Raw genomic sequence first — 115,343 nt, 5'->3', positions numbered from 1 at the left:
GAAAGGTGCGGTTAAGCCACTAGCTCACTTTTTTGGTTATGGCCTTTGTCCCGTTCACCATCGAGGCGCAACTGGCTGTAACCCGATACCAGAAGGCGAACCAGTACGACACGATCCGCTAGGTAGTCGCAAGCAATTATTCTTCAACAAGGTTGGTACAGACTTAGAACTGGTGGAATATGCTTGGTCTAAATTGCCATTAGAAGCGCTCGATCAGATTGGAGAGCTTACGGGAATATGGAGCTTTGAAGAGTTGGTGCGAGAAGATACGAAGAAACGTAACATTCTTGAAAACATAAATTCCAATATTTAGGTTTGTTTGTGTAATTATCGAACGAATACAATTATTCATGTTCAATGAATGTTGCGAGATGTGATTCACATGACCAAAAACAAAATTTCACCGAGAGATGAAATTGCGGCTATAGGATTTAACGCAGCTATTCGTCTCCTTTCTATCCATAGACATTGCTCAGAGCAAGATGTCGTTGAGTACCTAGCGTTTGAGCTAGATCGCGCAATTCCACAAATTGAGCATTACCGACTAGTAGGGCTAAGTATTCACTTAGTTCCTAAAGTCATCGAGATAATGCGACAAAACAAAATCCCATTTGGTCGCCACCAGCTAGCGCCAACAAAAGAGATTGTTGCTATGGCACAATGGCGTAACACAAAGTGACGCAAGGTATTACCAGACAAAACACAGGGGAAAATAGGCTTGAGTGTTGTTTTGTTTGGATTCGTGATCTTCTCTGTTGGTCACGCTCTTTTTATGATTTCGGTGTTGTCGTTCTATGATTCTATGAATCAAAAGTTAACAAACAAAGCATCGGCCATGATTTTTTTAATTGGAACGCTGCTTATGACAAGCGGCTTTCTTCTTAGCCCTTTGTGGCTAATTCAACAAATAGGTATGAACCAATGACCGACCAAGAAATGCTAAACAGCAAAACACGACCAGAATTAATGAATTTTCTTGAAGAGTTCGTGAAAGGAGAGGGCTTTAAGATTGCTTTAACCGTTAATCCAGAGATTCAGGATGATGAACGAGTAGATTTAGATATTAAACACGAGCAGTTTCCTACGATTAACAATAACCTCGCTGATTACATCGGCTCAGAGTTGAACGAAGCGATAAAAGAGATCATTTCTCAAATTCTTCCAAAGGTAACGGCTATTGCTCTTGCAAAGATGGCAGGTGTGGATTTGAGTAGCGTGAAACTTACAGAGTGTGATTGTGAAGATTGCCAATGCAAGGATTCTGAACACCACAATGAAAGCGACGAATCAAAAGACGACAGAGCAGAAAAGATCCGAATTACTTCAAGCCCGTCAAATCGTATTCACTGATGCGAAACGCTTAAACCTTGATGAGTTTATGATCCGGCTAGCCAAGCTAGTCGGTTCGTACAAGTCTGTCACTATCTACGAGAACAACGAGGAAATATCCAGCTATGACACGCGAGATTGTACTGTCAACGCAAGAACAGCTACTAGCAGAGGGGATTCTTTCGAAATCAAGAGCACTACTGAAACAGATGGAAGCCAACACGTTGCAACCTGTTAGCGTTAGTGAGCTTTGTTCCTTAGCAGCGGCTAAAGCCTTGGCTCTTCTACATGACCATGAGGATGTATCGAGCATCGTTATGGAAAACATTTCTTTTGGTATCGCTAACTCGAATTACTACTTACTCCGAACCAAGCAACAAGAAAACCAAATCAAAGAACTACAAGAAGAAGTAGCCCGACTCAGTAAGTTGCTTGAAGAGTCCGACCAGATAACTGTTATGGACGCAGTTGCACCGGAAGGAGCCAAATTAGGCGAAGCTAATAAACAAGGCTGCTAAGGAGAAAGTAGTGAATACCATTGACGCAGCGACCATTGTTTCCAAGACGTACTTGGTTTTCATGATCCAGAATTTGCAAGTGCTTACGTCCAACTAGCCTACAGCGACCAATCGGAACTTGACGCCCTATGGTTTGACTTAAATTGCGACTCAATGAAAACCATTCTGATGTATCCAGATTGCCCTAAATTCTCGGAAGCTTGCGAATACGTTATGGAGCTTGGTTGCGACCTTCGTAGTGATTTTCGTGCGGATTTTACTGTGTTCTTTAACGAGACTATATTCTGAATATATCGAAGAAGAGGCAAAAACCGATGAGCGTGAGCGAGATTAAGCAATTAGAGCGCGATTTAGGTGCCGTGATCGGTTATTTGAGTGCGCCTAAGTTAAGCGCGGTTCAGTTGGTTATTCGCAAGGAAGAGGCAATCAAGCGCCTTACCCGAATGCTAGACGAAGCAAAGTTTCTAAAGCAGCAAAAAAAAATGCATGGTGTTGCATGAGCTATTTGCTGAATTTGAGGGGCGTTCGGCCAGCTCCTTAACGATAGATAAGCTGGTGGACGTTATTAAAGAGTGTAATGAGCATCTAAAGACGGTGTGAGCTTATGGGATACGATCTAGCGGAGTATTTAAAGCAGTTTGGTTTAACAGTTGCCGACCTTGAGGACGAGTCAGGGCGAGGCCGTAATACGCTTTACACTTGGTACAAAAAAGATAAGCAGATTCTTATGTGCATCATTCGATCACGGCTTTCTAGCAAGCTGCAAGTCATTGCCAAAGATATCGAAAACAAACTTTCTATGTTGGAACGATAGTGATATCGGCCATCGAGGTTGAGCATACAGTAAAAACCACGTCTATTGGCGTGTGAGCAAGTGACAATATGAGTATGTAAAGCGTACATACTGTGTGTATTGAGGTGTACGCTGTTTTATCCCTGTAGACTTAGTAAGGCGATGGCCTCACTACGTGAAAGCATCAATACTGGACATCAAGTGAAGTGACTTTCGATGTGAAATTTAAATTGACGTTCTACCACGGCCTTTAAATAATATAACGGCGCGTGAAGGGGGAGCAACGTAACCATACCACTATAAACACGAAACCCAACGACGGAATGAAAAATGCCAATCGTTGGGAGTCATTATTAAACAGTTTGTGTTTAGATCTTAGCTTGGTCAGGGAGCTTTTCATAACTAAGTACATTGCGTAAATTCATAGACCAACTAGCGCAACTACTCATGAAAATTTTTGCCGTAGGCGTAATTGGAATAGGACTATCGAGGCTGCCAGCTGGAACTACTACGCTGTTAATACTATCAGCGAACGTAGGGAGCGCTGACCCACATTTTTGACAAAAACTTTTTACATGCAATGATTTCGGGTACTTATAGGTACTAACATCATCTTCACCCTGCAACCAAGTTAAAGTACTAGATTTAGCAAACAAATTTGCAGCATGTGCTGAGCCGGAGCCTTTTTGGCAGCGAGTACAGTAACACAAGAAGAAAGACTGGAAATCACCTAAAATCTCATATTTTACGCAACCACAAAGGCATGAACCTCGATGTTTATTAGTCATGAAAGCCTCCTTCTTTCGAGTACACATAACTCTCTGCTAAGTGGTGAGCAACGCTACCATGAAAATTCAACCAGACCACAGCAAGCACAAAACCCAACGCGAAGCTGAAAACGCTAAGCGTTGGGAATCACTCTTAAATGCTGTTATATTCGTAGCCTATTGATTAAAAAGCTGTTCTACCGTTTTCATTGGTAAAAACATACGAATACGCCCATTATGTTCACACAATACTTCAAAGCCGAACTTCGTATAGAACGCTTGAGCAGAATCTGTCAGACAGTCCACAACAATTGCGTATGCCCTCATGTGATGATTCACTTCCCACAAATACTTCAGTGCACGAATTAGACTAACCTTTCCGAGTCCAGAGCCATGAAACTCTTTGTGCACAGCTAATTGAGCCAAAAGAAAAACAGGGATTGGATATCTAGGAAGTTTTTTGGCTAGTTGTGCCGGTAATGTTTCTCGGCTGATTGAACTCGGTGCAACACTATAAAATGCGCAAATAGCGAATTTTTGATTTAACAGTGGTTGAGCACTAGGTAAAACCATTGTTCGACTAATGCCTGCTTGCATATGCTTTGCAGCTTGAGTTTTGATAAATGTGTTCAGCTCTTGCTCACCACAGTCAAATGAGTTGCGGTCATGCTTTGATTTACTAAGTTCGACGAACTCTTTACCCCAACTCACTTAATGCCACTCTCATCTGTAAATTTGGCAGCTTCAAGCAAAGCTTGATTCGGTGCTTTTGCTTTATTACACGCGGCCATAAACTCGTCAAAGACACTGCCTTTAACCATAATACTTTCATGCTCCTCAATAACATGAGTCGCATCTTCGTCCATAAGTCTCACAACATATTCAGTGAGACTTTTTAAACCAAGTAAAGCCGATGCTTTTTCGGCTTTTGCCTTGATCTCTTCATCAAGGCGGATATCTAAACGTGCTGTTGCCATAACCCCTCCTACGTACGGACATATTCCGTACCCTGAGAGATTATAGTGCAAACTTAAAGCACATTCAATTTGTACGGAAAGTTTACGGAGTGAGAGAGAGTATAACGCCGTATTAAGGTGAGCGGCGCTTGGCTATACTTGAGCGAAGCGAAAGCGCCAAGCGTTGCGAATCCCTCTTAAACAGTTGTTATACCGCTGATTCCTCGACTTTTTGTACTATTTTGGTCGACAATTTGGTCATTACTCTACTAAACAAAGTAACCCTTGGTTTTGCCTCCTGTTTTAGGGAGCCAAGTTCAATGAAAGTTACTTTATTTTGCTTCAATGTATCAAAAGCTTTTGCGTCATGATTAGACAAGTTTGTCGCTCTATCTTTAATCACTTGCTCTGTTTTACCATTCACAAGGTCTAAATATTTTTCATGTGATTTGTATGGATTATCAATGCGATTATCAAAGTAAAGCTGATATAAAAGAATCCAATATTGGTCAATATCAAACAAAGTTCTCGCTGAAACATCTTTTGCGAACTTTTCGACCTTATCCTTATGGGAGTCGTACAAGTATAGAGTCAGGATTGCCATGCAATCTTGTGTATCGATTACGCGCACTGCAAGTTCACTGCCCACGTTACTATCGTAATATTTGCGAATATAAAACAAACACCAAACCATACCATCTGAGTTTTTATTTTTTATGCATTCATTCAAGGTGAAAATCAGTGACTGGTAATAATTATCACCTTGTTTTTTTGTAGCATATGGAAGTAGCTTAGCCAAAAGAGGAAGTAAAATTGGATAATGCATTGTCAGATTTGATACATACTCCAATAAGCTTAACTTAGCTTGGTTGTTAGCTTTATTCACGAGTGACTTAACCGTGTATTTTAAAATACTTCCACTAGGGTTCTTTTCTTGTAGTTCAACGGCATAATCGAGCATTCGAGTGCAGTAGTATTCATTAACTTTTTTCCGTTGGCTAAGCCTTGAACCGATCTCAGATACCCAGTCAGCAGATGTTGGTTTTGGTAACTTTTTGATTTCTGTTTTCTTGATGTTTAACAGTAAACCATAGGTAGACAATGCCTCAGACAGGTCACGCACAAAACTTTCGGCTTGTTCATATGTATTACAAAATGCAGTGTAATCGTCGATGAAACGGTAAAACTCATAACCTTTGTTCGAAAGTAATTTGTCCACCTCAAATAAGATTATTTCACTAACCACGTTTGATGTGCCGGGACCGATAGCAATGCCCGTAGTTTCGTTACGCTTCATCATCCTTTGGTTTTTATCAAGCTGATTTGCAAAACCACCCTTTGGATTTTTCTTCGCTTTTTGTACGCCCATCAACGCCCACGGAATCGAATGAGTATAAATACTAGGGTAAAAACTCGCGATATCAGAATGAACGATAAACTTTTTTCCATTAGCGCATTGATGATAACGTTTAGTTTTCTTCTTTGATTGCTCATACGTCATTACGATGATGCGCCCATCAGGGTGTGCGACCGGACGGATTATACTATTTTCGTTACTTTCGATGTGCTGCAATTTATCCCAGTTCGATGCAATTTCCTTAACTAAATGGGAATAAGGTAGTGGGTGTGGAATTGCCAGACTGCGATGAACATTATTAAAACGAGTCGCATTGTAGCTACAGTGGTCATATCCGCCACTTCTTAGTGAGATTTCACATAATTTGTCAGCAATATCAGGCGTTAATAGTTCGCTATTAAAAATGCTAGGTAATTCTTCATTTTTATTCTTCTGTAGCGGGAAGTAATTGTATCTAAGTAACGAATCTTTAACGTATTTTTCGTTTATCATTTTTTCCTCGATATTAGAATAAGCGATATAACGCCGCATTAAGGTGTGAGGCACGCAATACGATGCTCCCGAATACCACCTTAATCACTTAAACCAACGCATGGTAAAAATGCCACGCGTACCAAATCTTATTTAGCGCTTTGTTAAGCGGTAATTTTTTTTGCCGTTCTATATCTATAGATTTCTTGGTTGCGTAAAATCCGAGCGATACAATCCTGAAATCCCATCATAAGGTGGTAAGCGTTGTGATTATGGTACTGTATAGTTTTTTTATGATTTGCATATTTAACAAGGAAACCTACAAATGTAGGATACTCAGCACCAATTTGGTTGAATGACTCATCATGCATTAGTGAATGTTTGAAACCATTGAACAGATCATTTGAGATTTCTAGGAAATTTGTTGTGTCCTGCTCATATTCTTCATTACCCATAATGATGTCCTTAACGGGTGTGCTCTTTGTTTTCGGTGAAAGTACTGAACCAATGGATTCATGACTAAGGGTTTTAGTTTTTTCAAATGATGAAATATTCACCAGAAGATCTGTCAGTTGCACTAATGAGTTCAATACCCTACGCATGATAAAGATAATTGATTCCATCTCAGTCTTAAACTCATGTATCGTTGAAGGGTCAAAGGTCGCTGTCCCCTTAGCTGACGAAAAAACAGTATTATTCCCACCGCCTTGCAATATTAGTCGATGCATTTCTACGCACCGCTGGAATTTTTTGTTAATAATAATTAGAGATTGATGAATTCTCATGCCAACTAAATCAGTGTTACATAGTTGAGGTATATTTGGGTATTTCATGAAATCATACACGTTGGGCTCGACATATTGGAACGTGTCCATTTTTCGTCCAGCATAATAATTAATTTTTTCTACAGTAGGTCGCCAAAAATCATCTTTGACTATTTTCCACTCATCATTTTCAAACATAGGAATTTCATCAGCATTGCACTGTTCCAATGGTGGTTTCTTAACAGTTGAACCTGCTGGTATTCCATACCCTTTCTTGGCATTTTCTTCATTTATATCATTTTTCTCCTCTGTACCGAGGTAGAACTTATAATACTGTTCATAATGATAAAGTTGCATTCTAACTCCTATGTGAAGCGCTAACGCTTTCTATCTAGACTTTATCGGCCTTCCATACTCATATCATGCAATTTTTCCAATTATTGTTCAATTGATAGTCAATAGACTAATGAGAGATGATAGATATCAGATTGCAAACTGACGGATAGTTTAAAAAGTTTACTTCGACTACCTTGGATAACTGTAGGTAAGGGAAGCTTCTATCCAAATGAAGTTAATTAGCATCAGTGATAACCAGTAATAGGGTAAAAATGAGTGTGCAATTCCTATTGCAAAAGCTATTTCAATTAGCCGTGTTTTATGCTTAATAAGCATAAAAGCACTTCATCGATCAATCCGGGTTGGGCCAAGCTAAATTTGGTTTAAATTTGGACTGATTTCTGTTTTGGTGTATAGTTAGTAACGCAAACAAATGCTTTTCAAACAACGATGCAAGGAATATCCGCAATGCGTACTGAGACGGTAAGCTACTTAAAGAAAAATGCAGCCGATCTCCCACTGGATGAAGCGATGACGATCACACAAAACGGTAAGCCGATTTATGTGGTGGAATCGTACGAAGAACGACTAAAGCGCGATCAAGCAGTAGCCTTGATGAAGCTTGTTACTATCAGTAACAAGGACGTAGCCCAAGGTCGCACAATGTCATCGAGTTCGTTTAAGGAGAGATTGGCCGCCAAGAAATCATAAGGTGGTCATAAGATGGCCAATGTTGTTTATACGGAAACGTTCGCTAATACAGCAGAAGAACGTATTGACTACTACTCACAATGGAATGATGTCACAAGCGTAGTTGAGAGAATTGAAACTTTGATTGAGACGTTCGAGCAGAACGTTGAGAGCAATCCGGCTATATATCCGGCTTGTTATGAGCTAACTGAGCTTGGCGTGTATCACTTTCGTCAGTTTAGTTTTGATGGGTTCAAACTTATGTATCAATACGACGATGTGACAGATACGGTTTACGCCATGGTTTTGATTAGTGATAAGCAAGATTTGCAGAAAACCCTAGTGGATTACTGTATCCGGTTCTTATAAAACTGATTATTAAAAGCCGCCTTTGAGGCGGCTTTTTTCTGCCTAATGGTCGTTATAGCGGCCTTATTTATCGTTTCCAAAAACATTGTTTTCGTTCGTGTTCGTCTGTTTACAATCAAGAATGTCGAGGTTATATTTTACATGCAAACAAAATTGCGTCTTTCGACACGAGGATGACCAAAATGACCAGCTTAAGAGAAAAACAAATCAAACTTGCTACTGCTGCTATTGCTGATCTTAAAGAGCTGGTGGCGCAAGCAGGCAAGCTACAAATGAACCTTTCTATATCTGGCGTTGAGGCAACTGCAAAGGCCGTTTGTGACTTCTACAACGAGGCGTCACCAATCCAACAAGATTGCTTAAATATTGCATACTGCTGGTGTGGTTCTTGGGGCTCAGAAAACGAAGCGCGTGAAGCATTGGAAACCGTTAAGGGTAATGCAATCAAAGCTCTTGCTTGGAAGCAAAACCGTCTAGAAGTGTTTGAGTGTGAGCATCCAGAATGCCGCCAATGCATTACTATCTATGAAGTGGTGCGCGTTTCTACTAAGCGAGGTGAACCGCTATCAACGCACACTAATTACTTCTCTAGCAAAGAAAGAGTGAAAGCGTTCCTAAACAAGAAATACGACTTCTACGCACCAGATATGGAAGAGAACAGCAAATTCAAATGCATTGAACGCTCAGACTACTCTTTGCAGTTTTACCAAGAAGATCAGGAATATCTAATTGAGTTCTGCATGAACCATGTAGATGTAGAGTAATTGTTTGTTCGGGAGGTATTAACATGAGCACTGAAGTGATGAGTCGAGAAACGTTCAATTACATCTTAATAGCCGTGGAATACTTTGCCATTCTTCTTATGGGTATATTTATTGTTCGTAAACGAAAAATGCTTAAGGGTGAAAAATCTATTTTCGAACAAATGCTTAAGTTAAAAAAGCCAGCGTTAGTGCTGGCTTTTTTGTTATTATTCGTACTATAAGGTTTACATATGAAAAATAGATATGACCGTTTATATTCCCGTCAGACACTTAGGAAAGGCTTTTCTCGAAAGCCAAGCCAAAACACCGACCACACAGCAAAAGGACATTAGCAAGGCTTACCAGAAGCTACATGCACGTGTTCAGCACAGCCTTGCCGGTTTGCCACCATATCAAACCGAAGTTCTATTTCATCCGACTCGTAAATGGCGAATGGATTACGCTTGGCCTGACTTAAAGATTGCCTTGGAGGTTCATGGTGGTACTCATTCAAATGGGCGTCATACTCGTGGCGTTGGCTTTGCAAATGACAGAGAGAAGATGAACGAAGCGCAGCTTTTAGGCTGGATTGTTATTGAGGTTGCTTCGGACAACTTAGGCCAGCTTAGAGACTGGTTAGAACGTGCTTTTAATCATCGAACAAGAATTTTTAACTCCGAATAGTGATAATATGTTTGCGAAATTGAACACTCGGAGTTAGAGAAGTGGCGAGAATTAATTGGGAACGCATTAAAAAACAATACCTTAGCGAATACGAAGAAACTGGCGTTAACGTTAAGACGTTTTGTGTTCGCAATGGTTTAGTCTACTCTACAGCAAGAAAATACTTAAATAACAAACTATTACAGAGAAAACCAAGCGAACAGAACACGAACAACGAAGAAGTTCAGGGCGAAAAATTACAACCCAAAGGGATCACACCGCCCAAAACCAAAATCAAACGTAAGAAAACCTCGAATCAATCAAGTGCCAAAAATGGACACGGTGGCCGTCGAGTCGGCGCTGGCGCTCCAAAGGGGAATAACAACGCTTTCGTGCATGGCTTGATGACTAAAGCATTTGGCAACCTAGTTAAATACTCTCATCAAGTCGATGACGAATTTAAGTTAGAAGTGCATAAGCTTGCCGCTCTTCAGGCGCTTGAGTGCTACACGCAATACAAAGATGAATTAGCCGATTTCCTCAAAGAGCTGGAAGAACGTGGCGATAAACCTACAGAACTAGAGCAGGAGTTTATTGATCGACTTGAGAAACGAATCGAGTCGAGTTTTGGCATGGTTTGCCACCACACCGGAAAGCTTGAGTATTTAGAGGGCCAAATGGCGAACCGTCGATTAACCAATCGAGCAATAAGCAAGGTTATCGCTCAAACCACACAAGTCGAAGTTGATACCAACCTTAAACGCAAAGGCATTGCGTTGGCCGAAGCGAATACTGACAAGGCTAAGGCTCAAGCTGCGCTTGCTCGTCATGATCTCAACCAGAAACAACGTGAAGGTCTAGGCGACGATGATGATCTAGGTATGTTGTTAGATGAAGTTCAAGATTTGGATGACGATGAAATCATTCAGCGCTTCAAAGATAAAGGTGGAGTGTTGAACGATGATGAATGATGGTATTCAGCCGTATAAGGACTCTATTAATGGCCGTGGCATAAACCTAGTTATGCCAGCGCTTACCGATCAACAATTCAACGCGCTTTCTCGGCCAGAGAAACGCCGTTACTTCAGGAACTATATGACCTGTAAGGAATGGCGCTTAAACAACCTTTACAAGATAGAGAATGATAAAGGTCGCGTTGTCACGTTTCGAATGCGTGACGCTCAGAGAGACCTATTTGAAACAGCCCATACCTTTGAATTGATTCTTAAAGCGCGTCAGTTGGGCTTTAGTACCTTTATCGACTTGTACGCGTTGGACTCGTGTTTATTCAATAAGAACTATGCCGCAGGTATCATCGCGCAGGACTTGGAAAGTGCTGGCACTATCTTCCAGACAAAGGTTGTCTTTCCATATAACAATTTGCCTAATTACTTGCGTTCTCGCATTCGTGTAGTTCAACGAGCTGGTGGCGCTAACGGTGGCCGACTCAGTTTTTCTAATGGTTCACGAATCCGTGTTGCAACGTCATTCCGTTCCGGTACGTTGCAGTTTCTACATATTTCAGAGTTGGGCCGTATTTGTGCAGGTTACCCACAAAAGGCCAAAGAGATACAAACAGGTTCTATGCCTACTGTTCACGAAGGTTGCAAACTCTTTATTGAATCGACGGCAGAAGGCGCGGCAGGACTCTTTTTTGAGTTGTGTAAGAAAGCCGAGGAACGAGCACATAGTGGAGTGAAGTTAGGTGCTAAAGATTTCCACTTTAGATTCATTCCTTGGTTCACTCATCCTAGATATTATTCACCATTGCCATTAGGCGGATTGAAGCTATCCAAATACTTTATTGAATACTTTAAGTCGATTGAGCCATTCGTGATCCGTCACTTGGGAAGGCCGTTAACGGATGAGCAAAAGCAGTGGTATGTCGAAACCTATAACCACTACGAAGAGTACACAAAACAAGAGTATCCAAGTACACCACAAGAGGCGTTCTTAACGTCAGGTCGTCGTGTATTTAGCGCTCCTTCCTGTATGGCTGCGGAGTCAGCTTGTACCAAACCGTTGCTTGTCTATGACGTTAATCCAGAGACCGGCGCAATGTTTGATGTTCGAGATAGCGTAAACCGTGAAGGTAAAAGCGAGAACATGCAGAACGGATTGCAGGGCTACTTGCTTATTTGGGAATTGCCTGATCCAGAAAAGGATTACTCCCTTGGCGCTGACGTTGCGGAAGGCCTGGAACATGGGGACAGAGGTTCAATTGATGTATTGGACGAAACTGGCAATCAAGTTGCTCATTGGTTTGGTCATATCGATACAGACCAGTTTGCAAAGATTATCGCAATCATTGGCAAGATGTACGCAGGTAAAAACGGTAGAGCGGCCTACGCTGCGCCAGAAAGAAACAACCACGGCCACGCCGTTTTAAACGTGCTACGCGATATCTATCCAATATCCAGAATCTACCAAGAAGAACACCACGACAAGGAAGACGAGGACGAAGAAACAGGGCGATTAGGCTGGCTTACCACTCGTAAATCCAAGCCGATAATTATTTCAAACTTAAATGAGCAATTGCGCAATAATACGTCGGGCATTCGATGGATCGGGACAGTTACAGAGCTGAATACCTATGTTTATGACTCCAAAGGAAGCATGAACGCAATTGAAGGCGCATTTGATGACCAAGTGATGAGCTATGCGATTGCGCTAGAAATGGTTGTTCGAATGCCTAGAACCATGACCAAGTTACCGCCACGCACCAAGCGAACAAGCGATTGGCGTACTAAGTAAGGGGAGAATTTATGGTTTGGAATGAAGACCATGCGGAGCATGACGGCAAGGGCTTTAACCTTACTCAATTGCGTCGATTAGTCTCAAACGTAGAAGCACAACCAAACTGGCGCGATCCAGCGCAAAAGTGTTGTGATTACTATGACGGTAACCAACTAGCTCCTGAAGTAAAGCAGGTTTACGAAGAGCGTGGACAGCCGGTCATTATCAACAACTTAATTGCACCAGCAGTTGATGCCGTTTTAGGTATGGAGGCAAGAACACGGACTGACCTTATACTTGCTGCCGATGACGATGAGGGTGAAGAACTACGCGAGGCGCTTCAGGAAAAATTCAAAGATGCGTGGCGACTTGCACGAGCTGACCGCGCTAATGCTGATGCTTATGCTTCACAAATTAAAGCGGGCATTGGTTGGGTAGAGGTTACCCGAAATGATGATCCTTTCTATGGTGGCAATTACAACATCAAGCCAGTTCGCCGTCAGGAAATGTGGTGGGACTGGAATGCTCAAGAGGCTGATCTGTCTGATGCTCGATGGTTGCTGCGGAAACGTTGGGTAGATGTAGATGAGGCTATTGCTCATTTTCCTGAACATGCCGAAATCATTCGTCAAGCAATGAACAATTGGGAAGACTTCGCAAATCTTGAAAGCTACGAAGAGCAAGACCAAGACTTGCTTGCTGCTTACCATGAGTTTGAGAGTTGGGATAGAAATACATCTGAATGGTTAGATCAGGCTCGTGGGCGTATCTGTTTACAGGTTATCTATTATCGTACATTCAGACGCGGTTATGTTATCGACCTAAAGAACGGGCGAACCGTAGAGTACAATCCTAATAACATTGCTCAAGCTGTTGGCGTGAAAATGGGTAAGTTCAAACCACGAATTGCTAAATGGTCAGCTGTACGAGAAGCATGGTTTGTTGGTATCCATAGGATTGTTGATCGTAAATCTGTCGCACCGAGCGGATATTTTCCTATTGTGCCGTTCTTCGGTTATCGCATGGATAAATCCGGCCAACCTTACGGGGTTGTAAGCCGAATGATTAGTGCTCAGGATGAGATTAACTTTCGTCGTATGAAGCTGACTTGGTTATTACAGGCCAAGCGCGTCATTGCTGACCAAGATGCAACAAACTTGAGTCGCGAGGACTTGCTAGAAGAGGTCGAACGCGCAGATGGTTACATTGAGTTAAACCCTGATCGCAAGAACAAGAAATCAATCAGTGAAGCTATCCAGATTCAGCAAGATTTCAATATTGCGAGTCAGCAGTTTACTGTTATGCAGGACTCAATGAAGCAAATCCAAGACGTTGCTGGTATCTACAATGCAATGTTGGGCCAAGACTCTTCAGCCACCAGCGGAGTCGCTATTAACTCACTAGTGGAACAAGGCGCGACTACGCTAGCAGAGATCAATGACAACTATCACTATTCGAGAACACGAGTTGCTGATCTGTTAATGGCCTATCTAATCGAAGACCTAGCGAAGCAAAGCAATATTGCTGTAACTATCAACAAGCAAGACGCCCATAAGCGAAAAGTCATTCACCTAAACGTGACCAATGACGACGGCACAGTGACCAACGACGTTAAGCGTTGGAAAGGTCATATCGCTCAAGCTCCAATCCAGCAAACGGCTACATTCCGCGCTCAAATGGCTCAACAACTAACCGCGTTAGTTGCTCAATTGCCACCACAAATTCAAATGGCAACGCTAGATATGGTTATCGAGTTATTGGATGTACCTAACAAGCAAGAGATTCTGAATCGTATTAGACAGACTCTAAACCTTCCAAAAGCGCCGGAAGATATGACGCCAGAAGAACAAGCAGCTATGCAGGAAGAACAACGCAAGCAGCAAGAAATGGCTGAAATTCAAATGCAGCAGCTACAAAACGAGGTTGCTTTAGGTGCGGCCAAGGTTGAAGAGCTACAAGCCAAGATTGCCAAACTACAACGCGATGCAGAAAGCCAAGAGGTCAAAGACAACAAGGTTGAGGCCGAAACTGCGAAAGTTTTACAGGAGGTCGCAGAAGTCAAAGCACAGGCAGATAGCACGGTTAACGCAATATTAGCGAACATCGACCAGCAATTGCTAAACCTTCAAATCTAAATGTAAGAGGTAACTAAAAGTGTGGGAACAAGTTAAAAACATTGTGGGCGAAGCCGCCCCGTTGGTTGGTTCATTACTTGGCGGTGCCACTGGTAAAACAATAGGTACCCTAATTGCTGGCGTTCTTGGTGTTAAAGATACGCCGGACGCCGTTATTAAAGAGCTGATGGCTAACCCTGAAGCTCTAACAAAGATTGTTGAGTTTCAGGCTCAACACTCAGTCAAGCTACAAGAAATGGCGCTGAACCAATTATCTATGCAGCTAGCAGATACAGAAGACGCGAGAGATGCACATGGCGATCACTGGATGCCTTCAGCGTTGACTCTGATCTTGTGTGTCATGGTGTCAGGTATGTTTTGCTCATTGTTTTGGTGGACGGTTCCAAAATCATACGAGCAACTAATTATCATGATCGCAGGTCAGGTAATGGGCGCGTTCTCAACGGCTATCGTGTTTTGGCTAGGCTCAACGATGATGCAGGGCTTGGGTCGTACAAAGCAACCAATGAAGTTTATGAAGTGGGAAAGTAAGTAAATGAAATTACTAGTCGAGTGTAAGCCGAATACCGAAATATGAGTGCATAAGACGTAATTGTTTGGAGAGAAAAGCCATGTATGACAAACGACTAAGAAGCTATCGACCTAAATGGTTTAAGACTTGGGAACTTGTGAGTAAAGCTGCTTATCAGGCGCGTGGTGAAAAGGCCATGCTTGGTATGGATGCTCGATTGCTGGTCACCATTGATGAACTGCGAACGCTGCTTAGTGAAATCGATCCTAAGAAAGCGGCGCTTATCTGTAACAACTGGAAAATTGGTGGTTCTCGTGGTTACTCAGGTCTGCGACTTGCGAGTGACAAATATTTCACACCATTCTCTGCGCATGGTAGAGGGCAGGCTGTTGATTTAATTAGCAATCATTACGCAGCTCAAGAATTGCGTGATTTGATTATCAAACACAAAGAGCGGTTCCCTTACCTAACGAGAATGGAAGAGGGTGTTAGCTGGTTGCACTTGGATGTGTTCAACTTACCAGAAGATGCGCCAGAGAATTCAATCCTGTTATTTAATAAATCAGGTGAGACTCGTTATGTCTAGGTAATCATCGAGCGTTAATTTTTGGTTTGCATTGGTGAATTTGTGGTACATTTATTAGCAAATTAAGTGTGCGGTGAAAAATTAACGCAACACGAGAACATAAAAAAGCCAGTTAGCGCGATTGCGTTAGCTGGCTTTCTTGTTCGCAAGTGCGGCGATAAGCACAAACCAGACGCAAGCGCAGCGATAAGCGCACATGAGGGGATTATGACTATAGAACTTGACCAAGCACTATTAACTGGCAACGTCGAAGACATTGACGCACTGCTAGATGAAATTGACCTAGATGACGATTTGGGCGTTCTTAGCGGTGAAAATGACCAAGATAACCATTCGACTGATAACGAAATGGGCGTAGGCGAGGAAGATGAGGCACTACCAAGTGTTATTGATACTACTCAGCCAAAAGGTGACGCCAACCTAGATAAATCAGAGCAAGGCCAAGAGCCTAAAACGAATGCGGCCAAAGATAGCATTGGGGTTCGAGAGATTGATGGCAAGCTCTACATTGAAGTTGATCCAGACAATGCAACGGTAGCAAGTAAGGACGGTAAACATACGATTCCTTATGCAGTTCTAGAAAAGGCTCGCAATCAGGCGAGCGAAGCGTCGAGCCGTATGCAAGAGCTAGAGCAACAGCTAAGTGAAGCTACAACCGCCAAGGAAAAACTACAGCTATACACCAAGCAATTAGAAGAAGCTGGCATTACGCCTGAAAAGCTACCTGAAGAATTGCTTAACGATGAAAATGCGCTCAATACGATGCGTGATGAGTTGCCAGAAACGGCAGCGAATTTGCTAACGGCATTGGTTAAGCGTTTTCAAAGTAAGGCTGAGACCACTCAACAAGAAGCCAATGACGGAGTTAACGAAGTTACTAACGCGCTAAACGCTGACGAACTTACAGAGCTTCGTACTTGGGAAGAGAGTGATCGTGACCGTTGGGATATGGCCTTAGTCATCGACAACAAGCTCAAGAATGATCCAGCGTTCCAAGCCATGCCACTACAAGAGCGCTTTGCAGAAGTGCAACGCCGAGTGAAGGCTGCTTTCGGTGATCCGGTTCAAGCGTCAATTGATGTTGAAAAGGCACAGAAACAAGCCGAGCAAGGCCAGCAGCAACCTCAACAAACGGCAGAAAAACAAACCGTTGTACCTAATTCACCGTCTAGTCTAGGTGGTTCTTCACTGGACACTACGGCGGCAGCTAATCAGGCATTGTTGAATCAAGACGCACTAGCGCTTGAGCAATCACTTGCCAATATGTCGCCAGAGAAGGTTGAAGAGTTCTTAGCTCAAGCGGTGATAGCTCTAGATTAGTCGAGGATTTCATAATGACTACTATCACTAAAGCTCAAGCTGCTAAAGCGTTTGGTGCCGCGCTGTTTACTCATACGCGCCGCCAAAACACTTTTGTAAACATGCTAACTGGTAAAGCTCCAAAGGCAGTACCAGCAGACCGCAACCGAAACAAAACCCAAACTGAAGCTGGTGCGCCAGTTGTAATGATCACCGACCTTACAAAACAGGCTGGTGACACAGTTGAAATGGATTTGTTCCACAACTTGGGCGGTATGCCAACGATGGGCGATAAAAAAATCGAAGGTCGTGGCGAGTCGCTATCAAAAGTTGAGTTTGAATTAGTCATTAACCAAGGCCGTCATAACGTCGATTCAGGCGGTAAGATGGCTCAACAACGAACCAAGCAAAACCTACTTCAAGTAGCTCGTACAATGCTTGGGAACTACTTCAACGATCTACAAGATGAAATCGCAACGTATCACCTAGCTGGTGCGCGTGGTGACTTCATGCCTTCCGACATGATTGTTCCAACTGCGGATCATTCAATGTTTGGTGAAATCATGGTTAACCCTGTTACCGCTCCTACAGCGGATCGCCACTTCTTCGGTGGTGACGCAACAGGTATTGCAGATATCGTGGCTGCCGACACGCTAACTTTAGCGAAGATCGATGAAATTGCGCTTTACCTAGAAGAAATGGCACATCCAATCAAGCCTATCCGCTTCGAAGCAGATGAGCTTTACGGCGAATCGCCTTTCTACGTTCTATTTGTTACTCCGCGCCAATGGGCCGACCTATGGGCTGACGTTCAAGGTGCTGGCAAAGTGCAAGAGCTGATCGCGAATGCGGTTAACCGTTCGCAAGGATTTAAGCATCCACTATTCCAAGGTGACCGCCTAATGTGGCGCAACATCTTGGTTCGTCAATACCGTAAACCAGTACGCTTCAATGCTGGCTCTAAAGTGAAAGTTGGCGCAGCAAGCGGCAACGGCACTGAAACTGAAGCTACAGCAGCTACCGTAATTGACCGCGCAATCCTACTTGGCGGCCAAGCGCTGGCAGTGGCTTACGGTAAATCTTCAAGTGGTGCTCAGTTCTCAATGCACACTGAGAAGGTTGACCACGGCAACGGTCGTGAAACGTCTATCGCTTGGATGAGCGGAGTTAAGAAAGTTCGCTTCCAAGAGAAGAATGGCCGAATCAATGACTACGGCGTAATGGTGCTAGATACAGCCGTTGGCGGTTTATCTAAGTAATAAGTGACAGGCTAGCTATCTAGCCAGCCTTTATTCATCGTAATCAAAGGAGAATTGCAATGGCAGTTAAAGTATCACCAGCCGTTAAGCAAAACGTCTATAACGGTACTCACGGTAACCTTTCAGTGATGTTCGCTGAAGTTCCAGCGCTTGCTGATGCTGACTCAGTTATCGTAACAAGCCTTGAGGCTGGCGTGAAGTTGGTGGAAGTGAAGATCCTTACCAAAGGTGAAGCAGTAGCAAGCTTAACTGCTAAGGCTACTCTGAACGAAGCCTTGTTAGGTGATGGTATTCACGAGCCTCAAGTTGGCACCAAGTTAGAAGATGTGATCGGTACGGCTACGGAAGTTCCGAAGGGTGCGTTGTCGTCTGATGTGGCTGGATACTTCCCGTCAGAAGATGTTGCTGAAAAAGATAAGTGTCTAGTTCTTACTTTCGCAGGTGCCAAAGTTCCAGCAGACAAGATCCGTCTAGCGATTTACACCACTTCAGTCGGCACTATTTAAGATAGTCCACTCTGTTGAAAAACAGGCCAGTCAGATAATTGGCTGGCCTGTTTTATATGTTCCGTGGCAATGGCCGCAGCTCAACACATCGAATACACATAAGGGTATTGACTATGACAGCAGAAAAGAAAATTGTTTGGATCGGTGAAAAGCCAATTAAAAAGGTAAACACGCTAGGCCGTGACTATTACTTTAACCGTGGCGAACCAACCAGCGTACCGGAGCAAGTGGCGCACCGATTACTGCAAATTAAATCTTGTTTTGCTACTCCTGAAAGTTCTCAGTCTCTAATCGAGAGCCTACTAGCTGAAAAGCAAAAGCGTCAGCAACTAGCGGAGCGAGCGGCGCAACTAAAAGCTGAAGAAGAGAAAGCAAACACTTGGCTCGTTATGGTTGATGGTGAAGTCGTCAACATTTCCAAATACACCAAGGCGAAACTTGAAACCATTATCCTAGCAGAAGAGCTTCCAATTGATCCGCTAGCATTGGAAGTTCCAGAAGGCGAAACACATGCGTCAGCTCTACGCATGGCAGTGCGTGACAAGCTACACGCTAAACACGGTATTCCAGAGGCTTAATGATGAGCGCACTATCTGATTTATATCGGTTAGTGCGCCAGCGTTGCGCTGGCGTTGTCGATATCATGATGGATGACGCCTTGCGCGACTCTTACCGCGAGTTTTGCGAGAAATCAGAGTTCCTAAAAACAAAGGTCAAATTGACCGCCGTTGTGTCTGGTGTGCAAATTCCGGTTACTGGCATTCCTACCGATTCAGCAATTCTAAAAATTGACAGCGTAGTGAGCAATTGCGGTTCTCTGCTTTACGTCAATGACGACTACGTTTTTGAACCTGTAACCAACGAGCTCACATTCACGAATGACTTTGATGCGGTGACCGTTACGGCGGTACTAAAACCAAAGCTAAGCTTCGATGAGAACAACCTTAATTCATATCTAGTTGAAAACTACGGCGAAGCTCTAGCGGCTGGCGCTGCTTACCGACTCCGATTACAGGTTGGCACAAATTGGTTTAACCCTGATCTCGCATTGATGTACGAACGTGAATTTATCGAGGGTTATCGCCGCGCTTACCGAGTAAGCAAAGACAACTTCAACTCATTCAAAAACAAAGTGCGTAAGCACAATTTCTACTAGAGGTGTGTATGTCTTCGAATAACACTCCGGTCAAACACTTGATCGATGAGGCAGCTCGTCTCGTTGTCGATAAAAACATGATCCGTTGGGATAAAGCGTTTTGGGTTGATGCGTTCAACTCGGCAGTTCGAGCAATCTTAGCAATTCGATCTGATGCGTTAACGGCCAATGAGGACTTTGTTTGTGTTGAGGGTTCAACTCAGACAATTCCAGTAGGTGCCCGTTTTGTTGTTGATGTTCTGCGAAATAAAGGCGGCGCGGCCATTTCTGGCAATGTGGATTTGAAGGTGCTTGATGATTATCGCCCTGAATGGCGTTCAGAGCCTCTTGCTAGCGCGGCCAAAGCGTGGCTTTACGATGACCGAAATCCAACAACGTTCTATATGTATCCTCCGGTTGTTTCTGGAACAACCATTGAGTGTGTATTTGCAAAAGTGCCTACGCCAATAACTGAAAGCGATTACGACTCTGAAGCCAAATGCGAACTAAACCCGATGTACGACAACGCGATCATTGAGTGGCTTGTCTACCGCGCATTTAGTGAGGATGCGGAGTTTACCGCTAACGCTGCTCGTGCAAACACAGCATTAAACGCCTTTAGAACAATGCTAGGCGACAAGAGCCAAGCAGATAGCATCGTTCAACAAAAGAGCGCTGATATCAAAAACCAACCACGCTAATTAATTGGAGTAGAGCACAATGACTAGTAGCTGGTATCGAAGAGGTACGGTAACTGTAACCGACGGTTCAAAAGAGGTTGTAGGCGTTGGTACGTTATGGGTTGATGCCGGAAATAAACCACTAGCTGGTGATATTATGTTCATAGCTGGCAGTATTTATGAGATCGAATCGATCACCGATAACGAACATTTGTCACTGTTTAGACCATTTACTGGCGTTCCACCAGCAAATGGTGAGTATGCGATCATTCGAAATACTTCAGTAACTATTGCTACTCGTGTTGCTGCAATGGTCGCGGCGGCTATCAACTCAAAACAAGTGTTGCTTGATGACCTTCGAGGTTATTACACATCGACGGCTGACAAGGTTCTGATTCATACCGGTGACGGCTCAACTATCGAGGTTGTGCCTCTCCAAACATTGGTATCTGACATTACAAAGCTAATCGATCAGGCGAAAAGCATTAAGGATGACCTTGTTAGTACCGATGCGGCATTAAGCCTAATTCGCAAATACTCAAACACCGTCCAAGGTGTGGAAGTTGAACCAGGTATGTATTCAGCTAAGAGCTATGCTCTTGATGCGTCGGATACGCTGGCTTTAGTGAACCAAGCAAAAAGCGATGTAGATTTAACAGCTTCTCAAGTTCAGAAAACCAAAGCTGATATTGAGCAGTTCGTAAGTACATCAAAAACTGAAATTGATGCTAAGGCTACTGCCGTGAAGGAGGATATTTCAGAGCTTGTTGCTGGTGGCACCGATAGCATTACGTCACATACCGATACAAGCAAGGGTGCAATTAACACCTTATTGAGTGCAAGCAAAACCGAAATCACGGATCTAGTTACCACTGAAAAAGCTGCCATTTCACAGCAATCAAGTACAACAATTAGTGAAATGACTGCACTAAAACAGAGCGCCGAACAAGCTGCATCAACGGCAACACAAAAGGTTACTCAAGCGGCTGCTTCAGCTACAAGCGCAGCACAAAGCAAAACCGATTCTCAAGCCCTGAAAACGCAAACTGAAGCCTTAGCGAATGAGACAAAGCAAGTAGCGGAAGAGATTAAATCCAGTAGTTATGTTGGTTGGCAAATCTATTGCCAAAGCGAAGCAAACATGAAAGCTGCACGAATGCTAGCTAGTGAACAGTTTGCGGCTAGTGGTTTTGTTCATTATGGTAAACACGCCCTTTCCGGAAATTCCGTATTTCCTGTTAATGAGAGTTTATACGCTTACATTAATGCAGCTAACACTAACACTCTTCGAATGGGGCGTACACCTACAGCTAATACTTATGAAGGTACGTCAAAAACACTATACCCTGTAACAAGTATTGCAGGATTTATTAGTGAACTAATTGGAAATAATACCAATAATGACCCAACCGCAGGGAATTTTATCAAATTCCCCGAAGCCCCTGATGGCGCAGTCACCTACAATAAATCGAGCGGGGAGATTAAAAAGCATAGCAACCCTGATGCTGCATTCACTTATGCAAATACTTCTGCTGATATTGAGGTAGTAATAAACCGTGTGGATTTGTTTGGTGGGGAGTTCTTCTTAGAAGAAGTATCTCAATCAAATCCTTTTGTGTATCCAAAAGGCATGATTCAGTCCCAAGCCACATCTATGAATGGTGTCGCTACGACTATGTCTAATCGTCCTGTTACATACTACGCAGCGTATGGCGGAGATACTGGTTCACGAGGTCGTGGTGTAGATTTCTGGTCAGCTACTGATGAACAGAAGAAAGCTATGGTATCTGATGAATCAAATAACATCTTCATGTTAGATGATGGTCGTGTTGTTCAGTGGCGTATGCGTCAACGTACTATTGCAGGTGCAGGTAATGGGGATTGGTTGAATACCAATTCAGTGTGCGAGAATAGCACAAAAGGCTTCTACCTCCAGTATTCTAGTGGTTCAAAATTTGTAGCTCCACAAGGAGCATTAGATACGGTTAGGGAATTTAATACAGGTAATCCTACTTATCGAGGTTCTGGTGGGAGTGTGACTACTGGACAAAACCCTAATCAAAAACTAGGCGTATTTTCCTTATTTGATAATGCAGTAGTTGAAGATATTGCTATTGATGATGAATGTTACTTCCATGTATGGGGTGTTGTTCCTCGTCTGAACCAAGGTGCTTATCATCCAAGCTTTAACCCATTAGGTACTAAGAGTTGGGTTCAATCTGGTAAAGGTTGGAATGCTCAGTGGTGGCAAGTGTCGGGAGTTAGTTCTACTCGTCAGTGTTTTGATTACAAGACAGCATCAAGTGACCTAACTCAAGCTGGTGCTAACGAAGAGTTCTCAGGTTTTATTGGTTCTCGCGACGGTTCAAGTCGTCCCGATGGTCGTTTCTATGATGTTATCTACGCTTCAGGCTTGGGCGGTGTGATCGACTATCGATTTAGCGCTTGGGATATGGGGAGCAAAGATGAAGCAGCTAAGATTTTCCAAAAGCTAATCGAAGGTACTTATCGGGGTAAAGAACATCTTCCCCGTATGCGTTCGTTTGTTCCTCAATACACAGTAAGCGCCGCTCATGGTACTTATTTGCGAATTGAGGCTAATAAGCTCTTGGGAGATACAGATTGGATTCCAACAACTAGCAGCATTGCACAAGGTGTACAGTGTTCTGGCAGCTTGATCGTCAATGGCGTGGTGAGGAAAGTTAAGAAGATATACAGAAACACTAACCTTGATTACTACCTAGAAATGGAAGATAGGTTAGGTAACGCTGTTGGGGATGTTATTTGTGGTGTTATCGGTGACTATGCGCCTTTTGAGATATCGGGCAATTTCAATATGATTGATGTGCTTGGTTCGCCAGAGCGTATTTTGGCTAAAACTGAACTAGCAAATGGTTGGCTTGGTGACTGGATTCCGGTTGTTCCAAACAATACATTGGTGGCAAATAAATTTCCGATGACTCACGTTGCGGTGGACAAGGATATGCGAATGTATTGGAGCGACGGTGACGCAGCTTGGCAAACCGGAACTTATACGTTCGCTCCATCATTAAATGCGCGTGATAACAGTTCTGCGATCCCATCAACTCGCGTTGCATTACATTCTTATATTGCTAGCGCAAAACTTACTAAATCAGCAAACATCAAACCTATATTAAATGGTGCTAATGGCGTCGGTGATGTTTACGCAACGATGTTTAATGATCGTACTCGTGGTGGATTATTACGGGAAAGTTTTATAAACAAAGTTGTTAGTGGCTACTCGCAGAAGCATCCACACAGCCAAACAGTGAAGCTGAACAAATGTACGTTGCTTGATGGATATTTTGTTAGTAACCCTGATTTCTCGCCAACGCATGAATGTATTGCACTAGGTGAACCAGCTTATGATGATTCAGCAATCAAAGTGTTGTGGAGTCAGAGTTCAAATAATCAACAGGTCAATTTAAATCTATCATTCAATGAGTTGATTTGGGTTGGTAGCTATTCGTCGTTGAACGTAACCAAAATTACGTCCACTAACACTGCGACTGATGGTGTTGCGGGTCAGCTTTATTTAACCGATCCAAGTATTACAAATGCTTTGGGTAATAAGTTGCTGCGCTGTGTTAAGTCTTTTACTGCGTCTTGGGGGGATGTGTGGTTAGAGAACGGAAAAGGCTTCGTGTATATCACAGCTCCAACGGGAGATCCTTTCTTGGTCGTATATGGTTCACAGGCGGATTTATGGGGCGATGATGGAAAATTGCGGATCGTAAGTGATGCTGGGACATATAAGAATCTCAATGGTGATTTATGTCTATATGGTACGCATGAGCTGGCAATTCCATACGGCTATACGAAGAACAAAGCTCATGCTGGTTCTCAAGTTAATGGGGTGGATTTATGATCATTGATACGGACTACACAGCTCTAACCGATATCGATGAGAATATCCGGCATTATTATGCTGAAGATGTTCGACAACGAGTGATTGGCTATGCAGAGGGGGAGGAAACTTCCCCTATAACTGAGCAATGCACGGTTATCGTTCTTAATAAGCCTGAAGAAATTACTTATCAGGATGCAAACCAAAGACGCTGGGAGGGTAAGTCTTGGGAGCAAGTTGTTAAGCCAGAGATTGAGCGAGCAATTGCTTGGGAAGATTTTCAAGTAAACCACGATCAATATCTTCAATGGTTGGTGGATGTAGAGAACTTTGTTCCTGAAATCACTATTGGCGAAGATGGTGAAGAAGTTGCCACGTTACCACCAGCGCGGCCCGTGATCGATATGCACAATCGCCGCGCCGTTTATGAAGTGATTGAAGTGTCATACGACGCTAATTATTACACTCATAATGGTGAATACGATTATTTGGTCAATGATGAAGAGTTTACTGTTACCAAGACGCCAGTTGTCGAGAGAAAGCCTGACAATGTGATCGCGGAGTTTCATCGGAACAAGGCGCAAGCTTTGCGAGATGAAATAAAACTATCAAACATCTTTATTCATGGATATGAGTTCCAAGTTCGCCAAGTTGACCGGAACAACATGGATGAAACGCTATGGTATGCAGAGCGAAATAATATGTTGGATAAAGAGACGGTCTGGATTGCAGCAAATAATGAACCTGTAAGACTGACGTACAATCAAATCCAACAAATTAAAGATGCATATGCGATTCGATTGGAAAAGCTATTTAATCAATATGCCACTTGGACAGAAGGGGATATGCAAACTCCATTCGAATTTTTGGAAACCTAAAGTTCTCGATTGGCAATTTTTGTTTTTAATCGAGAAAGTGTTTTTATTCCGAGTTATTATTGGTCAAGCATTGCAGTTTATGACGGGGTGCGAAAGTGCCCCGAATTGAAAGGGGCGAAAGATGTTAGAGAAGTTACTAAACAACAATCCACTAGGCGTTGTGATGTTGTGTGCTTCGATAGTTGGGACTGGTTATGTGATGAATTATCGCTTGAACAGTATCGAGACGACTCAACAAAACATTGGCACTGATGTAAAAGATATTCGCCAAGATATAAGCGCTCTACAGGCTGATGTTGCCGGATTGAAAGCCGTTGCTGATTACAAAGAGAGAGCAGGTAAATAATGCCTAGAATTAACGTCGCTACTTTCTTTGGAGAACGGCCAAAACAGACGCCGAGACTCCTACCAAATGAATACGCTACAAAAGCGGTAGATTGTCAGTTTCCGGTTGGAAACCTTCAGCCTTACCTTGGCTTGAAGGACACCACTGAAAGCTTAACGGAAAGCCATAAAACGGTTTATAAGTTTTTAGATTGGTGGTTCAAGTGGAAAACTGATGTTGATGTGGTTGTGTCGCCAATTGTTGGTGACCCTTGGAGCCGTGTTTATTTTACAAGTGATACCGGAGTTCGCGTTACCAATAACCAGATATTTAATGGTGTTGGTGATCTTCCCGTTGACTCTTATCCATTAGGAGTGCCAGCGCCAGAGCATGGCGTGACAGCAGAAGTAAATGCGCCAGATCCTCTACCAGAAGAGGACGACGCAACCGACGACGAAACTCGTTTTTATGTCTACACACTTGTTAGCGAACAAGAAGAGGAAGGGGCGCAATCCCCAATCAGTAATCAAACTGAAATTAAGTTCCCAGAGAGTACGGTTACGCTGACATTTCACAGTGAAGGTGTTTTATCCGGCAATATCACTAAACGTCGAATCTATAGAACGTCAACAGAGGGTGGTGTTTCTGACTTCTATCTGGTTGGGGAGATACCGATCTCACAAAATACGTTTGTGGATGATAAGTCAGCCGATGATCTTGGGTTCCCACTGGAAAGTGAAAAATACGAAATGCCTAACAAAAAGCTACGGTTTTTAACCCTAATGCCTAACGGAATTATGGCTGGTGGCTATGACCGAACTGTTTGTTTTAGTGAGCCGTATTTGCTTCACGCATGGCCTGTAGATTATCAGCTCACAACAGAGCACGAAATCGTAGCAATGGAATCAGTGAGCAATATGCTATTGGTTGGCACGAAAGGTTACCCTTGGGTGTTCCAAGGTATCACCAGTGATGCGATCAGTGGGCGAAAGCTTGAGTCTATGCAAGCGTGTGTTTCCAAGCGCTCTATGAGAAATATCGACAACCTAATTATCTATGCGTCTCCTCATGGCCTTTGTGCGTTCACTGGTCAAGACGTTGAGCTAATTACCAAAGATATTATTGACTCTAAGCAGTGGGAAGCATTGGAGCCAGAAACCATTGAAGCTTACTACTACGATGGAAAGTATTTGGCTTTTTACGGAAAGGCGCTTGATAAGTCGTTCATATTCGACCCTAAAACGGGTGGCATTACGTTCCATTCTCTAGGTTCAAACCTTGGATTTACTGACTTAGTGACAGGTACGCTTTATGTTCGAAGCGAAGATGGCACAAAGCTGGCTGAATGGAACAAAGGCCAACCTAAAGCGTATGTTTGGCGTTCTAAAGAGTATTACGCCATGTATCCAACACTTAGTACGCTGTATATCCGAGCGGAAGATCCGGCATTGGTTGGAATGAAAATTATCGTTGATGGAGTCGTCATCAAAGATTACGAGATAGGTACGTTAACTGATCGACCTATACGCATTCCACCAGCAAGGGGCAACTCATGGCAATTTGAAGTTTATGGCACTGGAATATTAGAAGAGGTGATCATTGCTTCTAGTATGGCAGAGGTTTACGGGTAAATGGCAGTTCGTACATTACAAGGCGGCAAAAAGCTAAAGGGCAAATTCCAATCTATTCCCCACAAGAAAGGAAGTGACGCTGTAATGGATGCAGTTGCCGACAACTTAGAACAGTTGATCGGTATGCGTGGTGAGGGCGGCAAAAAAGCTGTCCTTTGGGAAGATATGAAAAAGCTTGGTTTTGCTGACTACAGAAACGGTAAATTACAGAGCACAATTAATATTCCAAGTTCAGACGGCGGTATTGATGATCCGATTGTTGGTGAGGAAGTTCAGACGCCAACTACACCACAAAACTTAGTGGTTAAATCTGGCTTTGGTATCGCACTGCTTTCGTGGGATACCGCGCCATATAAAGGCCATGCTTACACCGAAATTTATCAAGCAAGAGATAACGTATTTGCAAATGCTATTGTGGTGCAAACAACTCCGTCTAGCGTTGCGTCATTGCCGATTGAGCCTACAGGTGATTATTACTATTGGATCAAGTTCGTAAACTTAAAAGGCGAACGTTCAGCGATTAACTCAATTAATGGTACTCATGCAAAGAGCATTGTTGACCCTCAATATTACCTTGACCTGATCATTAAGGAGATGGGAGAACATCCCGAACTAATTCCTTTACCGGAGGCATTAGAAGGCATTGATTTTTCATCCATTCCAGACGCAGAAACTATTGAGAATATCGACGTATTATTAGCGGAAGCAGCTATGCAAAACGCTGTAACCGTTGATAAGGAAAGCGCATTTCGCAGAGAAGAGAACCGGACATTAAGGGCCGAGATTGAAACCAACTACTACACAGCAGTTGAAACCGATAAGGCAATGGCGGTTTTAAGAGAGTCGGTTACTTCTCAGATCGAGGAAAACGAGACATCAATTCTTGCTCAGATCAAACGAGAGTACGCAACGAAGGTTGAAGTTGATAGCGCGTTATCGGCATTAAGAGAGTCTGTTAAGTCAGAAATTCAGTCTAATGGGGAGTCAATTCTTGCGCAGGTAGGCCAAGAGTTTGCAACTCAAGTTGAGCTTGATAAGGCTATATCTACAGCCAAGTTAGATCTCGAAACTCAGTTAGGTGATTCGATTTCAGGTATTGAGCAAAACTATGCGACGAACGCCAAGCTAACGTCAGCAATTTCTCAATTAAATACTTCGTTGTCAGCGTCAATTGAAGGAGTTGAGAGCAATCTATCAACCAACTATAAAACGTGGGTTGATACTGAAAAGGCGATCAATATTGCAACCAATTCATTGTCTTCAAAAATTGGAGAGGTTGAGAGTAACTTAGCCAACAACTATTACACTGAAGCGCAAACCAATCAGGCGATTAGTACCGAGATTGGAAAAGTTAATGCAACAGTTAACGGCGTTTCATCTTCAGTCACACAGATTAGTGAAGCATTGGCCGATCTTGATGATGGCTATTCTGCGTTGTGGGGCGTTAAAACAAGCATTGGTGGAATGACGGCTAATGTTGCTCTTATTGCTCAGTCTTCCACGGATACGAGCACAACAAACGCAGAATTTGTCGTTAAGAACGCTGGATTTAAGGTCGCTTACGACAAAAATACTGGTGGCACAGGTAGCAACAGCATCGTTCCGGTGTTTGGCACTATCAAAAACCCAGCTTATCAGGATTGGGTTAACGGCGGCCAAGTTGGTACGGCTCCACCAAAATACGTACTCGCAATCGACACTGCATCAATCAAGGTTGCCGACATTAGAGATTTGGTTGCTGGCGATGTAGTGGCAACAAGCGTGCAAGCAAATACAGTAATCGCAAACGTAACGTTACGAACATCAACGATTAATGACCCGAACAGCAAATTCTATGTGAGTGCGGCTGGTGTGGCAAAAATGGTTGGTGCTGATGTTTCGGGGAAAATTACCGCGACTTCTGGCGTACTAAGGAACGTTACGATTGCCGATTCTTGCGATATTCAAGGTCGTCTCAATGTTAATCAGATCGTTGGTGATGTAATAAAACCTTATCCGTACTCGGTTATCAAGACAGACAGTAGTGCAGGACTAATTCAGACACTCTACTCAGTAAATATTCCAATGGCTACTTGGGATCGTGAGGTCGTTTGGGGGAGTGTGTATGCGACCGCGTTCGGCGCATGGTTTGATTTTTTAATTAACGATGAGGTTGTACATAGTCAAGATATTGGTGGCATGAGCGCTCAAAACTCACCAACCTGGCGACATAGCCTTCCGGCTGGTAAGGCTTATAAGGTTAGTTTGCGCATAAGAAACTACGGAAACAATTCTTGGCATGTGTGGAACTCATCTGGATTAGTGCTCACCTACAAAGCTTAGGTTTAAGGCTTTTGGAATTGCGCCATTTTGTTAAGGCGCTCTAGATCGTTTAGGGGCAAAAAGTGCGGTTCGCTAAAGTTGATCACAACAATTACATCTACATTCTTGTGAGAAAGCTTGTTTACGTGGCTATTCGTGATGATTTGCCGGATTTGCCGAAAGAGGTGATCAGTAAGTTGGATAGTGGTGATGCACACTTGTTTGTTGGTGAACGTTGTGGCGCAGTTTTGGAGGTAACGTACGAAGAAAATGATCGAGTAATGTATGTGGTTTTTGGATGGTCTGATAGCGGGCATGGCATATCAGATTACATCAATGCGTACTATCAACTTGCTAAAGATGTGGGAGCAGAAAAGATTGTTTCATTGGCTCGAAGAGCAGGTGTGTACAGGCTTTGGCGCGCTCACGGATTTAAAAAAGTGGGGTACAATGAGCAAGGTTTAATCAGGTTTGAGAAAAGGCTGGTAAACAATGGGTAAAGGGCCAGAAAAAGCAAAACCAACTGCCGATCAAATTGCAGCAGCAGAAGTGGCAGCTAAAGAGTGGAATAGATATCAAGAGGTGTTCGTTCCAATTGAAAACGAATATATGCGTATCACCGAGAAAATGGGGGACGAGGCCAATTACGAAAAGATAGCAGGAGCTGCTAATACAACTTCAAATAGTGCCACCAGCGCCGCCGTCAACCAAACTCAAAAGCAGTTATCTGCTTCGGGATTCAATCCGAGTTCTGGTAAGGCGTCGAGCGCTTCAAATGACATTGTTTCGGGCGCAAATGCCAATGAAGTACAAACAGCCGCACAAGGCCAGCATAACGTAACGGAGCGTTATACAGGCAATCTTCAAAACGTAGTTTCAATGGGGCGTGGTCAGGCGACTCAGGCCACAGCAGGACTTAACGATATTGCGGCTGCGTCAGCGCGTAAGGCCAACCAAGCTGCAATTGATGAAGCTAACGCCGTGTCTATTCCGGCGGCGGTTGCTGGTACTGGTGTATCTTTGCTGACTGGCACTGATGCTGGTAAAGAAATGATAGCAAGCGCTGGACAGGGATTAAGTAATTACTTCAAGCCAGATACTTACAAAAGTATGAAAACAGATAATGGTTTTGCGCCGATGGGTGGCGCTAGTTCATACGGTTTAAGTTAAACGTTAGGAGAAATAATCATGCCTCAAGAGGGTGGATTAGGTTATTACAATCCAAATACTGGCAGTTCATCCGTGCCAGCTCCAAGCGCCAGAGATAAAAGCGATAATCTTTCAAATATGATGGTTAACACTACTGGTAATCCAGAATACATATACGCGAATCTCACGAGAAAGCAGTACGAAGATTATCTAAAACGTTTCCAGCAATATGAGAATCAGCTCATTGGCCTTGCCATGACCGACAAGTTACTCAACAACCAGCTTGAACGTAACACGGAAACTGCTTCAAAGAACTTGGAACAGGCTAATATCAACGCGGCAAATGCGACGAAGAAATATGGTCTTGGAGATCTTCGAACTAATCAGCAAAAACGAAACTTGGAAATGAATAATGCATTGGCATTGGCGTCAACTAATAACAATACACGTCAAGCTATTGGTGATCTTCAGGTTGGATTAATGACTGGTGTTTCGTCAGGTAGCAGAGACTTAATTAACTCGGTTGGCGGTGCGTAGGAGGATATATGGGATACGGCCTAATTGATATTGGTCGGAATAGTGCGAGAAATTCGCTTGATACTTATAGAAACCTTTCCGATCAAGAACAACAACGAAAGCAAGTAAATGAGCAGCTTAAACAGCAATACAAGCAAGGGATTGCGTCAGGTGCAGGTACGGGTGCTGCGCTGGGCGCATCAATCGGTAGTGTTGTTCCTGTAGTCGGTACTGTGGCTGGTGGTGCAATTGGTGCCGTTCTTGGTGGCCTTGCTGCGTCGTTGTTTTAGAGGGTTTTTGCATGGCAAACGTTATTGGTAGTTTTAATGAAGGCGTTCGAATTGGTGCAGGATTAATTGACCTACACAACCGCCAACAAGATCGTGAGTTGTGGAGACAAGAGCACAACGAAGACCGAGAACGAAAGAAAATCTTGCAACAACGAGAAGATATTCGTTGGCAGCAAGGGCTTGAAGATCGAGAACAACAAAAGTTACAGCGTAAAGATGACTTAAATTGGCAAGCCAAAAGCCGAAAACAACAAGAAAAACAGTGGGCGCAAGCAGAGCTTACATTTAAGCAGCAACAGGAAGAATACAACCACAAGAAAGCACTTATGGAACGCCAAGAAGGTTTTCAAACAATCTTCTTACCTGCAATTGATAAGGCGATTGCCAGCGGAGATTTTTCCTTAATGGAGACGCCAGAGTTTGCAGATTATGTAGCTAAAAACCCTCAATTCGATGTGAACAACATTCTTGGTAGTAACACTGGTAAGGCTTTGGGTGAAGCCGCAATGTTATTCAACAGAATGTCACAAGGCGAAATGCCAGCGGAAAATGACCCAATGCTGATCAATGCAGTGGAAACATTGATGCCTGAAATCACCAAGGCTAAAGGTTTACCTACGATCTACACGGATAAGGATGGTAAGCAACATCAAATAGTTAATAGAAAAGTTTCGGCGGTTCGAATCATTCAAGGTGGTGGTGCAGTTATTGAGCAAGATTTAACACTTGATAATGGCAAAGTTGTCACTGTTCCGGTTACTCAAAACCGAACAAGCAAACCAGATGACAATATCTTAGTTGTGCCGTTGTCAGAATTTAGTAACCGAATGAAAACCATGATTGATACTCGTCAGCATTTGAACCGTGAAGAGTTGAATAACTGGCGAGAACTTCAAACAGGTCGTTCTCTTAACTTCGATGAAAATGGCAATGTTGTATATGGTGGTCGCTCAGGCCGTTCTAGTCGATCTGGCTCTAGTGGTTCATCTTCTTCAATAGCTCAATTGGCGAAGCAACAGCTATCTGAACAAAACGGAATTAATCGTAAGTATGACGAACAGATTGCCAAACTTGACCGCAATATGTTCGATAAGGAACAAGATTATCAGGCTGAAATTGATCGCTTGAATCGAGAAAGGGAAAAGGCGCTAGAGCGTCATACGATGATGTATTTGCCACTAACTGGTTATGATCCTCAATACTTAACCAAGGAGCAAGCGCAAAGTATGGCAAGAAAACGAACGCAAGCGTTTGTTGAGTCATATCCTGATTATGAGTTTTCAGCGGCCAGCAAAGCACAGCTTCAGTCTTATCTAATGGAAAACCCAGCCGCGACGCCTGATCAAGTAAATAAGGCGATTCAAAAGATGATTGAACATGAAGAAATCATCAAGAAAAAGCCATCTAACGAAACACTGATAAGCGAGTCTCAAGAGTTCACCAATGGCGAGAAGAAGGCCGAACAGACAGAAGGTGAACCGTCAAATCAAGGAGAGTTAGAAGCATTACGAGAGGAAATCCTAAACTCTGATGGAACTTATCAAGAAAAGCTTGCAGCAATTAAGGCGGCTAAGTTGAGTCCGGAAGAGCAGCAACAGGCAATGGATTGGCTTAACTACAGTGGTTTTTATAGCGCCGCTGATAAGCTAACAAGTAACGCCAGAGAGAACTTAAAAACTCAAGCTCAACGAGTAGAAGAGCAGCGTAAAAATGCGCCACCAGCCGCACGCTACATGGCTTTAGGTTTGGCTAATCGTTAATTCATCGATTGCAAACAAAAATCCCCAAACGGTGCGGTTGGGGTTATACTTCCCCTGTCTATTTCCTATGCAGAATAAGAGGGGATATCGATGGATTTCAGAGAGGCGATGCGTCTAGTTGAGGAAAGGGAACGCAATCAAAACACATCAACGTTTGGTGACGTTGTTGATATGGCTCAACAAGGCGCTTTGCAAACTTTGGCTGGTGCTGCGAATTTCGTTGGTGCAGAAAAGGCAGCAAGCTCATTAGAGAATTGGGCTAATGAGCAATACGAAACTTTATCGCCTGAAATGCGCGAAGCCATGGCGAAAGATATTATCAATGATGATATGAGCTTTGGCGAAGGTGCTAAAGATTGGCGTACATGGCTAGGCACTGCGTCTAATGTGCTAGGTGGTATGGCTGTAACGATGTTGCCAGCAGGTGCAGTAGGTAAAGCAGCGTCAATGGCTGGTCGCAGCGCAGCAGTGTCCCGAGGTGCCAACGTTGGTACAAACGCACTTCTAAACTTAGCGGCTGGTAACGGTGGTCAAGCCTTAAATGTTCAACGAGAAATCGAGAACATTCCTTATCACGAATTAATGGATTCTCCACAGTTCAAGCGTTATGTGGCCGAAGAAGCGAATAAAAATATCTCTGATGAAGAGGCGCTAAACAACGCTCGTACTCGATTGGCCCAAGAGGTCGGGGATTCAATTAAAAACGATCTTACTTTAGGCATGGTCAACCTGATCGGTGAAACGGTAGGTGATCAGGCAATGGTTAAACTGCTAAAAGGTAGTTTAGGCAAAACAATCAAAGGGGCTATTGGTAAAGGTGTACTTGCTGAAGGTGGCACCGAGGCCGTACAAGGTGGCGTTGAACAATACCGCTCTAACGTTCATACCAAGGAAAAAATGGACGTTGAAGGCGACAATTCTGAAGGCGTTGGCGCGGCTGCGCTTGAATCTGGTTTAGTCGGTGGTTTGATCGGTGGTGGCTTTGGTGTGCCTAGTGGTGTGGCTGGTCGTTACCGCCGTCGTAACTTTGAAACCAAGATTGAACAAGCGATCAATCCAGAAGTGATTTCGCAATTGCGCTCAGTTGGTAAAACCGATCAAGAGATTGAGGCTCTTCTCAGACCTAAGATTGAGAACCGCGCTCTTTCTATGGGCTTTGATGTTAACGAATCTACGGCTTTAGCACATCAAGCGTTAGGTGCTGCAATGGGTAAAGTGCCACCAGCAGCAGAGCGTCATGCAACGGAAGACCAAGCGGAAGCACAACAAAGTGTTGAGCCACAACCAGTACAGCCACAGCAAAAGCAACCACAACAACCAATTTCTGAAGCTGCAAAACAGCAAGAGCAAGCGCCTGTTAACCTGTTCTCTTCAGACAATCATGCCGATCTTATCCGTGACGGCCAGCAAGCTGTCAGCGCAATCAAAACTTGGGAAAAACAAGACCGAGGTAATGATTACGCGAAGCAATTGCGCCAAGATATGAGTCGTTACTTGGCAACTCTTAATACAGATCTATCCATTGAAGAACGTCAAGCGGCGCAGCGTTCAATGAATTCAATTTACAATGAGTTCTTAAGTGCTATTGGGCAGAAACAAAAATCACCAGTTGATAATGAAGTTGCTCAAGCAGAAATGTTTGATCCTGAAACTGGCGAAGTAATGGCAGACTCAGAGCTATACCATTCTCAAGATGCTCAACGAGATAAGTTGGAATTGATCCAATCAATTCAACGTGGTGAGCTTGGCTTTGTCGATGAAGTTGCAGCGCAAGACGAAAACTTTAAACAAGGCTTGCAACGCGCTATGGAAATCTCGCCAGCAGCAGTGCTTCAGATTGCAAAAGCACGTCGTGATGGCAGCATGAGCCAAGAGCAAGCGATCAGTGCTTTACAGCGTGTTATTAACTCTGAAGAACTAAAACAAATCGATCAGTTACGCCCAACTGATGAAGAGAGTTTTCTGCGTGATCAGCAAGCTCAAGAGCGCAATGCTCAACAGCAACTAGAGAATCGCGGCATTAGAACTAATGGCTATCAATCAAACGTTGAGGAAACGCCAGAGTTTCGACGCAATCAGGCGCGTGTTCTTCAAGGTATGAGACAACAAGCTCAAACCAACTCGTTTGCTGGTGGACATCAACCAAACGGTGAGCGTGACGTTACTCCGTTAGCAACGGGTATCGAGAATCAACGAGTTTATGACGCACCACAAGTTGAGTTTGATCGATGGTCTGACGTTAATCCTAAAGACGTTAATCGTGATGAGCGATTCACCAAGCTAGCGAATGAATATGACCTAAATCCTGTAGAAACAGAGCAGGAGCGTTATCGTGCGCCTGATATAGTTGCTCAAGAGCCTATTTTCGCATCAATCCAAGAGGTCGAACAGCGCCAACCTAATCGCAATGCTCGTATTCAAAAGAAATTTGATAAGCGCGAGTCTCAAGAGGTTGAGTCATACAGTGAAGAGTTGCCACAGACTGGCGACGAGTATGTTTACCAATCTGGTGAAGCTGCAAAACGTTCAGAGCTTGGCCGTCAACTTGGTAAAGCTCAAGCTGAAATCGCAATTAAAGGCCGTCAGAAAGTTAACCGTGAACAACGCATCAAGAACATCTTGGAAGGCAAGGGTACAAAAGATGATCTGAACTGGTTGGACAAAGAAGTAAACGCTCAAGCTGATAGCAAAAAAGCCAAGAAACCTACCCTTAAAATAGGTCAAGGTATTGATGGAGTGGACGTTAAGCGCAGCGGTAATACCACAACGTTGACGCCTAAAGTCGAAAAGTGGAACGCAACTATTGGCGAGAGATCGGTTTACGTCACTCAAGATAAAGAGCTTAAACAGGTACAAATCCGACTAGCGGAACAAGAGGAACCGGTCACTACTTTTGACTATGGCAAAGGTAGCGATATGCGCTTGATGGATGCTATTGGAAAAGCTAATCAAGCAGCGGATAAATATATAAGCCTTATTGTAAAAAGCAATGAATCTTACCTTCAGAGCGAAGCAGAAAAAGCCCAAAGCAAAGGTATTGTTGATCAATCACTTTTAGTCGAAGAGCGCGAAAAGACAGCGAAAGCCGTTGATATTTGGCCTAGTGTTGAGCAACGCCTTGAGCGCGGTCAAATGCCTACGCCTGAACAAATGAATGTTTTGCAAGATGCTGCGGAATATATCAATTCAGCAGGCAAGATTTACTTTACTGGCAAGCTAGGTGATTTGTTTCGCCTTGGTGACGTTCTGAAAACACGCTTATCAAAATATGACGCACTACTTAGTGATGAAGAGCTAAAAGGTGATATTGCCAAATTAGAAGAGCGCAAAACCAATACAAAAGCAGATAAGCAAGAGCCTTCGCTCATTGATACTCTTCAAGCTGTATCAGATAAGTACGCAGAAAACCCGACTTATCGCGTCAAGAGCTACGAGTTAGAACCAGCTTGGAAAGCAGTATCTAAAGCAATGGAAGAAGCTGGCGCGGATGCGCACGACTTGTATTCATTCAGCAATTGGATCACTAGCCAATATCAATCAGATCGCCAAAAAGCAATCGACTTGGCAAAAAGCTATCTGAGTGACGACAAACCAGAGCCAACGCCTCCAAAAGGAAGCAAACCAAAATCTAGCAAGGCCACCAGCAACGAAACTGATGCGTCTAAAGCTCAAAAAGGCCATTCTCGCCCAAGTGGAGCGCGTGAATATCTAAAAGCTATCAACGCGCTTCAAAGTGGCGAGTACACCAAGGAAGAGGCCATTGAGCTGATCGATAACTACATTGATGATGTTCCGGCTTTAGAGGAAGAATTCCGCCAATTCACGAAACCAGCTATCGGCAATTTCTTTGCTCAAATGGGCCAATGGATTGATACAAGCTTGCGTAAAGACGATCTAGTTAAACGAGCGGTTAAAGATATCGGCAACCAGTTTGCTGCTATTCAGTCTGATGATGGAATGTTTGTAGTTAAATCACCTTCAGCTATGCGCAACATTCTTTCTGAAATGAGTGATGCTGATTACAACAAGATTGTTGAGAAACGAAAACAACAAGCAATCGAACTTGAGCTGGAAGAAGAGCGTAAGAAAAAGGCTCTTGATAACCCACAAACACTTGATGATTTCCAAGCCTACGCACGAGCTAACGGCGGAACTATTGATGCTTTCAATGATCAGCAATTAGCCGAGTTTGACCGTCTATACACTGAAAACCAGTTAAGCAAACTAGCAGAGCAAGAAAAGCGCGAACTAGAGCGAAAAGCTGAAGTTAAGGCCGTTGAAACTGATGGGACTATTGAGTTGAGCAAGGTCGATGTTTTCAACGAGGCTAAAGGCGAACAACGCTATGGTGCTGCGTTTAGCGAAGTTGATAGCGATACCTTCAACGATATGAGAGCCAAGGCGAAACAGCTAGGCGGTTGGTACGCACGAGCTTACAAGCCTAAAAATTTGCCAGCTCGTTTTGACTTTAAATCTGAGCAAGCGCGTGATGATTTCCTATCTGTAATGGGTGGCTTGAATGTTGATCAAAGCGAACGAGTTAAACACCGCGATCAAGAAAAAACGAAGTCGAAAAAAGAGAATCAAGTTGAAGCTCTACGCGAAAAAGCGGATTCACTACAGGCGAAAGCTGATGAGTCAAACAACGCACAGCGTTTGACTAATACTTCTCGTCGCGCAGCCATGGCAGCAAGTGCAGCGGCACGAGCAGATAAGCAAGAAGCGCAAGCGAATATTTTACGTAAGATTGCCGATGGCGTTGAATCTGGCGAGTTCCTACTGCTAGGTAACTTGACTGATATCAGCCAGCTTGAAGAGCTAACAAGCGTTATGAACCGTGTTAAATGGGATATGCCTGAAGACGTTCGAGAAAAACTAGCGTATCGAGATCAGCAAGGCAACTGGCATTTAAAACCAGAAACTAAATTTAATCAGGTTGCTCGTTACGTTCGTTTTCCAGCTCCGAAGAGTACGCCAGCGTCACTTGAATACATTGCACGAGAAATCGAAAACCTAGACGGTTACAAGATGACGGCTAAATCTATTCGAGCAAACATTAAAGGCCTGAAGGAGCACGAGAGCGTTAATTTGAATGGTGCGCGTTGGGATAAAGTTATTCCTAAATTGCGCCAGCTAGCGCGTAGCAAATCAAATACTGTTTACCGTGTCGAGCACATCAATGAGCTGTTCAAGTCTCAAGATCGCTTAATTCGCATGGGCATTAAAGGCGATATCACGTTGCGCCAAGCTTTGCGTGAATATGAGCAAGCGAACAACGGAAAAATGTCAACGCAGAAAGAAAAAACACGCTTACAAAAACTCACAGAGAAGATTGAGGAAACTGTACGCGGTAACCGTAATGTGTTTAATGACTTCTTCCCAACTCCTGAAGCCGAAGTGAAAAAGCTCATTGATTTAGCCGATATTAAACCAGGTATGAAAGTGCTAGAGCCAAGTGCTGGTATGGGCCACATTGCCGATCAAATTGCAGCTCTAAATGGCGTAGATCTTGATGTTGGTGAACTTGCTTTAACTCTAAGCGAATTACTTGAAGAGAAGGGGCACAACGTTGTTGCTGGTGATTTCTTGGAATATGACGCTGGTGAAATCTATGACCGCATTGTTATGAACCCTCCATTTAGTAACGATGCAGATATTCACCACATCAACCATGCGCTAACGATGCTAAAAGATGGCGGTAAGTTGGTTGCTATCACCAGCTCAATGGCTGGTAATCGTGGTAACACAACAAATAAAAACTTCCGTCGTTACCTAGATGAAGTCGGCGCAGAAGAGATCAACCTAGACGCTGGAACATTCAAGAACAGCTTGAACCCTACGAACGTAGCAACAAAGATTATTGTCATTGAAAAACCAGCGAACGATCAGTACGACAACATTCGTTTCAGCAAGGCCAGCGAAGTCAACAAAAAGCCTTCCACCAGCCTATCGCCTGAAAAGGTTACTCAAACTGCTCAAGATTGGATTAACCAATACGACGGCTTGAAAGGTGCGAATGTAATGGTTGTGCCAACTATGGCCGATCTGCATGAACTGGTTGAAACTGAACCCAATGCTTTTGTTAAAGGCGCATGGTTGTCTGGTGATAACCGTGTTGTGCTGGTGGCAGAAAACTTGGAAAACGTTGCTGACGTTCGCCGCACTTTGCGCCATGAGTTTATTGCTCACAATGGCCTATACGCGAACCTAGATGTTTCTCAACAAGCGGAGTTAACCGAGAAGGTCAATAGCCTACGAAACGTTAACTCTTTGAAAGGCATCTTTGCCGAGGTTGATAAATCATATCGAACCGCACCGGAAGATGTAAAAGCGGAAGAGGTGATCGCTAAGATTGCAGAAACAGAGTCTAGCGTTTCTCAAAGAATCTTAGACAAAGTGTTGTCTTGGGTGCTTGGTGCATTGCGTCGTTCTGGCATTTTGAGTGCAGAGAAAATCACGCTTTCCGAACTGCGCAACATGATCAACAACGTGGATAGCGACCTTCGAAAACCTAACGGAATGACCACGCTTTCTAACGTTGTGCGCTTTAGCCAAACAATCTCAAGCATGGATGAGGATTTGGCGCAGCAAGGCGATCCAATTGTGAGCATTGCTGATGCGTTGGCAGCGAAGAATGAGAGTTTCTACAAGCAAATGCTTGGCAAGATCAACGTTCCATTTATTAGCAAGCAGTTTGATGCGCTTAAAAATGGCGGCTGGGCATTGTTAAACCTACGTCAAATGGCTGAAGTAGGTAGAAAACGAGTAAGCCGTGAGGTTGGCAATATTCTTGAGTCGTATGTAAACAACAAAGATCTGTTTACTACACGCAAAACAGACTTGATTGAGAAAGTTCACAAACAAGCTGATGCTTTGAATAAGTTCCGTAAGGATAAACCAAAAGACGCCGAAGCCACGTTTAGTTTATTGCACGATGCGACGTTGGCCGATGTTGACCCGTCAAAAGAGTATGTAGACCAAACTGATGAGAAGAAAGCGCTTATCAAAACACTAACGAAGCTTTACCAAGAGTACGGCGGTTCGCAAACTAAGCGCGGTTCCGAAATCTGGCAAGAACGCCAAGCGTTAGAGCGTGAGATTAAGAACGAGCCGAAACTAAGACTTAAACACAAGGCATTACGTGAGAAGTTCTTACAGCTTTCGCCAGATGCTCAAAAAGTCTTTACCGATGTGCGCGATCACTACATTAGACAACGCGAGGAAATGGATAAGGCGCTAGAAGAGCGTATTACTGATCTTGCGATGGCTGGTAACAAACGAGCAGGTGAGAACACTTACCATCGTTACATGATGGAAAAATCACGCCTTGGTTTCTATGTGCCGTTGGCGCGTTTTGGTAACTATTGGATCGATGCCGTTGACTCAAGCGGTGAGCGTGTATTCCAAATGTATGAGACTGAAAGCGCCATGATGAAGGATCTTAAAAAGCTTCAGGCGGCTGGCTACAAAGTTCAGGATGATAAGAACGCGAACTTAGAAGTTGGACAAGTACGCTTTGGCCTAAAAATCCAAGAGAGTCGCGGCCTAAACGGTGCTAGCGCGTCATTCGTGAGCGATATTATTAAGGCGATCTCAGGTGCGAAAACTAATGACAAGGTAAAAGATCAGTTAACTGATGAAATCTACCAAATGTATTTGCAAACCATGCCTGATCGCTCAATTCGTAAATCATTCATTCACCGTAAAGGTGTAGCTGGCTATTCAGAGGATGCGGCTCGTGTGTTAGCAGATCAGGGTGTTCGCCAAGCGAACCAACAAGCGCGACTAGAAACAGAGAAGCGCTTCACCGATCTAATGGAAGAGTTGAAGATTGCTACGGACAAGAGCAATAACGTGTCAGCGTCACGCTTGTATAACGAAATGGTTAAACGCCACGAATGGATGATGAACCCACAACGCGCACAATGGGCGCAAGCGCTAACTGGTTTTGGCTTCTTCTGGCAAATCGGTATTTCACCAGCTTCGGCAATGGTCAACTTATCCCAAAATTGGCAGATTGCTTTGCCTTACATTGGTTCACGTTTTGGCTTTAAGGAAACCGCGGCAGAAATGGCAAGTCTATCTGGCCTATTTGCTAAGACGTTCGTTGCTAAAAAATCAAAAGCTGGCTTGCGTGGCGATATGGATATGACCAACGGCATTTTGGGCGACGTACTTAACCAAGATGAGAAAGAGGCATTACGCCACGCGATCAAAATTGGTGCTATAGACGTAACTCAAATGGCCGACTTAACAGGTATGGCAGAACAAGAGTCGTCAAACTATACGGGCAAATGGGCGAGAGCACAGCAACTAATCGGTGCGCCTTTCCATTGGGCCGAAGTAATGAACCGTGAGGTTTGTTTTATCACTGCTTACCGTATGGCGAAGAAGAACGGACTAAGCAAACAAGAGTCACTTGATTACGCAACTAAAGCGACTTGGGATAGCCACTTTGACTATTCGAGCCGTAACCGCGCTCGATTCATGCAAGGTGACGTTGCGGCAGTAGCATTGCAGTTCAAACAGTACAGCCAAAACATGACTTACTACTTGTTTAGCCGTTTCTTTGATTCAATTAAAGGCGAAACGCCAGAGGTGAGAAAGGAAGCGCGTAAGCAGTTGCTTGGCACATTTGCCGTTACGTTTGCCATTGGCGGTCTAAACGCTCTACCAGTCGCAACAATCGCGACACTTGCGAATATGGCCTATGCAGTGGCAGGTGATGACAATGAGCCTTGGGACGCAGAGACAGAGCTAAAAGCGCTACTTGCTAAGACGTTCGGAGAAGATATTGCGAAAGGCTTGTATTACGGTTCAATGCCTAGCGTTTCAAGCCGCATCAACATTGACTTGCTTCGCCTTTGGGTTCAAGAATCAGACGCACAAGATAATGTTGGTGTTGCAGAAAACATTCTTCAACAGGCGGCAGGTGCTTCATTTGGTATTGCCGTATCTTGGGCGCGTGGTCTGGACTACATGACAGAAGGCCAATACTTGCGCGGCATGGAATACATGACTCCAAAATGGATGAAGGACGTTTTTAGAACTGCGCGATACGCTTCAGAAAGTGGCACTGTCACAAACCGAAATGGTGAAATTATCATTGATGATGTGACGTTGTTTGAACATGCTCAACAAGCGCTTGGTTTTACTCCGGCTCGACTGGTTCAGCAGTACGACACAAACAGCGCATTGAAAGGTTACGAACGTCAAGTTACTCGTCGTCGTCAAAGCTTAATGAATGCTTATTGGCTGGCGGTACGCACTAAGGATAGTGATGGACGTAAAAATGTGCTTAACAAGATCCGTGAGTTCAACCGTTCGGAATGGGGCAGACAAAACCCGATTACCGCCGAAGTCTTAAGCCGTTCAGTGAAGCAACATTTCAAAATGGCGAGTAAATCACAGAATGGTGCGCACTATAATCAGAAATATATAAAGTTGCTGCAAGAGCAACAGAGTTGGTAGCACTATTGGAGTGCTTAGAAAAGAAGTATGGAGAGATCTAAAATGACTGCTAGTAAAAGCATTTTAACAGTAATGATTTTGGGTTTAGCTGGTGGCGCATTGTGCGCTACCGCAGCGTAACTACCAAGGCGGCGATAGCGGAAATTCGCAGAGTATGAGGCTCAAAAGTGCTAAGAAGTTTCTAGGTACAATGCAGTAACTCATACACGTCCTCTGGCTAGTTGACTAGATTGAACTACTGGTATTGTCACTCACAATTAGACAAAGGTGAGATAGATTATTTGCTCTATCTCACCAGATAAAGATTACTAAAAGTAAGTTGAGCAACCATAAGTTCTGTTACGCACACACTTCACTACCTGTTTATAGCATCACTCTTTATCTATGCTCTTTATTTCAGTTTTAATACAAGGTAGCTCATCCACTAAATCCACTTTCATCCAATAATTTATCGACAATTCACCGACATTTTCATTTTGAGATGGCACATAATTTACTTTTATAAATTGATTATCCATAACCTTGCCAAATACGATTGATTCGAATAAATCTCTAGTTGTCAGTAAACTGAAGTTTACGTCCGAAAAATGAAGACTATATACAATTATATCACCCAGATTACAGATATAGTTATTTCCGAAGCCATCAATAAAGGAAATGTCAAACTTATTAGCTATTTCTGGTTTGTATCTTGCTTCTCGAAGTAATTGATTCAACTCTGAGCTTCCTGAAAACAAAACTGGATTTGTAATATCTTTTGAAAAGTTAGAAATGTCGAAAATGTTATTTTCTGCATTGGTATAGACTTTTGAATCAGAAGTTTTGTACTGCAATAGCTTTCTTAGAATATTTAATTCAACATTATCTCTGGTTGATTCTTTAAGCCAACTTTCCTCGTTGACAGCTCTATTGGTTTCAATGTTTTTTGCAATATTTTCTTTAAGATATCCCTGTATATTTAATTTATACAAGGTTTCTTCCACAGGATTGCCGTTAAAACCAACCGATTTAAATAAATTTATAGGAAACTCGAAGTTCGCGTCGTCGCCTATAAAAGCCTTGGAACAAGATATGCCAAATTTAGTTAGCAGATCTTCGTCAATATCTGCCTCTGCAACTAACTGATTCTGCCGTTGGTTTAGTTGGTCAATAACTTGTTGAATTGAAGTTTTAAAGTTACCTAGGTTACTATCAAATTGTTCTCTAGAGATGAGGAATGGTTCTTTGATTTCGTCAACCAATCTAAGCCACTCTTGTAAGTCACGAACAAGGGATTGTTGGTCTTGAAGGCGAAATGCATCCGAAAAAACAATATCGAACCATTTACGTCCCAGTTGCCATTGGCTATTTGAAAAGGAAACGGCTATCTCAACATAAGCAATATTCATACTTTGAGCGTCGTTACGTCCCCAACCTGAATAGATACGACCCGATACTCTTCTCTTTTCATTAACTCGCCCAAAGGACTCAAGTACTCTTGAAATCCATGAGCCGTAGCTACCGCTTTCATAATTGGGATAATCCCTATGCCTAATATACGCTCCAACTACGTCACTAGCGTTGGATATAGACTTAGGTCTTCGACCAATTGCACCTGTTGGGTGAATTGCAGCGTTAGAAAGTAACGCTTTAATGTATTGTCTTATTTTTTCATTATCATTTAAGTTCGGTTTTAGCAACATGTAACAAGCAGTAATAACTCTAAGGTCAAACGCTGCATTCTCAAATGCAATATTAAAAGCTGATTTAAGGTTAAACTGATGACCATTTAAGATCACAATCCAATTTTTGTCATCTAAGCTTTTAAGCAACATATCATGAGTCACTAATTCAGAGTGCCATCTATATTCTTCTAGTCCATGACCATAATCTCTAACTGAAAGCTTTTCACACCAATTGTTCAGCATGTCAACACCCCACCCAGCAGCCTCGTCATTGTTATACCTCAAAGCTGTTATCGCGGTATGCGCTGTAAATTCTAAATGGGTAAGGAACAATGGTAGTGAATCAGTTAGGCTATCAAGTCGTTTACGTCTCGGTTCAATATAATCCAGCCAAGACTCCCACGACCCAACAAAATCAAAAAGTACGTCTTCATATTTATTTGCTACGCGCATATCTGACGAGGAAGAGCTATATGAACGCCATTCCATCAATAATGACCAAGTAAAGTAACTACCTTGGATCAATAAAAACCCTTCACGCTTAACCAGTTTTTCCCGCCTTGAAAATAGTCGTTTATGCAAATAAATGACTTCGTCAAAGAATTCTATATTTTCAGGAATTAGTTCGACAGCAGATTTAGCAATTTGATAATATTCTGTCAAAATTTCATCGAGATAGCTCCTACTGAAAAAATTAGTTGTTGGCAACAAAAGCCAATTATCGTCTTCATTATTATCGTTAATAAAGCTTAATGCAGAAGCAATCTCTATATGCCATTTCACGATGTTGTCTAAAGCGTATTTAAATTCTCCTATGTTCTTTTCTCGAATCGAATCATTAGCTGAGCCAACTAAGCCCAGCATCATGGAAGTTAGGCTTCTTTCATCATTATCTTTGTTTTTCTTGATTGTAAAGCTTAATTTAATCAATACCTTAGATAACCAACTTAGATCGAAACCAGAATACCTAACAATTACTAGACCTGTTTCATTTTCTTTAGTCCAAATAGGTTGTAGTACAAATTCTGGTTCAGCATTTAAATCTAAATGGAGCCAGCTAAAACCTTTTTTCGAAACTAGCCTCTTCACCAAACTCTGGCGATTAAGCCAACGAAGCACTTTGAGCTTCTTAACTTGGTAATGAATTATTGCATTGATGATTGAAAAGTAGACGTTAGTTACTCGAATTGGATCTGGTGACGGAAACATAATTTCATTGTATTTATCATCAGAGAAATTATAGGTGCTTACTTTGAGTACGCCCTCATCTGGGTTAGCCAGAAGATTATTTTTTACTGAGTTTTGTAGTAATAATTCATGAATCCTGTACCTAATATCAGCCTCACATAGCTCATGAATAGTGAATCGAACAACTATCCTGTCACGTTTCGTTTCATCTAACATCATGAATGTAGCTGTAAAAAACCAACTCGTTAATAAAACATTAAATGCCAACCATAACGCGGTAGCTATGCAAATCGCTAGATAAGTTGACTTATCCATACTAGCGCTGAGGAAGTAGCCCACAATTATAAATATGGACAAAAATAATCCACTTAAACCAGCAAACATGAAGCCAGAGTACAGCTGATAAATAGGAAACAATGTCTTCTTAGCTGACTTATTCTGAAAAAGTACACCAATCAAACCAATAACAAGTGGATATACAACACCGACAATGGTTAACTGACCAGCAAGAAAACCACCTTGCCAGTCGATTAGTCTTCTCCAATTAGGAAAATACTCGATAGCAAATGGAGTTAATTCTTCTTTCCAAAGCAATAAATTGGCTACAAGTAAACTAGCTAAGACGAAGGTGAGAAAGGTGTAATAACTATGCCTTTGAGACCAACGTAATATGTTGTGCTCTAAAAGGTTCCATTTACTTGAGAGGAACGCCTTATTTTGGTAGAGCGTTTCATCAATGTTTTTATCTACACGATGCTGAAGTGAATTTAACAGCTTCTCAATACTAACAAGCACTTAGATGCCCCCCCCAGGAGCTAGATCGTTCTTTTTTAATTGCAACTACTTTACTAGAAAGCGGCTGTTAATCAATGATATGAGTCTCTTTGAATTGATTAGTGTGTAGTGGTTGTACTGGCTAAGCAAATTTGGCCGTATTGCTAGAGCTTTGACATAAGGAAAATAAGTCAAATACTAAAATGAACGCTGTACAGAAAAACTGACCTAAAACACTTTGGGGCATTTCTGTGTTACATTCCCATGAACAACCCGTAGGAAAATATTTTTCCAGCCACCTTCCTAAATTATAAGTTCATAAGTGATTAATAAATATAGAAATTTTATCAATCCAATGTCCAGTCCTTGTGCTTTAAGAGCTAGAAGGGGCGCCTTCGACATTATTATTTTTTGTAACAAGGCAGACAGAACAACCAACACTCATAATGCGACTTTCATGACTGACTACATCTCAGGATAAAGCCCTTTATCGAGCAAAGCGTAGCGAAAATTAAATGGCTGATTCATCCGCTCTGCTAGTTGCGTAAGCTCTTTTTCGTCTAAATGTTTAACACGATCCGAAGCTAGCTTCTCAAGAGGAGTTAAATCGACTGAATAATAATTGAGCTTTTCTTTATTATCCTCAGCTACTAACGCTTTTTTTAGTTTAGCGGTCGCGTCCTTCATACACATTCGATCTGTATAATTCGCTAAATAGCCTATTGTCGTTTTTTTATCATCATCACTCAGAGAATCAAACCATAAAGAATCAGGGATAGTAATTCGATTTTCATTCGCAATCTCTTCGCAGTAATCGAATCTCTCTTGCCACTGTTTTTCTGCCGTCTCACTATCCAGAACAGAGGCACAGCCAAACAAAAGAAGACATAACGTTATAGCTTTACTTGGATACTTCACTGACGCAGTTCCAAAACTTTCGTTCTTCACCATACGTGTAAATCTCCTGCTCATATGCAATATTAAATATCTTATTACGTGTAAATTTCGATGCGCCTAGCATTGCTCCTCCGAACGCTTCCCAATCGTATTCCCTGATGGTTATAAACTTCTCGAAAGCGCTAGTAGTGACGCTCGGAGTTCCAAATATGTTATAGAAAGGGGTTGAAGCTAACGTTCCATTGAGTAAGTTACCTGACTCCATAATGCCTTTTATGTCAGCGACGGCACGCCTACTCTTTTCGCTAAGCTTCAGATTGTTGATATCACATACGCCTAACTTTGCCATTTCATTGTTTTCTTTGAGGTAAAATTAGTGTTATACAGATTTGGAAAAACTGAGTCATTACTGCTTATGTGACACTGAGCGTATTTTTTCAAGAACCCCCGAAATCACCAATAAAATTGACTTTTTGAAAGCATATAGTTGTGTGATAACGCTTTGAAGGTTTGAACTTTTTCATTGTCCTGATTCAATTCGCTCAAACAAAGGGTGGCTAGTTATAAGTATAAAGAGCAAAAACCTGAACTCAAAAAATATGCGAACCAAAAGGTTGTTCCAATGAATAGTATCAGCCAAGATCTGCTGACACGTCGATAGACAAAACCGATTTAATGCAACCTGTCAGATCTAGTCATATATGGGAAAACTCACAGATTACACCTAGGTTGGTACAAATAAAGCCAGCTCTTAGCTGGCTTTATTGTGTTTTACATCAAGCTAAGACGTTTAGCTGCAATAGCATTGATCTTAATAATGTCTTGGTTGGTGAAGATTTGGCTGTTATTCATGTAGTGCATAAGCTTCTCTTTGTTACACACAAAAGCGTCATTGGGCACAAACTGGAGTCCGTTTGCTCGTCCAGCGACCACGTCAATTAACACTCTAAAGTTTACATGTTCTTTCAAGTCAACGAAGTCTTTGTACAGGTTTGGATTGAAGTCGATGGAGTTTTCACTCTGCTTGGTTAGCTTCTCAGCCATTAAGTTAAAAGCATTGATGTAAGCTTCTTTGATTATGGCAGCTTTCTTTCCGGTAAAGCCCATCACCAAGAATATGAACCCATCTTTCGTCATTTGATAGAACGGTTGGAGTTTGTTGTTCTGTAACTCATTGTTTTTGTGGCAAAGCGTAAAATTGCGCCCTGTAAAACCATGCGAGCACTCCAAGTTTCTGATTTTACGAATCACGTCTTTATGTTGTTTGTTAAAGTACTTAGCCACCAGAAATGAATCGGTAACTAAAGCGTTAGTTTTAGACACGAAAACGAGATCTTCAGGGCGATGTTGTTCGATTGGAAGTGTAGTTTGTGCTGGCATAGTCGCCTCCTTTGTAATGATATTTAAATCACCACCAAGAGGTTCCTAATCTACTGGTGGTGAACTGAACAAGGTTAGGAACTACCGCTACAAAGGAAACGGCGCGCCGAAGCGCCCTCATCCAGTCCACCATAATTTGGGTGCACTGAATCACGCAATAAAAAACCAGCATAAAGCTGGCGTTATCACGCCTTTGTAATTGCGGGGTTCCTAATCCCGACAACGGATTTTGCCATTGCCCGAATAGAATAGTTACCGTAAGGCGTGATAGTCAAGCTTTTTGTAGCATATCATTTTAGGTTTTAAATAGAAAACGCATTTGTATTTGATGGTTTATTTTTGTTTTCGAAAGTTTATTTTCTGAACACCAATACTGGATGTATATACAGCAATCATGTAGTATATTGCTGTAAGCTACTAATGCATGATGTAGCTATAACTTGTTTCTAAGCGTTGTGCGTGAGGATTTAATGATGGAGCAGTTGACTATCAACTTACGAGTTATCGCCAAGTTAATGGAATGTGAGGTTCTTGATGATGCCACAAAAGAGTTCATTCAGTGCGCAGTAATGAAAGCAGCCCTTATTCTAGAGGAAACAAAGTTTACTAACATTAGTAAAAAAGACGATTCTTGATCGGGATTGCTTTAATCTATTAATTAAAAGGGAACGCGTAAGTGCTCCCTTTTTTTGTGGGATGTAGAGGGTGTTCAGATACTATGTATGGAAGTTTTACTAACTTGCGCATTGCCTCTTAGCCGACGATAATGGCCACATCATCGTTTCGTTACTGCCCGATACTTTTCTTAAATCACGCTAACTTGTGTGTATATCTGGGAGTGCGAAAAAATACAGTGTGTATATAAGTGTGTATATTGTTTTTTATTTACACCATTTAATCACTGTAAAATTCTATATAAAACAGAGGTTTACAAAGTTGTCATCCCATTTCTCAGAAATATACAAAGAGTTTATGTTCGAAGCGGCACATCACTTGCCACATGTACCTGAAGGCCATAAGTGTGGTCGTTTGCATGGACACTCTTTCTTAGTTCGTCTTTATGTAGAAGGTGAGGTAGACCCGCATACTGGTTGGGTAGTGGATTTCGCTGAAATCAAAGCGGCATTCAAACCAATTTACAATCGTTTAGACCATTATTACCTGAACGACATTGAAGGTTTGGAGAATCCGACGAGCGAAGTGCTAGCAAAATGGATTTGGCAACAGCTTAAGCCAAGTTTACCGTTGCTAAGTAAAGTTGAAATCAAAGAGACGTGCACAGCCGGTTGTATTTACAAAGGTGAATAAGTCACTTTTTATTGAGCATTGAAGACAAAGGCAAGCCATGAGCTTGCCTTTGTTGTATCTGGATATTCCCTATTTTTTATACTTTTCTTGCTAGCTCAGTGGATGACGTAAAATCCACTCTTTTTCGTTCTCACCAAACGTTGTTTTCTCTGTATTGATGAATCCACACGCATCAAGAAAACTGATAGCGTATTGCTGACTCTGTGGCACAGTGACGCAAAGAGAGGTGCTTTCAGGGTCAATGGTATACGCATAAACGAACAGTTTGCGTAACGCTTCACTCCCAACCCCTTGGCGTTGGAAACGTCGATCAACCATCAAGTACTTGAGCCCCAGTTCGTGCCTTTTGGCAAAGGGCGCATGTTGGGAGAAGCCTTTATCGATAACAAGATAGCCAACTAATAGATCGTCAGAATAAATCGTAAAGAACGCTTCAGACTTATTGCGTTTTTGATAAGCCACTTCAAACGGCGTAGAAAATCCTTTCTGCTCTTCCTGCACATCCAATTGCATCAAACTCGAAAAATCTTTCAGTTTGGTGGGCTTAATAGCAATCATCGTTCAACCACAAATTGGCGGCATATCCTCATGCCGCCACGAACTTTAATAGAGTATTTCCTCTAGTCTAAGTAACTCACGAGGTTAAGAAAAGCTAGAAATGCAGAGGATAATAATAACCTTGGTGAATATAGGCACCTAATGTTGTGAGTAAGTGAGCGCTATCGGCGGTTTCTACGCCTTCAACAATGACGGTACACCGATACGTATTTCCCATGGCGATTAACTGACGCAACGTTTCCACTTTCTTATCGTCCGACTTTAAACCAATCACAAACTCCCGATCTATTTTCAAATAATCTGGATTGATTTTACTGATGAGCGACACGTTGTTGTTGCCAGTGCCAAAGTCATCGATACTGATTTTACAATCCAGTGCTTTTAGTTTCGCGACATTGCCATAAATCTCGGAGGTATAGTACATCGATGCATTTTCCGTGATTTCAATCGTCAGCAAACGACAATCTCGGTTAGATAGTTCTCTGTGTAGGATTGAAAAGTTGCGTCCTCGCAGCAAAGAAGGACAAATATTGATGCTGATAGGAATAGGCAGCGCTTTGTGCTTAGTATAGATGGACTCTATCACCAGTAAGGTATGAGTAAGGAGCAGCCCATTGCGGATCAGTGTTTCAATAAACCGTTGCGTATTTTTTACCTTAAACCGCGAGAGCGCTTCGTAATGCACAATCTTTTGCGCTGAAGTGTCATAAATCGGCTCCAGTTTGATTTTAAATTGTCGAATTGCACACAAATAAGCCATAAAGGCTTGTAGAGAGCGATGACGCAGTATTATGAGAAACAGCAAGCTTAATAAAATGATGCTTTGAAACGGTCCAGAGATGTAATACACCTCTTTATAGCCGCTGTTCTTAACGTGATAGTTGAAAAAGCGTTCATTGGTGTTACCAATTTCTAAAGAGGTCCCTGTATTGGTTGATAGCTTCATGCCGGAAAGAAAAAAACGCGAAATATGATTTTCAACGTTGTCGGATAAGTTAATGTTTTTGACACGAACCAAAACGGTCGCGTTATTCAAGTCAAATGATTGGGTCGTATAATTGCTATTATTACTCCACTCTTCAAATGCTTTTTTGCTGACAGGGACAACGGTTTCGGGGGTGACTAAACACCGGATATTGAAACGGTCTAGCATCATGCTCGATTCCACCAGCTTTACATTATCAAAGAGCGACTTCAATTCTCTTTCATCAGCAAAGCAGCTCTTTTGGGAAAGGTTTTCTGCAATTTCGAAGGCGTTATCAAGATAATTATGTTTCACAATGCTGTTTATCGCGTAATAACAGATGGCAAAGAAAATGATCGCTGTGCTCAAGACGACCCACAGCGTATCTGAATAGATCTTTTTATTACGCAGACAAATACGAAGGGCTTTGCCAAGGCTGTTTGTTGTGTATTGATTGATCTTGTGTTGATGGTCGATGCCATTCTGATGGTTGTTTTGCATAGTAAAAGGGATGAAGTATCCGGTCCGGTGAATATTTTCGATAATATTTTTTTTTGTGGTTACGTGTTCTTCCGTGAGCTTGCGAAATTTCTTTCTTAGAGCGGCCACCGCGTTTTTAAAGCCATTTTCAGGCAGTGTCATTTTGTATTGTTGAGTGATTTTGCTTTCTATCAATCGCTGGCTAATTGGCGTATTTAAGCTGCCGTATTTGGCGATGGTTGACAGAATGGCGTACTCATTTGGGTTGACAGGAATGGAGTGGTGGAGTGATTGATTGAGCTCTAAAGATATTTCGTTTTCGGACAAGCAAACGCAGATTTGGTTTCCAATTTCAAACCTAATCATGTGTTGGTGTGCTCCAAGTTTAATTTTTGGCTACGTTATCAATAAAGCTAGGAGAGGGATGTGATTTTTTACGGGGATATCCATAATATTTGGATATATTCAAAGTTTTAGGTTTTTTTATGCTGGGTGTGACAACTCATTATTCATGGTTAATGAAGTATAAAAAACCCGAGCAGTGGCTCGGGTTTCGTCGATATTCAGCAAGGCTTATTAACAGATAACTTTTACTGCTAGGCCGCCTTGAGAAGTCTCACGGTATTTCGCGTTCATGTCTTTACCTGTCTCTAGCATGGTTTCGATAACTTTATCTAGAGAAACAGTAGGAGCAGAAGAACGACGCAGTGCCATACGAGTTGAGTTGATTGCTTTTACAGCTGCAATACCATTACGCTCGATACATGGAACCTGAACCTGACCTGCAACCGGGTCACAAGTTAGACCTAGGTTGTGCTCCATCGCAATTTCAGCCGCCATACATACTTGCTCTGGACTACCACCCATAAGCTCAGCAAGGCCCGCTGCTGCCATAGAACATGCCACGCCAACTTCGCCCTGACAGCCAACTTCTGCACCAGAGATAGACGCGTTACGCTTGTAAAGGCCGCCAATTGCACCAGAAGCTGCGAAGTAACGGATGTAGTCTTTCTCAGTTACGGTTTGGATAAACTTGTCATAGTAAGCTAGTACTGCAGGGATGATGCCGCATGCACCGTTAGTCGGCGCAGTTACAACACGACCACCTGCTGCGTTCTCTTCGTTTACTGCAAAAGCAAACATGTTTACCCAGTCAACAACAGACATTGGATCGTTCGTTGTTTTTTCAGAAGTAAGCAGTTGCTGACGAAGTGCTGCTGCACGACGAGGCACGCGTAGTGGACCAGGCAGAATGCCTTCTTCGTTCATACCGCGATCCATACATTCGCGCATTGTGCGCCAGATGTTTGCGAAGTAAGTACGAGTTTCTTCGTCAGAATGAAGCGCATGTTCATTTTTCATGGTTAGCGCACTGATAGACAGGCCGCTTTCATGACATTGCTTTACAAGCTCTTCTGCCGTTGTAAACGGGTAAGGAACTTTTACTGGATTCTCAACTTCTTTACCGAAGTTTTCTTCATCAACGATGAAACCACCGCCGATAGAGTAGTAAGTTTTTGAGTACGCTTTTTCGTCATCAATCCAAGCGTGGATTTGCATGCCGTTTTCGTGTAACTCAAGGTTTGTTTTGTGGAAGTTCATTCCACCTTCACGTGGGAACGATACTGTGTGACAGTGCATGCCAACAGGAAGGCGTTCAGTTTCTTCTACGCGAGCGATAAAGCCCGGGATAGAATCGATATCAACTTTCTCAGGAGTGTTGCCTGCAAGACCCATGATGATAGCAATATCTGTGTGGTGACCTTTCCCTGTCAGTGATAGTGATCCATAAACGTCAACGGTGATTTTAGTGATGTCGCGCAGTTTTCCCATTGCGCGAAGATCATCAATAAACTCTTTACCCGCTTTCATTGGGCCTACAGTGTGTGAGCTTGAAGGTCCAACACCGATTTTATAGATATCAAAAACACTAATCATATCGATTACCTCAGAAGAAAGCCTCCCAAGGGGAGTTGGGAGGCTTAATTTTATCGTTATATTTTTGGATTAATCATACCGTGCTAGGGCAGGGATGATTAAAGAGCGCCGTAGATTACAGAACTAATGGCAGCAAGACCACAGATTGCTGTGAAAATTTGCACAGGTGCTGAAGTTTTGTACTTAGCCATCGCTGGAACTTTTTGCATTGCGAAGATAGGCATCAAGAATAGGATTGCCGCAATCATCGGTGCGCCCATTGTTTCAATCATACCTAGGATGCTTGGGTTAACGATAGCAACGATCCAAGTTGTGATTACGATGAAGATAAGAGACATCTTCTCGATCTTGCTTACTGGCGATTTTGAACGAGATTTCACTAGACCAACTAGACCTTCATGCGCACCTAGGAAGTGGCCGAAGTAGCTAGAAGTGATAGCCGCGAAAGCAACCAGTGGACCTAAGTAAGAGATCAGTGGAGACTCATGAACGTTTGCTAGGTAAGAAAGAACAGAGATGTTTTGCTCTTGTGCTGTTGCTAGTTGCTCTGGAGACAGAGAAAGTACAACAGAGAAAACGAAGAACATTACAAAGCCCATTAGCATCATCGCTGCGCCACCAGTGATAGCGTCAGTTTTCTTAACTGCGTCATCACCGTATACACGACGTTGTTCTTTAGAGAACTGAGAAATGATTGGGCTGTGGTTGAAAGAGAACACGATAACAGGGATTGCTAGCCATACGATAGCTGGCATTGCACCCCAGTCAGGTGATACTTCCATCATTGAAGTGTTCCAACCAGGAATTAGGTACACAGACAGCGCTAGTAGGATGAACACTAGAGGGTAAACCATCGCTGAAGTTGCTTTCAGCATAAGCTCTTTACCGAACACTACACCCGCTGTCATTGCAGCGATAAGTGCACCAGAAAGTAGCCAGCGAGGAATAGATTCCATACCCATTTGGTTAACTAGGAAAGAGTCAACCGTGTTTGTGATACCAACACCGTAGATAAGTACGATTGGGTAGATAGCGAAGAAGTAAGCGAACGTAATAAGGTTTGCGCCAGTCTTACCAAAGTGCTCTTCTACTGTGTCAGTGATGTCCGCTTCTGGGTTTTTCGCAGAAAGAACGAAGCGAGCTAAAGATTTGTGTGCGAACCAAGTCATTGGTGCTGCGATTAGGGCTAGGATTACTAATGGCCAAAAGCCACCTGCACCTGCTTTAATAGGAAGGAATAGTACACCGGCACCTACTGCCGTACCAAAAAGGGACAGACACCAGGTAAAGTCTTTGTAAGAAAACTTACTAGACGATTGTGCGGTAGAAACCGCAGAAGTAGTTGTATTCATTTTTTAGTTACTCATTTTGGGAACAGGAAATAAGTCGGGAGTAATTTTGCAAGATTTTACACTAGGAAAATTAGATCTAAATCATTTATTGCTTACGCTTATTGAATGATATGTCAAAAACCTGCTTTTTATCACGAAAATGATGTGCTACTCGTGATTTCTGCTAATGAGTAAAATTAGAAAAACTTATCGATGGGGCTGTTTGTATAAATTTATTTCACCGCAAGCGTTTGCGGTGAAAACGGCAAATTAATCTAATGTGAATGAATGTTTATGAAGCAACGTTTTATTAATATTGATGCGCATGATGATCGCATCCATAAAAATACCGATATCAGAAGTTTTTAATGTGAAATGATATGTTTTTGCATTGATTCGATGATTTGTGCGGTCATGCCCCAGATGAAATGCTGTCTATATGGGATAGCAAATACACGATGACTGCTGTTTTTTAGGTCAAACTTGGTGCTGTACAACTTTTTCGGATTCAGAATGTGGTTAGCAGGAACTTCAAAAACAGACTCCACCTCATTTGGGTCAATATGCGTTTTATACTCAGGAGAAATAAAGGCCAAAAACGGTGTCACATTAAACTGACTAATCGTTGGCAATGTTGGAAGCTGGCCAAATACATGAATATGTTCATCTTCTATGCCGATCTCTTCTTTGGTTTCTCTTAATGCCGTATTGATTAGATGATGATCTTCCTGCTCAAACTTACCGCCGGGGAAACTGATTTGTCCCGGATGATGACGCAAGTGTGCTGCTCGCTTTGTCAAAATGACCTGTAGCCCCTCCGGGCGTTCTACAAAACCAATTAAGACCGCTGCGTCTCGCAGTGATTTTCCTTTCATCCATTTCAGTCGCGCGAGGGACTCTTTGTGGTAACCCGTTGGAAGCCGAAATTGAAAGTTTTGCAGTAATTGAGTTTTGTCGATAACCAAACCAAATCCTTATTTATTGTGCCTAACCACTATTTATTATACTCAATGGCCGCAAGAGGCGCGGTGCTATCGCCGTTGGTATGGTATTAAAGTATTAGTACCGTACCAAAGCACGTCCATTGGTTCTTTCCCTGCTTTGTGTCGTGTGTCTCACTCTGCTTGGGTATAATAATTTGAAACTTATAAGGTTATAAACCATTCTTTATTTTAAGAGGTCACCACAGGGCAAGTATTGACTAATGAAAGGGATTATTTTCACCGAGTTCATGGAGTTAGTGGAAGAGAAGTTTGGTCTCGATGTGTTAGACCAAGTGCTCGATCTTTCTAATGACGAAGGGATTTATACGGCAGTAGGCAGTTACGATCATAAAGACTTGGTTAAATTGATTGTGAATCTCAGTAAAGTATCTGGTATTCCGCCTGAACAACTGCAAGAAGTATTTGGAGAGTGCGTTTTTTTGAATTTACTTCGCTCGATTCCTAGTCACGCCAGTTTGCAGCAGTGTGAAACGACATTTCAATTTGTTCGACATGTTGAAGATTTTATTCATGTCGAGGTCAAAAAGCTCTACCCAGATGCTAACCCTCCTCAGTTTGATTTTATCAGCGAGACTCAATCAAACATGGTGTTTGATTATCGAAGTGCGCGGTGTATGTCTCACGTATGTTTAGGTCTAATAAAAGGCTGCGCGGCGCACTTTGGTGAAGTTATTCATATTAAACACCAAAACCAGTCAGAAGATGGTAGCCAGGCTCGCTTTTGGTTAGAGGCACAATAAGAACGATATGACAGGAAGTTCCTCGCTAGAAAGGAAACTCAAACGAGAAATCGAATCAAGAAAAGCAGCTGAGCGGTTATTGGAGCAGAAGAGCTTCGAACTTTATGAATCTACTCAACAGCTAAGTGTTGCTTTGAAAAAGCTTGAGTTGAAATCAAAAAAGGATTTACGCAAGTTTGAGTTCGAAGAGAAAGTTGACGCGACGCTGATTAAGTTTGGTCGAACTTTTTTGTCGAGCACCTTTGATGAAGCCATGATTGCCAGTTTTATTGAGCAGCTCACTTCGAACTCAATCATTTCTGCGGCTTACTTACATCTTGATTCCACAAAACTCTCTTCTTTGCGCCGACATCATTTTGGTCATTTACAGCTTCGCCATGAGAATACGATTAAGACTGTCCCCAATTGGCAGGGGGAGAACTTGCATTTGCCTATCATCATTGACAAGCAAACAGTAGGAGAGTTGATCTTCTCTGTTCAGTTGGATCAAATCGATCAGTCGTTTATTTCCAAACAGATGGAGCTGGTATCGGATTTGGTTCATGGGGTCATTGGCCGGCATTTGAGTTTAGAGCGAGAAGTGGAGCTGCGAAAGCGGGCAGAGGAATCGGAAAAAGCGACGAAAGAGTTTGTCGCCATGATTAACCACGAGTTGCGAACACCTCTTAATGGCGTGCTAGGTAGTGCTGAACTACTAAGTCGAACACAGTTAGGTGAAGAGCAACGCCATTACCTAAACAACTTGACTCAATCGGGAGACTTATTGAGGGTCATCATTAACGATCTTCTCGACTTCAGCAAGATGAATGCCGGTATGATGGAAATCATCGATAAGGTCTTTGCTTGGGAAGAGCTTGAAAAAGCCATCATGGGCGTATTTTCAGCTAAAGCAGCAGAAAAGCGAATTCATTTCTCCATCGATAAAAAGCTCGGTATTCCCGAGTTTTTAGTTGGTGACTTAGAGCGAATTACACAGATCTTGGTCAACTTGGTGGGAAATGCTATTAAGTTTACTCATTTGGGTGGGGTGGTGCTGCGAGTGGAGTGGATAAACGGTATTGCGCATTTTGAGGTTGAAGACACGGGTATTGGCATCCCGATAGAAGCGCAGCCCTCATTATTTGACCCATTTGTGCAAGTAGATCGCTCGGCGAAGCGCAGTTTTGAAGGCTCAGGTTTGGGCCTTGCGATTTGTAAAAATCTAGTGGATTTGATGCAGGGCGAGATTAGCTTTGAAAGTGAAGAACGCAAAGGTACCACCTTTAAAGTCTCTATTCCTCTAAAGGAGGGGCAAGCCCAAGGCGCAGCAGAGGGGGAATTAGCTAATATAGAGCGAAGTGATTTGGCAGGACGCTCAATACTGGTGGTTGACGACATCAGAATGAACCAAGTGATAGTTACTCAAATGCTGAAAAAACTCGACATTACGCCTGATTTAAAAGCCAATGGGAAAGAAGCTTTAGAAGCGGTGAAAAACAAAGATTACGAACTGATATTTATGGACTGCCGAATGCCAGAAATGGATGGTTATGAGGCGACGATGTATCTGAGAGAACGTGGCTTTACTCATCCTATTATCGCATTAACCGCTGGCACTACCATCGAAGAGCGTCAAAAGTGCATTGATTCAGGCATGGACGACATCCTCACTAAGCCGTACACCGCAACCGATATTGAACAGATCATGTGTAAGTGGCTTGAGCAGTAGACGCTGCCTCTTAAAAAACGGATTCTTGTTAGCCAACGGCTAAAAGCCAAAGTACCTGTAAATAAAACACACAAAAAACGCTCCACACTGGATAATGCCGATCGCTTAACGATGTTTCTTGTGTCATTCCAGCGAGCCTTGGCGAGACTAGGAATCTAATAGCAGCACTGAGCGGCTAATGAAACAAATTTGACCATAAAGTGCTCGGATAGAAGAGCCTGTATCACGCTCCTTCGTCGCGGTACAGGATGACGAGATACAGAAATATGCCACTCGCTGTTAAACGAGCGGCATTATCCGTAATGGAGGCGTTTTTGCTTGTTTTCGTTAGCAGGGTTCATAGACCGTTGCCATTTGGCGAAACCTACTATTGCAGCGCTGGCAAAATCTTTGAGAGCTTATCCAACGTTTCTTGATATTCAGAAGCGCAATCGCTATCTGCAACGACGCCGCCGCCAGCCCAAGCGTACAGTTTGTGATTCTCCGCTACGAGAGTGCGGATGGTGATGCTGGTATCCATACGACCATGGCGAGAAATGTAGCCAATACTGCCGCAATACGCGCTGCGTCGATGCGGCTCCAATTCTTCAATGATCTGCATTGCGCGAACTTTAGGTGCGCCGGTAATTGAACCGCCTGGAAAACACGCTCGCAGCAAATCCGCAGGAGAGTATTGTTCATCCAAATTCGCACGAATGGTGCTCACCAAATGATGCACTGCGGGGAAGCTTTCAATTTCAAACAGCTTTGGCACGTGAACGCTCCCCGGTGATGCAACTCGACCAATGTCATTACGCAGCAAATCGACAATCATCAGGTTCTCTGCTTGATCTTTTTCTGCTGTCTGCAAGTCATGGGCATTAGCGTTATCTTGTTTTGAATCTTCGCTGCGTGGGCGAGTACCTTTGATTGGTTTCGTTTCAATGACGCGATCTTTGAGCTCTAAAAAGCGCTCTGGAGAGATACTCAAAATTGAAGACACAGGCATACGGATAAACGCTGAGAATGGCGCTTGGTTGGCGGACTCCAATTTCAGATACGCTTGCCACTCACTGCCTTGATACGGTGCGTTAAAGCGCTGCGCCAAATTGATCTGATAGCAGTCACCGCTCAACAAGTATTCTTGCACCTTGTCAAAGCGAGTAGCGTAGCTCTCTTTCGTCATGTTTGACTGCCAATCACCAGACAGAGCAAAGTCAACGCTTTGCTCCGCTTCTTGTTTTTCTAACCATTGCCAAGCTTGCTCGATATTCTGACCGACTAGGCAGGCTTTTTTAAGCTTGTGGTCAACAACGACGGCCCATTCATAAAGACCTACCGCCATATCAGGCGTGTTGAGATCCTTTTCGGCCAGTTCTGGCATCGTTTCTACGCGTCGACCTAAATCGTAACTGAAGTAACCGAGCGCTCCGCCGACAAAAGGCAAATCCAATTTTTTATTTAACTCAACGTGAGGAAGCCACTGTTCTTGCAACTGATGAAGCAGCGCGAATGGGTCATCTTGAGTTGAATAGGCATTAGATGGCGTTTCAACTTGTGTGCTGTCGGCAGTGGTTTCTAACGTTGCAATTGGGTTGGCAACCAACACATCGAAGCGACTATCGATATGCGTTTCTGATGCAGAACGCAGCAACATCGCCCAAGGCTGGTGTTGAATGCGAGAAAAGAGGTGAAGAGCAAACTCTGGTGCATATTCCAGCGCTTTAAAATCAATGAATTGATTGTCCATGTTGTTCATTTGTGTAATTTGTGACAAAGAGATCGTTCACTGCATGGCATGTCATGGGCAGCAAGAGTATCATATTCCTCTGTATAGCCAAACTCCCTCTATTCATAGGGTTTTGAGATGGTTTACAAGTAGGCAACTTCAGCATTTCGTGTGTCGATATCAGCCGTTCGACAATTGTTTATAAAAAACGAAGTTCAAAAGAGCAATAAGCTCAACAAACACGATTGAAGCCAAGCCAATAATGGAAGCATAACTATAACGAGGCATGTAATGACGGTAATACGCAAGCAGGATGTGATCAGCAGTGTCGCTGATGCGCTACAGTATATTTCTTACTACCACCCGCTAGACTTTGTTCAAGCTCTTGAAAAAGCCTATCACCGCGAAGAGAGCCAAGCCGCTAAAGACGCGATTGCTCAGATTCTAATTAACTCCCGAATGTCCGCAGAAGGTCACCGACCAATTTGTCAGGATACTGGTATCGTGACGTGTTTCGTCAACATCGGTATGGGCGTGCAATGGGATTCAACCGACATGACGGTTCAGCAGATGGTAGATGAAGGTGTTCGACAAGCGTATACGAACCCAGACAACCCGTTGCGTGCGTCAGTACTTATGGATCCTGCCGGTAAACGTATTAATACCAAAGACAACACGCCTGCTGTCGTACACATCAACATGGTTCCGGGCGATAAAGTTGAAATTCAGATCGCAGCAAAGGGCGGCGGTAGTGAAAACAAAACCAAGATGGTGATGCTAAACCCATCTGACGATATTGCTGAGTGGGTAGAAAAAACGCTACCAACAATGGGCGCGGGCTGGTGTCCTCCTGGCATGCTTGGCATTGGTATTGGCGGTACGGCTGAAAAAGCAGCGGTATTGGCAAAAGAATCTCTAATGGAACACATCGATATTCAAGAGCTTATTGACCGTGGCCCACAAAACGCAGAAGAAGAGCTTCGTCTTGATATCTTCAATCGCGTGAACAAACTTGGTATCGGCGCGCAAGGCCTTGGTGGTTTGACAACCGTTGTCGACGTTAAGATCAAAACGGCGCCAACGCACGCGGCTTCTAAGCCTGTTTGTTTGATCCCGAACTGTGCGGCGACTCGTCACGTACACTTCACGCTTGATGGCAGCGGCCCAGCAGAGCTAACGCCACCTAAACTAGAAGATTGGCCAGACATTACTTGGGAAGCGGGCGAAAACACGCGTCGCGTAAACTTAGACACGATTACTAAAGAAGAAGTACAAGAGTGGAAGACAGGCGAAACCGTTCTTCTATCAGGTAAAATTCTGACTGGCCGTGATGCAGCGCATAAACGTATTCAAGGCATGCTAGATAATGGCGAAGGTCTACCAGAAGGTGTAGATCTAAACGGTAAGTTCATTTACTACGTAGGTCCTGTCGATGCAGTTGGTGATGAAGTCGTTGGTCCTGCTGGCCCAACAACATCAACGCGTATGGATAAATTCACCGATATGATGCTAGAAAAAACAGGCATCATGGGCATGATCGGTAAAGCTGAGCGTGGTCCTGCAACGGTTGAATCTATCAAGAATCACAAAGCGGTTTATCTAATGGCTGTTGGTGGCGCGGCGTACCTTGTAGCGAAAGCGATCAAGAAAGCTCGCGTTGTCGCATTTGAAGATTTAGGTATGGAAGCGATTTACGAATTTGAAGTTGAAGATATGCCAGTAACAGTGGCTGTAGACTCAAATGGCGTTAACGCGCACCAAATCGGTCCTGACACTTGGAAAGTGAAAATCCAAGAGATGGAAGCGTAAGGCAAACGGTAATCTTACATTGTCTCAGGAGAGAGAATGTGACAAGGTGCTGATTTACCTAGCAAACATTTGACAAAAGTGCAGCGAAAACTGCACTTTTTGTCTATATAATGTAGATATAAACCTCAGGGCATAGCAATCAAACGTTATGCGAACAATAATTAGGAGACGGCATGCCTCGTTTTATTCAGATTCTACAAATTATTCTTGCTGTAGTGGTAGGTGGCTTTGTTGGCTACGACTTGATCCTTCACGGCATCAGCATCTTTGATGAGAAGTACGTGACCATCACGTGTGTATTGTGGCTGATTTTAGAAATCGCTCTATTTGTTATCTATAAATTAATCGAAGACGACTAGACTCAAAGAAAGCAGGTTTCTGTTCAACACAGTAATCAGCATAAATAGGGTCACTAATGCTTTAGTGTTGATTAAGTAAGCCTCTGAACCACTCAGGGGCTTTTCTTTTTTCATCCTGCTTTAAGCGAATGTTTTGTTCATCTTTTATTAAGGTATATAAAGTTAGACTCATAGAGTTCAGTATTAAAAGGTAAGTATTCATAGATTAATACCCGAAGTTGCTGATAACGTTGTTTTAGAGCGGAGCAAGATAAAGAAGCGCAATGAAGAGAATAAAGAAAGAAGTTAATGACTTTATCAACAGAGGTATGGACTCTAATGTTCGAATTGCTGTCACCGGACTTTCTCGTGCCGGTAAGACGGCATTCATCACGTCATTAGTGAATCAGCTTCTTCATACTGCAACCCATGACAATTTGCCTCTTTTGACTGCGGCTAGAGATAAGCGCCTTATTGGGGCGAAGCGTGAGCCTCAATCGAATATGATGGTGCCACGCTTTGCTTACGATGAGGCGATGAGCCAAATTCATGCCACTCCACCTCAGTGGCCAGTACCGACACGTGATGTGAGTGAGATTCGCTTAGCGCTCAAGTACAAACCAAATAAAACTACGAAAAAGCTGTTGAGTAAAACCGCAATTTTAAATGTTGATATTATCGACTATCCAGGAGAGTGGTTGCTCGACCTGCCTTTATTGGACATGGACTTTGCAACGTGGTCGCAAACTCAGTTTGATGCACTTAAAGGCCAGCGTGGCGATTTAGCCAAAGCTTGGCTGTCTGAATTAGAAAAGGTGGATCTTTCTGCTGAAGTGAACGAGAAACTACTCGAGAAAGTTGCACACACATACACAGAGTACCTTCATTCTTGTAAAGACTCTGGCCTTCATTGGGTTCAGCCTGGCCGCTTTGTATTACCTGGTGAGCTAGCAGGCGCGCCGGTGCTACAGTTTTTTCCGTGTCGTGCTGATTCGGAAAGCAAAGCGCCCAAGGGCAGTAACTTAGCGATGCTAGAAGCCCGTTTTCAGGAATACCAACAGAAAGTAGTGAAAGCATTTTATAAGCATCATTTTGCGACCTTCGATCGACAGATTGTGCTGGTGGATTGCTTGCAGCCTCTCAATGCCGGCGATGAAGCGTTTTACGACATGCGCCAAGCGCTAGAGCAGATCATGCATAGCTTCCGTTATGGTCGTAGTAGCTTTTTGCGCCGTTTATTCTCACCAAAAATCGACAAAGTGCTGTTTGCTGCCACAAAAGCGGATCACATAACGCCCGATCAGCATCCCAATTTAGTGTCTTTGCTACAACAAATGGTGCATCCAGCGTGGCAAACCGCAGCCTACGAGAATATCGAGATGAGTTGCATGAGTATCGCTTCTATCCAATCAACCACGACGGGATTTATTTCTTCTGGAGATAAGACGATTCCGGCGTTACAGGGTACGACGTTGGATGGTGAGCCGATGACGATGTTCCCGGGAGAAGTGCCGAAAAAACTACCAAATGCGGCTTATTGGCAAAACAACGGGTTTGATTTTACGTCATTCCGTCCAATGCCCTCACCGAATGATGAGCCAGTGAAGCACATACGCTTAGACAAAGCACTGGATTACCTGATTGGAGATAAATTGAAATGAGTGAGTTGAAGCAAAAACAAGTTTTCTCTGAAAAGGCGATGGAAAAAGAGCAGCAATCGAATCAACCGGAGTTGACGGCGCAGCAAACATTCGGCGAAAAAGAAACATTCGTACCTGTTGAACTTAAAGAAGAGCGCCAGGAGACCGAACAGGAATTGCAACTCGAGCATGTCATTCGTCCAAAACCGGGCAGAAAATGGCTTGCGACTGGCGCATTTGTCACCTTTGCTGGTTTGGTTGGCTGGCAAGCGGTGGACTCGGTTATAACCGCAATTCAAACTTCTGATTGGCTGGCTTTAAGCTGGACGGGGTTTATTGCTGCGATCGCTTTGCTTGGTTTAGGGGCGATGGGTAAAGAGCTTTGGAAACTGCGCAAACTACGAAATCATTTTAGTGTTCAAGAAGAAGCCGAAGCACTTGTTAATAGTGAGAGTGTGGGGAAAGGGAAAGCCTTTTGCGAAACAGTGGCAGAACAAAGTGGTGTGATGGCAGAGAACCCGGGCTTTGATCGTTGGCAGAACAGCATTAACCCTGCTCATAGTGATGCTGAAATCCTTGATATGTATGACTCGATGGTTGTGAGCCAACAAGACAAATTGGCAACGAAAATCGTATCGCAGCACGCAACCGAGTGTGCGGCCCTAGTCGCGGTGAGCCCTCTGGCTGCCGCTGATATGTTGCTGGTGGCGTGGCGAAATTTCAAAATGATCGACAACCTCTCCAAGGTATATGGGGTAGAGCTAGGTTACGCCTCTCGCATCAAGCTACTAAAAGCGGTATTTGTCAATATGGCGGCGGCTGGTGCCAGTGAGCTAGCTATTGATGCCAGTATGGACTTGATGTCGATGGACCTTGCGGGCAAAGTCTCCGCTCGTGCGGGGCAGGGGCTAGGTGTTGGTATTCTAACGGCACGTTTGGGCTTGAAAGCGATGACCTTATTGCGTCCACTACCATGGTATCCTGACCGTCAGGTTAAATTGGGCACCATACGCAAGGCTGTGGCGGCGAAAGTTGCATCAATTACGATGAAACCGTAACGAATATCAACTTTGATGGATAGGATTGCTTGACGCCATTCCAAGCATGATAGAAACTACTGTCAACTTTTCCTGACAGTCGTGAATTGGGATATTTTCAGTGCGTCTTGAAGTCTTATGTGAAGATCGACTCGGCTTGACCCGAGAACTGCTCGATATTTTAGCGTCTAAAAGCATCGACTTGCGTGGTATCGAAATCGATATTAGCGGTATTATCTATTTGAATTGCCCAGATATTGATTTTGATACGTTTAGTGAGCTGATGGCTGAAATCCGCCGTATTCCGGGGGTGAAAGACGTACGTAAAATCCAGTTTATGCCGATGGAGCGCCACAATACGGAGCTGCTCTCGCTAGTTGATAACTTGCCCGATCCGGTCTTTGCCATCGACCTTAAAGGTGCCGTAGACATGGCAAACATGTCTGCACTTTCACTGCTTGGTCTTCACAAGCAAGAAGTAATTGGCACGCAGATCGGAGTTTTGCTGCCAAGTGTTCGTTTTTCTCGCTGGTCTGAAGGTGTGAATGGCCGAACACGGGAAAACCTTGTGATTGATGGCTTAGACTATGTTCTAGAGTTAATGCCCGTTTATATCCGAGACGAAGCGCAAAACTCCACTCTAGCGAGTACACTGATGACGATTCGCTCTAGTCAGCAAGTTGCCAGAATTGAAGAAGCGCTGCCACTGCATAATCCCCTGGGTTTTGAGCACTTTGTTGGAATATCGAACCGCCATAAGGCGCTAATGAATCAAGCTAAGAAGCTGTCTGTGCTTGACCAGCCACTGTTAATTGAGGGCGAAACAGGGACCGGTAAAGAAATGCTTGCTAAAGCTTGCCACAGCCGTTCTAGCCGTGCGAGCAAGCCATTCTTAGTTTTGAGTTGTGCTTCGATGCCTGACGATGTAGCAGAAACCGAACTTTTTGGTCATGCGCCGGGTTCATTTAATCATGAACAAGGTCACAAAGGTATCTTTGAGCAAGCAAATGGCGGGACAGTATTTCTTGATGAAATCGGTGAAATGAGTTCGCATCTTCAAATCAAGCTGTTACGTTTTCTACAAGATGGTAATTTCCGTCGTGTCGGTGCAGAAGATGAGATGCATGTCGATGTTCGCATCATCGCTTCAACAAAACATAACCTTGCCGAACTTTCTGAAGCAGGAATGTTCCGTGAAGATTTGTATTATCGTCTCAACGTACTTACGCTCAGCATTCCTCCGTTACGTAAGCGCTCAAACGACGTTGCACCATTGCTTGAGTTGTTTGTGGCGAAACATGCTCAACAGCTTGGGATTGATAAGCCAGAGTTTGATGATGGCCTAGTTGATGCCCTTGCAAATTATCAGTGGCCAGGAAACATGCGCCAGCTGGATAACATGGTTCTTCGAGCGCTCACAGAAATGGATGGTGGTATACTAAACGCGGAGCACTTCAATTTACCTCAGCCTCAATCAGTCGGCGCTGGTAGTGCAACGCTTAACATCGACGGTTCATTGGATGAGATCATGCGTGACTATGAATCTCAGGTTCTGGAGCGTTTGTATCAGTCATTCCCATCAAGCCGCAAGCTTGCTAAGCGCTTAAATGTATCGCATACCTCAATCGCTAATAAACTGCGTGATTACGGTATCCGCAAGAATTAATCGAATTGAACGAAAAGACGGAATTAATCATTTGTAATGGAAGATAACAGCTCATCTATCGCCGTTCATAAGTTGGACGGTGACTTGCTTCTGCGTACCGCTGAAATCGGTGACGCAGATATGATTGCCGAGTATTTTCAAGCGAATCGAGAATACCTGAAACCGTTTGAGCCGAAACGTGAAGAAGCTTTTTTCTCAGTGAACGGTTGGTTGAAAAAGCTTATCAAGCTCAATGAGCTGCATCGAATGGGGTTGGGGTATTATTGCCTCTTGGTCAGAGCCTCTTCGGGTGAAATGCTAGGTACGATATCCTTTAGTAATTTGAGTCGTTTCCCTTTTTATTCTTGTAACGTCGGATACTCTCTCGCTGAAAAAGCGCAAGGGCATGGTTATATGCGTCGTGGATTAACCATGGCTTGCGACTACATGTTTAACGTGCAGAAGTTACATCGTATTCAAGCCGGCTACATGCCTCACAACAAACGTAGTGAAGCTGTGCTAGAGCATGTAGGGTTCAACCGAGAAGGGTATGCAAAAGATTACCTTTTGATTAATGGTGAATGGCAAGACCACGTTCTAACGTCACTTATTAATCCGAATTGGCAACCAGAAGGGCGATAGTATGGAGCGATTGGAAAAGCAATTAGCACTTGTAATCGAGCTCGATAAACTCAAAAGTATTTTGCGCCGAACCCGAGTTAAAAGTGCTGAAGGGCGTCTCGAAAATAGTGGTGAGCATAGTTGGCATGTCACACTGATGGCAATATTGATGGAAGAGCATGCGAATGCACCAGTAGATATTTGCCGAGTGATGAAAATGTTATTGATACATGACGTAGTAGAGATCGACGCGGGGGATACCTTTGTTTATGATACTGCCGCGTCTCAAGAGCAAGTAGAAAAAGAAATTAGAGCGGCAGAACGCTTGTTTGGTATGTTACCCAGCGATCAGGAGCAAGAGTTATTGGCGCTTTGGCATGAATTTGAAGCCGCGCAGACCGATGATGCTAAGTATGCAAAAGCACTCGATCGGTTAATTCCAATGCTCTTGAACTACCATAATAATGGTCAGAGTTGGAAGGAGCATGGCGTCTCTCGTGAACAAGCACTTACCATTAATAAACGAATTGAATTTGGCTCTGTTACCTTATGGGACAAAGCGAAAGAGTTGATAGAAGAAGCCACAGAGAAAGGTTGGCTGAAATCGTAATAAAGGAGACTGAATGTCTTATTTGCCTTTGGATGAATACCAAAGAAAATGGATTTTTACGCATCAGTCGATGCCTGTGCCAAAAGAAGATTTGGCTTTTATTAAGCCGATGAGCCAAGCTCGTTCAGCACAATTTTGGAAAGAAAATATTAGTGCTCAAAGCCCTGATATGGATCGACTTAGCTCCCAAGATTGGCCAATGAATGAGGCGAACTGGTCTGAAGTCGTTGATTGGATGGCTGCGTGGGAGTTGGATGATCCGGACATGCCAGCGGAAGTAGAAGCACATATCGATTGGCAAGACGATGTGACCGTTTACTTTTGCTACGAGAAGTACAATGTCATCGAAACTAAGTGGTCGATTTTTAAAAAGCATTGGAAGAACTTTCTCTTTTATGATGATGGTCCAATATTGATTGGACGTCGCCGTTCACAAGCGCTTTGGTTTGATTCAAAAGGCAATGTGAAACTCGGTGTTCGTCAATAGCGAGTTATACAGCAAGCCACCTTTTCGAGGTGGTTTTGTTTTTCTAAAGGCTGGATAATGGACTCAACACGCCACCAGCCCCGCGCTCGATAACGTGAGTATAAATCTGGGTGGTTTTTACATCGGTGTGACCAAGCTGCTCTTGTACTGTTCTAATATCAGCACCAGACTCCAATAAATGCGTGGCAAAGCTGTGCCTGAGTGTATGGCATGTTACTGTTTTCTCGATACACGCATCCGTTGCAGCGCGCTTTACCGCTCTTTGTATTGCACTTTCATTGATATGATGCCTTCTGAGCTCTCCGGTGTCCCGATCTGCGCTTAACTTTGTTGATGGAAACAAAAAGTGCCAGTTAAAATCTAGCTCCGCTTTTGGGTATTTACGTCGTAAACCTTCAGAGATGTATACGCCCGCATAACCAGGCATGTGTCTATCTTTAAAATAGTAATCTCTTGCTAAATTAACTTGAGCTTTAAGCGGCTCATGCAGTTCTTTGGCTAATGTGACTGTACGATTTTTACCTCCTTTTCCTTGCCAAACGCGAACTGCACCATAATCATAATCGATGTCTTGAACTCTTAAGCGCAAGCACTCCATGACTCGAAGTCCTGAGCCATAAAGCAGCTGAATATGGAGTTTATACCTCGGGTCGATATGTTGAACGAATCGTCGGATCTCCTCCCTGGTTAACACAACGGGAAGTTTCTTTTCGGTCAGAGATTTCTGAAATCTCATATCAAGTGATAGTGGAGTTTTGAAATAATCACGATATAAAAATGATATTGAGTTCAGTGCCAAAGCTTGCGTTTTTACCGCAACTTTTTCTTTTACCGCTAAGTAACTCAGGAACTGAACGACATCATCTTCTGCTAGTGTTGAAGGGTGGGCAAGCTGGTGGAAAGTGATAAAGCGTTTTATCCAAAATAGATAACTTTCGATGGTTTTATTCGCATAATGACGAGTAAGCATGTGCTCTTTTACACTAAGTAAAAACTGACTTTTCATGATAAAATTTACCTGTTTATTTATACAGCCCCTTCAATCTATCAGCTCTTTTGTAATTAGCGTGCATTGCGCCGTCTAATTGCGCGCGCGACCACACATGTTCATACTGTTTTTCTATTTGTTTCATGTATATAGGTGCTACGATTCATAGCGCTTTTGATCAGAAAGAGGGCGGTAGCTTGCCAGAAAGGAGGCAAATTGCCGTATAGAAAGCGTTAGCCCTTTTCGAGGAAACGATATGGAAATCGTACAAGAAATAGATGTTTCAGAATTGCATCATAAGGCAATCGAAGCATTAAGAAATCAAGCTTTTCCAGATAGCCAAGTAAGTCGTTCTTACTTTAAGCAGTTGCCTCATATGCGTGCCCTTCATTTTCAAGGTGAACAGCTGGTTGGCTATCTTGGACTGGATTATCGCGTTGTTAGTGTCGGCGGGGAAATACATAAGGTTCTGGGCGTAATCGACTTTTGTGTTGATGAACGTTATCGAGGGCAAGGTATTGGCTCTTTTATGTTGTCAGAATTATCGGCATTTGCTGAAACTAAAGATGTGGATTTCATAATCCTTATATCTGAGTTACATGATTTCTACTCTACAAACGGCTTTTACCAAGTTCAGTGCATGCAGTCTTGGTTAAGGCTTCACGAGCACACCAACTTTGGAGTTGCTGTAGAGCATCTTGATGAACTGTATGTGAAACCACTCAGAGATAAGCAGTGGGGTGTTGGACATTTTGATTAGCTAGGTTATATGTACTAGTCAACCACAGGGCTAACAAACAATTTAAGAGTGATTCAGCACGCTTGGCATTTTTGGTTTGGGTTGCGTTCGGTGTTTACGGTGGTCAAATGAAGTGTCGTGGTCACGTGCTTCACACCTTAATTGGGCGTTAGTACTGGATTGGCATTAATGTTCAAAAGTTTTGGTGTTTATCGGTTTCGATGCTCGGTTTTTCACTTATACGGGCGTACCTTTCACGTTCTTTCCGGTGGCACTAGATGTGTGTTTTTTCGCTTTGATTGCAGCGTTTACGGTTTCTAACTTTTGGGCTATTTCTCTGGCGCGGTTTCTTTTCTGTTGTTGGCTTTTAGCTTCAACTCGGTTCTTTGGTGTTGTTGTTCAAGTTAGGTGACCGAATTCTTTTCTAATTTTAAAGCAGTGAAAATGGGGCAGATTTGTACGTTTTTCTTCTAGCTAACCTGCGTTTTGTGGCTGAGTTCTAGTTTAATAGTTGTCCATTTGGCTTTGGTGTTTTACGCCATAAATTTCGTGCTATATTTCAACATCTTGGTGTGATCCAAATGCTTCAAGGGCAGCGTACTAACAAACAATTCAAGCGTGATTCAGCACGCGTGGCATTTTTTTGTGCGGTGGTTTTTGTGTTGAAGTGCCATGCGGCGGCTTGGTCATTGCGTGCTTCACACCTTAATTGGGCGTTATGTTCAAGGAACGTTAATAATGAAAAACGCAATTTTTATTGCATTAATATCAATGTTTGTTGCTGGGTGTGTTGGTTTCAATGATTCGCCAGAGGCTAGACTAGTTCACAATGCATCCTTGATGAAAGTGCGAATACAAGATGAATTGAACCAGCAAGATGAGTATCTAGGGTACGATGTCCGTGTAAACTTCAAACTTAATGATAAAGCTGAGGTTACCGAATTCTCGGTACTAAAAACTAGCGGGCTTCGCTCGTTTGATAACGCGGTCGAAAAAGCAGTAAAGAACAGCTCCCCATTCGAATTTTTATTGAGTCTAAGTCCGCAAGAGTTCGAGCAGTTTAAAGATATTAACCTTACCGTTGATTTAGAGTAGCCGTGAACATAACAAATTGTTCAAGAGTGATTCGGCACGCGTGGCATTTTTACTATGCGTTGGCTTCAGTGGTTAAGGTGTTATGCGGAAGCTTAGGTATTGCGTGCCTCACACCTTAACAAGGCGTTAGCTGTTTGAGCAAAATATCTATAAGTTCTTATTATGTGTGAGATATAATATCGCTTTTATTCTGCGCCTGATTATTATGAAGTTATTTCGAACAAATTTAATTGCGTTAAAGTCTGATTTAGACGCTTTAGATTTATCTGCAAAAAACGATGGAATCGATAAGTACAATTTACTGGCAAAACACTTCCCTAATTTTTCGGTAGATGAATTTACACAAGCGCTCGATGAATGGGTTGATTCTGGTGAGGCTTTAAAATCAGAGACAGTTTTGAAAACAGCTTTGACTAAATTAGGCGAAGTGTACAAAAACAGCTAACAAACTGTTTAAGAGTGATTCGCAACGCGTGGCATTTTTACTATGCGTTATGTTCAGTGGTTAAGGTGGTATGCGGAGGCATAGGTATTGCGTTGCTCACACCTTAACAGGGCGTTATACGCTATATGAAGAAAACCTAAAAATTCAGGTCAATAATCTCAGTTTTCAGCATTGTGTTCTGGGGTTTGGGCATCAGGATTTCCCGGTTTCAATACTCGTTTTCTCCGGTCCGTGATTCAGTTTTTGCCTATCGTTTATCGGTGGTTTTCTTCTTTGGTGCTGATTGTTTGGGGCCAGTCCAGGCTGCGCTTTTTGCTGAAATTCAGCTCTGTGATTTTGCCTTTCTAAAAGCCGATTTACTTGCTGAAAGGGCGCTTTCTCTGGTGTGGTGAGTTCACGTGGTTTCAGTGACAAGCCGCTGTGAGTCTAAGCCTGACTTAAGTGCATCAAAGCACATAAAAATCATGATTTCAAAGTAGGGCTTGTCGTAGAATTTTGGCTTAAACGTTCGAGCGTATAACAAAGCGTTTAAGAGGGATTTGGCACGCGTGGCATTTTTAATTTGCGTTGGGTTCGGTGATTATGGCGTTATGCTGTAACTTTTGTATTGCGTGCCGGCACCCCTTAACGCGGCGTTAGCCGTCAAAGTTTACAAATAGGAAAGGAGTCCTAAATTGAAAATTGCATTAGTCACTGGTGGCTCAAAAGGTATCGGTTTGTATTCAGTTCTTCGGCTCGTGAAGCAGGGATATAAAGTTATTACGTGCTCGCGTTCGAAGAAGATTTGGCTTGATGTAATGCAAAAATATCCAGAATTAAAATCTGTTGATTATCAGTTGGTTGACATTGCGAATGAGCAACAATTAGACGGTTTATTTGCTCACATTGAAGCTCAATATGGAAAATTGGATGTAGCGGTAAATAACGCTTCTCCGGTTCTTGCTTCTAGAGGTTACCTGTCTCAAGTCGATGTACCACTTCTCAAAGAAACACTTCATGTGGATTTTTTGTGCCAAGCCTTATGTTTGAGGTCTGAACTGAAACTAATGGAAGCAGGAGCATCCATAGTAAATGTAAGTTCCGTTAATGGTCTTAGGCCAACACCCAATGCATCAATGTATAGTGCTGCTAAACACGCGCTTGAGGGGCTGACTAGATCTGTTGCGCTAGAAAGCATCAAGTCTGGAATTCGAATTAATGCGGTTGCTCCCGGTGTAACGTGGACTCCCCGATGGGAAGAAAAGCAACTTGAAAACTCTGATATTCGCGCTGATGTTTCTGACGTAGTACCAATCAATCGTTTTGGGGAAATCGATGAAATCGTCAATGCAATTGAGTTTTTATTATCAGATAAAGCCAGCTATATCGTCGGTCATACGTTGGTAGTTGATGGTGGGCTATCGTTGGCATGATCGGCTAACAAACAATTTAAGAGTGATTCGGCACGCGTGGCACTTTTACTATGCGTTGTATTTAGTGATTAAGGTGGTATGCGGAAGCATCGGTATTGCGTACCTCACACCTTAATTGGGCGTTATACCCTACGATAAAAAAATGACTTGGTAAAAGGAGCAACTATGTCTAAAAACAGTCCGTATAATTTATTTAAAATAGAGTTACCAGTCGAACGTAGAGACCAATTTGATGCAACGATAGGTCTCGAAAGTTACCTCATCACTCGTTATCCCAAAAGCCTTTGGTACTCAAAAGATAAGAATGCAATACTTTTAGACATTCCGGATAGCGTCGAAGATTTCTATGAAACAGTACAAAGTTTAACTAAATTACCGTCAGGTGGATTTAAAGCAACACTTTTAGAGATTGACGAATCACATTTGGATTTAGAGGAAATCGACTGGTTCGACGAAAGATACGAAGACAGAAAAGAGCTGGTAAATTCGTTGTTCCCTGTACTCGTTGAGCAGCTAAAAAAGCCACGTCTGCACATGATTTCACTTAGCAGCTAGCACGGGTATAACAAACTGTTCAAGAGGGATTCGCAACGCGTGGCATTTTCACTATGCGTTGGCTTTAGTGTTTAAGGTGGTATGCGGCGGCATCGGTATTGCGTTGCTCACCCCTTAACAGGGCGTTATAACCACGGCATAAAATGGAGTATTTATGATAGCAAGGGAATGGAAAGCTACTTGTCCGAAGGAACATGAAGAAGGGTTTATTGTTTACCTTTACGAGACAGGTATAAAAGACACGTCAGCTACTAAAGGTTTCTTTGGAGCACAAATTCTGAATCGAGATTTAGGAGATGATGCTGAAATCACGTTGCTAACTTACTGGGAAGATCTAGATTGTATTAAGTCGTTTGCTGGTGAAGATATCAGTATTGCTAAGTTGTACCCAGAAGACGAGAAGTACAAATTGAATCCTGATCTCCACGTGAGTCATTATGAAGTCCGCGAGAACATGTGGTTATAACAAAGCGTTTAAGAGGGACTTGGCACGCGTGGCATTTTCAATTTGCGTTAAGTTTAGCGGTTAAGGTGTTATGCGGTCACTTTTGTATTGCGTGCCTGCGCCCCTTAACGCGGCGTTAGTACGGGTTTGACATCAAAGGTCATAAGTTTTGGTGTTTATCTGTTTTAGCGCTCATCTTTACACCTTTCAGCTTGTACCTTTCACGTTCTTTCCGGTGGCACTATATGCGGAGTGTTCGCTTTGATTTCACCGTTTACGGTTTCTAACTCTTAGCCTATTTCTTTGGCGCTTCTTCTTTTTCGTGGCTTTTACTAAGTCAGAATTGACTTCCATTGGTGTTGCCGTCGGAGTACGAGGATCGAATCCTTTTCTAATTTGAAGCCAGTAAAAGTAGGGGAGTTCAGTACGTTTTTCTTCTAGCCAACTCTCGTCTCTTTACTGAGTTTAAGTTTTGTAGCTGCCCGTCTCACTTCAGTGTTCAAAGCCTTTCATATTATGCCACTTTTCAATATCTTGGAATGCACAAATAGAAGTAGCGCATGTACTAACAAATTGCTTAAGAGTGATTCGTAACGCGTGGCATTTTTACTATGCGGTGGCTTAGGGTGATTAAGGCGCCGTGCGGTAGCTTTTGTATTGCGTTACTCACACCTTAGCAAGGCGTTATGCATATAAGGGTTAAAATGGAATATTGCGTAAAAATAGAAAGAATTCCTTATGAAGAGCCATACCATCTTCAACTCTTATGGGATATTTCAAATGGTATGCAGAGTACAAGATTTGAACTCTATAATAATGCTTCTGATCTACTGAAAATCGCTCAAGGTCTAGAGGTTTTCCCTCGTCACCCAAAAGACGTTTTTCTGTATGAAATAGGTTCAGAAAGGGAAGAGGATAACTTTGCGTATTATTTTAGTCTAAGGGCATTTATGGTAAGCCCTCAAAGACAATGTGCTCTTCAAATTAGGTTCTGTAGTAATGCACCTTTACCTTACAAATACATATCAGAGTTTTGTATACAACTTGAACCTAGAGATCTGAATCGGCTGGGTATTTTGTTTGGCGAGTTCTCTAAATTACAAAGTCATTTTCTTGTATGGGATGCCAAAGGTGAATTTTTAGGTGATAAGTGGGAATATGCATAACAAAGCGTTTAAGAGCGATTCCGTAACGCGTGCCATTTTCGCTTCGCTCAAGTTTGGCACACATTACGTCACGCCTTAACGCGGCGTTATGTCTTTTGAGGTACTAATGAGTACATATGAGATTGTTTCTACAATAGTTATCGTAATAAGTATTGGTATCAATTTGTACCAATTTAGGGCAAGGAAGCCTAAGCTAAAAATTCGGCTTATCAGAAGCTTGGAACCTAATATTGATGGCGTAGGGAATTATCTTTGCGCTCGTATTTTTGTTTCCAATCATGGTGGTGAAGCTGCATATTACGGTGGGTTAGAAGCAGTAGATGACAAGGGTAACATCTTCTATCCAAGTTGTTCTTTGAAAGCACAAAATTTGATCCCTCCAAATGCTTCAATTGTCGGGGTAATTCCAAATGGACATTTACTTTGCGATGGAACCAAAAAGTTATTCGTAGTTGATGGAACATTAAGTAAACACAAGCTTGCTTTGATAAATTTACGCAGAACTATCAAGGAGTTAAAAGAGGAGCGTCAACGACTAGAAAGTCTAGGATACAAGGTGCACCCAAACACTTCTTGGTCGTCTTAACTACAGACATAACAAACAATTTAAGAGTGATTCAGCACGCTTGGCATTTTTGGTTTGAGTTAAGCTCAGTGTTTACGGTGGTCAAATTGAGTATAGTGGTCGCGTGCTTCACACCTTAATTGGGCGTTATGGCTCACAAGGTCAACAATCTCAGAAATGAAGGTTGTTCACATCAAATTTACGTTATCATGCACAATTGACTAAACTGTAGTTACTTATGCTTATACCAACTAATACACCTTCTTCCTCAAATGTATCTTGCGCAAACTGCCAAGCTTGCTGCTGCCGCCTTGAAGTTATGATTATCTCGGATACTGGAGTGCCAGAAGAGTTCATCGCACGCGATCAGTATGGTGGTGAAACAATGATGCGATTAAATGATGGTTGGTGTGCCGCTTTAGACAGAGACACTTTAATGTGCACAATTTATGAAAATCGTCCTTGGATATGCCGCGAATTTGAAATGGGTTCTAATGAGTGCTTAGACGAACGTGTTAAGTTCATATAGAACAACAGATTAACGTTTCTGTTCGTTGTGAGTTGTAAGCCATAACAAAGCGTTTAAGAGGGATTCTCAACGCTTGGAAGTTTTGGTTCAAAGTTTGGCTTTTGTGTTTATGGCACAATGGTTTAAGTTGGGTGTCAGCGTTGTTCACCCCTTAACGCGGCGTTAGTACGGGTTTGACATCAAAGGTCATAAGTTTTGGTGTTTATCTGTTTTGGCGCTCCTATTTACACCTTTCAGTTAGTGCCTTTCACGTTCTTTCCGGTGGCACTATATGTGGAGTGTTCGCTTTGATTTCGCCGTTTACGGCTTTTAACTCTTAGTCTATTTCTTTGGCGCTTCTTCATTTTCGTGGTTGCTTTTGAGAGAACCTTGATTATTTTTTGTGTGGCTGTTGAAGTACGAGGACCGAATCCTTTTCTAATTTGAATCCAGTAAAAGTAGGGGAGTTCAGTACGTTTTTCTTCTAGCCAACTCTCGTCTCTTAACCGAGTTTAAGTTTTGTAGTTGCCCGTCTCACTTCAGTGTTCAAAGCCTTTCATATTATGCCACTTTTCAATATCTTGGAGCCCATAAATGGAAGTAGCGCATGTACTAACAAATTGCTTAAGAGTGATTCGTAACGCGTGGCATTTTTACTATGCGGTGGCTTAGGGTGATTAAGGCGCCGTGCGGTAGCTTTTGTATTGCGTTACTCACACCTTAGCAAGGCGTTATATGCCAATACAGCTAGGAAGTAAAAATGAACTTTGTATATGAATTTCTATATGTGCTTTCATTGTCCAAACGCACTCAATTAGCATTGATTCTTGGCGTCGTTTTTCACTTCGTAATTTTATTGGTCGGCAAATACTACATCGCTGAAATTGAGTTTCAAGGGGTAATGAAACCTTTGGAAGATGCCATAGTTGGGAAGCTATTACATAGATACGACAAGGTAGCATTGTTTGCCTTAGTTTCGTTCTGGGTCTTGGCTTTTAAGTGCTATCGTAAAGATCGCAAAAGGCTATATAGCTTGTAGTTCTTGCTTTGGGTGCTCACTAAGGGACTCTCAGGCTTTGGGTTCAGGCATATAACAAGGCGTTTAAGGCGGATTCACAACGCTTGGCGATTTCAGTTCAAGTTAGGTTAAGTGTTTAAGGTACAATGGTTTAAGTTTGGTGGTTAGCGTTGTTCACCACTTAACGCGGCGTTAGTAGGTCAGGATGAATAAACAAAAACTCAAGCATCTAATTCAGCAAGTTCCTGAGTTAATAGAAACAGCTGAAGTGTGTCGGGAAGTAGGGCTGCCAAACTTCTATATCGCAGGTGGCTCTATTACTCAAATCATCTGGAACAGTATTGAAAGTAAATCGCTTCTTGCTCAAGTTAAAGACTTTGATGTTGTCTATTTCGACAGCTCTAGTCATATCACTGAAGATGAATTCAAAAATCGTATTAGTTCACGGTTAAGTCATAGTGTCGACGTTGATGTAAAAAACCAAGCAATCATACATGAGCGCTACTCTAAGAGGTTTGGTTGTTCCATTCAGGCATATGAGCGTGTTGAACAAGGTATCGAGTCTTGGCTTTCTGCCTTTGCTATTGGGTTCACTCTAGATAGCTCAGGTAATATTAAACTGTTCGCCCCTTATGGGTTGGAGGACGCATTTAATATGTTGATCAAACCAAACAAAAAGGCAATGACAGAAGCTAATTACAACAAAATGACTGCTGGCTATAAGGCTAGGTGGCAACAAGTACAGGTGCTCTCTTGGAGTTGACCTACTAACAAAGCGTTTAAGAGGGATTCTCAACGCTTGGCAGTTTCGGTTCAAAGTTTAGCTTTTGTGTTTATGGCACAATGGTTTAAGTTAGGTGGCATTGCGTTGTTCACCCCTTAACGCGGCGTTATGGCTCAGAGGAATTATGGTCGAAGCATATATTGTACTAGATGAATCTGGTGCGAAAGGTAAATCAAACAAAAACGAACAATCGGAAGGGGAGTTTGGTGTTGTAGCTGGCTTTTTGTGTTCCGTTGGTGGGTATAAATATTTTGAAGAAGTGGCTAGAGATATATCCCAAAAAACTGCATTTTGCGGAGGAAAACTCCATATTACGGATATTCCAACAGAAAAATCAAATGAAATTAAAGATAGTTTCTTTAATTTCATGAAGCGTTTTGGTGTGTGTTGGTCATATAGTGCGGGATATGTTAATGGATTCTACGAGTTCAATAGTTTTGAAGAAAGACCAAGGCTACTACATAGCGCTTTGGTTGTTCAGTTATTAGCCAAGCTGTTGGCTCGTGTTAAATCAATGTATCCTAACCAACCTATAAAGTTAAACATCGTCACAGACCTATTACAAGAAGCAACAGTAAAACTCATTAGGCAAGAATTTGATGAAATAACAGAGTTATTTATCCATGGTAAACGTTCAAGACCTATTAGCAGGTTTAATAGAATCGAGAAGAAACTTGAGCATGCAACTAGTACAATCGAAATTGATAAAAATGTTTACGAGAATGTACATATTCCTGAGCTAGACTATGAAATAAAATGCGAAGTTAGCGATATTACTTTCATGGCTGATATTTTGTCTAATAGTGTTTACCGCCATTTAAGAGAGAAACTAAAATCAACAACTCCGGTGGATTTTAAACTTGAATCAAAAATGGCTATATCCGCACATTCTCTGGAGCACACATGTTTTGGTGCTAGCGACGATGATACTATGTCATTTTCCGACTTAGCGTTTTTCCATCGTGGAAAACGATAGAGCCACAACAAACTGTTTAAGAGTGATTCGCAACGCGTGGCATTTTTACTATGCGTTGGTTTTAGTGTTTAAGGTGGTATGCGGCAGCTTCGGTATTGCGTCGCTCACACCTTAACAGGGCGTTAGTTGCCAACGAGGAAAAACGTACCCAAAGAAGAATGTTTAGGGCTAAAGTCCGTGTGTATTTGGCTAGGTTTTCTTATTTCCATTTCTAGTTATTTGAGGCTGTGAAAATCGTGCTTTGGTTTCTTATGTGGTTTGGATCCTTTGTTGCAGAAGCCGCGTTGTTTGTTGAAAATCAGTTCTGTAACACTGTCTGTCTAAAAGAGCTTTTTGGTGTTGTTGGTCCGTTTTCTACGGAGTTTTGAGTTCCAAGTAGTTTCAGTGACAGGTGCTTTGAAACTGCGCCTGATTTGAGTTTACTAAAACACGCAATGCTGGTGTTGGCAAACGGCAATCGACTTCAAATCAAAGCTTTAGGTTTGGCACTTCGTACTTGAATCCAAGGCAACTAACAAAGCATTCAAGAGGGATTCACAACGCTTGGCAGTTTTGGTTTGAATTGGCTTTAGTGTTTACGGCACAATGGTTTAGGTTAGGTGGTGGCGTTGTTCACCCCTTAATGCGGCGTTATATGCTTTCAACTATAAATCAGTAAATAGGCTAGGAAAAATTATGAGTAAAGGATTATTGCTAATCGATATACAGAACGACTACTTCTTAGGCGGTGCTATGGAATTGGAGGGTATGGAAGATGCAGCTCGCAATTGTGCTCGACTGCTTTCTTACTTCCGAGAGCAAGAGTTACCAGTTTTTCATATTCAGCACATAGCCACGCGTGAAGGTGCGACCTTTTTCATTCCAAATACTTTCGGTTGCAAAATACACGAACTAGTTGAGCCGATGGAGAATGAGCCAGTGATTGTTAAGAATTATCCAAGTTCATTTAGGGAAACTAATTTAAATGAACTTCTTAACTCACAAGGGGTTGATGAACTTGTAATATGCGGTGCAATGACGCATATGTGTATTGACACAACGACAAGGGCAGCATTTGATTTGGGTTATAAATGCACTGTTATATCAGACGGTTGTGCAACGAAGAGTTTAGAGTTTGACGGTAAGCAAGTCTTGGCTTCTGACGTCCAGGCTGCTTATATGGCGGCGCTTAGTGTTCCGTTTGCTCAAGTGGTTTCAACAAATGCTTTGGTTGCTTCATTGTAGCACGCATATAACAAACAATTTAAGAGTGATTCGGCACGCGTGGCATTTTTAGTATGCGTTAGTTTTAGCGGTTAAGGTGGTATGCGGCAGCATCGGCATTGCGTGCCTCACACCTTAATTGGGCGTTAAGTTGCTAATGAACTAAGTCGAAACCATGTATCATACAGTGTGATGTACGTATAGTGGGTTTATCCCTCAGCAATTGTAATTTACTCTAAAATCCGAAATGAAATGAAAAAATCAATATTATTATCATTAAGCATTATTTTTGTAGCGTCTGTTCAAGCTAATACGATAACAAGCTCTATAGAGTGTGATGGTACATTTTCTGCTGCAAATAATGGTTGGAACTATAAGTCAAATTGTACAATCAGTACAAATGTTCCATCTAAGAGTATTGTCCAGCGAAGAGATGAATTTGAGGACAAACCAATCATGTATAGTTTGGACATACGCGATGAAACTGGTTCTAAAAGCTCTTCGATCTTTTTTAAATGTGATGCAAGCACTGAAAATTATTCATTTAGTACTTATGTAGATTGGGGCAAGGTTAAAGTTAGGTTTGATGATCAAGAAGCTTATGATTTAGAGCTAATGGACTTTAGACAAGAATCATTATGGATAGCAACTAATGGCAAAAGTGGCGTTGATTACAATAACTTTAACGAAAGTAAAATTAAGAAATTTATTGATGACATCTCTGCTTCTAAGACTATGAGGGCAAAGACTCGATTTAGTACACATAAGTATGACTTATCAGACTATAGTGGCAAAATTAAGCCATTTATTAGCTTGTGCCAAGAAATGAAAAATAATATGAAATAGTCCCTTACTTAGGTGCTAACCGCAACTTAACAAACTGTTTAAGAGTGATTCGCAACGCGTGGCATTTTTACTATGCGTTGGTTTAAGTGTTTAAGGTGGTATGCGGGAGCATCTGTATTGCGTTGCTCACACCTTAACAGGGCGTTAGTTTACCAATCAGAATCTTCACCCTAAAATCAAGTGAAGGGTGAAGAATCAATCATAAGTGGTTTTGTGGTAGTTGTGACTGACCAAGTACAGCCACAACCAAAATGAAGCCGTTTTCTTTTGTAAAATAAGCTGTGTGCTTACCAATAGGAAAGTAAAAACCTTTGGGGTAAATGTTATCGCAACTTCGACCAACTTCTGGATTGTCAGCAAGCATTTGAAACCCAGTCAGTAACGTATCTTTATAGTTGCGCCACTGCATCTCTGAAAAGTTATCAACAGTGTAGTTTCTTATTTTTAATAAGTGAGCTTGAGCCAATTTGCTAAGTTTGTATTTATTCTTTTGCATAGGGGATTACAAGGCGCTCAAGAAGTCTTCACCATCAACCACATTGCCTTGCGCTAAGTCTTGTTTGGCTGACTCGAAGCAATGTTTAAGGTAGTCAGCTTTCATTGCCTCTAGCTCTTCAAAATCTTTAATAGACATCACTACTACGGCGTCTTTGCTGTTTTTGCTAATCTTTACAGGCTCACGTTGGGCACTAAGAAGTAGCTCACCAAAATTACGTTTCGCATCGTTTGCTGTTAATGTGTGCATAGTTAATCTCCAAATCTGGAATTACAATAAGATTATAGCTGGTCGCATGAAATGGTCAATTTAATTAAATCGTGCGATTTGTGCGAAAGGTAAACTAACAAACGCTTCAAGACGGATTCGCAACGCTCGGCGATTTTGCTTTGAGTTAGCTTTTGTGTTTACAGTGCAATAATTAAGCATAGTGGTAGCGTTGCTCACCACTTAAGCGTGCTCATTATGTGGATGGAGGAGAAAATGGATAGTCTTTTATATCTCGCAGCTTTTTTGCTAATGGTTGTATCTTTTGCTCATTCTTACCTCGGTGAACGCTTTATCCTTTCTAGGTTGTTTAAGCGTGACAATTTGCCAAAGATGTTAGGAAGTGATGATTTTACTAAACGTACGTTGAGGTTTGCATGGCACTTAACGTCAGTCGCCTGGTTGGGGTTAGCTGGTATTGTTGTGGTTCTAGCGCAGCCAGAGTTTGGTAAACAATTAGTTGGCCAGATAATCGCTATTACATTTGGTGTGCACTTTCTGGCGGCCCTTTTGGGATCAAAAGGAAAGCACCTATCTTGGATATTGTTTGGTGCAATTACTGTTTTGGTGCTAGTGGGAACATCCACATAACAAGCAATTTAAGAGGGATTCCCAACGCTTGGCATTTTTGCTTCTACTTCAAATTTAGTGTTTATGGCACAATGCTTTAGGTTTGGGTGGAGGCGTTGTTCACCCCTTAATTGGGCGTTAGCTGATTGGCGCGTGATAAGGTCATTTACTATGCTTAATTGTTTATTTGGCTAAGGTGAATGCTATGAAATTTCTAATCGTAATCTTGTCGTTGTTTTCTTTATCTGTGCATAGTGCGACTAAAGATGACTATTCAAAAACACGTTGGATGTCATGGGGTAGTTTTGGAGCCATTGTACTGGCGAGTGATATTCATAATGGGCAATCCGAGTATTATGGGTTAATAGTTGAATGCTCCCCCTCAAAAGGGAAGCTAAGAGTCTCGGTTAAAGATTTATATGCAAAGCCCGGAGATAAGATCCAGTGGGAAACAGATAAGAAAATGGGAAGTATAGTCAATCAAGCCTCAATGGTAATTAGAACATCGGAGAAAGATATTAGGGTGAACAATAGCATCGTTGGCGCCATGAAATCTGGAAGCTGGATTAAATTTGAAAATACAACTAGGGGTAGCTCGGCGACATATACACTCAAAGGATCGACGAAGGCCATTTCAAGTATTTCATCATGCAAATAATCAGCTAACAAACTGTTTAAGAGTGATTCGCAACGCGTGGCATTTTTGCCATGCGTTGATTTTAGTGTTTAAGGTGGTATGCGTGAGCTTAGGTATTGCGTTGCTCACACCTTAACAGGGCGTTATGTGAAAAGCCAAATATCAGACTTTGAGTGTAATTAAGATGAAAAATGTATTCTTCAAGCCATGGATTGGTAGTGAGTATGGAACAGACAATTCACTGTTTCAGAACAAAATTTTAGTTCTTGGAGATTCTCATTACTGTGAAGAACACTGTTTTCAATGTGGCTCTCAGGAAAGACGAGAACGCTGCAGTGAGTTTACAACCGAAGTTGTCAATGACTATCTCAACCCAGAGATTACCGCTAGATGGAAAAGAACATTCACAACATTTATGAATAGCTTTGTTGCGGGTACTAAGCATGATGAGCAATCTCGTACTCGTTTATGGAATTCCGTTGCGTTCTACAATTATCTACAAATCGCCGCAGGCACAGACGCAAGACAGACTCAGCATTACAATTACGAAGACCTCACCTACAAATCTGCATTAATTGAAGTTATCAATGAGCTACAACCAGATTTCATAATTAGTTGGGGCGGCAAAGCATGGGATTCTGTTCCTGAAGATCTCGGTTTTGGCAAATATAGGCTTAGTCAGCAGTTTGAAAACTGTTGCTGTGTATATCCGTATAAAGACGCAGAAATTCAATTAATTGGTGTTACACACCCATCGACAGCATATAAATCATCTTATTGGTCGGATGTTTTCTGTGAGCTACGCGCCAACCGTTAATTTCACATAACAAAGCGTTTAAGACAGATTCGCAACGCGGGGCAGTTTTGGTATAAATTGGTTTCTGTGTTTACGGCACAATGGTTTAGGTTAGGTGGTAGCGTTGCTCACTACTTAACGCGGCGTTAGTACGGGGTTGGCATCAACGGTAAAAATTTCGGTGTTTATCAGTTTCGTTTCCTAGCTTTACACACACCGGTTCAAATGTGCCTTTCATGTTCTTTCCGGTGGCACTATGTGCGGAGTGTTAGCGTCGATTTCACCGTTTACGGTTTCTAACTTTTTGGCTATTTCTCTGGCGCGGCTTCTTTTGCGTGGCCAGTTCTTCAGTCTCAAATTTAGTATATTGGTGTGGTTGTCAAAGTTCGGCGACCGAATCCTTTGCTAATTTTAAACTGGTCAAAATAGGGCAGTTTAGCGTGTTTTTTTTCTCGCCAACTTGCGTTTTGAGATTGAGTTCTAGTTTGGCAGTGGTCAGTTTAGCTTTCTCGTTTTTAGCCACAAATTACGTGCTATATTTCAATGTCTTGGTGCAAACCAAAAGGTTTTGGAACAGCGTACTAACAAACAATTTAAGAGTGATTCGGCACGCGTGGCATTTTTGGTATGCGTTGGTTTTAGTGGTTAAGGTGGTATGCGGAAGCATCGGTATTGCGTGCCTCACACCTTAATTGGGCGTTAGCTGCCTTTATAGTACTTCAAGCTTTAGGAGATATTTTATTGATACCATTACCATCCAATTATGGTGACTTCGACCCTGCTTTTGCAACAAGTTGGGGGAGGTTGGAATATCCAGTCACTACTACTCCAAGGCATTATTTAGATTTTGCGCTTAAAGATGTTGAAGAGTGTGGAGAACTAAAGTCAGAAAGGGCGTTAGTTAATGCTCTATCAAATGCAAAGCGCGCATTACATTTGCAAGTAGAAACAATAGCAAAGGGCTTTGGCTTTCCTAAACCAGAGCGTGGTTACCCAAATTTTCACCGCTATTTAGAGTATTGTCAAAAATGTGGGGTTGTGACTCCTCGAATCTTGAAAAAACTCAATTCTGTTCGCAACGCCGTTGAGCACGAGTATTACATTCCGACTGAATCTGAAACAGACGATTTTATAGATGTAGTCGAGTTATTCTTAGCTGCGACTGATAAGTTTATCTACCAATTTCCGACATACTTAGAATGGCTTCCTGGTTGCACCGATGATTGTGTGCAGTTCCACATTACCAGCATACAGTTGGAACCCAACACAGGATGTTTAATGTTGGTACCAGATTCTGATAATCCCGATGACGAGTTGCATTTAGACCCTAGCTTTGACGAATTTTATATTTGGTTAAAACAACTTAGTGATGCTGTGCATAATAAAATTTAAGCCCGGCAGCTAACAAACAATTTAAGAGTGATTCGGCACGCGTGGCATTTTTACTATGCGTCGGTTTAAGTGGTTAAGGTGGCATGCGGCAGCATCAGTATTGCGTGCCTCACACCTTAATTGGGCGTTAAGCAACAAAGGGTAAATATGAATATTCCAGGTGAAAATTTAATAATTAAGATGTGGGATTCTCTTGTTGACAAGGGTATTGGTAGTATTCTTCAACCGTGGCAAGAGCGACGAGTCGGTGAAAGCCGATTAGATCTTAAGCGACAAGAAATTCTAAAAATTGCTGAAGCAGAAAGGCTAGCGGAAGATATTAGAAACGGTAATATTCAATTTGAGAGTCCTCAGTTAGAAAATTTTCTTGAGAATAGGCAGGGAAGAATTGAGCCGACTCTTGGGGTTGAATATGCAGTGAGAAACTCTTTTGGAAAAAGTGTCAGTGAAAATATTCGTAAGGAAGCAAATGTTGCGAAATCAATACTGATCGCAGAGGATTTATTGGCTGATGACGCCACCCCCGTAAATGAATCTAAGATTGAAGATGACTGGTTGTTCAATTGGCAAGAATATGCTGGTCGTGTGTCCTCCGAGGACTTGCAGCAGCTTTGGGGCAAAATTCTAGCTGGCGAGATTAAAAGTCCAGGGTCATATTCATACAGAACATTAGATTTCTTAAAAACTTTGTCAAAGGCTGACGCTGAGGTTATTGCAATAGCTGCACAATTTGTTGTCGAAGGTGTTATTTTTCGAGAGCATGATGAAATTCTTGAAAAGGCAGGAATTAACTTTGGTATCTTGATGTATTTACAAGAGCTGGGGATATTATCAGGAGTAGAGGCTGTCGGGCTACAAACCAAATGGAAAAGTTCACAACAGACCCGTTTTATTAAAGGTTTAATTTCATATAATCATTGTCTAATTTTGGAGCACGAGAACGCTCAAAAAGTCGCTAGTAAGCCAGTTTACTTAGTTACCACAATAGGTAAAGAAGTGCTAAGTCTGGCTCAATTTGGCGCCAATAAAGACTATTTGAAAGCTGCTGGTACTCTATTTGCCAAACAAGGCTTTAAGGTAAAAGTTGCAGATTGGCTTCAACAAACGAAAGATTCTGGTAGATTTTATAATGCAGAGGAAATTGTTGCTTAACAAACGCTTCAAGACGGATTCGCAACGCGTGGCATTTTTACTATGCGTTGAATTTAGTGATTTAGGTGGTGTGCAGGAACATCGTATTGCGTTGCTCACCACTTAAGCGGGCGTTAGCCGTCAAAATGGAGAAAACATGGAAGTAAAATTCTTAGAGAAAAACTCTGATTACGAGTCAGTCCTAGAAGTGTTATTACAACTTCGCCCAAATTACAACTTAGATACTTTGTCTGGTCAGATCGAGAAGCAGCAATCAAATGGTTATCAAGTCGTCTATGTCAAATCGCCAGAAGGCGTGCTAGCAGCAGCAGGCTTTAGCGTAGGTGAAAAGCTTGCTTGGGGTAAGCATATTTACATTGAAGACTTGGTAACTAATGCTCAATTTCGTTCGAGTGGAGTAGGTAAATTTATTATCGATTGGTTTAAAACATATGCTTTAGAAAGCGGTTGCGAACAAATACATTTGGATTCTGGTGTTCAGCGTTTTCCAGCACATAAGTTCTATTTACGCGAAGGTTTCAATATCGCTAGTCACCACTTTTCTATAGTTGGCGTCCAAAACGGCTAACAAAGCGTTTAAGACGGATTCACAACGCTTGGCATTTTTGGTTTGTATCAGCTTAAGTGTTTACGGCACAATGGTTTAGGTTAGGTGGTCGCGTTGTTCACCACTTAACGCGGCGTTAGTTCTTAGGATTAAACATCAGTAATAAAAGGGAAAATATGTTTACAGGAATAGTTCAGGCTGTAGCCAAAATAGTTGATGTAACCGATCAAAAAGGAATTAGGACCTTTGTTATCGATTTTCCTGATGGTTTTTGTGTCAACTTAGAAGTTGGGGCCAGTATTGCAATCGATGGTGTGTGTTTAACGGTTACTGAAATACTATCAAATGTTCGCGTTAAGTTTGACGTTATGCTGCAAAGCCTCTTAATTACGACTTTAAGCAAATATCATGCTACCCAACTAGTTAATGCCGAGAGGGCTGCGAAGGATGGAGCAGAAATTGGTGGCCACCCTCTCTCAGGTCATGTTGACTTCAATGTTGCGATCGTCGACGTAAAACAAATAGAGGACAATTACTGCATTCGTTTAGCACTTCCAAATACTTGGAAAAGGTATGTCTTTTCTAAAGGTTATATAGCACTTAACGGAGCAAGTCTCACAGTTGCTGACGTAAATAAACAAGAAGGGTGGTTTGAAGTTTGGCTTATTCCAGAAACTCGTCGAATGACGGTGTTTGAATCAAAAGAAGTTGGAGATTTCATCAACATAGAAATCGAGCGCGGTACACAAGTAGTTGTGGACACAGTTCGTGATACATTAAACGAAAATTTGGGTCCTTTATTACCACTGTTTGAAAGAATGTTGTTAGAGCAAGGTATCGACTTGGATGCGTTGTGTTACAAACCAAAATCGCTTGGTGAGCCAAAGAACTAACAAACTGTTTAAGAGGGATTCGCAACGCGTGGCATTTTTACTATGCGTTGGTTTTAGTGATTAAGGTGGTATGCAGCGGCTTCGGTATTGCGTTGCTCACCCCTTAACAGGGCGTTAGCTGTTTGTGCATGTGGCATTGGAGAGATAAGCTTAATGGAAGCAAGATTTAATAAGTTATTAGCGTTCAGTATTGTTTTAGTCCATTTTTTTGCTTTCTCTGGGCTGATATATAAATCACAAATTTATGGGCATATAGCGGTCTCACCAGGAGAACCCTATGGGTTAGGTGACGTTATAGATTTACTATTTGCTTGTTTAGTTGTCTTGATGTGGTGCTGTGCGTTTGTATCCTCAATTGTGGTGACTTTACTTAATATTAAAAGCAACTGGCTAGCTTCTCTAAAGGCACTCTTATACGGCACAGTTGGTCTTGTCGGTTATTTCTACGTTAATAGTTCAGTCTCCTAGTACGAAACAGCTAACAAACTGTTCAAGAGGGATTCACAACGCGTGGCATTTTTACTATGCGTTGATTTAAGTGTTTAAGGTGGCATGCGGCGGCTTAGGTATTGCGTTGTTCACCCCTTAACAGGGCGTTATGCCTCCGAGTACCCCACGTTTAGTAGACACTTTATTAAGTTAGAGCTAGGGTCTATCTAAAAGTGATATATGGAAAGTGGGTGAGTATATGAAAGGAATAATTGTTCGCTGGGTTGATGACAGAGGTTTTGGGTTCATAAATTCCGAAGAACTTGATGGAGATATCTTTGTTCATGTCTCCAAGTTCAAAAAGGGTTATCGACGTCCACAAATAGGTGACCAAGTCGAGTTTCAATTGGTAAACAATGCTCCAAAATTAAGTGCATCGACGGCACAGTTGCTCGGTGTTGAGCCCAACAAAGTCAATCCTTTTTCAATGTTATTGTCCGCAGTGTTTATTGGCATTGTTGGTGCGGGATTCTATCTATTCGGAATAGAGCCGACATTAAATCCGGAATATGAAAACATGGGTTTTAGTTGCCAAGGTAAAACTTACTGTAGTGAGATGGTATCGTGCAGCGAAGCTAAGTTTTATCTATCAAACTGTCCTAATGTCAAAATAGACGGTGACAACGATGGTATACCGTGTGAAAGCCAGTTTTGCGGCAACTGGTAGTATCGGCATAACAAACTGTTCAAGAGGGATTCGCAACGCGTGGCATTTTTACTATGCGTTGGTTTTAGTGTTTAAGGTGGTATGCGGCGGCATCGGTATTGCGTTGCTCACCCCTTAACAGGGCGTTAGCTGCCAAGAAGTCCATATGAGTGGAGTGGAATGAATAAAGAACGATTATTTGAGCTATATGAGAAGCTTTACTTCCATGAGATGGAAGTACGAGAGCGTATTACAGGTCGAGTTCAGATTACTTTTGCTTTGGTTGCTACGGGATACACCATTCTCAGCTATATGCTGAGAATGCTTGATTACACAGCGTTGCATGGTGCAATCATGGTCTTTGCCATTTCTGCTTGTCTTACATTCGTATTGTCTTTTGTATGTTTGTATTTTTTGGTACGTGCTTTCTGGGGAAACACCTATAAAGGCATGCCTTCGCCAATAAAAACAGATGAGTACAGAGAAAAACTGATTTCGCATAAGAAAGAGATTGAAGACTACAATAGTTCTTACCCTAGCAATCAACAACCAGAGGTTGATGTCGATTCGTTAGTCGCTGATCATCTATATCAAAAATTTCGAGATTGTTCGGCGCACAATACAGAAGTAAACGATCGGCGCTCACAGCAACTGCATCGAGCTTTCAAATGGTTATTGTTTGCCTCAATCCCTATGCTTGTAGCAAGCGTTACCTATATTGCACATGACCTAGACGTGTCTTCTCCTAGAAAAGAAACCCCAATAGTCGATTTATCTGTAGCAACCGAGTTAAATGGTATTAAGACAAAATTAGAAGTCCTAAATCTATCACTAAAACAAGGAGTGAAAATCGTGCCTGAAGTTGAAGATAATTATGTACCACCACCTCCTCCGCAGGAACCTGATGCACGTCCTTTAGTCGAGGACAATTATCCAACACCAAATGCAGGAGAGTAACATGTCTGATGAAAAGAAAAGTGAAGCACCACCACCTCCACCGCCACCACCTGAGCCTCCTCGTGTTCGTATGATTAACGAAGATCTCACTAAGAAAAAAGGCAGCTAACAAACTGTTTAAGAGTGATTCGCAACGCGTGGCATTTTTGCTATGCGTTGCGTTTAGTGTTTAAGGTGGTATGCGGCGGCATCGGCATTGCGTTGCTCACACCTTAACAGGGCGTTAGTTTGCTTCAAAGAATAGGGAAGTATCGTGGAAGAAAAACGAGTAAGTATTAGACCAGCAAAACCGAATGAATTGGAATTAATTCATGCTTTGGTAACTTCAAACGACGCATGGACTAAGTTTAATGGTCCGTATTTTCCTTATTCTCACCCTTCGTTAAAACAGTTTGAAAAGTCTTCGTTTCAACGGTTGCTAAGTGGTTTAGATTTACAGTTAATCACTGTCGATGATAACCCGATAGGAACAGTCAGCAGTTACTGGGAATGTGAAGAAACTCACTGGCTTGAAGCTGGTGTGGTAATCTACGATTCAAATTTTTGGGGTCAAGGTATCGCCGCTTTGGCTCTTCCACAATGGGTCTCTTACTTGTTCAAAAATAACAGAATCGAAAGGGTCGGTTTGACAACATGGTCAGGTAATCCGCGCATGATGTCTCTGGCGCTGAAGTTAGGTTTTCAACAAGAAGCAAGGCTAAGAAAAGTACGTTACTATGCAGGCGAGTATTACGATTCAGTGAAATATGGGGTATTGCGTTCGGAGTGGCAAGAACGCAACTAACAAAGCATTTAAGAGTGATTCGCAACGCTTGGCAGTTTCGCTTCGCTCAAGTATAGCCAAGCGTCGCTCACACCTTAATGCGGCGTTAGTTTTACAATTGATTTGGTCATATGAATAATAGAAAAATAAAGAAAAACCAGCATTATGTCCCAAAAGCTCATTTGAAGCGCTTTACCGTCGAAGGGCAGAAGTCGCTCATTTGGGCATTTGATAAAAACAAAGGCGAATATGGTCGCCAAACTGCATCTATCAATAAGGTTTGTGCGGAAGATTATTACTATTATCAGATAGACCCTCAAGGGCAAGTGGACCACATACAACTGGAAGACGTCATTTCGGAAGTCGAAATGATCGGGAATAACATCATTGATAAGGTGCTAGATTCTAGATTTCTTCCCTATGTACCTATCCACGGTTCTCAGAAAGGGGAGTTAGCATTTTACATTGCCTTACTGATGTTTCGTGGACCTAGTTTTCGAGACGGCATCGCTCAAATCTATGGGCAGGTAGCAAAACTAGTCCTCAATAAAGTTTGGGATAATTCTAAGGTTCCAGCTGCATTAAAAGAGCTAGTTGAAAAAGAAGGTTTATCTAATGTCGTTGATTTACAAGTTAATTCGACGGTTAGTTTAGAACATATGGTTACGGCGGCTCAAACTGCAGCGCTTGAATTTCTCAAGAAAGAATGGGTGTTAATAAATGCTCCAGCAGGCTCAACGTTTGTGACTGGCGATGTACCAGTTGTTTTTTACCCTTGTAAACAGGATTTAGGTGATATTGGTCCAGCCCACCCCTTAGCTGAAATTCTGTACCCTATATCCAAGAACACCGCTCTAATTCTGACGCCAACAAGTAACCCGAAAGAGCATATTGTAATCGGACAATTTAGTAGCGAACTTTTACACCAAATCAATACAAAGGTAAGTCATGCTGCCATAGACAACATTTTTAGTGCTGAAAAGCTCGATTGGTTGTCTGCATTGTCTCCGTCTCAAGGGAACTCTCAGCGATTGGTTTCGAATGCATCACCTAATGGGGTTAGTATCGTTAAGAATCCGTGGAAACGTAAAACTAACAAAGCATTTAAGAGTGATTCCCAACGCTAGGCATTTTCAGTTCAAAGTTGAGTTTCGTGTTAACGGCGTAATAATTTAGTTCTGATGGCAGCGTTGCTCACACCTTAATGCGGCGTTATAAAGCTCGAAGAAAAAGGACATTTCATGGAAATTCGAACAGGTAAAATTAAAGATGTTGCTGGTATCACCGACATCTTTAATTTTTATATTGAGCATACTAATGCACGCTTTGAGGAAGTTCCATTTACTCTGGAAAATCGTCAGAAATGGTTTTCTCAGTTTTCTAGCACTACCAAATATCAACTATATGTAGCCACAGAAAACGGCGTGTTGCTAGGTTTTGCCTATTCCCAACAGTACAGAGCAATTTCAGCTTTTGACGACACCGTAGAAGTGACCGTTTATCTGACACAAGAAGCAAAGGGGAAAGGTTTAGGTTCTAAACTATATACTCAGTTGTTCTCATCAATTCGTGCTTATGGTGTCCATCGTGTATTGTCGGGTGTTGCATTACCAAACGACGCATCAGTTGCATTACATAAGCGGTTTGGTTTCAGAGAAGTCGGAGTTTTCAATGAGTATGCACAGAAACATGGACAGTACATTAGCTCGGTGTGGTTAGAAAAGGCGTTTAACGTAGAGTCAGCTTTATAACAAACAATTTAAGAGTGATTCGGCACACGTGGCATTTTTACTATGCGTTAGTTTTAGTGGTTAAGGTGGTATGCGGAAGCATCGTATTGCGTGCCTCACACCTTAATTGGGCGTTAGTACCAAAATTAAATTAGGTTTCGGAGTATTTGAAAATGTTCTTTTCTAGTTCATCTCAACTGTAGTGGTCAACTAAAATTGGCCACGGTTTTAGAGTTTTCCCAATACAGTCGTTCAGACTCATTGGGTGTTAGACCACCATTATATTGATGTGGCCTGAGTTGGCTGTAGTAGCCCGTGATGTATCGAGTTATATGTTCTATCGCTTCGCTAAAACTCCGATAACCCGACACTGGTATCCATTCTGTCTTTAGGCTTCTGAAGAACCGTTCCATCGGACTGTTGTCCCAGCAATTACCTCGCCTAGATAAGCTTTGTTTGATTTGATAACGCCACAACAGTTGCCGATAAGAACGACTGGTGTAATGACTTCCTTGGTCGCTGTGGAACATCACGCCTTTGGGCTTACCTCGTGATTCAAACGCCATAGAGAGTGCTTTACCTGTCAACTTACTATCAGGCGATACTGACATCGCCCAACCAATTGGTTTTCTCGCGAACAGGTCGATGACAACAGCAAGATACATCCAGCGCTGTCCCGTCCAGACATACGTTACATCACCGACCCAGACTTGGTTGGGAGCGGTAACGGCAAATTGTCGAGACAGATGATTTGGGATCTCTACGTGCTCTTGTGATGCCTTTCGATAACGGTGCTCTGGTGTCATTGGTGAGGCTTGAGGAGCGACTCCCTTTCTTTCTTGCTTGAGCTGCCTTACCCACTTATCCATTGTCGATTTACCCACACCCATGGCTTTGGCGGCTTCAACAACGGTGTAGTTTTGGTCGAGAACAAGTTGTGCTGCTTCGAGTTTGAATTCCGCACTGAAAGTGCGTCTGGTGCGCTTGGTCATAGTTTCACCTGTCATGCTATGAGGTGTATCTTAACACCTCTAATCAGGTGGCCAAATTTACCGTACCACTACAATACAGGCTATTCATGGCATGCTTATAAATCTTGGAGTAATCGCTGGTCTGGAATCATGGCCTCGAATAGATCTTTGATTAAAAAATATATCGAGGGAAAAAGTACGTGGCCTGATGCACTATCTGTCGTGCGAAATGGCTAACTTCCTCGAAAAGTTATCGGTATAACAAACTGTTTAAGAGTGATTCGCAACGCGTGGCATTTTTACTATGCGTTGCGCTTAGTGTTTAAGGTGGTATGCGGCGATACTGGTATTGCGTTGCTCACACCTTAACAGGGCGTTATGTTTACTTGTATTTCAATGGCTTAAAAACCCTTCGATCTATGTTCTTTGCCCCTTTGGCAGTTCGTTCGAGTTGCCTCAGCAAATCCACATTGTCGGCCCAAGTTCGTGAATTTCTCAACCCGTAAAACATGCAATGTTCGCGGGTTGCTTCATTTTCAGGTCGTGACGGTTGGCTTCAAGTTTCACTGGCTCTAAGTCGCTTTGAGCGCATTTGCCAAGTAGCATGTCGGCTTGGCAGTTGTCTCGGCAATTTGCCATTGTTCTGCGCTTTGGTTGGAAAGATAGGGTGCTTGTTGAGGCTAAGTCGGGTTGCCTCATTGAGCAGGGAAGTGGATTTACGCGTTTTATGTTTCGTGCATTTGGCGGCCAAGTGAGAACGAGCTTGTGATTCACTTCTTGAAATGCGCTCAACAAAGCAGTTCATTGCCAAATAAAACAGTCGTTTGTGGTAAAATATAACAAACGTTTTAAGACGGATTCGCAACGCGTGGCGGTTTTGGTTTGATTTGGCTTTTGCGTTTACGGTGTAATAATTAAGTGTCGTGGTAGCGTTGCTCACCACTTAAGCGGGCGTTATACGATAGCGTGCATAGCATCCTATACTCTCACTGGTAACAGTCAGAATACGTTGGTGGTTATTATGAGCTATAGAGATACTTCATTGTGGAATGATTTAAACGAACTCAGATGTTTAGAGGCTTTTAAAAAGTTGGAAAGTGAAGGGTTTCCGAGAGGTAAGCAAAGTGAGTATGCCCGTGAAATATCACTGAAGTCTGGATTAGAAGTCGGGAACATTAGTGCAAAAATTTGCAACTACAAATCAGTTGCTGGCATAAACAACGAGTCTCATGCTTCTATTAATACGAGGGATTTTTACAATAAGTATAAGTCTTACAGTATTAGTGAAATTCATGATTTAGTGAAGTCACTTGAGTAAAATCGTATAACAATCTGTTCAAGAGTGATTCGCAACGCGTGGCATTTTTATTATGCGTTGATTTTTGTGTTTAAGGTGGTATGCGGCGGCTTTTATATTGCGTTGCTCACCCCTTAACAGGGCGTTAGGCTCAGAATACAGAGTAGCCCAAAACAAGAGCTACTCTTAGCAAAGGTTATGCAGCTGTAGAGTGTCCGCATTCAGGACAGAATTTCATCGTAGTATCAGTCAAAACGGCTTCGCAGTTGTTGCAGCAAAGAGAGTTCAACTTCTTTCTAAGCATTGCTACATGAATGACACAAGGAATAGTTACTTTATATGCTGGCCCTGCTATGTCAATTGCCGCCCAAATGCCAGAAATAGCCCATCCTACAGGTCCAGCGAGTACTGAAGCTACCCGTACAAGCCCAGCGTTCGTTGCTAGCATTAACCCTCTACCTAAAATCGCTTTTGCGATTTGATTTGCTATGATGAGAGTTAGTTGATAAGAGTAGAAACCTCCGGCCCTAAAAATGCCGATGAATGTTGCTGTTGCTATTCCTCCTTTACTAAAGCCCCCTTTGCCGCCCATTTCTTTAAGTAGTTCCTCTTTTTCCGTGTCAGACATTTCAGACAGAGCTCTTTCGAGAATTGTTTCAAGAATAGAGTTTTCTATTTCTTCTACAGTTTTATTCTTGTTGTATGGAGCCTTAATTTTACTCGCGACATCACAAACAATTTCATGATACTCAGGTCCCGCTCCTCTCCATACGTTAGCAAAGGAGTTGCCGCCCATATCGCGAATTTCTTTTGCAATTAAGTCAGCATATTTAGTGTGATCAGGAGAATATTTTTTATATGCTTCATGATGAGTGAGATCCTCTGAGATCTTAGTTTTTAGATAGTCAACTAATGTCGCTAAATCGTCACTGTCAGCTATTTCTAATATAGGGTTTAGGTCTTTATCAAAGATAGATGTATTGTTCATTTTTCTAAGCCTTTTAAATATATCGAAACAATCTTATTAATATACTTTCGATTTACTAGTTCTTCTGTTGGAAATACTGTCTCTGAAGTCTTCACAATTAACTCGATTACTTCTTTAGGTAACTTTCCTTGCGTAGCAAGTTCTTTTACTGCTAGCGCTACTCTAATTCTTTCGTCGAACTCTCCCTCTGCACCTCTTACTAGGAGTTGTTTTTGGGATTCCATTTTTAGTTTTGCTCGACGCTTTCTTTGCCTTTCCGCATCTGTCATAGCCATAGGCATCTTCCTTTCACCTTCGTGACAGTCACGAATATATTCCCGAGCATTCACTGTGTCAATGTTTATTTCAATGATTTGCATATTGGTGATACATTAGCCTAACAAACTGTTTAAGAGGGATTCGCAACGCGTGGCATTTTTGCTATGCGTTGGTTTCAGTGATTAAGGTGGTATGCGGCGGCTTTGGTATTGCGTTGCTCACCCCTTAACAGGGCGTTAGGTGCTTGAAGGAAAAGGTAAGTATGGAAATTGCTTTTCGGCAGATAAACATTGATGATTTCGAATTATGCGTTGCTGCGAGAAAAGATGCATACTTTTGTAGTTTTGGGCATTACGATGGTTTCGACGACTTCATCAGTGGTTATCGTGAACGCGTCTTAGACCGTTTAGCAACATCAGGATGGTTCTATATCCATATATTTGTGGATGGTCAGTTTGCAGGGCAGTTAGAGTTTCGTAGCTTTTCACCCGAGCCGGAGACTGGTTATGTGCATCTCATTTACTTACAGCCGAATTTTCGTGGTTCAGGACTCGCTCCAAAAGTGCAGGATTATATTGTAAGCACTTTGAGTAAAGCGGGGTGTGTGCGTGCTGTACTTTCAGTAAGCCGAACTAACCATCGAGCTCTCACATTCTATAAGCGCCATGGTTGGGAGTTCGTGCGCAAGAATCCCAAGCACGATGAAACAGACTTTTACCAACTTTGGCTACGCACCTAACAAACTGTTCAAGAGGGATTCGCAACGCGTGGCATTTTTACTATGCGTTGATTTTAGTGATTAAGGTGGTGTGCGGTGGCTTCGGTATAGCGTTGCTCACCCCTTAACAGGGCGTTATACGAATAGAGGGAATTTATGTACAAGAGTACTGATTTTAGCTTGGATTCAAAAGAGTTCAGGTTTAAGAAAGACTCATATCCTTTGTCTAAGATAAACAATGCTAGGGTTAAAAAGTTAAGTTTTCTTGATAATTTAGGTCAAGTGTTATTCTGGGTGTTTATTTTTTCAGGGGCTGTTTGGTTAGCCATTCCAAGCTTTGAAGAGGCACCGCAATGGCTACAAGTTTTAGTTCTTAGTTTGACGGCTGTAGGTTTCGTTTTTGCTCTTCTTCGTTGTTCTAAATATGCGCTTCAAGTCGAGTTTCGCCACATAGATGAAACGGGCGTTCAATGGGTTAATGTCGCTAAGTCATACTCAAAGTCAGATTGTGAGTTATTTGAACAACAAGTTCTGGCACTGAAGGAGAAGTTCGTATAACAAATTGTTCAAGAGTGATTCGGCACGCGTGGCATTTTTACTATGCGTTGGTTTTAGTGGTTACGGTAACATGCAGCAGCATCTGTATTGCGTGCCTCACACCTTAACAAGGCGTTAGTTTCATAACATTTTCTATACACCACTGAGTGCATATGTTATTCTTTTTGTTTCATAAAATAAGCCCTAAAATTATACATGGATGAGTGATGAGTAACGTAATTTCAGTTAGCAGTTTACCGTATAATTTGCCAAGCAATGAGCAAGAACAATTAAGAATATTAGCTAAAATAATCGGTTTTAAACCAGAACTACTTGTTGGGGCTGGAAAAGTAGAAGTAGATGCGATTTGTTCGATGATCTTGTATAGACATCTCAGTCAGAAGCAACGAGTAGATGCTATGAAACTGATATGAAGTGTTTCGAATAGAGCCTTAATGGGAAAACTAGTAACAGGAGCGCTAGACACTACTTTTGTTAACCCACAATATGGCATGTGGTCAATGACTGAGAAAGAGTTACAGTCTGATAAAGATTTTCATAGCTTTTTAGACAATTTCGCTAGTTATATAGGTATTGGTGCTTCAAGCCTTGGACTCAAAGACCTATACAAGGAATCTAAAGCTAGAGGTAAACTTGGCAGAGGTGGTTTAGCTATGCTTGTCATTTGGGGAGCTGTTGCGTTTAATAAGTCTGAATTAAAAAAAGTTAATACAGAGTTAGAAAATCGAAGTGTACGATTGGTTTCGGGGCTTCATCAATGATTTCAAATATTATTTCTTATGTGCTTGTCACTGTCTTCGCTATATGGTTGTGGAATGATGCTCCAGCTCAACATAGAGATAACCTGTTCTATGTGGCCGTAGTATGTTCTCAAATCGGTTTCTTTATTTATTCTCGAAAGTTAGAGAAACTTAAAAATAAGGTAGAAGACTTGGAAAATAAGCACTCTCTAGAAACAAAAAACTAACAAGGCATTTAAGAGGGATTCTGGGTTTTAATTTAAGTAATTGAAAAGTAATTAATTTTAAGGTGGCTGAGTGATTTGGGGTGACGTTTAGGGTGACGCGAGGAAATAGTTCTATTTTGTGATGTGGTTCTATGTTTATTTGATGCCAAAGCCTTTTCTAGTACATCTAGAAAGGTTATTTTCAAGTCAGCTCATCAGCTCATCAGCTCATCAGCTCATCAGCTCATCAGCTCATCAGCTCATCAGCTCATCAGCTCATCAGCCATCTAGCCAGTATTTACCCCATCTTCACTTTAACATTGTTTGAGCTTTAACATTCAGTAAATGAATGAATATGTTCCACACACTATTCTACTTCAACAATTTTATAAGCTTATAAAGTTACATCTTATAACCAGACTGATATTCTAGAACGACTACTTGCTGGAATTACACTATTGAGTGTTGATTACAAATCAAGATTCGCTCTAGAGCAACACACATGAATCTTTTCAATCAATAAATGTTATTCTTGCCAACGTACATCATTCTATTAATATGGGATTTGACCTCCACTAGTTTACCCGACGTGAAAAGATGACGAATTCAATTGCTTACTTCATTGCATCATTCTCTGCTGATGCTATTTCTAATGCTTTTATATATTTAATCACTGCTTTGCTTGTCGTTTCAGTTATCCTGGCAGCCTTTGGTAAAGCAAGTCGCTTTACTGCAGCTACCACGAACATACTTACGTCCTTGGGTATCTTAGGTACGTTTGCAGGTATTGTCGTTGGTTTGATGGACTTTGATCCAACCAATATAGATGGAAGTATTGAATCACTACTGAGTGGTTTGAAAACAGCCTTCCTTACCAGCCTTGTAGGTATGGCTGCCTCGATTCTCTATAAGGCTATCTTAGGGGCGTTACCCAAAAAAGCCATAGATGAACAGCAAGCGATAGGACCTGAGGAAATTTTTTCAGTTATGTCGCAACAATTAAAGGCTTCTACTGACCAGTTAAATACGTCAAACGAGCTTCTTGCTGCGATTAGAGGAGACGAAGACTCTTCATTGACGTCTCAGATAAAAAATCTGCGTACAGATATCAATGATGGGCGGCGCTCGTTAAATGAACAATTAAAGCAAGTAAACGAAAACCATAATGAGTTTAGAGCAACTTTATGGGCAAAAATGGATGAGTTTGGTGAATTGTTGTCTAAGTCTGCTACTGAGCAAGTTATTAATGCGCTTAAAGAAGTAATTGTTGAATTCAATGACAAGCTAACTGAACAGTTTGGTGAAAACTTTAAGCGTTTAGATGAGTCGGTGAAAAAGCTGGTTGATTGGCAAGAAAATTACAAAAACCAGTTAGAAGATATGTCAAACAAATACCAACTAGGAGTTGATGCAATTTCTTCGACGGAAAAATCAGTTGCTAGCATCAATGAGCGTGCTGAATCTATCCCTGCAACAATGGAAAAACTTCATCAAGTTATGGAGTTAGGTCATGGGCAAGTTACTGAGCTTGAACACAGACTTGAGGCATTTAAAGATTTGAGGGACAAAGCAGTAGAAGCAATGCCTCAAATAAAAGAGCAGATGGATACAACTATGTCCGTGATTGGAGAATCCGTAAAAGCTGCTTCTACTCATTATGAATCGATGCTTGTAGAGTCTCAAAAAATTATCGATAACTTCAGTTCTACCGCCCACCAAAGTGTGGAGACCATGCGTACCAATTTAGAAGATGGCGCGAAAAAAGTTTCTACTGAGCTTGAAACAAGAGCGGTAGAAATTGGAGGACGCTTGGCAGAAGCATCAAATGATATTACTGACAACGTGACTACAGCATCGGGTGCATTGCAGAATAGTGCCACATACCTGACAGACAACGCCGAGCAAGTTAAGCAACAATTGGAAGATTCAATTGTTGAGCTTAACAGCCAGTTACGCGTGCTCGTTGCCGACATTAAGGATGATGCGCGTGAAACGGGTAATGTGCTGAAAGAAGCAAATCAAGAGCTGCTAAGCAGCACGAAAGAAATTCAGACAGAAACAACGTCAGCAATTACCAAACTTCATGACCGTTTGGAAACCACCTTAGAAGATATATTCCAAGTGCAGGCGCAAGCTATTCGAAGAACTTTTGATAGCTTGGAAGATCAAGTAACGCAGTCTGTAGGAAAGACTGGTAGCGCAGTTGAAAAACAAGTGGAAGTCCTAGACCTGCAAATGCAGCAGGAAATTAACCGAACAATGAATGAAATGGGCGAAGCACTTGCGACGATCACGCAACAGTTTACTCGTGATTATCAAAAGTTAACGCGTGAAATGTCTAATGTTGTTAATAGTAAAATTGCAGTCTAGTCATGGAAAAGTTATTCGGAAAAGCTAAAACAACGGGTGACAGTGGCGAACACTGGATGTCGGTTTCAGACCTTATGGCTGGTTTGATGATGGTGTTTTTGTTTATATCGGTTGCTCTAATGCGTGATGCAATGTTAGAACGCGACAAAATAAAAGAAGTAGCTGAAACATATCAAAAAACACAGCAAGCTATTTATATTTCATTGCTGGAAGAGTTCGCTAAAGACCTGGATAAGTGGGGAGCTGAAATCGACAGAGATACGCTGAGCGTTAACTTTACTGCTCCGGAAGTACTATTTGCAAATGGTGAAGCGAATTTAACTGAGCAGTTTCAGATCATCTTGGACGATTTTTTCCCTCGTTACCTTAAAGTTCTTGAGCAGTACAAGCCAATTATTCAAGAAATAAAAATTGAAGGTCATACTTCGAGCCGTTGGAATCATGACTCAAGTGACTACGAGGCTTATTTCAATAACATGCGATTATCACAATCAAGAACTCGTGCCGTTCTTGGTTACGTAATGAATCTCGAAGAAGTAAGTCGCGAACATTACGGGTGGGTAAAAAATAACGTAGCGGCGGTAGGTTATTCATCTTCCAAAGCAGTTGTGCATGATGGTGTTGAAGATGAGAAGCGATCCCGTCGGGTTTCTTTCCGCGTAATTACGAATGCAGAAGAGCAGATCTTAAAGATCTTGGGGGAGGGATGAAGTTAACGCTTAACCTTAGCTCTTTAATGCACGCGATAGAAGTGATGGAGCCGGAAAAAAAAGGTGCGTTCACCTTGGATCTTCAAGAAAGTCATATCGATAAGATTTCTGCAGAGTTAGAACAGGGTAAGGACGTTGAGCTTAAGGATGTTGAGCTTGAATCTGGCCTTCTAAGTTATAAAGGGCGTCACGTAACCCTTTATATCAAAGCGAACGGTTCAAGTGCTCGATTCCACGTCTCAGACTGTAAAACACTTCAGTCAATGAGAGCTAGTGGCCGTTTTGAGCGCTATGTTGTCACTAACAATACTTCCGGTGAATTTATTGTTGACTCAGGCTATGGGGAAACTAAAGCCAGGTTGAAAGTCTGTCAGAACTGTTTACGTAAGCTCAACTATAAAGGTTGCAACACCACTACAGATATCAGTTCAATCGTAAGAACCTTTGATATGGGGGAATTCTTTTCTACATACAGTTCGTTTTTCCCACATATGCCATCACGCCAAGCTGAGACCGCAGAAACAGGTTATAGCGAAGATTGGACTAAGGTATCTTCTCACTATCGTGTCGAAAAGGATTTTACTTGTGAGCAATGCAACGTGAAGCTTAGAGCACATCGACACCTTCTACATGTTCATCATATCAGTGGGGTGAAATCTGATAATCGGCCGAAAAACCTCAAAGCTTTATGCATCGATTGCCACAGTAAACAGCCTATGCACTCTCGTATGGCGGTAAGCCATTCGGAAAGGCAGCTCATTAATAAGCTCAGAAATGAACAGGGATTACTTGAGGATATCGGTAGTTGGAAAAGGTTATTTGAATATGCTGACCCTGGTGTTCATGGTGTACTTCATGCTTGTAAAGACTTTGGGACGAAGTTGCCAGAAGTTGGTTACTACGTGGGCGATGGCTTTGGCGACATTGTTGCAAAAATTGAATTGGCTTGGCCTGCTCATAAGTTTGGTATTGCTATCTCACAAAATGATATTGATGAAGCGATCCAAGAAGGCTGGCACGTCCTAACGATTAGTGAGTTTTTGGCTGACTACCGAACTCAAGCACATAGCTTACGTTGGTAATAAAGTGGGATAGATAATGAAACTACGTATTGACGAGTTACTTGAACGTATCATCTGTATTAACCATGCTTGGAAACTATCTCGAGATGAATTCGGTACAGACTTCAGCGCCACAAAGTCTTTTCGAGCTACTAAATCATCTTTGCAAGCCACTCTTCTGAGAGAGTTTCCTGAAGACGTTTTCTTAGTGGTAGCCACTGATTCTGAAGAACATGGCGAGCCAATGTTTAGCGTCAGATTAACATCTCCAATACCTTTAAATGGTGTTCTTAGGCATGATGCTGAGCACTTACCGCAAAGACTAGCCGAAGAGCTCTTTACGCCAAACGAACTATCCCAACTAATTAGACAGTAGACTAAAAAATGCCTCAATTACTCACAAACTTATTCAGCGACCCAGTGACGACGATAATCATTGCCGCAACTATCGGGTGTTTCCTATTCTTTTTTGTTAGGGAATGGATGACAACAAACAAAGAGATACGCCGTTTAGAGATGATTTCTAGCATCTCAAATAGAAACTCAAGTGCAACACTAAAAGCGGATGAGCTGACGTCAGAAGAACTTGTTTGGGTCACTGATCACTTAGTATACGAAGTCGAAAATGATGGGTATGTGATTGAGCAAAAGAATGGCAAATGGCTTTCTAAATCTCCCGTCTCTCAAATGCTGCCACATTATGATACCAACAGGTATAAGTTAGTTCCGGCACTGCTGACAAGTATTGGTATTACAGGAACCTTCTTAGGTATTACTTTAGGCCTAAGCGAATTTACAATGGCCGGTGAGTCAAAGGCGCTTCTCGCGTCCGCTGCCCAGTTACTTGAAGGGATGAAAACCGCGTTTTATACATCTTTAGCAGGTTTATCTCTATCGGCAATTTTTATGGCGGTGATGAAGGTATCATCAAGCAAAATTGCAAAAGCACAGCGAGCTTTCACAAGCACCATTTCCCAGCACTACATGGAAGCGAGTGCTGTTATGTATCTAAAAAATATTTCGAATGAGAATCAACAAGAAGCCCTACAAGCTCAGTTGAAATCCGCGCAAGGAATGGAAGAGCTTGCCAGCAGCATGCGTGCAGTTGTCGGTGAGCTTTCAGAACTTGGGCAAACGTTGAATGGTGAATTGATCGGACAAACAGTCTCAACAGCTGTGACTAGCTCGATTGAACAGCAGCTCGTTCCAACCATTGAAGGTATAAAGAGTGAGCTCGCGTCACTGAAAGACATAAAAGAACAAAATCAGAAAGAATTAGTTGAACTGTTGGTCGATCAAATGAAAAAAGATCTAGTCCAGCCAGTCGTAATTGAACTTGAAAAAACAGCAGACGCCGTGGCGAAAAATAACGAAGTATCCGAACAGCTAAACAGCAATGTTGAGAAAGTAATAACACGCACTGCTGAAGCTGTTGAAACGATTGATAAGTTCCAACAAGAAACCATGGTTAAGCTACAAAGTTTCGCGGAATCACTAAAAGAAATTCTGAGTAGCTTCAAAGACGATACTCAAGGAGCAATGACATCGATTGCTCAAGAAGTTCAAACAATGCTTGATAGTGCAACGGACGGGATGGAGAAGCAACGCTCTGCGTTCGAGCATAGTGCGCAAAGAGCAGCATCTGCGTTCGAAGGTATCAAGGACAATATGGATAATGCATTGACGGAACGTCAAAATGCGGAGAAGGCTCTATTTGAAAATGTAGAGCAACGTATTACAACGCTTTTAGTTGAGTCACAAACCGTCTTTGACAAGCAGACAAATGTTCTTGAGAAAGTCGGTTCAGACGCGAGTGACTTGATGTTGAACGCAAAAACTGAGCTTATTTCTGGCCTTGGTGATATTGATACTAAAGTGCTCAACATGTCGAACACGGTTCAAACTGAGCTAGAAGCGTTTAGAAAGCAATACCAAGAAAATTTGTCGGATTACTTTACGCAACAGAACAACCTTTTAGAAGACAGCCTTGGTAAACAGCGAGATGGTTTGAATGGTGTTGTTAATAACTTCCGTGAAGTGTTTGAGAGTGAATATCAAACCCGACATAACCTTCTTAAAGAACTAACGCTGCAACATGAGAATTTACAGAAGTCTGCAAAGACAATTGAACAAGTAGTGAAAGCAGTAGGGTTGAGTGATTCTGCAAGAATGGCTGAGTTGCAAGACGCAGCACAGACGATGGGCCGTGAGATTGGTCAACTTAAGTTGGAATACTCGAAAGCTTCTGCAGCGTTCAATGATGTAACTGAGAACCTACCTAAGGCTATGGATGATTACTTCACACGGGCGAATCAAAGTTTTGAGACCTTCTTTAATGACTTTGATGCGGCAGCTAGCTCTATTCACAATAAGTTATCGCAGGCCGCTGGCTACTTAATCAACTCTCAAGTTCAGCGCAGAGAATTTGAAGCTGACGAAAGAGCTGCATCAGGAGCTGAAGCTTAATGCGTAATTTACGAACGGCAATACAAACTGCTGATGCAGAAGAGTCTGGAGTTTGGTTATCGGTAGGTGACCTAATGTCAGTTCTTTTGATGATATTTGCCTTGCTTTTGATTAGTGCACTGGTTCAGATCTCTGAAGTCCATGAAAACAGCCAGAACACGCGTATTGTCATCATTAAGGGCATTAACGATGCGTTAGAAAGTGCAGGAATAGAAGTGCAGGCAAACTCCGAAACGGGTGATATATCTATCCTCGATTCCATTCTGTTTGACCGAAACGAATATCGATTAAAGACATCAGGTAAGGAGTTTCTTGATCAGTTTGTGCCGATTTACTCAAACGTGATCTTTCAGTCAGATCGAACGGCGGATGAAGTTAGCCGTATTGTAATTGAAGGCCACTCAAGCTCTGAAGGTGCCTTTAATCGTAATATGGAGCTCAGTGTATTAAGGGCGAATAGCGTTGCAGAATACATTAATGACATGACTTTTGAGCATAAGCGTCCATTCTTTGAAAAAGCTGTCATTTCGGGTCGAGGTCCTATCGAAGCAAACCAAGAGCAAACAGATCCGTCAGACCGTAAAGTAAAGTTCAGATTCCAGTTTAAAGATGACCAATTCTTGGGCTATTTTTCTGAGGTAAAGTCCGTTGAGTAGCAAAGGGTTTACTTTTAATCAGCCTGTGGTTCTAGGAGCTAATAGCCTAGATAGAATGTCGTTTGATGATTTCTTTGATATGGGCGAACTTGAGGGAAGCCTACCTAGTTTCCCTCCGAAGACGATCAAACAAATTATCCAGCTTGTTGATCAAGGCAAGAGTGATCAAATTTCAATTTTGGAATGGCTCGATACTATTGATAATCAGAAGCAATGGGATGAGCTAGATGCGGGTGAAGTTAATAATGCATGTAGAGCAATTTGGTATGCGATGTGCACCAACGCGACATTGGGTGATATTGCATTTTTCAAAGTGGCTTTAGCGTTAGACGGGAAACCGACATCTATAATTCCTGATCTAATTGATAGTATGGACATTGTTCGAGGTGTGTCTGAGCTGGCTGAATTAGAGAGAGAAAAAATTGATTGGTTGCTAGCGATAAGAAGCAAAAGCTATCAATCTATGGTGCAGTACTGTTTGGAAAGGAAGAGAACTCCCAAGGAGTACGTAAAGTACCTGCGTCTGCCTAAAGCCAACTCGTATGAGCGTCAGTTACCAGTACAACTTATCAAAGTTGTACCTCAACAGCTTACCAATGATACAGACCGATGGTTACATCGCTGCTTCACTAATCTAAAAACCAACAAGGATAAATTGGCTTTCTGCAATACCGCAATTAGTCACTTTGAAGATTTTGACTATGGTGATCATGTTGAGCAGATCTTAGAAGAAAAATGTTTACCGACAGGAGATGACACTTATTGGTACTCATTATCTGAACAAAGTAAAAGCATTCTAAAAAAGAAGTTCAATATATCCAGTTATTACGAGTTGCAGAGCATATCCAAGCTACTTACATCCGAGCACGCTCAAGAAAGCTGCTCCTTTGAAAACCATGAGTTGAGACAAATCCATAGTCGAACGATGTTTTGGTCAAACTATAGCTCACGATTTAATCGGATAAGAGCATTACTACCTGAACTAACATTTGATTACCTTGTTAATCAAGGATACGAGCCTTCTGATCAAGTTGAGAGGCTGTCGAAGGAGTCGGTTTATCAATGTGAAGTGCTGATTTTTGAGTTAGACAAAATTATTGCCGTTGAGTTTTTGAGAGGAGACCTGAGTGAAACTCGCTTCTTCAAAAATACGGAATGGCATGCAAAGAGGTTGTTTGAATCTGCAGACCTAACCATCCAGGCAATTAGGGAGATGACGCAACTAGACGTTCATGACCATCTGACTTCCTGGCAGTACTTCTGTGAAAAACTTTTGCGAACTAAGTTCAAGTTGTTACCGAATGACGATATTCCATTCTTTAAAGGGCTACCACCGGCGGTGAATTGTTATAACCAGACTCGCGGTTTGCCTAGGCCAGAGCAAAGTTATTTAGATGAAAGGGCGAGAAAACTTGAGTTGTGGTTAGAGCGATTTTGGAATACGGAATTTAGCACCTCTAAATATGGTGAACAGACAGGTTTAGAGCAGAAGAGCAATGTGTATTTGTCGAAGGCACACATTGCGAAACAATTGGGCAATAATGAGCAGCATGAGCTTTATATTAAGAAGTCTGCAAATCAAGGCAACCCTGAAGCCATGAATCAACTAGGTCAAATATTGCTTAAAAACAGTGACGTAGGATTACGTCGCCACGGGGAACGTTGGTTAGCAAAAGCAGCCGCTCAAGGGCACGTTAATGCTCAGACATTGGTGAAAAAATTCAATATCAAAGTTGAACATGATGCGGATTATTATCAACAGCGATTAAAGGCGCACCGCCACGACATAACGAAAGGACATTACAAGTTGGACGCAACTTTAAAGATTGCTGCCTTACGTAACCTTAGTATCTTTGACTTAGAGCGTAAGTTTCGCTTTATAGAGCATAATGTTGGTGACTTGATCGTAATGTTGAAAGAGCTAGAGTCCCGCAGCGGTAAAGAAGTCACACAGTTTAAGGCCACTGTGACTGACCGGCTAGATGAAATCTTCGAATCGTTTGTTTAAGTGATGACTAATTGAATCACAATGGGCGAACGGACGACATTATCTGATGATGACTACAACCATGTAATCTGAAACGTTCATAAGCTTACTAACACCACTGGTTTTTGATTCAGGTTAGGCTGTGAACTCACTCAACCACTGAAAGGTTACTTAATGAAAAATAAAACCATCAAAGCTCTTAACGAAAAACTAGGAACACCGATACGCGAGACTAAAAAAGCGCTCGCGTGGAACGTTACATCTGGCTATGGGATTGTTGTTCAGATTGATCAACCAAATTCTAGCGAATATGCGCTGGTTTGGCTGCCTTATAACTCCGATGCCTTAGAACAATTAAAGATGGAGAAAGCAATCTACCCGGAAGGTAAAGGTAGACACAGCAATACCTATGCGAGCCCAGGGTTGTCCAGAGGTGACATCGCAATTAGGTTAAAGGTTCAAACCAACGATGAACTCGATAATCTATTGAACTATGTTTTCGAACCATTTAATTAAGCTTGTGTAGAATTCGGAGGAAGACATTGTTGGTTTGTTTCTAAGTTATAAAAAAAACAATGAGAATATGTTCATATCTGCCTAACTCGTCATTTTATAAAGGTTTTTTATAGTATGATGAGGAAAATGCTCGTTTAGGTTGGCACTTTCGAAGCAAACGCTGGCCAGTAGATAGTCAAAGGCGAGCGAGAATAAATATCTGTTGGTTAGAACTATGCAAAAATCAAACTTCGAATTTCTCAAGGGCGTAAATGACTTTCTGTTTGCCATTGCTCGTGCAGCTGAAAAAAATTATCCAGACGACCCGAATACGACTCTGGTAAAGCTGAGAATCTTTGGTGAGGCGACAGCGAAGCATCTCGCCAAGCTACTGGATATTGAAATCCCCGAAAATCAGAATGATTTGTTGAGAGAGCTGGGCAAAGTTCATTTTGTTGATGACTCAATCCTTGGCGTTTTTCATAAGTTAAGAAGAATCGGAAATCAGGCAGTACATGAATACCATGATGATTTGCAAGACGCAGAAATGTGCTTACGGTTGTCATTCCGACTGGGTGTTTGGTACTACCGCTTAGTATCTAAAAACCTTGATTTTGCCGTCCCTCAATTTGATTTGCCTACCTCAGAAAAGAGTCAATATTATGAGCAAGAAGTGCTTTCTCTTAAGCATGAACTTGCCATTGCTCGTCAGGCTGAAACACAGACTAAATCAGAGGTTGAAGCGCAGAAGGCAAAACTTACCGCATTAAGTGGCTATATCTCCGTTTTAGAAAGTAAGCAGGAGGAAACAAAGGACCAATCTGAGGCGCGTATTGCAGCTCTGGAAGCAAAGTTAGCAGAAAAAGAATCAGAGCTATCAAAGAAAACAGAAGCAGAGCGTAAAGCTTATAAACAGCAAATCACTAATCAGGCTGCATCTCGTAGTTTAGACCTTTCAGAGGCAGAAACTCGCTATCTAATTGATACCCAGTTACGAAAAGCAGGCTGGGATGCGGATACAAAGTTACTGAATTTTGCTAACGGTACTCGTCCTGAAAAAGGACGTAACATCGCTATTGCTGAATGGCCAACCGGAAAAGATGAAACAGGCAAAATGGGCTTCGCGGATTACGTGCTATTTGCTGGTTTAAAGCCGGTGGGTGTCGTTGAAGCGAAAAAAGCCAATAAAGATGTAGCAGGCAAGCTGACCGAAGCCTACCGATATAGCAAGTATTTCGATTTTGATTTTCTTCGTCACGAATTAGAGAATGCCGCAAACGATGATGACTCATTAGCCCAAGTGGCAGAAGCTTTACCTCTTTATCTGCCAACCTGGGCGGATTCGCAGGGTAGTGAACGTTTTAAAGTTCCTTTCTGTTTCTCGGCTAATGGTCGTGATTATCGTGCTGCCGTAAAAACCAAAAGTGGTATCTGGTATCGCGATGTTCGTCATCCCACCAATATGCCTCAGGCCCTACCTGAATGGCATCGTCCTGAAGAACTGTTAGCTAAGTTAGAAAACGACACTCAACTGCAGAACCGCTGGTTCAAAGATAATGCAGATATGAGCGATCTTGGTTTGCGTTACTATCAGGAAGAAGCGGTTCAAGCAGTAGAAAGCGCGATTATTTCTGGCCAGCAAGATATTCTATTGGCAATGGCGACAGGTACAGGTAAAACCCGTACCGCTATTGCATTGATGTATCGCTTAATTCAGTCACAGCGTTTTAACCGTGTTTTATTCTTGGTTGATAGAACCTCTCTGGGCAATCAGGCATTAGGCTCGTTTGAAGACACCAATATTAAAGGCGATACCTTTAATGCCATCTTTAACATTAAAGGGTTAACCGATCGCTTCCCTGAAGATAGCACTAAGATTCACGTTGCCACTGTGCAGTCGTTAGTGAAGCGTACTTTGCAAAGCGACGAAGTTATGCCTGTTGGGCGCTATGACTGCATCATTGTTGATGAAGCGCACCGTGGCTACATACTGGATAAAGAGCAGACGGAAGGAGAAGAGAAGTTTCGTAATCAGTTAGATTTCATCTCTTCATACCGCAGAATTATTGATCATTTCGATGCAGTAAAAGTGGCACTAACGGCAACACCTGCACTACATACCGTCGATATTTTCGGCGGTGAAAAGAAACAGCCTGTCTATCGTTATAGCTATCGCAAAGCGGTTATTGACGGTTTCTTATGTGACCAAGAGCCGCCGATCAGAATTATCACTAAGTTGAGTGAAGAGGGCGTCTATCTTTCTCAAGGCTCTGAGGTTCAGCGTCTTTCTAATCAGGGAGAACTGATAGACGATACGATGGAAGATGAACAAGGTTTTGAAGTCGCAGATTTTAACCGCAACTTAATCGCATCGAACTTTAATAAAGTGATTTGTGAGGAACTGGTTAAACACATTGATCCGACAAGCCCACAAAAAACATTGGTGTTCTGTGTGAACAACACTCATGCCGATACTGTTGTTGAAGAGCTTCGTACGGCATTCAAAGCTAAGTACCCTCAGCTAGAGCACGACGCGATCATCAAAATCACCGGTGATTCCGATAAAGATTCCACCAAAGTGCAATCCATGATCACCCGTTTCAATAAAGAACGTTTGCCAAACATTGTGGTGACGGTTGATCTGCTCACTACGGGTATTGATATTCCAAGCATTTGTAACCTGGTCTTCATGCGCAAAGTACGCAGCCGAATTCTGTATGAGCAGATGAAAGGGCGCGCTACCCGCTTATGCCCTGAAGTCGGTAAGAGCTCATTCCGTATTTTTGATACGGTAGATTTGTATTCGACTCTGCAAAGCGTCGATACCATGCGTCCGGTAGTAGTTCGCCCACAAGTTGAATTGCAAACCTTAGTCAACGAAATTACCGACTCGCAAACCTATAAAGTGATAGAGGCTGACGGGCGTAGTTTCGCTGAACATAGCCATGAACAACTGATTGCTAAGTTGCAGCGTATTATCAACCACGCTCAGTTTAACCGTAATAAATCTAAAGAAGTTGACGGTCAAATTAAGCGTCTCGATGAATTGTGTAGTGATGCAGCAGGGTGTGATTTCGCCAGCTTTGCAAAAACACTGAAGCAGAAAGGACCAAAGTGGTCTGCCGAAGTGTTTAATAAAATGACCAATATGGTCAGTCGTTTAGATAACTTGAAGAATGAAATCAACGCACTGCGTGAAATGCCAATCTTTACCGATTTACCGGATGAAGTGACGGAAGTTTCTCAGCGTTGGGGAGAGTTTGATAAAGCTGAAGACTTCCTTGAAGCGTTTGATCAATTAGTGGAAGTATCAACCAACCAGCAAGAAGCGTTAGACATTATCGTCAATCGCCCTCGTGATCTAACCCGTAAAGGATTGATTGAATTACAGGAGTGGTTTGACAGCCAAAACTTTAATGATGCGAGTTTGCGCAGTGCTTGGAAGGTAGCTAAAAATCAGGATATCGCCGCTAAATTGATTGGTCATATTCGCCGAGCTTCGATTGGTGATGCCTTATTGCCGTTTGATGAACGTGTCGACCTTGCGTTAAACAAAATTAAAGCCGCCAATGAATGGAATGAAGAACAGCTTAATTGGCTGGAACGTTTAGCTGCATCGATTAAAGATAAAGTGGTACTGGATGAAGACACCTTTAAAACTGGTAACTACAAGCGTAAAGGTGGCAAACGTAAGCTGATGAATGTGTTTAATGATGAATTAGACACCATTCTCTCTCAATTTAACCAATTTATGTGGGATGAACCTGCTTGAGTCCTTACTTTGACCTAGAACATATTTAATAATGTCAGCATAAATATTAACACTAAACGTATGAGCAATAATCAATAAAATTATGGATAAAAAAGAATTGCTAGAGTTCTACAGAGAGCAATATACACTTGAATTAGAACGTAAAAATGAGCTGACGTCAGTGGTGCAAGTTCGCTTAGTTGCATTGGTATCTATGGCATCGATATTGATCTACATGCTAAAAACATTTGAACTCAGTTCTGAGGTTCAACCAATGCTTTTTGTTTTCATATTCAGCTCAGGCCTTTCTATCATCGTATTTATCTATTTAGCATGGTCATTGTACAAAGCATATTGGGGAGCACAATATGTTCGCTTACCTTCAATAAAAGAATTAGAAAGTGTAAGAAATCAGTTATCTTGCAACGGTGTGTTATCAGAGCGGCCTGATGTCTATGTTGATTACTTAATTAGGGAGCTTGGCGAATGTATGGAGGCTAATATCCAATCAAATGATCTTCGTTATAGCACTATGAACAAAATAATGAAGAAGTTACCTTGGGCTACCGTTCCGTTTTTTATTGCAGGTGGCATATATATAGTTGGAGACTTAGATGCATCTTCTGTTAGGAAACCTATAGCGATTGAAATAGTAGAAAATCATAATGACTGATAACAAAAGAGAAGATGATACTCTAGACAAAATATTAGCTGGGATTGTTGTACCTAACCGTCGGGTCATTCAAGAAATAATAACAGTTCAATGCGATGCTGCTTGTAGTAGCGAACCGCCAGCATATGGTGGTTTTGATAAAGCCGAAGATTTCCTCGAAGCGTTTGACCAATTAGTGGAAGTATCAACCAACCAGCAAGAAGCGTTAGACATTATTGTCAATCGCCCTCGTGATTTAACCCGTAAAGGACTGATTGAATTGCAAGAATGGTTTGATAGCCAAAACTTCAATGATGCGAGTTTACGCAGTGCATGGAAGGTGGCTAAAAATCAGGATATCGCTGCTAAATTGATTGGTCACATTCGTCGAGCTTCGATTGGTGACGCTTTATTGCCGTTTGATGAACGTGTCGACCTTGCTTTAAGCAAAATTAAAGCCGCCAACGAGTGGAATGAAGAACAGCTTAATTGGCTGGAACGTTTAGCTGCATCGATTAAAGACAAAGTGGTACTGGATGAAGACACCTTCAAAACAGGTAACTACAAGCGTAAAGGTGGCAAACGCAAGTTGATGAATGTGTTTAATGATGAATTAGACACCATTCTCTCTCAATTTAACCAATTTATGTGGGATGAACCTGCCTAGCTAAGTACAATCACCCGCAATGAATGTATTACTGCCTTCTCTTTCTATCGAGAGAGAAGGTATACAGAATTAGTTAGACTCACTCAGCTAACAATGAGCAGTGTGAGCATTAGAGAACCAATATGAATAACAACGATTTAGTATCCAAACTCTGGAAACTGTGTGACAACCTGCGTGACGGTGGTGTTTCTTACCAAAACTACGTCAATGAATTAGCTTCATTACTGTTTTTGAAAATGTGTGAAGAGACAGGACAAGAAGATGACCTGTTACCAGAAGGCTACCGTTGGGCAAACCTAAAATCGAAGATTGGTCAGGAACAGCATCAGTTTTACCGCAATATGTTGGTTCAGTTGGGTGCTGACGACCATGCCATTGTGCGTGCGATTTTCCAGAACGTGAACACCACCATTACTCAGCCAGCGCAATTGACTGAGCTTGTTGACAATATGGATAACCTTGAGTGGTTCGATGGTAGCCAAGGTAAAAGCCGTGATGATTTCGGTGATATGTATGAAGGTTTGCTGCAAAAGAACGCGAATGAAACCAAATCAGGTGCTGGTCAATACTTTACCCCTCGAGCGCTGATTAGCACCATTGTTAAATTGATGCAGCCTCAGCCGCGTGAAATTATTCAAGACCCAGCAGCAGGTACGGCCGGTTTCTTAATCGAAGCTGATAAATACATAAAAGCTCAAACCAATGATTTAGATGATTTGGATGACGACGATCAGCAGTTCCAAATGACCAAAGCGTTTGTGGGTTTAGAACTTGTACCTGAAACGCGCCGTCTAGCACTGATGAACTGCTTGTTGCACGATATTGAAGGTGACGCAAACGAAGGTGCTATCCGTCTTGGCAACACATTAGGCAGTGCTGGTGAAAGTCTGCCAAAAGCCAATGTAATTCTGACCAATCCGCCATTTGGTAGTGCCGCCAGTACCAACATTACCCGCACCTTTGTTCACCCAACAGGTAACAAACAGCTCTGTTTTATGCAGCACATCTATGATGCATTAGAACCAGGTGGTCGTGCGGCTGTGGTGATTCCAGATAACGTGTTATTTGAAGGGGGGAAAGGCACAGAGATCCGCCGTGATCTCATGGACAAATGTAACCTGCATACCATTTTGCGTTTGCCGACCGGTATCTTCTACGCACAAGGTGTGAAAACTAACGTGCTGTTCTTCCAAAAAGGCACGCCAGAGAATAAGAACCAAGACAAAGACTGTACCAAAGAGACATGGGTATTCGATATGCGTACCAATATGAACACCTTTGGTAAGCGTCGCCCACTGACAGAAAAGCACTTTGAAGCCTTTATCAATGCCTACGGCGCAGATAAAAACGGTCAATCACCTCGAGAAGAAGGCGTATATGAAACGTTAGGCAATATTTTCGCTGAAGGGGAGGATGGTGTAGCTAACGTAATAGAGAATGCGCGTTTCCGTAAATTCAGCCGTGAATACATTCGCGACCAGAAAGGCGACAGTTTAGATATCTCATGGCTAAAAGATTTAGAAGCAACCAGTACTGAAAACTTACCAGAACCTGAAGTGTTGGCAGGTGAAGCAATGGCAGAGCTGACTGAGGCAATGTCTGAAATTTACCAGCTAATGCAGGCGTTAGGTGCGAATGATGAAGCGGAAGCGCAAAAGCAACTGCTGGAAGAAGCATTCGGTTTAGCTGAAAAGCTGGAGGCTGAGTAATGAGTGAATTGCCGAAAGGGTGGATGCAGACTTCACTAGGTGAGTTGTGTACAAAACTCACCGACGGTTCGCATAATCCGCCAAAAGCAAAAGCTACCGGGTTGCCTATGCTAAGCGCTAAGAATATTCAAAATGGCAAACTCGATTTTGGATTAGGTTCTCGGCTGATTACGGAAGAAGAGTTTGTAGCTGAAGATAAGCGAACGCGAATATCAAAAGGTGATGTGTTATTAACTATAGTGGGGGCTCTTGGGCGTTCAGCCATCGTATCAACGCATGAAAAATTCACTTTACAACGAAGTGTTGCTGTTCTTAGCGCGCCAATAATATCGTCGGATTATCTAAAGTACGCTATTGAGAGCCCTTCCTTCCAAAAGCAAAT

The 115,343-nt window shown here is 42.3% G+C and carries 108 protein-coding genes and 3 pseudogenes (2 of these 111 cut by a window edge); 90 read left to right on the top strand and 21 right to left on the bottom strand.

The window, feature by feature from the left end:
* The 6 genes from FKN08_RS06245 to FKN08_RS06220 all read left to right on the top strand — a co-directional run.
* Positions 1–313, top strand: the 3' portion of a protein-coding gene (locus FKN08_RS06245) for a Ref family recombination enhancement nuclease (protein WP_170891580.1). The gene continues 146 nt to the left of window position 1, outside the view; the window shows 313 of its 459 coding nt (coding positions 147–459); its start codon lies beyond the left edge, outside the window; its stop codon occupies positions 311–313.
* A gap of 69 nt (positions 314–382) precedes the next feature.
* Positions 383–679: a hypothetical protein gene (locus FKN08_RS06240; protein WP_170891579.1), complete on the top strand. Its 297-nt coding sequence runs from the start codon at positions 383–385 to the stop codon at positions 677–679.
* A gap of 242 nt (positions 680–921) precedes the next feature.
* The gene (locus FKN08_RS06235) at positions 922–1,350 is read left to right on the top strand and encodes a hypothetical protein (RefSeq protein WP_170891578.1); all 429 of its coding nucleotides are present in this window, start codon (positions 922–924) and stop codon (positions 1,348–1,350) included.
* Positions 1,351–1,454: 104 nt separating this feature from the next.
* Positions 1,455–1,847, top strand: coding sequence for a hypothetical protein (locus tag FKN08_RS06230; RefSeq protein ID WP_170891577.1), 393 nt, complete (start codon positions 1,455–1,457; stop codon positions 1,845–1,847).
* A gap of 314 nt (positions 1,848–2,161) precedes the next feature.
* Entirely contained in the window at positions 2,162–2,347 is a 186-nt protein-coding gene (locus FKN08_RS06225) for a hypothetical protein (RefSeq protein WP_170891576.1), read from the top strand.
* A 104-nt stretch (positions 2,348–2,451) separates the two neighbouring features.
* Entirely contained in the window at positions 2,452–2,661 is a 210-nt protein-coding gene (locus tag FKN08_RS06220; RefSeq protein ID WP_020840915.1) for a hypothetical protein, read from the top strand.
* A 347-nt stretch (positions 2,662–3,008) separates the two neighbouring features.
* On the opposite strand, the gene FKN08_RS06215 is transcribed toward FKN08_RS06220, so the two are convergent.
* The 5 genes from FKN08_RS06215 to FKN08_RS06195 all read right to left on the bottom strand — a co-directional run bounded on the left by FKN08_RS06215 (position 3,009) and on the right by FKN08_RS06195 (position 7,312).
* On the bottom strand, positions 3,009–3,428 hold the full coding sequence (locus FKN08_RS06215) for a GFA family protein (protein ID WP_170891575.1): 420 nt from the start codon (positions 3,426–3,428) through the stop codon (positions 3,009–3,011).
* 156 nt (positions 3,429–3,584) lie between these two features.
* Positions 3,585–4,118 carry a GNAT family N-acetyltransferase gene (locus FKN08_RS06210; protein WP_069545335.1) on the bottom strand — a complete coding sequence of 178 codons (534 nt, stop codon included), beginning with the start codon at positions 4,116–4,118 and terminating at the stop codon, positions 3,585–3,587.
* Complete coding sequence (locus FKN08_RS06205) at positions 4,115–4,384, bottom strand: DUF1778 domain-containing protein (RefSeq protein WP_225491940.1); 270 nt, start codon at positions 4,382–4,384, stop codon at positions 4,115–4,117. The genes FKN08_RS06210 and FKN08_RS06205 overlap by 4 nt, the downstream gene beginning before the upstream one ends.
* A gap of 187 nt (positions 4,385–4,571) precedes the next feature.
* On the bottom strand, positions 4,572–6,212 hold the full coding sequence (drt4, locus tag FKN08_RS06200; protein ID WP_170891573.1) for an antiviral reverse transcriptase Drt4: 1,641 nt from the start codon (positions 6,210–6,212) through the stop codon (positions 4,572–4,574).
* Between the two features lie 143 nt (positions 6,213–6,355).
* On the bottom strand, positions 6,356–7,312 hold the full coding sequence (locus FKN08_RS06195; protein ID WP_170891572.1) for a hypothetical protein: 957 nt from the start codon (positions 7,310–7,312) through the stop codon (positions 6,356–6,358).
* A 447-nt stretch (positions 7,313–7,759) separates the two neighbouring features.
* Here FKN08_RS06195 and FKN08_RS06190 point away from each other — a divergent pair, with 447 nt between their 5' ends.
* The 27 genes from FKN08_RS06190 (at position 7,760) to FKN08_RS06060 (ending at position 42,792) form a co-directional block, all read left to right on the top strand.
* Positions 7,760–8,002 (top strand): type II toxin-antitoxin system Phd/YefM family antitoxin, encoded by a 243-nt coding sequence (locus tag FKN08_RS06190; protein ID WP_170891571.1) that lies wholly within the window; start codon positions 7,760–7,762, stop codon positions 8,000–8,002.
* A 12-nt stretch (positions 8,003–8,014) separates the two neighbouring features.
* The gene (locus FKN08_RS06185; protein ID WP_170891570.1) at positions 8,015–8,350 is read left to right on the top strand and encodes a type II toxin-antitoxin system RelE/ParE family toxin; all 336 of its coding nucleotides are present in this window, start codon (positions 8,015–8,017) and stop codon (positions 8,348–8,350) included.
* A 182-nt stretch (positions 8,351–8,532) separates the two neighbouring features.
* Complete coding sequence (locus FKN08_RS06180; protein ID WP_170891569.1) at positions 8,533–9,114, top strand: hypothetical protein; 582 nt, start codon at positions 8,533–8,535, stop codon at positions 9,112–9,114.
* A gap of 23 nt (positions 9,115–9,137) precedes the next feature.
* Positions 9,138–9,335: a hypothetical protein gene (locus tag FKN08_RS06175; RefSeq protein WP_170891568.1), complete on the top strand. Its 198-nt coding sequence runs from the start codon at positions 9,138–9,140 to the stop codon at positions 9,333–9,335.
* Between the two features lie 22 nt (positions 9,336–9,357).
* The gene (locus tag FKN08_RS06170) at positions 9,358–9,777 is read left to right on the top strand and encodes a hypothetical protein (protein WP_170891567.1); all 420 of its coding nucleotides are present in this window, start codon (positions 9,358–9,360) and stop codon (positions 9,775–9,777) included.
* A 41-nt stretch (positions 9,778–9,818) separates the two neighbouring features.
* Positions 9,819–10,727, top strand: a complete 909-nt coding sequence (locus FKN08_RS06165) for a hypothetical protein (RefSeq protein ID WP_170891566.1) — start codon at positions 9,819–9,821, stop codon at positions 10,725–10,727.
* Entirely contained in the window at positions 10,717–12,510 is a 1,794-nt protein-coding gene (locus tag FKN08_RS06160) for a terminase (RefSeq protein WP_249373359.1), read from the top strand. The genes FKN08_RS06165 and FKN08_RS06160 overlap by 11 nt, the downstream gene beginning before the upstream one ends.
* Before the next feature lie 11 nt (positions 12,511–12,521).
* A complete protein-coding gene (locus FKN08_RS06155) occupies positions 12,522–14,627 on the top strand; it encodes a portal protein (protein WP_170891565.1) in 2,106 nt (701 codons plus the stop codon).
* A gap of 19 nt (positions 14,628–14,646) precedes the next feature.
* A complete protein-coding gene (locus FKN08_RS06150) occupies positions 14,647–15,162 on the top strand; it encodes a hypothetical protein (RefSeq protein ID WP_170891564.1) in 516 nt (171 codons plus the stop codon).
* Between the two features lie 76 nt (positions 15,163–15,238).
* On the top strand, positions 15,239–15,724 hold the full coding sequence (locus FKN08_RS06145) for a hypothetical protein (RefSeq protein WP_170891563.1): 486 nt from the start codon (positions 15,239–15,241) through the stop codon (positions 15,722–15,724).
* Positions 15,725–15,931: 207 nt separating this feature from the next.
* A complete protein-coding gene (locus tag FKN08_RS06140; RefSeq protein WP_170891562.1) occupies positions 15,932–17,044 on the top strand; it encodes a hypothetical protein in 1,113 nt (370 codons plus the stop codon).
* A gap of 14 nt (positions 17,045–17,058) precedes the next feature.
* Positions 17,059–18,282, top strand: a complete 1,224-nt coding sequence (locus FKN08_RS06135; RefSeq protein ID WP_170891561.1) for a N4-gp56 family major capsid protein — start codon at positions 17,059–17,061, stop codon at positions 18,280–18,282.
* A 59-nt stretch (positions 18,283–18,341) separates the two neighbouring features.
* Positions 18,342–18,788, top strand: a complete 447-nt coding sequence (locus tag FKN08_RS06130; RefSeq protein WP_170891560.1) for a hypothetical protein — start codon at positions 18,342–18,344, stop codon at positions 18,786–18,788.
* Positions 18,789–18,901: 113 nt separating this feature from the next.
* Positions 18,902–19,366, top strand: a complete 465-nt coding sequence (locus FKN08_RS06125; protein WP_170891559.1) for a hypothetical protein — start codon at positions 18,902–18,904, stop codon at positions 19,364–19,366.
* Complete coding sequence (locus FKN08_RS06120; RefSeq protein WP_170891558.1) at positions 19,366–19,944, top strand: hypothetical protein; 579 nt, start codon at positions 19,366–19,368, stop codon at positions 19,942–19,944. The genes FKN08_RS06125 and FKN08_RS06120 overlap by 1 nt, the downstream gene beginning before the upstream one ends.
* Before the next feature lie 8 nt (positions 19,945–19,952).
* A complete protein-coding gene (locus tag FKN08_RS06115) occupies positions 19,953–20,624 on the top strand; it encodes a DUF6682 family protein (protein ID WP_170891557.1) in 672 nt (223 codons plus the stop codon).
* Positions 20,625–20,643: 19 nt separating this feature from the next.
* Positions 20,644–24,492 carry a hypothetical protein gene (locus tag FKN08_RS06110; RefSeq protein WP_170891556.1) on the top strand — a complete coding sequence of 1,283 codons (3,849 nt, stop codon included), beginning with the start codon at positions 20,644–20,646 and terminating at the stop codon, positions 24,490–24,492.
* Complete coding sequence (locus FKN08_RS06105) at positions 24,489–25,349, top strand: DUF4376 domain-containing protein (protein WP_170891555.1); 861 nt, start codon at positions 24,489–24,491, stop codon at positions 25,347–25,349. Before FKN08_RS06110 ends, FKN08_RS06105 begins: the two co-directional genes overlap by 4 nt.
* 121 nt (positions 25,350–25,470) lie before the next feature.
* On the top strand, positions 25,471–25,695 hold the full coding sequence (locus FKN08_RS06100; RefSeq protein WP_020840883.1) for a hypothetical protein: 225 nt from the start codon (positions 25,471–25,473) through the stop codon (positions 25,693–25,695).
* Positions 25,695–27,305, top strand: coding sequence for a hypothetical protein (locus FKN08_RS06095; RefSeq protein ID WP_170891554.1), 1,611 nt, complete (start codon positions 25,695–25,697; stop codon positions 27,303–27,305). Before FKN08_RS06100 ends, FKN08_RS06095 begins: the two co-directional genes overlap by 1 nt.
* The gene (locus tag FKN08_RS06090) at positions 27,306–29,627 is read left to right on the top strand and encodes a hypothetical protein (RefSeq protein ID WP_170891553.1); all 2,322 of its coding nucleotides are present in this window, start codon (positions 27,306–27,308) and stop codon (positions 29,625–29,627) included. It begins immediately after the preceding gene.
* 62 nt (positions 29,628–29,689) lie between these two features.
* On the top strand, positions 29,690–30,106 hold the full coding sequence (locus FKN08_RS06085) for a hypothetical protein (protein ID WP_170891552.1): 417 nt from the start codon (positions 29,690–29,692) through the stop codon (positions 30,104–30,106).
* Entirely contained in the window at positions 30,099–30,776 is a 678-nt protein-coding gene (locus FKN08_RS06080) for a hypothetical protein (RefSeq protein WP_170891551.1), read from the top strand. Before FKN08_RS06085 ends, FKN08_RS06080 begins: the two co-directional genes overlap by 8 nt.
* A gap of 18 nt (positions 30,777–30,794) precedes the next feature.
* Positions 30,795–31,292, top strand: a complete 498-nt coding sequence (locus tag FKN08_RS06075; protein WP_170891550.1) for a hypothetical protein — start codon at positions 30,795–30,797, stop codon at positions 31,290–31,292.
* A gap of 8 nt (positions 31,293–31,300) precedes the next feature.
* Positions 31,301–31,561, top strand: coding sequence for a bacteriocin (locus FKN08_RS06070; protein ID WP_170891549.1), 261 nt, complete (start codon positions 31,301–31,303; stop codon positions 31,559–31,561).
* An 11-nt stretch (positions 31,562–31,572) separates the two neighbouring features.
* Entirely contained in the window at positions 31,573–33,321 is a 1,749-nt protein-coding gene (locus tag FKN08_RS06065; RefSeq protein WP_170891548.1) for a hypothetical protein, read from the top strand.
* Positions 33,322–33,411: 90 nt separating this feature from the next.
* The gene (locus tag FKN08_RS06060; protein WP_170891547.1) at positions 33,412–42,792 is read left to right on the top strand and encodes a PLxRFG domain-containing protein; all 9,381 of its coding nucleotides are present in this window, start codon (positions 33,412–33,414) and stop codon (positions 42,790–42,792) included.
* Between the two features lie 371 nt (positions 42,793–43,163).
* Here FKN08_RS06060 and FKN08_RS06055 read toward each other — a convergent pair whose 3' ends face one another.
* From FKN08_RS06055 to FKN08_RS06045, 3 genes are all read right to left on the bottom strand, one after another.
* Complete coding sequence (locus tag FKN08_RS06055) at positions 43,164–46,439, bottom strand: hypothetical protein (protein ID WP_170891546.1); 3,276 nt, start codon at positions 46,437–46,439, stop codon at positions 43,164–43,166.
* 444 nt (positions 46,440–46,883) lie between these two features.
* Positions 46,884–47,369, bottom strand: coding sequence for a hypothetical protein (locus tag FKN08_RS06050; RefSeq protein ID WP_170891545.1), 486 nt, complete (start codon positions 47,367–47,369; stop codon positions 46,884–46,886).
* Positions 47,370–48,086: 717 nt separating this feature from the next.
* Complete coding sequence (locus FKN08_RS06045) at positions 48,087–48,695, bottom strand: Rha family transcriptional regulator (RefSeq protein ID WP_170891544.1); 609 nt, start codon at positions 48,693–48,695, stop codon at positions 48,087–48,089.
* Between the two features lie 936 nt (positions 48,696–49,631).
* Here FKN08_RS06045 and queD point away from each other — a divergent pair.
* Positions 49,632–50,003: a 6-carboxytetrahydropterin synthase QueD gene (gene queD / locus FKN08_RS06040; protein ID WP_170891543.1), complete on the top strand. Its 372-nt coding sequence runs from the start codon at positions 49,632–49,634 to the stop codon at positions 50,001–50,003.
* Between the two features lie 90 nt (positions 50,004–50,093).
* On the opposite strand, the gene FKN08_RS06035 is transcribed toward queD, so the two are convergent.
* From FKN08_RS06035 to FKN08_RS06015, 5 genes are all read right to left on the bottom strand, one after another.
* On the bottom strand, positions 50,094–50,561 hold the full coding sequence (locus tag FKN08_RS06035) for a GNAT family N-acetyltransferase (protein WP_046876185.1): 468 nt from the start codon (positions 50,559–50,561) through the stop codon (positions 50,094–50,096).
* Positions 50,562–50,655: 94 nt separating this feature from the next.
* A complete protein-coding gene (locus FKN08_RS06030; RefSeq protein ID WP_139059830.1) occupies positions 50,656–52,371 on the bottom strand; it encodes an EAL domain-containing protein in 1,716 nt (571 codons plus the stop codon).
* A gap of 210 nt (positions 52,372–52,581) precedes the next feature.
* Complete coding sequence (locus FKN08_RS06025) at positions 52,582–53,943, bottom strand: L-serine ammonia-lyase (protein WP_005396900.1); 1,362 nt, start codon at positions 53,941–53,943, stop codon at positions 52,582–52,584.
* Positions 53,944–54,041: 98 nt separating this feature from the next.
* Positions 54,042–55,295, bottom strand: coding sequence for an aromatic amino acid transport family protein (locus FKN08_RS06020; protein WP_005396901.1), 1,254 nt, complete (start codon positions 55,293–55,295; stop codon positions 54,042–54,044).
* A gap of 344 nt (positions 55,296–55,639) precedes the next feature.
* Positions 55,640–56,239, bottom strand: coding sequence for a CoA pyrophosphatase (locus FKN08_RS06015; RefSeq protein ID WP_005396902.1), 600 nt, complete (start codon positions 56,237–56,239; stop codon positions 55,640–55,642).
* A gap of 239 nt (positions 56,240–56,478) precedes the next feature.
* On the opposite strand from FKN08_RS06015, the gene FKN08_RS06010 reads away from it, so the two are divergent.
* Together FKN08_RS06010 and FKN08_RS06005 are read left to right on the top strand one after the other, a co-directional pair.
* Complete coding sequence (locus FKN08_RS06010; RefSeq protein ID WP_170891542.1) at positions 56,479–57,018, top strand: heme NO-binding domain-containing protein; 540 nt, start codon at positions 56,479–56,481, stop codon at positions 57,016–57,018.
* A 7-nt stretch (positions 57,019–57,025) separates the two neighbouring features.
* Entirely contained in the window at positions 57,026–58,726 is a 1,701-nt protein-coding gene (locus tag FKN08_RS06005; RefSeq protein ID WP_005396909.1) for an ATP-binding protein, read from the top strand.
* Between the two features lie 367 nt (positions 58,727–59,093).
* On the opposite strand, the gene pabB is transcribed toward FKN08_RS06005, so the two are convergent.
* Complete coding sequence (gene pabB, locus FKN08_RS06000) at positions 59,094–60,455, bottom strand: aminodeoxychorismate synthase component I (RefSeq protein WP_170891541.1); 1,362 nt, start codon at positions 60,453–60,455, stop codon at positions 59,094–59,096.
* Between the two features lie 270 nt (positions 60,456–60,725).
* On the opposite strand from pabB, the gene FKN08_RS05995 reads away from it, so the two are divergent.
* The 8 genes from FKN08_RS05995 (at position 60,726) to FKN08_RS05960 (ending at position 68,621) form a co-directional block, all read left to right on the top strand.
* On the top strand, positions 60,726–62,243 hold the full coding sequence (locus FKN08_RS05995) for a fumarate hydratase (protein ID WP_005376905.1): 1,518 nt from the start codon (positions 60,726–60,728) through the stop codon (positions 62,241–62,243).
* Positions 62,244–62,416: 173 nt separating this feature from the next.
* Positions 62,417–62,602, top strand: a complete 186-nt coding sequence (locus FKN08_RS05990) for a hypothetical protein (protein ID WP_012841654.1) — start codon at positions 62,417–62,419, stop codon at positions 62,600–62,602.
* Positions 62,603–62,865: 263 nt separating this feature from the next.
* Positions 62,866–64,242: a YcjX family protein gene (locus FKN08_RS05985; RefSeq protein WP_170891540.1), complete on the top strand. Its 1,377-nt coding sequence runs from the start codon at positions 62,866–62,868 to the stop codon at positions 64,240–64,242.
* A complete protein-coding gene (locus tag FKN08_RS05980) occupies positions 64,239–65,279 on the top strand; it encodes a TIGR01620 family protein (protein WP_053808932.1) in 1,041 nt (346 codons plus the stop codon). The genes FKN08_RS05985 and FKN08_RS05980 overlap by 4 nt, the downstream gene beginning before the upstream one ends.
* A 100-nt stretch (positions 65,280–65,379) precedes the next feature.
* Complete coding sequence (gene tyrR / locus FKN08_RS05975; protein ID WP_170891539.1) at positions 65,380–66,924, top strand: transcriptional regulator TyrR; 1,545 nt, start codon at positions 65,380–65,382, stop codon at positions 66,922–66,924.
* A gap of 36 nt (positions 66,925–66,960) precedes the next feature.
* Positions 66,961–67,545 carry a ribosomal protein S5-alanine N-acetyltransferase gene (gene rimJ / locus FKN08_RS05970; protein ID WP_170891538.1) on the top strand — a complete coding sequence of 195 codons (585 nt, stop codon included), beginning with the start codon at positions 66,961–66,963 and terminating at the stop codon, positions 67,543–67,545.
* A gap of 1 nt (position 67,546) precedes the next feature.
* Positions 67,547–68,134 carry an HD domain-containing protein gene (locus tag FKN08_RS05965; RefSeq protein WP_005396932.1) on the top strand — a complete coding sequence of 196 codons (588 nt, stop codon included), beginning with the start codon at positions 67,547–67,549 and terminating at the stop codon, positions 68,132–68,134.
* Positions 68,135–68,147: 13 nt separating this feature from the next.
* A complete protein-coding gene (locus FKN08_RS05960) occupies positions 68,148–68,621 on the top strand; it encodes a DUF2947 domain-containing protein (RefSeq protein ID WP_046876177.1) in 474 nt (157 codons plus the stop codon).
* Positions 68,622–68,664: 43 nt separating this feature from the next.
* On the opposite strand, the gene FKN08_RS05955 is transcribed toward FKN08_RS05960, so the two are convergent.
* A complete protein-coding gene (locus tag FKN08_RS05955; RefSeq protein ID WP_170891537.1) occupies positions 68,665–69,627 on the bottom strand; it encodes an integron integrase in 963 nt (320 codons plus the stop codon).
* Between the two features lie 238 nt (positions 69,628–69,865).
* Here FKN08_RS05955 and FKN08_RS05950 point away from each other — a divergent pair, with 238 nt between their 5' ends.
* From FKN08_RS05950 to FKN08_RS05855, 15 genes and pseudogenes are all read left to right on the top strand, one after another.
* Positions 69,866–70,369: a GNAT family N-acetyltransferase gene (locus FKN08_RS05950; protein ID WP_170891536.1), complete on the top strand. Its 504-nt coding sequence runs from the start codon at positions 69,866–69,868 to the stop codon at positions 70,367–70,369.
* Positions 70,370–71,086: 717 nt separating this feature from the next.
* Positions 71,087–71,443 carry a cell envelope integrity protein TolA gene (locus FKN08_RS05945; protein ID WP_069490865.1) on the top strand — a complete coding sequence of 119 codons (357 nt, stop codon included), beginning with the start codon at positions 71,087–71,089 and terminating at the stop codon, positions 71,441–71,443.
* A 166-nt stretch (positions 71,444–71,609) separates the two neighbouring features.
* Positions 71,610–71,888: a hypothetical protein gene (locus tag FKN08_RS05935; protein ID WP_170891535.1), complete on the top strand. Its 279-nt coding sequence runs from the start codon at positions 71,610–71,612 to the stop codon at positions 71,886–71,888.
* A gap of 674 nt (positions 71,889–72,562) precedes the next feature.
* Positions 72,563–73,300, top strand: coding sequence for an SDR family oxidoreductase (locus FKN08_RS05925; protein WP_069544510.1), 738 nt, complete (start codon positions 72,563–72,565; stop codon positions 73,298–73,300).
* Positions 73,301–73,465: 165 nt separating this feature from the next.
* Positions 73,466–73,855: a hypothetical protein gene (locus FKN08_RS05915; protein ID WP_170891534.1), complete on the top strand. Its 390-nt coding sequence runs from the start codon at positions 73,466–73,468 to the stop codon at positions 73,853–73,855.
* Between the two features lie 15 nt (positions 73,856–73,870).
* A pseudogene (locus FKN08_RS05910) lies at positions 73,871–73,973 on the top strand (DUF3265 domain-containing protein).
* Between the two features lie 36 nt (positions 73,974–74,009).
* Entirely contained in the window at positions 74,010–74,321 is a 312-nt protein-coding gene (locus tag FKN08_RS05905) for an antibiotic biosynthesis monooxygenase (protein ID WP_170891533.1), read from the top strand.
* A gap of 683 nt (positions 74,322–75,004) precedes the next feature.
* A complete protein-coding gene (locus tag FKN08_RS05900; RefSeq protein WP_170891532.1) occupies positions 75,005–75,466 on the top strand; it encodes a hypothetical protein in 462 nt (153 codons plus the stop codon).
* A gap of 106 nt (positions 75,467–75,572) precedes the next feature.
* Positions 75,573–76,052, top strand: a complete 480-nt coding sequence (locus tag FKN08_RS05895; RefSeq protein WP_170891531.1) for a peptidase T — start codon at positions 75,573–75,575, stop codon at positions 76,050–76,052.
* A 217-nt stretch (positions 76,053–76,269) separates the two neighbouring features.
* Positions 76,270–76,560: a YkgJ family cysteine cluster protein gene (locus FKN08_RS05890; protein ID WP_079856096.1), complete on the top strand. Its 291-nt coding sequence runs from the start codon at positions 76,270–76,272 to the stop codon at positions 76,558–76,560.
* 739 nt (positions 76,561–77,299) lie between these two features.
* Entirely contained in the window at positions 77,300–77,578 is a 279-nt protein-coding gene (locus tag FKN08_RS05885) for a hypothetical protein (RefSeq protein ID WP_025573065.1), read from the top strand.
* A gap of 184 nt (positions 77,579–77,762) precedes the next feature.
* Positions 77,763–78,320 (top strand): nucleotidyltransferase family protein, encoded by a 558-nt coding sequence (locus tag FKN08_RS05880; RefSeq protein ID WP_170891530.1) that lies wholly within the window; start codon positions 77,763–77,765, stop codon positions 78,318–78,320.
* 145 nt (positions 78,321–78,465) lie between these two features.
* Entirely contained in the window at positions 78,466–79,317 is an 852-nt protein-coding gene (locus FKN08_RS05875) for a hypothetical protein (protein ID WP_170891529.1), read from the top strand.
* 675 nt (positions 79,318–79,992) lie between these two features.
* Complete coding sequence (locus FKN08_RS05865) at positions 79,993–80,541, top strand: cysteine hydrolase family protein (protein WP_170891528.1); 549 nt, start codon at positions 79,993–79,995, stop codon at positions 80,539–80,541.
* A gap of 231 nt (positions 80,542–80,772) precedes the next feature.
* Positions 80,773–81,366, top strand: a complete 594-nt coding sequence (locus FKN08_RS05855; protein ID WP_170891527.1) for a hypothetical protein — start codon at positions 80,773–80,775, stop codon at positions 81,364–81,366.
* A 199-nt stretch (positions 81,367–81,565) separates the two neighbouring features.
* Here FKN08_RS05855 and FKN08_RS05850 read toward each other — a convergent pair whose 3' ends face one another.
* Positions 81,566–81,862: a type II toxin-antitoxin system RelE/ParE family toxin gene (locus FKN08_RS05850; protein ID WP_170891526.1), complete on the bottom strand. Its 297-nt coding sequence runs from the start codon at positions 81,860–81,862 to the stop codon at positions 81,566–81,568.
* Positions 81,863–81,868: 6 nt separating this feature from the next.
* Entirely contained in the window at positions 81,869–82,111 is a 243-nt protein-coding gene (locus FKN08_RS05845; protein ID WP_062569034.1) for a type II toxin-antitoxin system Phd/YefM family antitoxin, read from the bottom strand.
* 234 nt (positions 82,112–82,345) lie between these two features.
* Between FKN08_RS05845 and FKN08_RS05840 the strand changes: the two genes are divergently transcribed.
* The 13 genes and pseudogenes from FKN08_RS05840 to FKN08_RS05755 all read left to right on the top strand — a co-directional run bounded on the left by FKN08_RS05840 (position 82,346) and on the right by FKN08_RS05755 (position 92,722).
* The gene (locus FKN08_RS05840) at positions 82,346–82,720 is read left to right on the top strand and encodes a hypothetical protein (RefSeq protein WP_053805399.1); all 375 of its coding nucleotides are present in this window, start codon (positions 82,346–82,348) and stop codon (positions 82,718–82,720) included.
* A gap of 184 nt (positions 82,721–82,904) precedes the next feature.
* A complete protein-coding gene (locus tag FKN08_RS05835; RefSeq protein ID WP_170890951.1) occupies positions 82,905–83,357 on the top strand; it encodes a hypothetical protein in 453 nt (150 codons plus the stop codon).
* Between the two features lie 394 nt (positions 83,358–83,751).
* Complete coding sequence (locus FKN08_RS05825) at positions 83,752–84,153, top strand: hypothetical protein (RefSeq protein WP_170891525.1); 402 nt, start codon at positions 83,752–83,754, stop codon at positions 84,151–84,153.
* A 651-nt stretch (positions 84,154–84,804) separates the two neighbouring features.
* A complete protein-coding gene (locus tag FKN08_RS05815) occupies positions 84,805–85,524 on the top strand; it encodes a hypothetical protein (protein ID WP_170891524.1) in 720 nt (239 codons plus the stop codon).
* Positions 85,525–85,671: 147 nt separating this feature from the next.
* The gene (locus tag FKN08_RS05810) at positions 85,672–86,676 is read left to right on the top strand and encodes a DUF2806 domain-containing protein (RefSeq protein WP_039033178.1); all 1,005 of its coding nucleotides are present in this window, start codon (positions 85,672–85,674) and stop codon (positions 86,674–86,676) included.
* A 136-nt stretch (positions 86,677–86,812) separates the two neighbouring features.
* Complete coding sequence (locus FKN08_RS05800; RefSeq protein WP_170891523.1) at positions 86,813–87,244, top strand: GNAT family N-acetyltransferase; 432 nt, start codon at positions 86,813–86,815, stop codon at positions 87,242–87,244.
* 155 nt (positions 87,245–87,399) lie between these two features.
* The gene (locus FKN08_RS05795; protein WP_170891522.1) at positions 87,400–88,116 is read left to right on the top strand and encodes a riboflavin synthase subunit alpha; all 717 of its coding nucleotides are present in this window, start codon (positions 87,400–87,402) and stop codon (positions 88,114–88,116) included.
* A gap of 688 nt (positions 88,117–88,804) precedes the next feature.
* On the top strand, positions 88,805–89,272 hold the full coding sequence (locus FKN08_RS05785) for a cold shock domain-containing protein (RefSeq protein ID WP_025527288.1): 468 nt from the start codon (positions 88,805–88,807) through the stop codon (positions 89,270–89,272).
* A 15-nt stretch (positions 89,273–89,287) separates the two neighbouring features.
* Positions 89,288–89,390: pseudogene (locus tag FKN08_RS23725) on the top strand (DUF3265 domain-containing protein).
* 41 nt (positions 89,391–89,431) lie between these two features.
* Positions 89,432–90,208 carry a hypothetical protein gene (locus tag FKN08_RS05775; RefSeq protein ID WP_170891521.1) on the top strand — a complete coding sequence of 259 codons (777 nt, stop codon included), beginning with the start codon at positions 89,432–89,434 and terminating at the stop codon, positions 90,206–90,208.
* A gap of 253 nt (positions 90,209–90,461) precedes the next feature.
* Positions 90,462–90,992, top strand: coding sequence for a GNAT family protein (locus FKN08_RS05765; protein WP_170891520.1), 531 nt, complete (start codon positions 90,462–90,464; stop codon positions 90,990–90,992).
* Between the two features lie 110 nt (positions 90,993–91,102).
* Positions 91,103–92,098, top strand: a complete 996-nt coding sequence (locus FKN08_RS05760) for a DUF4238 domain-containing protein (protein ID WP_170891519.1) — start codon at positions 91,103–91,105, stop codon at positions 92,096–92,098.
* A gap of 114 nt (positions 92,099–92,212) precedes the next feature.
* Positions 92,213–92,722: a GNAT family N-acetyltransferase gene (locus FKN08_RS05755; RefSeq protein ID WP_150919018.1), complete on the top strand. Its 510-nt coding sequence runs from the start codon at positions 92,213–92,215 to the stop codon at positions 92,720–92,722.
* Positions 92,723–92,907: 185 nt separating this feature from the next.
* Here FKN08_RS05755 and FKN08_RS05745 read toward each other — a convergent pair whose 3' ends face one another.
* Positions 92,908–93,693: an IS3 family transposase gene (locus tag FKN08_RS05745; RefSeq protein WP_170891518.1), complete on the bottom strand. Its 786-nt coding sequence runs from the start codon at positions 93,691–93,693 to the stop codon at positions 92,908–92,910.
* Between the two features lie 474 nt (positions 93,694–94,167).
* Positions 94,168–94,311 (bottom strand): hypothetical protein, encoded by a 144-nt coding sequence (locus FKN08_RS23720; protein ID WP_249373358.1) that lies wholly within the window; start codon positions 94,309–94,311, stop codon positions 94,168–94,170.
* A 382-nt stretch (positions 94,312–94,693) separates the two neighbouring features.
* Here FKN08_RS23720 and FKN08_RS23715 point away from each other — a divergent pair, with 382 nt between their 5' ends.
* Positions 94,694–94,990, top strand: coding sequence for a hypothetical protein (locus tag FKN08_RS23715; RefSeq protein WP_170891517.1), 297 nt, complete (start codon positions 94,694–94,696; stop codon positions 94,988–94,990).
* 175 nt (positions 94,991–95,165) lie between these two features.
* Here FKN08_RS23715 and FKN08_RS05720 read toward each other — a convergent pair whose 3' ends face one another.
* The gene (locus tag FKN08_RS05720) at positions 95,166–95,957 is read right to left on the bottom strand and encodes a ubiquinol-cytochrome C chaperone family protein (RefSeq protein ID WP_170891516.1); all 792 of its coding nucleotides are present in this window, start codon (positions 95,955–95,957) and stop codon (positions 95,166–95,168) included.
* Positions 95,954–96,232 (bottom strand): hypothetical protein, encoded by a 279-nt coding sequence (locus FKN08_RS05715; protein ID WP_139046889.1) that lies wholly within the window; start codon positions 96,230–96,232, stop codon positions 95,954–95,956. The genes FKN08_RS05720 and FKN08_RS05715 overlap by 4 nt, the downstream gene beginning before the upstream one ends.
* A 245-nt stretch (positions 96,233–96,477) precedes the next feature.
* Here FKN08_RS05715 and FKN08_RS05705 point away from each other — a divergent pair, with 245 nt between their 5' ends.
* From FKN08_RS05705 to FKN08_RS05615, 17 genes and pseudogenes are all read left to right on the top strand, one after another.
* Positions 96,478–96,954 (top strand): GNAT family N-acetyltransferase, encoded by a 477-nt coding sequence (locus FKN08_RS05705; RefSeq protein ID WP_042773224.1) that lies wholly within the window; start codon positions 96,478–96,480, stop codon positions 96,952–96,954.
* 135 nt (positions 96,955–97,089) lie between these two features.
* On the top strand, positions 97,090–97,491 hold the full coding sequence (locus FKN08_RS05695; RefSeq protein ID WP_170891515.1) for a hypothetical protein: 402 nt from the start codon (positions 97,090–97,092) through the stop codon (positions 97,489–97,491).
* Between the two features lie 206 nt (positions 97,492–97,697).
* The gene (locus FKN08_RS05685) at positions 97,698–97,904 is read left to right on the top strand and encodes a hypothetical protein (protein WP_170891514.1); all 207 of its coding nucleotides are present in this window, start codon (positions 97,698–97,700) and stop codon (positions 97,902–97,904) included.
* 21 nt (positions 97,905–97,925) lie between these two features.
* Complete coding sequence (locus tag FKN08_RS05680) at positions 97,926–98,252, top strand: hypothetical protein (RefSeq protein WP_170891513.1); 327 nt, start codon at positions 97,926–97,928, stop codon at positions 98,250–98,252.
* A 782-nt stretch (positions 98,253–99,034) separates the two neighbouring features.
* Positions 99,035–100,807, top strand: a complete 1,773-nt coding sequence (locus tag FKN08_RS05675; protein ID WP_170891512.1) for a hypothetical protein — start codon at positions 99,035–99,037, stop codon at positions 100,805–100,807.
* A gap of 2 nt (positions 100,808–100,809) precedes the next feature.
* Positions 100,810–101,517, top strand: a complete 708-nt coding sequence (locus FKN08_RS05670; protein WP_047009917.1) for an OmpA family protein — start codon at positions 100,810–100,812, stop codon at positions 101,515–101,517.
* Positions 101,514–102,599, top strand: a complete 1,086-nt coding sequence (locus tag FKN08_RS05665; protein WP_170891511.1) for an HNH endonuclease — start codon at positions 101,514–101,516, stop codon at positions 102,597–102,599. Before FKN08_RS05670 ends, FKN08_RS05665 begins: the two co-directional genes overlap by 4 nt.
* A gap of 16 nt (positions 102,600–102,615) precedes the next feature.
* Positions 102,616–102,954, top strand: coding sequence for a hypothetical protein (locus FKN08_RS05660; RefSeq protein ID WP_047009915.1), 339 nt, complete (start codon positions 102,616–102,618; stop codon positions 102,952–102,954).
* An 8-nt stretch (positions 102,955–102,962) separates the two neighbouring features.
* Positions 102,963–105,044 (top strand): chemotaxis protein, encoded by a 2,082-nt coding sequence (locus tag FKN08_RS05655; protein WP_170891510.1) that lies wholly within the window; start codon positions 102,963–102,965, stop codon positions 105,042–105,044.
* The gene (locus FKN08_RS05650; protein ID WP_025503218.1) at positions 105,044–105,700 is read left to right on the top strand and encodes an OmpA family protein; all 657 of its coding nucleotides are present in this window, start codon (positions 105,044–105,046) and stop codon (positions 105,698–105,700) included. The genes FKN08_RS05655 and FKN08_RS05650 overlap by 1 nt, the downstream gene beginning before the upstream one ends.
* Positions 105,693–107,708 (top strand): EH signature domain-containing protein, encoded by a 2,016-nt coding sequence (locus FKN08_RS05645; RefSeq protein WP_131701122.1) that lies wholly within the window; start codon positions 105,693–105,695, stop codon positions 107,706–107,708. Before FKN08_RS05650 ends, FKN08_RS05645 begins: the two co-directional genes overlap by 8 nt.
* Positions 107,709–107,861: 153 nt before the next feature.
* On the top strand, positions 107,862–108,203 hold the full coding sequence (locus FKN08_RS05640; RefSeq protein ID WP_047009913.1) for a hypothetical protein: 342 nt from the start codon (positions 107,862–107,864) through the stop codon (positions 108,201–108,203).
* Positions 108,204–108,417: 214 nt separating this feature from the next.
* On the top strand, positions 108,418–111,954 hold the full coding sequence (gene hsdR / locus FKN08_RS05635) for a type I restriction-modification system endonuclease (RefSeq protein WP_170891509.1): 3,537 nt from the start codon (positions 108,418–108,420) through the stop codon (positions 111,952–111,954).
* Positions 111,955–112,036: 82 nt separating this feature from the next.
* Positions 112,037–112,606 carry a hypothetical protein gene (locus FKN08_RS05630; RefSeq protein WP_042766448.1) on the top strand — a complete coding sequence of 190 codons (570 nt, stop codon included), beginning with the start codon at positions 112,037–112,039 and terminating at the stop codon, positions 112,604–112,606.
* A gap of 142 nt (positions 112,607–112,748) precedes the next feature.
* Positions 112,749–113,252, top strand: a pseudogene (locus tag FKN08_RS05625) (type I restriction-modification enzyme R subunit C-terminal domain-containing protein); the annotation flags it as partial.
* A 122-nt stretch (positions 113,253–113,374) separates the two neighbouring features.
* A complete protein-coding gene (locus FKN08_RS05620; protein WP_170891508.1) occupies positions 113,375–114,961 on the top strand; it encodes an N-6 DNA methylase in 1,587 nt (528 codons plus the stop codon).
* Positions 114,961–115,343, top strand: partial view of a restriction endonuclease subunit S gene (locus FKN08_RS05615; protein ID WP_170891507.1) — the 5' portion only. Its footprint extends 1,123 nt past the window's final position; only the first 383 of its 1,506 coding nucleotides appear in the window; the start codon lies at positions 114,961–114,963; its stop codon lies off the right edge, out of view. The genes FKN08_RS05620 and FKN08_RS05615 overlap by 1 nt, the downstream gene beginning before the upstream one ends.

The sequence above is a fragment of the Vibrio sp. 1-2 (7-a) genome (genome assembly GCF_013048515.1).
Lineage (GTDB): Bacteria > Pseudomonadota > Gammaproteobacteria > Enterobacterales > Vibrionaceae > Vibrio > Vibrio diabolicus.
This window is presented reverse-complemented; position numbering and strand designations above follow the sequence as displayed.

Excerpts from the sequence above, each read along its gene's own strand:
- FKN08_RS05675 (WP_170891512.1), top strand. The coding sequence starts at position 99,035 with ATGACGAATTCAATTGCTTACTTCATTGCATCATTCTCTGCTGATGCT.
- FKN08_RS06005 (WP_005396909.1), top strand. The coding sequence starts at position 57,026 with ATGACAGGAAGTTCCTCGCTAGAAAGGAAACTCAAACGAGAAATCGAA.
- FKN08_RS23720 (WP_249373358.1), bottom strand. The coding sequence starts at position 94,311 with ATGGCAAATTGCCGAGACAACTGCCAAGCCGACATGCTACTTGGCAAA.
- FKN08_RS06030 (WP_139059830.1), bottom strand. The coding sequence starts at position 52,371 with ATGATTAGGTTTGAAATTGGAAACCAAATCTGCGTTTGCTTGTCCGAA.
- FKN08_RS06230 (WP_170891577.1), top strand. The coding sequence starts at position 1,455 with ATGACACGCGAGATTGTACTGTCAACGCAAGAACAGCTACTAGCAGAG.
- FKN08_RS06180 (WP_170891569.1), top strand. The coding sequence starts at position 8,533 with ATGACCAGCTTAAGAGAAAAACAAATCAAACTTGCTACTGCTGCTATT.
- FKN08_RS06110 (WP_170891556.1), top strand. The coding sequence starts at position 20,644 with ATGACTAGTAGCTGGTATCGAAGAGGTACGGTAACTGTAACCGACGGT.
- FKN08_RS05905 (WP_170891533.1), top strand. The coding sequence starts at position 74,010 with ATGATAGCAAGGGAATGGAAAGCTACTTGTCCGAAGGAACATGAAGAA.
- FKN08_RS06145 (WP_170891563.1), top strand. The coding sequence starts at position 15,239 with ATGTATGACAAACGACTAAGAAGCTATCGACCTAAATGGTTTAAGACT.
- FKN08_RS05845 (WP_062569034.1), bottom strand. The coding sequence starts at position 82,111 with ATGCACACATTAACAGCAAACGATGCGAAACGTAATTTTGGTGAGCTA.
- FKN08_RS06190 (WP_170891571.1), top strand. The coding sequence starts at position 7,760 with ATGCGTACTGAGACGGTAAGCTACTTAAAGAAAAATGCAGCCGATCTC.
- FKN08_RS06135 (WP_170891561.1), top strand. The coding sequence starts at position 17,059 with ATGACTACTATCACTAAAGCTCAAGCTGCTAAAGCGTTTGGTGCCGCG.
- FKN08_RS05795 (WP_170891522.1), top strand. The coding sequence starts at position 87,400 with ATGTTTACAGGAATAGTTCAGGCTGTAGCCAAAATAGTTGATGTAACC.
- FKN08_RS06125 (WP_170891559.1), top strand. The coding sequence starts at position 18,902 with ATGACAGCAGAAAAGAAAATTGTTTGGATCGGTGAAAAGCCAATTAAA.
- FKN08_RS06155 (WP_170891565.1), top strand. The coding sequence starts at position 12,522 with ATGGTTTGGAATGAAGACCATGCGGAGCATGACGGCAAGGGCTTTAAC.
- FKN08_RS06025 (WP_005396900.1), bottom strand. The coding sequence starts at position 53,943 with ATGATTAGTGTTTTTGATATCTATAAAATCGGTGTTGGACCTTCAAGC.
- FKN08_RS05680 (WP_170891513.1), top strand. The coding sequence starts at position 97,926 with ATGGGAAAACTAGTAACAGGAGCGCTAGACACTACTTTTGTTAACCCA.
- FKN08_RS06175 (WP_170891568.1), top strand. The coding sequence starts at position 9,138 with ATGAGCACTGAAGTGATGAGTCGAGAAACGTTCAATTACATCTTAATA.
- FKN08_RS05650 (WP_025503218.1), top strand. The coding sequence starts at position 105,044 with ATGCGTAATTTACGAACGGCAATACAAACTGCTGATGCAGAAGAGTCT.
- FKN08_RS06080 (WP_170891551.1), top strand. The coding sequence starts at position 30,099 with ATGGGTAAAGGGCCAGAAAAAGCAAAACCAACTGCCGATCAAATTGCA.
- rimJ (WP_170891538.1), top strand. The coding sequence starts at position 66,961 with ATGGAAGATAACAGCTCATCTATCGCCGTTCATAAGTTGGACGGTGAC.
- FKN08_RS05950 (WP_170891536.1), top strand. The coding sequence starts at position 69,866 with ATGGAAATCGTACAAGAAATAGATGTTTCAGAATTGCATCATAAGGCA.
- FKN08_RS06170 (WP_170891567.1), top strand. The coding sequence starts at position 9,358 with ATGACCGTTTATATTCCCGTCAGACACTTAGGAAAGGCTTTTCTCGAA.
- FKN08_RS05875 (WP_170891529.1), top strand. The coding sequence starts at position 78,466 with ATGGTCGAAGCATATATTGTACTAGATGAATCTGGTGCGAAAGGTAAA.
- FKN08_RS05965 (WP_005396932.1), top strand. The coding sequence starts at position 67,547 with ATGGAGCGATTGGAAAAGCAATTAGCACTTGTAATCGAGCTCGATAAA.
- FKN08_RS05775 (WP_170891521.1), top strand. The coding sequence starts at position 89,432 with ATGAATAAAGAACGATTATTTGAGCTATATGAGAAGCTTTACTTCCAT.
- FKN08_RS05840 (WP_053805399.1), top strand. The coding sequence starts at position 82,346 with ATGGATAGTCTTTTATATCTCGCAGCTTTTTTGCTAATGGTTGTATCT.
- FKN08_RS06035 (WP_046876185.1), bottom strand. The coding sequence starts at position 50,561 with ATGATTGCTATTAAGCCCACCAAACTGAAAGATTTTTCGAGTTTGATG.
- FKN08_RS05825 (WP_170891525.1), top strand. The coding sequence starts at position 83,752 with ATGAATAGCTTTGTTGCGGGTACTAAGCATGATGAGCAATCTCGTACT.
- FKN08_RS06060 (WP_170891547.1), top strand. The coding sequence starts at position 33,412 with ATGGATTTCAGAGAGGCGATGCGTCTAGTTGAGGAAAGGGAACGCAAT.
- FKN08_RS05890 (WP_079856096.1), top strand. The coding sequence starts at position 76,270 with ATGCTTATACCAACTAATACACCTTCTTCCTCAAATGTATCTTGCGCA.
- FKN08_RS06010 (WP_170891542.1), top strand. The coding sequence starts at position 56,479 with ATGAAAGGGATTATTTTCACCGAGTTCATGGAGTTAGTGGAAGAGAAG.
- FKN08_RS05955 (WP_170891537.1), bottom strand. The coding sequence starts at position 69,627 with ATGAAAAGTCAGTTTTTACTTAGTGTAAAAGAGCACATGCTTACTCGT.
- FKN08_RS06205 (WP_225491940.1), bottom strand. The coding sequence starts at position 4,384 with ATGGCAACAGCACGTTTAGATATCCGCCTTGATGAAGAGATCAAGGCA.
- FKN08_RS05960 (WP_046876177.1), top strand. The coding sequence starts at position 68,148 with ATGTCTTATTTGCCTTTGGATGAATACCAAAGAAAATGGATTTTTACG.
- FKN08_RS05995 (WP_005376905.1), top strand. The coding sequence starts at position 60,726 with ATGACGGTAATACGCAAGCAGGATGTGATCAGCAGTGTCGCTGATGCG.
- FKN08_RS06195 (WP_170891572.1), bottom strand. The coding sequence starts at position 7,312 with ATGCAACTTTATCATTATGAACAGTATTATAAGTTCTACCTCGGTACA.
- FKN08_RS05665 (WP_170891511.1), top strand. The coding sequence starts at position 101,514 with ATGAAGTTAACGCTTAACCTTAGCTCTTTAATGCACGCGATAGAAGTG.
- FKN08_RS05655 (WP_170891510.1), top strand. The coding sequence starts at position 102,963 with ATGCCTCAATTACTCACAAACTTATTCAGCGACCCAGTGACGACGATA.
- FKN08_RS05855 (WP_170891527.1), top strand. The coding sequence starts at position 80,773 with ATGAAAAAATCAATATTATTATCATTAAGCATTATTTTTGTAGCGTCT.
- FKN08_RS05685 (WP_170891514.1), top strand. The coding sequence starts at position 97,698 with ATGAGTAACGTAATTTCAGTTAGCAGTTTACCGTATAATTTGCCAAGC.
- FKN08_RS05755 (WP_150919018.1), top strand. The coding sequence starts at position 92,213 with ATGGAAATTCGAACAGGTAAAATTAAAGATGTTGCTGGTATCACCGAC.
- FKN08_RS06185 (WP_170891570.1), top strand. The coding sequence starts at position 8,015 with ATGGCCAATGTTGTTTATACGGAAACGTTCGCTAATACAGCAGAAGAA.
- FKN08_RS05835 (WP_170890951.1), top strand. The coding sequence starts at position 82,905 with ATGAAATTTCTAATCGTAATCTTGTCGTTGTTTTCTTTATCTGTGCAT.
- FKN08_RS06050 (WP_170891545.1), bottom strand. The coding sequence starts at position 47,369 with ATGGTGAAGAACGAAAGTTTTGGAACTGCGTCAGTGAAGTATCCAAGT.
- FKN08_RS06220 (WP_020840915.1), top strand. The coding sequence starts at position 2,452 with ATGGGATACGATCTAGCGGAGTATTTAAAGCAGTTTGGTTTAACAGTT.
- FKN08_RS05945 (WP_069490865.1), top strand. The coding sequence starts at position 71,087 with ATGAAAAACGCAATTTTTATTGCATTAATATCAATGTTTGTTGCTGGG.
- FKN08_RS06225 (WP_170891576.1), top strand. The coding sequence starts at position 2,162 with ATGAGCGTGAGCGAGATTAAGCAATTAGAGCGCGATTTAGGTGCCGTG.
- FKN08_RS06075 (WP_170891550.1), top strand. The coding sequence starts at position 30,795 with ATGCCTCAAGAGGGTGGATTAGGTTATTACAATCCAAATACTGGCAGT.
- FKN08_RS05985 (WP_170891540.1), top strand. The coding sequence starts at position 62,866 with ATGAAGAGAATAAAGAAAGAAGTTAATGACTTTATCAACAGAGGTATG.
- FKN08_RS06070 (WP_170891549.1), top strand. The coding sequence starts at position 31,301 with ATGGGATACGGCCTAATTGATATTGGTCGGAATAGTGCGAGAAATTCG.
- FKN08_RS05695 (WP_170891515.1), top strand. The coding sequence starts at position 97,090 with ATGTACAAGAGTACTGATTTTAGCTTGGATTCAAAAGAGTTCAGGTTT.
- FKN08_RS06090 (WP_170891553.1), top strand. The coding sequence starts at position 27,306 with ATGGCAGTTCGTACATTACAAGGCGGCAAAAAGCTAAAGGGCAAATTC.
- FKN08_RS05900 (WP_170891532.1), top strand. The coding sequence starts at position 75,005 with ATGGAATATTGCGTAAAAATAGAAAGAATTCCTTATGAAGAGCCATAC.
- FKN08_RS06065 (WP_170891548.1), top strand. The coding sequence starts at position 31,573 with ATGGCAAACGTTATTGGTAGTTTTAATGAAGGCGTTCGAATTGGTGCA.
- pabB (WP_170891541.1), bottom strand. The coding sequence starts at position 60,455 with ATGGACAATCAATTCATTGATTTTAAAGCGCTGGAATATGCACCAGAG.
- FKN08_RS05705 (WP_042773224.1), top strand. The coding sequence starts at position 96,478 with ATGGAAATTGCTTTTCGGCAGATAAACATTGATGATTTCGAATTATGC.
- drt4 (WP_170891573.1), bottom strand. The coding sequence starts at position 6,212 with ATGATAAACGAAAAATACGTTAAAGATTCGTTACTTAGATACAATTAC.
- FKN08_RS06045 (WP_170891544.1), bottom strand. The coding sequence starts at position 48,695 with ATGCCAGCACAAACTACACTTCCAATCGAACAACATCGCCCTGAAGAT.
- FKN08_RS06140 (WP_170891562.1), top strand. The coding sequence starts at position 15,932 with ATGACTATAGAACTTGACCAAGCACTATTAACTGGCAACGTCGAAGAC.
- FKN08_RS06100 (WP_020840883.1), top strand. The coding sequence starts at position 25,471 with ATGTTAGAGAAGTTACTAAACAACAATCCACTAGGCGTTGTGATGTTG.
- FKN08_RS05760 (WP_170891519.1), top strand. The coding sequence starts at position 91,103 with ATGAATAATAGAAAAATAAAGAAAAACCAGCATTATGTCCCAAAAGCT.
- FKN08_RS06235 (WP_170891578.1), top strand. The coding sequence starts at position 922 with ATGACCGACCAAGAAATGCTAAACAGCAAAACACGACCAGAATTAATG.
- FKN08_RS05720 (WP_170891516.1), bottom strand. The coding sequence starts at position 95,957 with ATGAACAATACATCTATCTTTGATAAAGACCTAAACCCTATATTAGAA.
- FKN08_RS06240 (WP_170891579.1), top strand. The coding sequence starts at position 383 with ATGACCAAAAACAAAATTTCACCGAGAGATGAAATTGCGGCTATAGGA.
- FKN08_RS05785 (WP_025527288.1), top strand. The coding sequence starts at position 88,805 with ATGAAAGGAATAATTGTTCGCTGGGTTGATGACAGAGGTTTTGGGTTC.
- FKN08_RS05880 (WP_170891530.1), top strand. The coding sequence starts at position 77,763 with ATGAATAAACAAAAACTCAAGCATCTAATTCAGCAAGTTCCTGAGTTA.
- FKN08_RS23715 (WP_170891517.1), top strand. The coding sequence starts at position 94,694 with ATGAGCTATAGAGATACTTCATTGTGGAATGATTTAAACGAACTCAGA.
- FKN08_RS05715 (WP_139046889.1), bottom strand. The coding sequence starts at position 96,232 with ATGGCTATGACAGATGCGGAAAGGCAAAGAAAGCGTCGAGCAAAACTA.
- FKN08_RS05885 (WP_025573065.1), top strand. The coding sequence starts at position 77,300 with ATGAACTTTGTATATGAATTTCTATATGTGCTTTCATTGTCCAAACGC.
- FKN08_RS05660 (WP_047009915.1), top strand. The coding sequence starts at position 102,616 with ATGAAACTACGTATTGACGAGTTACTTGAACGTATCATCTGTATTAAC.
- FKN08_RS06120 (WP_170891558.1), top strand. The coding sequence starts at position 19,366 with ATGATGAGCGCACTATCTGATTTATATCGGTTAGTGCGCCAGCGTTGC.
- FKN08_RS05915 (WP_170891534.1), top strand. The coding sequence starts at position 73,466 with ATGTCTAAAAACAGTCCGTATAATTTATTTAAAATAGAGTTACCAGTC.
- FKN08_RS06095 (WP_170891554.1), top strand. The coding sequence starts at position 25,695 with ATGCCTAGAATTAACGTCGCTACTTTCTTTGGAGAACGGCCAAAACAG.
- FKN08_RS05990 (WP_012841654.1), top strand. The coding sequence starts at position 62,417 with ATGCCTCGTTTTATTCAGATTCTACAAATTATTCTTGCTGTAGTGGTA.
- FKN08_RS05800 (WP_170891523.1), top strand. The coding sequence starts at position 86,813 with ATGGAAGTAAAATTCTTAGAGAAAAACTCTGATTACGAGTCAGTCCTA.
- FKN08_RS05895 (WP_170891531.1), top strand. The coding sequence starts at position 75,573 with ATGAGTACATATGAGATTGTTTCTACAATAGTTATCGTAATAAGTATT.
- FKN08_RS06115 (WP_170891557.1), top strand. The coding sequence starts at position 19,953 with ATGTCTTCGAATAACACTCCGGTCAAACACTTGATCGATGAGGCAGCT.
- FKN08_RS06105 (WP_170891555.1), top strand. The coding sequence starts at position 24,489 with ATGATCATTGATACGGACTACACAGCTCTAACCGATATCGATGAGAAT.
- FKN08_RS06130 (WP_170891560.1), top strand. The coding sequence starts at position 18,342 with ATGGCAGTTAAAGTATCACCAGCCGTTAAGCAAAACGTCTATAACGGT.
- FKN08_RS05850 (WP_170891526.1), bottom strand. The coding sequence starts at position 81,862 with ATGCAAAAGAATAAATACAAACTTAGCAAATTGGCTCAAGCTCACTTA.
- FKN08_RS05630 (WP_042766448.1), top strand. The coding sequence starts at position 112,037 with ATGGATAAAAAAGAATTGCTAGAGTTCTACAGAGAGCAATATACACTT.
- FKN08_RS06160 (WP_249373359.1), top strand. The coding sequence starts at position 10,717 with ATGATGAATGATGGTATTCAGCCGTATAAGGACTCTATTAATGGCCGT.
- FKN08_RS05640 (WP_047009913.1), top strand. The coding sequence starts at position 107,862 with ATGAAAAATAAAACCATCAAAGCTCTTAACGAAAAACTAGGAACACCG.
- FKN08_RS05620 (WP_170891508.1), top strand. The coding sequence starts at position 113,375 with ATGAATAACAACGATTTAGTATCCAAACTCTGGAAACTGTGTGACAAC.
- FKN08_RS05980 (WP_053808932.1), top strand. The coding sequence starts at position 64,239 with ATGAGTGAGTTGAAGCAAAAACAAGTTTTCTCTGAAAAGGCGATGGAA.
- FKN08_RS05810 (WP_039033178.1), top strand. The coding sequence starts at position 85,672 with ATGAATATTCCAGGTGAAAATTTAATAATTAAGATGTGGGATTCTCTT.
- FKN08_RS05865 (WP_170891528.1), top strand. The coding sequence starts at position 79,993 with ATGAGTAAAGGATTATTGCTAATCGATATACAGAACGACTACTTCTTA.
- FKN08_RS06215 (WP_170891575.1), bottom strand. The coding sequence starts at position 3,428 with ATGACTAATAAACATCGAGGTTCATGCCTTTGTGGTTGCGTAAAATAT.
- FKN08_RS05745 (WP_170891518.1), bottom strand. The coding sequence starts at position 93,693 with ATGACCAAGCGCACCAGACGCACTTTCAGTGCGGAATTCAAACTCGAA.
- FKN08_RS06020 (WP_005396901.1), bottom strand. The coding sequence starts at position 55,295 with ATGAATACAACTACTTCTGCGGTTTCTACCGCACAATCGTCTAGTAAG.
- hsdR (WP_170891509.1), top strand. The coding sequence starts at position 108,418 with ATGCAAAAATCAAACTTCGAATTTCTCAAGGGCGTAAATGACTTTCTG.
- FKN08_RS05670 (WP_047009917.1), top strand. The coding sequence starts at position 100,810 with ATGGAAAAGTTATTCGGAAAAGCTAAAACAACGGGTGACAGTGGCGAA.